Source organism: Heyndrickxia vini (assembly GCF_016772275.1).
Lineage (GTDB): Bacteria > Bacillota > Bacilli > Bacillales > Bacillaceae_C > Heyndrickxia > Heyndrickxia vini.
On the sequence record NZ_CP065425.1, the window covers coordinates 3,171,173 to 3,286,515 of the forward strand.

The 115,343-nt window shown below is 38.3% G+C and carries 91 protein-coding genes, 15 tRNA genes, 3 rRNA genes, 2 pseudogenes and 6 other annotated features (1 of these 117 cut by a window edge); of the genes and pseudogenes, 21 read left to right on the top strand and 90 right to left on the bottom strand.

Going from position 1 to position 115,343, the window contains the following annotated elements; all coding sequences use genetic code 11:
• The 10 genes from I5776_RS15900 to I5776_RS15940 form a co-directional block, all read right to left on the bottom strand.
• Positions 1-165, bottom strand: the start of a protein-coding gene (locus I5776_RS15900; protein ID WP_202777345.1) for an SIS domain-containing protein. The gene continues 1,002 nt to the left of window position 1, outside the view; only the first 165 of its 1,167 coding nucleotides appear in the window; it begins with the start codon at positions 163-165; the stop codon falls past the left edge of the window.
• A gap of 16 nt (positions 166-181) precedes the next feature.
• Positions 182-1,078: an ROK family protein gene (locus I5776_RS15905; protein ID WP_202777346.1), complete on the bottom strand. Its 897-nt coding sequence runs from the start codon at positions 1,076-1,078 to the stop codon at positions 182-184.
• Between the two features lie 179 nt (positions 1,079-1,257).
• Positions 1,258-2,016 carry a carbohydrate ABC transporter permease gene (locus I5776_RS15910; RefSeq protein WP_246484011.1) on the bottom strand — a complete coding sequence of 253 codons (759 nt, stop codon included), beginning with the start codon at positions 2,014-2,016 and terminating at the stop codon, positions 1,258-1,260.
• Positions 2,017-2,105: 89 nt separating this feature from the next.
• Positions 2,106-3,053, bottom strand: a complete 948-nt coding sequence (locus I5776_RS15915; RefSeq protein ID WP_202777348.1) for a carbohydrate ABC transporter permease — start codon at positions 3,051-3,053, stop codon at positions 2,106-2,108.
• Positions 3,054-3,166: 113 nt separating this feature from the next.
• On the bottom strand, positions 3,167-4,417 hold the full coding sequence (locus tag I5776_RS15920; protein WP_202777349.1) for an ABC transporter substrate-binding protein: 1,251 nt from the start codon (positions 4,415-4,417) through the stop codon (positions 3,167-3,169).
• A 222-nt stretch (positions 4,418-4,639) separates the two neighbouring features.
• Positions 4,640-5,914: a Gfo/Idh/MocA family protein gene (locus I5776_RS15925; RefSeq protein WP_202777350.1), complete on the bottom strand. Its 1,275-nt coding sequence runs from the start codon at positions 5,912-5,914 to the stop codon at positions 4,640-4,642.
• A 96-nt stretch (positions 5,915-6,010) separates the two neighbouring features.
• Entirely contained in the window at positions 6,011-7,060 is a 1,050-nt protein-coding gene (locus I5776_RS15930; RefSeq protein ID WP_202777351.1) for a LacI family DNA-binding transcriptional regulator, read from the bottom strand.
• A gap of 386 nt (positions 7,061-7,446) precedes the next feature.
• Entirely contained in the window at positions 7,447-8,178 is a 732-nt protein-coding gene (locus tag I5776_RS15935; RefSeq protein WP_202777352.1) for a GntR family transcriptional regulator, read from the bottom strand.
• Positions 8,179-8,340: 162 nt separating this feature from the next.
• Complete coding sequence (locus I5776_RS21640) at positions 8,341-8,472, bottom strand: hypothetical protein (protein ID WP_281397250.1); 132 nt, start codon at positions 8,470-8,472, stop codon at positions 8,341-8,343.
• A gap of 17 nt (positions 8,473-8,489) precedes the next feature.
• The gene (locus I5776_RS15940) at positions 8,490-9,059 is read right to left on the bottom strand and encodes a GNAT family N-acetyltransferase (RefSeq protein WP_202777353.1); all 570 of its coding nucleotides are present in this window, start codon (positions 9,057-9,059) and stop codon (positions 8,490-8,492) included.
• A 494-nt stretch (positions 9,060-9,553) separates the two neighbouring features.
• Between I5776_RS15940 and I5776_RS15945 the strand changes: the two are divergent.
• Positions 9,554-9,775 (top strand): annotated as a pseudogene (locus I5776_RS15945) (Tn3 family transposase); the annotation flags it as partial.
• A 651-nt stretch (positions 9,776-10,426) separates the two neighbouring features.
• Here I5776_RS15945 and I5776_RS15950 read toward each other — a convergent pair.
• From I5776_RS15950 to I5776_RS15965, 4 genes are all read right to left on the bottom strand, one after another.
• Complete coding sequence (locus I5776_RS15950) at positions 10,427-11,866, bottom strand: caspase family protein (RefSeq protein ID WP_202777354.1); 1,440 nt, start codon at positions 11,864-11,866, stop codon at positions 10,427-10,429.
• Positions 11,867-12,403: 537 nt separating this feature from the next.
• Positions 12,404-15,394, bottom strand: coding sequence for a type I restriction endonuclease subunit R (locus I5776_RS15955; RefSeq protein ID WP_202777355.1), 2,991 nt, complete (start codon positions 15,392-15,394; stop codon positions 12,404-12,406).
• Between the two features lie 7 nt (positions 15,395-15,401).
• Positions 15,402-16,679 (bottom strand): restriction endonuclease subunit S, encoded by a 1,278-nt coding sequence (locus I5776_RS15960; protein ID WP_202777356.1) that lies wholly within the window; start codon positions 16,677-16,679, stop codon positions 15,402-15,404.
• Positions 16,676-18,688, bottom strand: a complete 2,013-nt coding sequence (locus tag I5776_RS15965) for a type I restriction-modification system subunit M (protein ID WP_202777357.1) — start codon at positions 18,686-18,688, stop codon at positions 16,676-16,678. The genes I5776_RS15960 and I5776_RS15965 overlap by 4 nt, the downstream gene beginning before the upstream one ends.
• A gap of 615 nt (positions 18,689-19,303) precedes the next feature.
• Here I5776_RS15965 and I5776_RS15970 point away from each other — a divergent pair.
• A complete protein-coding gene (locus I5776_RS15970; protein WP_108073346.1) occupies positions 19,304-19,936 on the top strand; it encodes an MOSC domain-containing protein in 633 nt (210 codons plus the stop codon).
• Positions 19,937-20,617: 681 nt separating this feature from the next.
• On the opposite strand, the gene I5776_RS15975 is transcribed toward I5776_RS15970, so the two are convergent.
• The 19 genes from I5776_RS15975 to I5776_RS16065 form a co-directional block, all read right to left on the bottom strand.
• Positions 20,618-20,699, bottom strand: a tRNA-Leu gene (locus I5776_RS15975).
• 6 nt (positions 20,700-20,705) lie between these two features.
• Positions 20,706-20,779, bottom strand: a tRNA-Cys gene (locus I5776_RS15980).
• Between the two features lie 5 nt (positions 20,780-20,784).
• Positions 20,785-20,859, bottom strand: a tRNA-Gly gene (locus I5776_RS15985).
• A 3-nt stretch (positions 20,860-20,862) separates the two neighbouring features.
• Positions 20,863-20,934 (bottom strand) — tRNA-Gln (locus I5776_RS15990).
• A 38-nt stretch (positions 20,935-20,972) separates the two neighbouring features.
• Positions 20,973-21,048 (bottom strand) — tRNA-His (locus I5776_RS15995).
• A 2-nt stretch (positions 21,049-21,050) separates the two neighbouring features.
• Positions 21,051-21,124, bottom strand: a tRNA-Trp gene (locus tag I5776_RS16000).
• Between the two features lie 7 nt (positions 21,125-21,131).
• Positions 21,132-21,215, bottom strand: a tRNA-Tyr gene (locus I5776_RS16005).
• A 23-nt stretch (positions 21,216-21,238) separates the two neighbouring features.
• Positions 21,239-21,314: transfer RNA gene (locus I5776_RS16010), tRNA-Thr, on the bottom strand.
• A 16-nt stretch (positions 21,315-21,330) separates the two neighbouring features.
• Positions 21,331-21,406: transfer RNA gene (locus I5776_RS16015), tRNA-Phe, on the bottom strand.
• 20 nt (positions 21,407-21,426) lie between these two features.
• A tRNA-Asp gene (locus I5776_RS16020) sits at positions 21,427-21,503 on the bottom strand.
• A gap of 18 nt (positions 21,504-21,521) precedes the next feature.
• Positions 21,522-21,595, bottom strand: a tRNA-Met gene (locus I5776_RS16025).
• Positions 21,596-21,742: 147 nt separating this feature from the next.
• A tRNA-Val gene (locus tag I5776_RS16030) sits at positions 21,743-21,818 on the bottom strand.
• A gap of 25 nt (positions 21,819-21,843) precedes the next feature.
• Positions 21,844-21,918, bottom strand: a tRNA-Glu gene (locus tag I5776_RS16035).
• Positions 21,919-21,928: 10 nt separating this feature from the next.
• Positions 21,929-22,020: transfer RNA gene (locus tag I5776_RS16040), tRNA-Ser, on the bottom strand.
• 3 nt (positions 22,021-22,023) lie between these two features.
• A tRNA-Asn gene (locus I5776_RS16045) sits at positions 22,024-22,098 on the bottom strand.
• Between the two features lie 9 nt (positions 22,099-22,107).
• Positions 22,108-22,224: ribosomal RNA gene (gene rrf, locus I5776_RS16050) — 5S ribosomal RNA — on the bottom strand.
• A 115-nt stretch (positions 22,225-22,339) separates the two neighbouring features.
• Positions 22,340-25,293 (bottom strand): 23S ribosomal RNA (locus I5776_RS16055).
• A 223-nt stretch (positions 25,294-25,516) separates the two neighbouring features.
• A 16S ribosomal RNA gene (locus I5776_RS16060) occupies positions 25,517-27,073 on the bottom strand.
• The 16S, 23S and 5S rRNA genes sit together here with 15 tRNA genes alongside, the layout of an rRNA operon.
• 230 nt (positions 27,074-27,303) lie before the next feature.
• Positions 27,304-28,176 (bottom strand): nucleotidyltransferase-like protein, encoded by an 873-nt coding sequence (locus I5776_RS16065; RefSeq protein ID WP_202777358.1) that lies wholly within the window; start codon positions 28,174-28,176, stop codon positions 27,304-27,306.
• Between the two features lie 179 nt (positions 28,177-28,355).
• Here I5776_RS16065 and I5776_RS16070 point away from each other — a divergent pair, with 179 nt between their 5' ends.
• On the top strand, positions 28,356-28,706 hold the full coding sequence (locus tag I5776_RS16070) for a YgzB family protein (protein WP_202777359.1): 351 nt from the start codon (positions 28,356-28,358) through the stop codon (positions 28,704-28,706).
• Between the two features lie 59 nt (positions 28,707-28,765).
• On the opposite strand, the pseudogene I5776_RS16075 reads toward I5776_RS16070, so the two are convergent.
• The 6 genes and pseudogenes from I5776_RS16075 to I5776_RS16100 all read right to left on the bottom strand — a co-directional run bounded on the left by I5776_RS16075 (position 28,766) and on the right by I5776_RS16100 (position 33,407).
• Positions 28,766-30,113, bottom strand: a pseudogene (locus tag I5776_RS16075) (IS3 family transposase).
• Positions 30,114-30,227: 114 nt separating this feature from the next.
• On the bottom strand, positions 30,228-30,668 hold the full coding sequence (perR, locus tag I5776_RS16080) for a peroxide-responsive transcriptional repressor PerR (protein ID WP_066226474.1): 441 nt from the start codon (positions 30,666-30,668) through the stop codon (positions 30,228-30,230).
• A gap of 92 nt (positions 30,669-30,760) precedes the next feature.
• Positions 30,761-31,312: a cob(I)yrinic acid a,c-diamide adenosyltransferase gene (locus tag I5776_RS16085; protein ID WP_202777360.1), complete on the bottom strand. Its 552-nt coding sequence runs from the start codon at positions 31,310-31,312 to the stop codon at positions 30,761-30,763.
• 1 nt (position 31,313) lies between these two features.
• Positions 31,314-32,264 carry a D-2-hydroxyacid dehydrogenase gene (locus tag I5776_RS16090; RefSeq protein ID WP_202777361.1) on the bottom strand — a complete coding sequence of 317 codons (951 nt, stop codon included), beginning with the start codon at positions 32,262-32,264 and terminating at the stop codon, positions 31,314-31,316.
• A 186-nt stretch (positions 32,265-32,450) separates the two neighbouring features.
• On the bottom strand, positions 32,451-32,921 hold the full coding sequence (gene bcp, locus I5776_RS16095; RefSeq protein ID WP_202777362.1) for a thioredoxin-dependent thiol peroxidase: 471 nt from the start codon (positions 32,919-32,921) through the stop codon (positions 32,451-32,453).
• A gap of 66 nt (positions 32,922-32,987) precedes the next feature.
• Positions 32,988-33,407 (bottom strand): potassium channel family protein, encoded by a 420-nt coding sequence (locus I5776_RS16100; RefSeq protein WP_202777363.1) that lies wholly within the window; start codon positions 33,405-33,407, stop codon positions 32,988-32,990.
• Between the two features lie 144 nt (positions 33,408-33,551).
• Between I5776_RS16100 and I5776_RS16105 the strand changes: the two genes are divergently transcribed.
• Positions 33,552-34,838, top strand: coding sequence for a glutamate-1-semialdehyde 2,1-aminomutase (locus I5776_RS16105; protein WP_202777364.1), 1,287 nt, complete (start codon positions 33,552-33,554; stop codon positions 34,836-34,838).
• A 1,027-nt stretch (positions 34,839-35,865) separates the two neighbouring features.
• The gene (locus I5776_RS16110) at positions 35,866-36,945 is read left to right on the top strand and encodes an FUSC family protein (protein WP_202777365.1); all 1,080 of its coding nucleotides are present in this window, start codon (positions 35,866-35,868) and stop codon (positions 36,943-36,945) included.
• Between the two features lie 49 nt (positions 36,946-36,994).
• Here the strand turns inward: I5776_RS16110 and I5776_RS16115 are convergent, their stop codons facing one another.
• The 6 genes from I5776_RS16115 to fabL all read right to left on the bottom strand — a co-directional run bounded on the left by I5776_RS16115 (position 36,995) and on the right by fabL (position 41,673).
• Positions 36,995-38,743 (bottom strand): ABC transporter ATP-binding protein, encoded by a 1,749-nt coding sequence (locus tag I5776_RS16115; protein WP_281397252.1) that lies wholly within the window; start codon positions 38,741-38,743, stop codon positions 36,995-36,997.
• Positions 38,744-38,838: 95 nt separating this feature from the next.
• Positions 38,839-39,369, bottom strand: coding sequence for a nucleoside tri-diphosphate phosphatase (ntdP, locus tag I5776_RS16120; protein WP_066226453.1), 531 nt, complete (start codon positions 39,367-39,369; stop codon positions 38,839-38,841).
• 387 nt (positions 39,370-39,756) lie between these two features.
• Positions 39,757-39,930: a DUF2197 domain-containing protein gene (locus I5776_RS21460; RefSeq protein WP_246483818.1), complete on the bottom strand. Its 174-nt coding sequence runs from the start codon at positions 39,928-39,930 to the stop codon at positions 39,757-39,759.
• A 170-nt stretch (positions 39,931-40,100) separates the two neighbouring features.
• Positions 40,101-40,367, bottom strand: a complete 267-nt coding sequence (locus I5776_RS16125; RefSeq protein ID WP_202777366.1) for a YgaB family protein — start codon at positions 40,365-40,367, stop codon at positions 40,101-40,103.
• Between the two features lie 280 nt (positions 40,368-40,647).
• The gene (locus I5776_RS16130; protein ID WP_066226448.1) at positions 40,648-40,854 is read right to left on the bottom strand and encodes a gamma-type small acid-soluble spore protein; all 207 of its coding nucleotides are present in this window, start codon (positions 40,852-40,854) and stop codon (positions 40,648-40,650) included.
• A 69-nt stretch (positions 40,855-40,923) separates the two neighbouring features.
• Positions 40,924-41,673: an enoyl-[acyl-carrier-protein] reductase FabL gene (gene fabL / locus I5776_RS16135; RefSeq protein ID WP_202777367.1), complete on the bottom strand. Its 750-nt coding sequence runs from the start codon at positions 41,671-41,673 to the stop codon at positions 40,924-40,926.
• Positions 41,674-41,776: 103 nt separating this feature from the next.
• Between fabL and I5776_RS16140 the strand changes: the two genes are divergently transcribed.
• Positions 41,777-41,950 carry a hypothetical protein gene (locus I5776_RS16140; RefSeq protein WP_202777368.1) on the top strand — a complete coding sequence of 58 codons (174 nt, stop codon included), beginning with the start codon at positions 41,777-41,779 and terminating at the stop codon, positions 41,948-41,950.
• A 582-nt stretch (positions 41,951-42,532) separates the two neighbouring features.
• Here the strand turns inward: I5776_RS16140 and gltC are convergent.
• Positions 42,533-43,447, bottom strand: a complete 915-nt coding sequence (gltC, locus tag I5776_RS16145) for a glutamate biosynthesis transcriptional regulator GltC (protein ID WP_202777369.1) — start codon at positions 43,445-43,447, stop codon at positions 42,533-42,535.
• A gap of 130 nt (positions 43,448-43,577) precedes the next feature.
• Between gltC and gltB the strand changes: the two genes are divergently transcribed.
• Positions 43,578-48,143: a glutamate synthase large subunit gene (gene gltB / locus I5776_RS16150; RefSeq protein WP_202777370.1), complete on the top strand. Its 4,566-nt coding sequence runs from the start codon at positions 43,578-43,580 to the stop codon at positions 48,141-48,143.
• Between the two features lie 16 nt (positions 48,144-48,159).
• The gene (locus I5776_RS16155; RefSeq protein ID WP_202777371.1) at positions 48,160-49,593 is read left to right on the top strand and encodes a glutamate synthase subunit beta; all 1,434 of its coding nucleotides are present in this window, start codon (positions 48,160-48,162) and stop codon (positions 49,591-49,593) included.
• A 264-nt stretch (positions 49,594-49,857) separates the two neighbouring features.
• Here I5776_RS16155 and mutY read toward each other — a convergent pair whose 3' ends face one another.
• Complete coding sequence (mutY, locus tag I5776_RS16160; protein WP_202777372.1) at positions 49,858-50,952, bottom strand: A/G-specific adenine glycosylase; 1,095 nt, start codon at positions 50,950-50,952, stop codon at positions 49,858-49,860.
• 315 nt (positions 50,953-51,267) lie between these two features.
• On the opposite strand from mutY, the gene I5776_RS16165 reads away from it, so the two are divergent.
• Entirely contained in the window at positions 51,268-52,248 is a 981-nt protein-coding gene (locus I5776_RS16165; RefSeq protein WP_202777373.1) for a metal-dependent hydrolase, read from the top strand.
• A gap of 360 nt (positions 52,249-52,608) precedes the next feature.
• Positions 52,609-52,770 (top strand): small, acid-soluble spore protein K, encoded by a 162-nt coding sequence (locus I5776_RS16170; protein WP_107920310.1) that lies wholly within the window; start codon positions 52,609-52,611, stop codon positions 52,768-52,770.
• Positions 52,771-54,234: 1,464 nt separating this feature from the next.
• Here the strand turns inward: I5776_RS16170 and I5776_RS16175 are convergent.
• Together I5776_RS16175 and recX are read right to left on the bottom strand one after the other, a co-directional pair.
• Positions 54,235-54,531: a YfhH family protein gene (locus I5776_RS16175; protein ID WP_202780828.1), complete on the bottom strand. Its 297-nt coding sequence runs from the start codon at positions 54,529-54,531 to the stop codon at positions 54,235-54,237.
• A gap of 59 nt (positions 54,532-54,590) precedes the next feature.
• Complete coding sequence (recX, locus tag I5776_RS16180; protein ID WP_202777374.1) at positions 54,591-55,385, bottom strand: recombination regulator RecX; 795 nt, start codon at positions 55,383-55,385, stop codon at positions 54,591-54,593.
• A 112-nt stretch (positions 55,386-55,497) separates the two neighbouring features.
• Here recX and I5776_RS16185 point away from each other — a divergent pair, with 112 nt between their 5' ends.
• Together I5776_RS16185 and I5776_RS16190 are read left to right on the top strand one after the other, a co-directional pair.
• Entirely contained in the window at positions 55,498-55,620 is a 123-nt protein-coding gene (locus I5776_RS16185) for a YfhE family protein (protein ID WP_084347375.1), read from the top strand.
• Between the two features lie 482 nt (positions 55,621-56,102).
• Positions 56,103-56,288, top strand: coding sequence for a YfhD family protein (locus I5776_RS16190; RefSeq protein ID WP_066226432.1), 186 nt, complete (start codon positions 56,103-56,105; stop codon positions 56,286-56,288).
• A gap of 19 nt (positions 56,289-56,307) precedes the next feature.
• On the opposite strand, the gene trpA is transcribed toward I5776_RS16190, so the two are convergent.
• From trpA to I5776_RS16230, 8 genes are all read right to left on the bottom strand, one after another.
• The gene (gene trpA, locus I5776_RS16195; protein WP_202777375.1) at positions 56,308-57,102 is read right to left on the bottom strand and encodes a tryptophan synthase subunit alpha; all 795 of its coding nucleotides are present in this window, start codon (positions 57,100-57,102) and stop codon (positions 56,308-56,310) included.
• Between the two features lie 2 nt (positions 57,103-57,104).
• A complete protein-coding gene (trpB, locus tag I5776_RS16200; protein WP_202777376.1) occupies positions 57,105-58,301 on the bottom strand; it encodes a tryptophan synthase subunit beta in 1,197 nt (398 codons plus the stop codon).
• Positions 58,298-58,924, bottom strand: a complete 627-nt coding sequence (locus I5776_RS16205) for a phosphoribosylanthranilate isomerase (RefSeq protein ID WP_202777377.1) — start codon at positions 58,922-58,924, stop codon at positions 58,298-58,300. The genes trpB and I5776_RS16205 overlap by 4 nt, the downstream gene beginning before the upstream one ends.
• A 5-nt stretch (positions 58,925-58,929) precedes the next feature.
• Positions 58,930-59,721, bottom strand: coding sequence for an indole-3-glycerol phosphate synthase TrpC (gene trpC, locus I5776_RS16210; RefSeq protein WP_202777378.1), 792 nt, complete (start codon positions 59,719-59,721; stop codon positions 58,930-58,932).
• On the bottom strand, positions 59,722-60,747 hold the full coding sequence (gene trpD / locus I5776_RS16215) for an anthranilate phosphoribosyltransferase (protein WP_202777379.1): 1,026 nt from the start codon (positions 60,745-60,747) through the stop codon (positions 59,722-59,724).
• A complete protein-coding gene (locus I5776_RS16220) occupies positions 60,731-61,330 on the bottom strand; it encodes an anthranilate synthase component II (RefSeq protein ID WP_202777380.1) in 600 nt (199 codons plus the stop codon). The genes trpD and I5776_RS16220 overlap by 17 nt, the downstream gene beginning before the upstream one ends.
• On the bottom strand, positions 61,305-62,720 hold the full coding sequence (gene trpE, locus I5776_RS16225; RefSeq protein ID WP_202777381.1) for an anthranilate synthase component I: 1,416 nt from the start codon (positions 62,718-62,720) through the stop codon (positions 61,305-61,307). The genes I5776_RS16220 and trpE overlap by 26 nt, the downstream gene beginning before the upstream one ends.
• A gap of 312 nt (positions 62,721-63,032) precedes the next feature.
• Positions 63,033-63,278: a binding site (T-box leader), on the bottom strand.
• A 185-nt stretch (positions 63,279-63,463) separates the two neighbouring features.
• Positions 63,464-63,713: a binding site (T-box leader), on the bottom strand.
• A gap of 90 nt (positions 63,714-63,803) precedes the next feature.
• Entirely contained in the window at positions 63,804-65,786 is a 1,983-nt protein-coding gene (locus I5776_RS16230) for a methyl-accepting chemotaxis protein (RefSeq protein ID WP_202777382.1), read from the bottom strand.
• Positions 65,787-66,005: 219 nt separating this feature from the next.
• Positions 66,006-66,213 (top strand) — a binding site (T-box leader).
• An 89-nt stretch (positions 66,214-66,302) separates the two neighbouring features.
• On the opposite strand from I5776_RS16230, the gene I5776_RS16235 reads away from it, so the two are divergent.
• Complete coding sequence (locus I5776_RS16235) at positions 66,303-67,460, top strand: pyridoxal-phosphate-dependent aminotransferase family protein (RefSeq protein ID WP_202777383.1); 1,158 nt, start codon at positions 66,303-66,305, stop codon at positions 67,458-67,460.
• Positions 67,453-69,066: a phosphoglycerate dehydrogenase gene (gene serA, locus I5776_RS16240; protein WP_202777384.1), complete on the top strand. Its 1,614-nt coding sequence runs from the start codon at positions 67,453-67,455 to the stop codon at positions 69,064-69,066. The genes I5776_RS16235 and serA overlap by 8 nt, the downstream gene beginning before the upstream one ends.
• Positions 69,067-69,141: 75 nt before the next feature.
• Here the strand turns inward: serA and I5776_RS16245 are convergent, their stop codons facing one another.
• The 11 genes from I5776_RS16245 to ilvE form a co-directional block, all read right to left on the bottom strand.
• Complete coding sequence (locus I5776_RS16245; protein WP_202777385.1) at positions 69,142-69,702, bottom strand: sugar O-acetyltransferase; 561 nt, start codon at positions 69,700-69,702, stop codon at positions 69,142-69,144.
• A gap of 239 nt (positions 69,703-69,941) precedes the next feature.
• The gene (locus tag I5776_RS16250) at positions 69,942-71,066 is read right to left on the bottom strand and encodes an HAD family hydrolase (protein ID WP_202777386.1); all 1,125 of its coding nucleotides are present in this window, start codon (positions 71,064-71,066) and stop codon (positions 69,942-69,944) included.
• A gap of 77 nt (positions 71,067-71,143) precedes the next feature.
• Positions 71,144-71,722: a 3-isopropylmalate dehydratase small subunit gene (leuD, locus tag I5776_RS16255; RefSeq protein ID WP_202777387.1), complete on the bottom strand. Its 579-nt coding sequence runs from the start codon at positions 71,720-71,722 to the stop codon at positions 71,144-71,146.
• 13 nt (positions 71,723-71,735) lie between these two features.
• Positions 71,736-73,148: a 3-isopropylmalate dehydratase large subunit gene (leuC, locus tag I5776_RS16260; RefSeq protein ID WP_202777388.1), complete on the bottom strand. Its 1,413-nt coding sequence runs from the start codon at positions 73,146-73,148 to the stop codon at positions 71,736-71,738.
• A gap of 10 nt (positions 73,149-73,158) precedes the next feature.
• On the bottom strand, positions 73,159-74,268 hold the full coding sequence (leuB, locus tag I5776_RS16265; protein WP_202777389.1) for a 3-isopropylmalate dehydrogenase: 1,110 nt from the start codon (positions 74,266-74,268) through the stop codon (positions 73,159-73,161).
• A gap of 214 nt (positions 74,269-74,482) precedes the next feature.
• A complete protein-coding gene (locus I5776_RS16270; protein WP_202777390.1) occupies positions 74,483-76,024 on the bottom strand; it encodes a 2-isopropylmalate synthase in 1,542 nt (513 codons plus the stop codon).
• Positions 76,011-77,039, bottom strand: coding sequence for a ketol-acid reductoisomerase (gene ilvC / locus I5776_RS16275; RefSeq protein ID WP_202777391.1), 1,029 nt, complete (start codon positions 77,037-77,039; stop codon positions 76,011-76,013). The genes I5776_RS16270 and ilvC overlap by 14 nt, the downstream gene beginning before the upstream one ends.
• Before the next feature lie 153 nt (positions 77,040-77,192).
• Entirely contained in the window at positions 77,193-77,714 is a 522-nt protein-coding gene (gene ilvN / locus I5776_RS16280; protein ID WP_202777392.1) for an acetolactate synthase small subunit, read from the bottom strand.
• On the bottom strand, positions 77,711-79,411 hold the full coding sequence (gene ilvB / locus I5776_RS16285; protein ID WP_202780829.1) for an acetolactate synthase large subunit: 1,701 nt from the start codon (positions 79,409-79,411) through the stop codon (positions 77,711-77,713). The genes ilvN and ilvB overlap by 4 nt, the downstream gene beginning before the upstream one ends.
• 275 nt (positions 79,412-79,686) lie before the next feature.
• Positions 79,687-79,960 (bottom strand) — a binding site (T-box leader).
• Positions 79,931-81,634 (bottom strand): dihydroxy-acid dehydratase, encoded by a 1,704-nt coding sequence (ilvD, locus tag I5776_RS16290; protein WP_202777393.1) that lies wholly within the window; start codon positions 81,632-81,634, stop codon positions 79,931-79,933. It overlaps the preceding feature by 30 nt.
• Before the next feature lie 24 nt (positions 81,635-81,658).
• On the bottom strand, positions 81,659-82,561 hold the full coding sequence (gene ilvE / locus I5776_RS16295) for a branched-chain-amino-acid transaminase (RefSeq protein ID WP_202777394.1): 903 nt from the start codon (positions 82,559-82,561) through the stop codon (positions 81,659-81,661).
• A 367-nt stretch (positions 82,562-82,928) separates the two neighbouring features.
• Here ilvE and I5776_RS16300 point away from each other — a divergent pair, with 367 nt between their 5' ends.
• Genes I5776_RS16300 through thrB form a run of 3 tightly spaced genes read left to right on the top strand, consistent with a single transcriptional unit; the run spans position 82,929 to position 86,198 of the window.
• Complete coding sequence (locus I5776_RS16300; RefSeq protein ID WP_202777395.1) at positions 82,929-84,221, top strand: homoserine dehydrogenase; 1,293 nt, start codon at positions 82,929-82,931, stop codon at positions 84,219-84,221.
• Between the two features lies 1 nt (position 84,222).
• Positions 84,223-85,281: a threonine synthase gene (gene thrC, locus I5776_RS16305; RefSeq protein WP_202777396.1), complete on the top strand. Its 1,059-nt coding sequence runs from the start codon at positions 84,223-84,225 to the stop codon at positions 85,279-85,281.
• The gene (thrB, locus tag I5776_RS16310) at positions 85,278-86,198 is read left to right on the top strand and encodes a homoserine kinase (protein ID WP_202777397.1); all 921 of its coding nucleotides are present in this window, start codon (positions 85,278-85,280) and stop codon (positions 86,196-86,198) included. Before thrC ends, thrB begins: the two co-directional genes overlap by 4 nt.
• Before the next feature lie 274 nt (positions 86,199-86,472).
• Here thrB and I5776_RS16315 read toward each other — a convergent pair whose 3' ends face one another.
• The 7 genes from I5776_RS16315 to I5776_RS16345 form a co-directional block, all read right to left on the bottom strand.
• Complete coding sequence (locus tag I5776_RS16315; RefSeq protein WP_202777398.1) at positions 86,473-87,675, bottom strand: CDP-glycerol glycerophosphotransferase family protein; 1,203 nt, start codon at positions 87,673-87,675, stop codon at positions 86,473-86,475.
• 32 nt (positions 87,676-87,707) lie between these two features.
• Complete coding sequence (locus I5776_RS16320; RefSeq protein WP_202777399.1) at positions 87,708-88,973, bottom strand: CDP-glycerol glycerophosphotransferase family protein; 1,266 nt, start codon at positions 88,971-88,973, stop codon at positions 87,708-87,710.
• A 41-nt stretch (positions 88,974-89,014) separates the two neighbouring features.
• Complete coding sequence (locus I5776_RS16325; protein WP_202777400.1) at positions 89,015-89,773, bottom strand: SDR family NAD(P)-dependent oxidoreductase; 759 nt, start codon at positions 89,771-89,773, stop codon at positions 89,015-89,017.
• Between the two features lie 2 nt (positions 89,774-89,775).
• Positions 89,776-90,462 (bottom strand): IspD/TarI family cytidylyltransferase, encoded by a 687-nt coding sequence (locus tag I5776_RS16330; protein WP_202777401.1) that lies wholly within the window; start codon positions 90,460-90,462, stop codon positions 89,776-89,778.
• Positions 90,463-90,650: 188 nt separating this feature from the next.
• Positions 90,651-90,821 (bottom strand): hypothetical protein, encoded by a 171-nt coding sequence (locus I5776_RS16335; RefSeq protein WP_202777402.1) that lies wholly within the window; start codon positions 90,819-90,821, stop codon positions 90,651-90,653.
• Positions 90,822-91,022: 201 nt separating this feature from the next.
• Positions 91,023-92,453: an aldehyde dehydrogenase family protein gene (locus I5776_RS16340; protein ID WP_202777403.1), complete on the bottom strand. Its 1,431-nt coding sequence runs from the start codon at positions 92,451-92,453 to the stop codon at positions 91,023-91,025.
• A gap of 23 nt (positions 92,454-92,476) precedes the next feature.
• Entirely contained in the window at positions 92,477-94,111 is a 1,635-nt protein-coding gene (locus I5776_RS16345; protein WP_202777404.1) for an acetolactate synthase large subunit, read from the bottom strand.
• A gap of 134 nt (positions 94,112-94,245) precedes the next feature.
• Between I5776_RS16345 and I5776_RS16350 the strand changes: the two genes are divergently transcribed.
• Positions 94,246-95,850, top strand: a complete 1,605-nt coding sequence (locus I5776_RS16350) for an FMN-binding glutamate synthase family protein (protein ID WP_202777405.1) — start codon at positions 94,246-94,248, stop codon at positions 95,848-95,850.
• A 421-nt stretch (positions 95,851-96,271) separates the two neighbouring features.
• On the opposite strand, the gene I5776_RS16355 is transcribed toward I5776_RS16350, so the two are convergent.
• The gene (locus I5776_RS16355; RefSeq protein WP_202777406.1) at positions 96,272-96,691 is read right to left on the bottom strand and encodes a universal stress protein; all 420 of its coding nucleotides are present in this window, start codon (positions 96,689-96,691) and stop codon (positions 96,272-96,274) included.
• 35 nt (positions 96,692-96,726) lie between these two features.
• Positions 96,727-97,917 carry an MFS transporter gene (locus I5776_RS16360; RefSeq protein WP_202777407.1) on the bottom strand — a complete coding sequence of 397 codons (1,191 nt, stop codon included), beginning with the start codon at positions 97,915-97,917 and terminating at the stop codon, positions 96,727-96,729.
• Positions 97,918-98,205: 288 nt separating this feature from the next.
• Here I5776_RS16360 and I5776_RS16365 point away from each other — a divergent pair, with 288 nt between their 5' ends.
• The gene (locus I5776_RS16365) at positions 98,206-98,640 is read left to right on the top strand and encodes a MerR family transcriptional regulator (RefSeq protein WP_202777408.1); all 435 of its coding nucleotides are present in this window, start codon (positions 98,206-98,208) and stop codon (positions 98,638-98,640) included.
• Positions 98,641-98,739: 99 nt separating this feature from the next.
• Here I5776_RS16365 and I5776_RS16370 read toward each other — a convergent pair whose 3' ends face one another.
• From I5776_RS16370 to gdhA, 7 genes are all read right to left on the bottom strand, one after another.
• Positions 98,740-98,886 carry a hypothetical protein gene (locus tag I5776_RS16370; protein ID WP_202777409.1) on the bottom strand — a complete coding sequence of 49 codons (147 nt, stop codon included), beginning with the start codon at positions 98,884-98,886 and terminating at the stop codon, positions 98,740-98,742.
• 137 nt (positions 98,887-99,023) lie between these two features.
• Positions 99,024-99,176: a FeoB-associated Cys-rich membrane protein gene (locus tag I5776_RS16375; protein WP_202777410.1), complete on the bottom strand. Its 153-nt coding sequence runs from the start codon at positions 99,174-99,176 to the stop codon at positions 99,024-99,026.
• 25 nt (positions 99,177-99,201) lie between these two features.
• Complete coding sequence (feoB, locus tag I5776_RS16380) at positions 99,202-101,202, bottom strand: ferrous iron transport protein B (RefSeq protein ID WP_202777411.1); 2,001 nt, start codon at positions 101,200-101,202, stop codon at positions 99,202-99,204.
• Positions 101,199-101,447, bottom strand: coding sequence for a FeoA family protein (locus I5776_RS16385; RefSeq protein ID WP_246483819.1), 249 nt, complete (start codon positions 101,445-101,447; stop codon positions 101,199-101,201). The genes feoB and I5776_RS16385 overlap by 4 nt, the downstream gene beginning before the upstream one ends.
• Before the next feature lie 108 nt (positions 101,448-101,555).
• Positions 101,556-101,768 carry a hypothetical protein gene (locus tag I5776_RS16390; protein ID WP_202777412.1) on the bottom strand — a complete coding sequence of 71 codons (213 nt, stop codon included), beginning with the start codon at positions 101,766-101,768 and terminating at the stop codon, positions 101,556-101,558.
• A gap of 18 nt (positions 101,769-101,786) precedes the next feature.
• Entirely contained in the window at positions 101,787-103,256 is a 1,470-nt protein-coding gene (locus tag I5776_RS16395; RefSeq protein WP_202777413.1) for an IS1182 family transposase, read from the bottom strand.
• Between the two features lie 280 nt (positions 103,257-103,536).
• The gene (gene gdhA / locus I5776_RS16400) at positions 103,537-104,922 is read right to left on the bottom strand and encodes an NADP-specific glutamate dehydrogenase (RefSeq protein ID WP_202777414.1); all 1,386 of its coding nucleotides are present in this window, start codon (positions 104,920-104,922) and stop codon (positions 103,537-103,539) included.
• A gap of 439 nt (positions 104,923-105,361) precedes the next feature.
• Between gdhA and I5776_RS16405 the strand changes: the two genes are divergently transcribed.
• The gene (locus I5776_RS16405) at positions 105,362-106,762 is read left to right on the top strand and encodes a protoporphyrinogen oxidase (protein WP_202777415.1); all 1,401 of its coding nucleotides are present in this window, start codon (positions 105,362-105,364) and stop codon (positions 106,760-106,762) included.
• 511 nt (positions 106,763-107,273) lie between these two features.
• Here the strand turns inward: I5776_RS16405 and I5776_RS16410 are convergent.
• The 6 genes from I5776_RS16410 to I5776_RS16435 form a co-directional block, all read right to left on the bottom strand.
• Positions 107,274-108,617 (bottom strand): sodium-dependent transporter, encoded by a 1,344-nt coding sequence (locus I5776_RS16410; RefSeq protein WP_202777416.1) that lies wholly within the window; start codon positions 108,615-108,617, stop codon positions 107,274-107,276.
• Positions 108,618-108,711: 94 nt separating this feature from the next.
• Entirely contained in the window at positions 108,712-109,788 is a 1,077-nt protein-coding gene (locus I5776_RS16415; protein WP_202777417.1) for a bifunctional 3-deoxy-7-phosphoheptulonate synthase/chorismate mutase, read from the bottom strand.
• A 252-nt stretch (positions 109,789-110,040) separates the two neighbouring features.
• Positions 110,041-110,265 (bottom strand) — a binding site (T-box leader).
• 36 nt (positions 110,266-110,301) lie between these two features.
• Positions 110,302-110,525: a binding site (T-box leader), on the bottom strand.
• A 73-nt stretch (positions 110,526-110,598) separates the two neighbouring features.
• Entirely contained in the window at positions 110,599-111,549 is a 951-nt protein-coding gene (gene lipA / locus I5776_RS16420) for a lipoyl synthase (RefSeq protein ID WP_202777418.1), read from the bottom strand.
• An 11-nt stretch (positions 111,550-111,560) separates the two neighbouring features.
• Positions 111,561-112,379: a lipoate--protein ligase family protein gene (locus tag I5776_RS16425; protein ID WP_202777419.1), complete on the bottom strand. Its 819-nt coding sequence runs from the start codon at positions 112,377-112,379 to the stop codon at positions 111,561-111,563.
• Positions 112,380-112,603: 224 nt separating this feature from the next.
• A complete protein-coding gene (locus I5776_RS16430; protein WP_202777420.1) occupies positions 112,604-113,089 on the bottom strand; it encodes an NUDIX hydrolase in 486 nt (161 codons plus the stop codon).
• A gap of 165 nt (positions 113,090-113,254) precedes the next feature.
• On the bottom strand, positions 113,255-114,097 hold the full coding sequence (locus tag I5776_RS16435; protein ID WP_202777421.1) for a DegV family protein: 843 nt from the start codon (positions 114,095-114,097) through the stop codon (positions 113,255-113,257).
• 269 nt (positions 114,098-114,366) lie between these two features.
• On the opposite strand from I5776_RS16435, the gene cidR reads away from it, so the two are divergent.
• Positions 114,367-115,263, top strand: coding sequence for a cidABC operon transcriptional activator CidR (cidR, locus tag I5776_RS16440; RefSeq protein WP_202777422.1), 897 nt, complete (start codon positions 114,367-114,369; stop codon positions 115,261-115,263).
• Positions 115,264-115,343 lie beyond the last annotated feature (80 nt).

The window sequence follows — 115,343 nt, forward strand, 5'->3', positions numbered from 1 at the left end:
CCGATCGTGTCTTTCTGATAGTTTTTGTAGAAATGCTTCGATATCACTACGTTTATCCTTATACAATGCATACGTTTCAGCCCATAAATCAGGCTGCTGTTTAATCTCCGCAGTTGTAATCGAAGCACCTAATGGTACTAATTTTTCTTGATTTAATGAAAACATTTCCTGCACCTCTCTTTTAATTACTTTCAAATACTCTTAGTCCAGCACCAACGACACCGTTATTTTGCTTTAATGTGCTAATGCTCATATGCTCTAAAATATGCTGTTGCTCAGGGAGTTGATAGATGTTTAGTTTTTTCTTGATCAACTTTAGTAGAAAAGGATTGTTTACAATGACACTGCCGCCAAAAACGATTTTGTGCGGATCCAATAAGCTGGAAATCGAATAGAGGCCTTGCGCTAAATAGTCGGTCACTTCATTAATGATCGAATGATATTCCGGCAGCCCATTTGTATAGCCTGCAAATACATCTTTCGTAACTATTTGTTCTGCTTGCAATTCCCGTGCAGCAAATTGTTGGATAGCCGGTCCAGCTGCTACTTTTTCCAAAGGCTTATTGGTTCCTTTAGAAAGGACAGGAATTAAACCTAGCTCCCCAGCAAATCCTGCTCCCCTGAAAAACGAACCTTTATGAATAATAGAACAGGAGATTCCCGTACTTATAGTTACGTAGACAAAGGTCTCATCACTTTTCCCCTGTACTGCTTTCCATTCGGCAAAAGCCGCCATGTAGACATCATTGTCGATTGAGATTCGTTCAGTACCAAATCGCTCTCGTAAACGGTCCATAATGGGAAATTGTGCCCAAGGCAAATTATTTTGAAAAACAGCAATGCCTTTCGCACGATCCACTTTACCTGGTACTCCTACCCCGATACCTTTGATGTCATCGATAGAAATTGCTGAGTTTTCAAGGACTTGTTCCACCGCCTCGACGACTCGACCAAACATCTTTTCACGGTCTGAAGGATCACTTTTTACTTCTGTACGCTTAAGTAATTCTCCCGATTCCGTAATGATTGCCGCGGCAATCTTTGTCCCCCCAATATCAATGCCGATTGCTTTTTTCATTTTCCTGTCCCCCTACTGTAAAATTTTGCTTTTATGCGACAATGGGTTGTTGGTATGAGTGAATCAGAAGAAAAACTCATAGACAAGATGCTATGAGTGCATTAACTTAGTAATTCTATTATATCAACCTAACTTGTAGGGTCAACCCAACAAATATTTTTTTCAGGAACAGTTCCTATTTATTTACCACCTGTTACTGCAATACCTTCAATAAATTGCTTTTGCAAGATCATAAATAAAATCAGCATTGGCAGTATAGCTAAAAAGGAGCCAGCCATAAGTATTGGATAGTTAGTTAAAAATTGACCTTGGAGTGATGACAATCCAACCGAAAGTGTCATCGATTCCGGAGAACTATTCACAATCATCGGCCACATCAATTCATTCCAGCTCCAAAGCGTGGTGAAAATCCCTAACGCAATTAGACCAGGCTTTGCTAGCGGTAGCATAATTCTCCAATAAATTTGAAAATGGTTGCAGCCATCCAGTCGTGCCGCCTCTTCTAATTCCTTTGGTAGCCCCATAAAGAATTGTCGTAACAGGAAAGTACCGAATGCACTAAAAATACCCGGGACTATCACTGCTTGTAAAGTATTCAGCCAGCCAAGCTTTACCATAATCATATATTGCGGCAATAAAAACACTTGCCCTGGTACCATTAAAACTGCTAGTGCTAACATAAATAGAATATTCCTGCCTAGAAATTCAATCCGAGCAAAGGCATAGGCTGCTAACGAACACAGGAACAACTGACCGGCTGTCCGTAAAACAGTAATAATAATGGTATTAAACATAAATTTGAAAAAAGGCAGCAGTCCAAAAACCTCTTTGTAGTTCTCCCATTGGAAATCCTTTGGAATAATAACAGGCGGAACCTGGATTGACTCCGCATAGGTTTTTAACGAGGTCAGGATCATCCATAAAAAAGGAACCACCATTGCCACCGATCCTATAATAAGGATGAAATGGATCAGGAATGTCTTACTTGTCACAAGCTTTCTTGCTCTTTCCAATGGTTCTCCCTCCTTTAATCATAATGAACCCACTTTTTCTGTAAAACCATTTGAATCGCAGTAATAATCAGGATAACAATTAACAAAAGAACTGCAATGGCAGCAGCATATCCCTTATCGTTTAATACAAAGGCATGCTGATAGAATAAATAAACGATTGACTGCGTATTTTCCAGCGCTGTACTTCCTTTTCCAATCATCATGAAAATCAAGTCAAACACTTGGAATGCACCGATGAGAGACATGATCGACACAAAGAAAATAACCGGAGATAGCAGTGGCAGTGTAATTTTAAAGAACACCTTGATTGGGCCAGCCCCATCAATTTCCGCTGCTTCATAATACATTTTTGGAATCCCTTGCAGTCCTGAGAGGAAGATGACCATGTTATAGCCGATTCCGCTCCAAATGGCTACTACAATAATTGAAAAAAGGGCGATTTTCGGATCGCTTACCCACTGCGGTCCCTTGATTCCAATTAAGGATAATAAATAGTTTAGTAGTCCATAATCAGAATTAAAAAGCCATTTCCAAACCATTGCGATGGCTGCCGGCATCGTAATCACAGGCAAAAAGTATAACGTACGATAAACCGATTTCCCTTTTATTTTCTGGTTCAAGAGAACAGCTACAAGAATGGATAAGAATATTCCTATTGGGACAGTAAAAATAATATAAATCCCTGTATTCTTAAACGATTTTAAAAGGTTGGAATCCTCAAGCATCCGCTTATAATTATCTAGCCCTGACCATTCGTATTGCCCAAATGCGCCCCATTCGGTAAAACTATAGTAAAAGGTCTGAATGATCGGCCATAAGTAAAAAATAAACAATCCTAACATGGTAGGTGCAATCATCAAATATGCCCAAAGATAATCGGAACGTTTCCTTGTCTTTGTTAAGTTGGGTACCTTTAATTTTTTTGGTGCTTTCACTTCCGCCTGTAGAGGAGTTTCTTTCATGGCATTCGCTCCCTTTAAGGAATTTGAAGAGAAGAAATACATCCTCTCTTCATTTTTTAGAATTGTCCAGCTCCAACGCCCAGCGGGTATAGACTAGACAATTGCACTTTTCTTTACTTTTTAGATAGAGCCTCATTTACTTTTTGCGTTAATTCTTTTACAGCATCTTCTACACTTACTTCCTCGCTCCAAGCCTTTTTCAGAATATCTATTTCATATTGCCAAATTTCCCCTGTGTTTTTCACACTTGGAAGTGGAACAGAATATTCTGCACCATCAATGAATGCTTGAAGATTTAAATTTGGAACTGCTTTTTTCCAAGCATCTTGTGTACCGTTAAATGCCGGGATGACTGTTCCTGTTTTCGCATAAACCTCTGCAGCCTCTTTAGAGCCTAAGAACTGAACAAACTTCCATGCAGCATCTTGATGTTTCGTATTAGCTGCAATCACATTGGATAACCCGTGAATCGCTACCGCGCGTTTTTTCCCCTTTGGCACAACAGCAACATCTAAATCAGGATTTTTCTTATATTCTGGAACCATCCAAGGACCATCGAACATCATTGCTACTTTTCCTGAAGAGAATAACTCGGATGCAGCTGTTTCTGTCATTTGCGCTTGGGTTGGTGACAAGCCTTCTTTAATGAAGCTAATATTGTATTTAAGCGCCTCAATCGCTTCAGGCTGATCGAATCCAGCGGACTTGCCATCCTCAGAAATAATATGGCCGCCATTTTGCCAAATGAAATCATAATATCCGCCTTGGTTGCCCATCATTGCAGCATAGCCCCAGATACCTTTATCTTTGTTTGTCAGCTGTTTCGCTACTTCTTTTAACTTATTCCAGTCCCAAGTGTCGTCAGGATACGGGACACCTGCCTCATCAAAGATTTTTTTGTTGTACCATAATCCTGTTGTATCATAGTCTTTTGGTATCCCATAAACTTTTCCATCGACAGTATAAAGATCGATTAGCGATTTCGGATAATTATCTAAGCTATAGATATCTTTTTTCGCCATATCACTTAATGGAAGGATCACTTTTCCTTCTGCATATTGGACAACGTGAGCACCATTCATCCAAAGAACGTCAGGCAAAGCACCACCCGTTGCAGCTGTTTCAAGCTTTTGGAAGTATTGACCATAAGGAGTAATCTCTTTTTTCACCTTAATGTTTGGATATTTCTCGTTAAATAATTTGATTATCTCATCAATGGCAGGGACTTGCTTCTTATCCCAAAAACCATAGGTAATTTCGACTTTTCCATCCTTTGCATCACTTGAGGCTTTATTACCACTGCACCCAGCAAGCCCCACTAATCCTAGAACTACGGTTAAAAGCATTATTAGCCATTTTTTCATCACATTGCCCTTCCTTCATCTAAAGTTTAGTAGATTCCTTTGTAAATCATTTTTAAATTTTTAGGGTTGATAAAAAAATTGTCTTACACCATTGAAATGTTTCAGATAACGTGATCACCCTCAACGATAATGTTTTCTTGGAATTACTTCCTCATAAGCTTTGTTCTTAACATTTGACATTATTATTACAACACCCCGAAACTTGGTGTGAACAACCTTCTCTTAAGCATTTAGATTTTCTAGCAAAATATGATAATAGTCATCGATATTCATCGATTGACCCTCGTTTAACCTTGATTCCTCAGCGGCAAATGCCATGAGGTGGCTTCTTACGGAAGCTGATGTAGAGGAAACACTTTCACCTTGATTACCAAATTGAATTTCTCGGAGAAATGTCCTCATGATTCCATTGTCTCCGCCGCCATGTCCGCCAACAGGGTTGTCAAATTTTATGATAGTTTCTTGCTTGGTAAGGAAATCAAAAATGGAAATACTATTTTCCTCCATGTTCCCGCGGATTTCTCCTTTTGTTCCCATAATTTGCACGATCCGCGTTTGTTCCCTTGTAAAACCACACATGCTGAATGTTGCGGTTGCTCCGTCTTCGAATTCCATGTTGACCACCTGATGGTCGACGACATTATTATCTGAACGGTAGACGCATTTTCCATATGGTGTTTCCTGCAACGCCTTGATGATACCCTCATTTGTATAGTCTTCGGTGAACTTCTTGGCCCAGCCTTTTCCCTCACCAAGATAATACCTGCCCGAATGGAATGGGCACTCTAATTCCGCAGGACATCCATCTAAACAGCGCTTCGGTGCACCGGCAGGAGCATTTTCTTCTTTAAAATGCATTAGTGAACCATAAGAACTAATGCGCTTACATTGTTTGCCGATAACAAACGAAATAATATCCATATCATGACAAGATTTCTGTAGGATCATCGGACTCGACATCTCTTTATTATTCCAGTTACCACGGACAAAACTGTGGGACATATGCATCACTTCTACATTTTCATTTAACTGCAGCGATACAACCTCGCCAATTTCCCCTTTGGCAATCACCTTTTGAATGGTAGACCAAAAGTCGGTATACCTTAGTACATGTCCGATTGTCAGCTGACGATTATATTTTTTTGCCGCCTGTTCCATCGCAATACACTCTAGCGGATCAGGGGACATTGGTTTTTCGAGTAATACATGATAGCCAAGCTCCAAAGCTCTCATCGTTGGTTTAAAATGATTACGGTCAAGTGTACAAATAATCGCAATGTCAGCAATCTTTTTGTCGAGATTTAATACATCTTCCCATGCCTCGTAACAATACTCAGCTGCAATATTGTGTGTTTGTTGTAATTTCGTTCTTCTTTCGTTAATTGGCTCTGCCACTCCGACAATTTCTAATTCATTCGGATAGGCTAAGGCATATGGCGCATATGCCCGTGCTCCTCTGTCACCCGCACCGATAAGAAGCGCTGTCATTTTTTTCATGTGAATTTCTCCTCTCATCCATTCCATTTATTTTTCTTGGATTGTTTTCCTGAAACTATCCAAACGTTTTCCAACAGCTGTTTAAAAAAGAACCGGTTAGGTTCGTTTTATATTTGATGATTCACGAAGTACTAATTCAAATGGCAAAATAAGCTTGATGGGAAGCTTGATTTTCTCCTCTACCATTTCCATCATCGTTTTCGCTGCCATTTTTCCCATTTCGTATTTAGGGATTTCCACTGTAGAAAGCGGTGGTGATGAATATTTCCCCATTTCAATATTGTCCACTCCAAAGAAGGCAATGTCTTCCGGAATACGAAGATTATTTTCAATCACAGCTCTCATCGCAGCAATGGCCATCAAGTCACTGGCACAAACCATTGCTGTTGGCAAATGGGCTCGGTCTCTTTTTATGAGCCGACTCATTTCTTCGTAGCTATTTTCCATTTTCCACTTCGTATTGATGACCCAATCTGGCCGGATAGCTAGTCCCGCTTCTTCCATAGCAGATTGGTACCCTTTAAACCGATATTCAGCATGCAAATCTTCAAAGCTTTCATTTAGCCCACCGCCAATAAACCCGATCTCCCGATGTCCTTGACTAATTAAATGCTGAACCACCGTTTTAATAGCAGCCTCGCGGTTGTAATCAATGACAGCGATATTCTTATCTGTATAGAAAAAGTCTAGTCCAACCACCGGGATGGTTTGCTGTATGTATTCAATTAGGCTGTCATCAATCCTGTCAATCAGCAGAAGTCCTTCAATCCCTAATTCATGAATTGCTTTAAGCAGCAGCGTCTCGTTTTCAAGTTCATCCTTGGTAATACTGATTAGGGTATAATCATTAGCTGTTAATGTGTCGTGAATACCTGAATAAATATTTACAAAGTAAGGGTTCGTTTCTACCTGTTTTGGATTGGCAACCCAGCCAATTTTCATTGTTCTTGTTTTATTCTTTGTTAGTTTGTTGGTAACTAAATTTCGAGCATGCTGATTGGGGATATACCCTAATTCCTTAACAGCCTCCCAAATTTTCGTTTTTGTTTCCGGGTTCACATTTCTTGTTTGATCATTTTGAATAACTCGCGAAACAGTTGAAATTGACACGCCTACATATTCCGCAATATCCTTTAATCTTGCCACTAATAAACCACCTCTTATTTAAATACTTTCATTAATAGGATAACAAATTTATATCCAATTTCGAAAATATCTTTTTTGATTTTGATAGTGACTTATAAGAGATGTTTTATTTATCACCCTTACCTGAAAATTTTAATAATTAAAATATACATCTTCACTCGTCAACCTGTCAACCCATCAACTTAAATTAAAATCTCATTAACCAACGAGTTTAGACTATTTACGTTACCCTCTACCGGATCCGAAATCTGCTGTTGAATCATAAATATGTTCGTAAATAAGGTTCAATCAACAGTGGCTCTAAAAGAAGTTATTAAAACAGGTTAATGGTATTGGGTGAATTTTAATAAAAACTCATAGACACAATGCTATGAGTGATTCAATCGTTATGTTAATTCTGTGTAAAAGCGGCAGCGATCGCCTCGTACAATGGAGATACAAAATTCAACAATTACTCCATTAGTATCATAGGCTGTTCGCTCAAGTAATAGTGCTGGACGGCCATTTTCCGTTTGAAGGTATTCACTTTCTTCCGGCCGAATGAGGACCGGTTCAAATGCCTCCTTTGCTCTAGTTACTATGATATTAAATTCCTGTGCGAATAAATCATATAATGATATTTCACCAACTTTTTTAAGCTTCTCCATATCCGAAACCACATTTTTCGGAATAAAAGACGATTCCAAAATATACGGCTCATCATTTGCACAACGAAGGCGTTTCATTTCAATAACATCCTCGTCTTCTCCAAGCTGTAACGCTTCCCGGACTTTTGCAGTCGGTTTTACTTCTTCTAGTTTCAGAATGATATCCTTAGGATTTAATCCTTTTTCTTTTAATACTTTGCTAAAGCTATAAAACCCCATCAATGACTGCTGAAATTTTGGTTTTGCGACAAATGTTCCTTTTCCTTGGATCCGGTAAAGGATTCCTTCCTGAACAAGCTCCTCAATTGCCTTTTTAGCCGTATTGCGACTTACACCGAATTGGTCCATCAATTGATTTTCCGATGGAATTTTATCACCAGGTGTCCAATACCTCTTTTCAATAGACTCCTTTAGCCTTTCCATTAATTGGTGATAAAGTGGAATCAAACTATCATGCTGCAGTGGTTCCATAAATTTACCTCCCTCCAATCATACTTATATTCTTTTAAAAATTATATCATCGTACCTTATGTCAAACCAGTAATTGATGTTAGGATTGTTTTGTAGACACAAAAACTTATATCTACCTTCAAAAAATTTTAATAATAAAAATGCATTGTTTGTTTTAAAAACTTACAATGCAATCTGAAATTGTTTTTCAACTGAATCGGGAAAATACCCTTCTATATCTATTCCTACTTGGCCCGAAGAAACGATTAATTCCGCTTCACTCGGCACAATCGTTAGGTGTGTGTATTCTCCCATTGGCAAAGCAATATACCTTAAGGGTTTTTTCTAATTACTTTCGATTTGTACTCTTCATTATTAACAATCGCTAATATTTGATGATTCTCCCACCTTCCATTAATCTTGACATTTTCAATTGCTATTCCTTCCTTATGAAACCCTGCTTTTTCCAGCACCTTGATGGAAGGTATATTATGAGGCATAACTCCAGCTTCAATTCGATGTAACTTTAATTTATTAAATCCATAGTCTACAGCTAATTTGACGGCCTTTGTCATGTATCCCTTCCCATTATGTTTACGGTCTAAGTAATACCCAATCCAACAACTCTGATAGTTACCTCTTGCAACCTCAGATAGTGTTACATTTCCAATCAATTGCTTGCTGTCTGTAAGAAATATCCCAAAAGCATAACCTGAGTCCTGCTCTGCTAGTAAAACCCAATTTTTAATTCGCTCAACTTGCCCATCAAGTGTATAAAACTTTTCATCTTTTAGTGGTCCATAGAGTTGGAAAAAATCTCTATTTTCAACCTCTAACTTAAGCAAATCCTCCCCATCCGATAATTCCAATTGCCTAATAAATATCTCTTGCTTTTTCTCCATGATCTTTCCTCCCACTGAAAATAAAAAAACCACAGGAAAATCCCTGTGGTTTAACATGTTTTATTAATCCCCACAGGAAACGACCTGTGGTTTTTATCCCACTACTTTAATTAGAGATTCTAATCAAAGGATTTAAGTCGTTATTTCTGAAATTAGACAGACTTCTCCCATGATTAGCGAACATGAAAAAAACGGCAGTTGAGTACCCCACACCTTTAGATAAAGAATTCAATGATCTTTTTTTCATTATGGTACCCCTCCTTAGTCTTATTCAAGGAAAACTATAACACTACATTCAAATATTTTCAATCTTTCATCACTTTAATTTTCTTCCTCGTTTAGGTCATTATTTTAGATATGTTTATGGATCGTCTCTTCTTCGATTTTCTCTAAAGAAACGGTAATTATTTTATATCTCTTATAAAAAGTAACCTGCCAGTTTAAGTTCGCTCCTTCACAATCACATCTGTACTTTAACATAAATATCCAAATTTTCAAGTGAATCAATCCGTCGGAGGATTCAACGGAGTTTAAATAAAGGTGAAGCAATGAATGCTTTGTCACGGGCCATTTTCTTCGGGAAGCATGGAGAATTGAGGAAACGTGTTTTGCAGGATCAGTTGCAGCGTGCAAATGCTTTAAATATCCTCATAAATGCTATTAGCGTTTGGAATACGGTTTATCTAGTCAGGGCTACATATCTACTTCGGAATAAATTAAAGCAAATCTGAAATAAATTTATTTATATCTCCTTTTAATACAACGCCGTGACCTGTACATAGATAACCGTTATGATAACCCTTAACATTATGATAGACTTTGAGGCTAATATAACGAACGCTTTAACAACTCAGCTAAAACATATAGGAGTACCTAGTTAGTTAGCTGGAATACCTGCAAGAGCATTGGTAACGTTATTGTTATAATAATTAATGAAGTGGTGATATTCAGTGAAAATTCTTTTAAAAATATTGATAGTCATAACAGGGATCTATGTAATTGCTAATATTCTTTTTGATTTTAATTTCAATCCCGAAATACATTTTATAACAAAAATAATTCAAGCTTTATTTTTCCTGTTTCTATTAATCTATGTTGTTATTATGTCCAAATCACATAATAAATAAATTATTATATTATTGTCAAAACGTAACAGGACGAAATTTAACCGTATATGATTAAATTTCGCCCTGCTTTGATTGATTTCCTTAGATATTAAACACATTTTGAAAATTCGACTGTTAAAATAAGAATAAGCTAGACCCGATTGTCGTTAAACGAAGATTAACTTTTAGTGCAAAATCGGATTGCGTTAGCAAACTGTTAACAGATATGAGCTGAAACAATTATTAAAATACTATATAAAATTAACAAATTGAAATATTTATTTCTTCATTAACTTCAATTTTCTTGGGATCGACATTTGAATAATATTTTGGACGATATCCTACTAGGTGAAGTTTAGTAATTACATCGTTATCCAATGTAAGTGAAAGAGTTTCAATTTTTTCAATTGTACCAGTTAAAATAAGAGATCCCACAATCATAACTCTTATTTTCTCAGGCGTGTATCTTTGGCTAGCTAAGCTCGAAATTATATTTGGTATCACTTGGATTTTTGCATTTGTAGGATGACTAATCATTGATTCCACTAAAGAGTCTCCATAACCAGATGGTATAACCTTTTCACCGAATAGTATGCGTCTAATACGCAACATTGCTATCTCATCAGGAGTCAGTGTTTTACCCATTCCTCCACCGATTGACATTTCAGAAAAGATAGAACTATTACCTTCTCCTTTTCCCTTTAGGTTTATGACAATGTATGTTCCTTCTCTAGTAGATCTGATGTCAATATTTTCAACCGATACAATATCTGCCTCATCTCTTATCGCAAAAGGATATGTCTCTTTTTCTCTCATGTTTTTTAAAGCTTGTTCAATTTTAGGATCTGGATTAATTAGTGTTAATTGATATTCGCCTTTATTTTTGCTATGAAACTCATCATAATCGGTTATAATTGTGCCTAGCCAAAAACTTAATCCGGAAGAGTTTACCTGTCGATGATTTGCGAATTTTGTTATTGAAGTAAATTCACTTCTATTTGTTGTTCTTTTTAACAACAACGGCTCTCCATTTAGAGTACTTTTTATTACAGGACTCTGATCTCCAAATTCCTCATTTAAACTTTTGCTAACATATGAATAAAGATTATATACATCTATGTCTCCATCTCTATTAGCGGCTTCTCCTTCCAAACCTCTAATTAAATAGTCTGTAAACGCACCATGACCTGCTCGATCCCAAGCATATTGATTGGCAGAACAGGCAGCAATTAGTACCTTTCCTGATCCTTTGACTTCCAATCCTCGATGCAATTCCTGTTGAATACTTCGCGTAATCGCTCCGCTATGGCATGTATCAAAGAATGATAAAACTGTTTTAGCAATTGTCTGATCAATCAAATCTCTTACTTCGGACATTTTTATCATGGTAATACCAGGGGAATAGATATCTCCATCGAATGGAACAAAATAACCTTCATTATTTATAAATGCACCATGACCCGCCCAAAAAAGAAATAATACATCCGTATCAGCTGCACCTTCAAAGAATAGTTTTAGAGCAGGAAGTAAAATATTTCTTCTTGAGATAGAACCTTGGAAAACTTGGACATCTTGTTCCTTAAAAAAGGAAGGAGACTCTAAAAGAAGACGCTTTATTTCTAAAGCATCATTTACTGTATTTGGGAGACCACTTGCACTGTTATACTGATCCACAGCTATAATTAAAGCTTTATAAACCATTTTCTTACCACCCAACATTCCAGATAATATTTTTGAATAACCTTCTGTAAATCCCTAGAAGTTTCAATAATTGCATAAAAATTTCCTTTAAAATAATTGTTTGAAGTATTAGATAACCATTCGAATTTGTTCATTAGAATCATTAAGAAAAAATTCATTTCATTAAAAGAGCAGTTTCTTAAAAGAAATGATAATAGCCTGTTTTTAGTTACTCTTTTTCATTACATATTTTACCATAAACCTTCTAGAAAATCGGGGTAATTTAACACCGGCAAAAATAACAATAAAAAATGGTACGGATATTTAATCCTATCCTTTGATAAAGAAACATACCACTGAAACATTTTTCATAGTATTTAATTAGGAAATCTTTTAATTTCTTCATTATCTTTTCATAGCCCATATAATCTGAAATTCTCTCTGTTAATACAATTGTGCTACCGTCAAAATATAGAAAAGCATCTTCGTTGGCTAAATACATTTTGTCTTCAGTGGCCTTTAAAAGATCAAATTCTTAACCCCATCCAAACTCAAAAACTAACTATTCACCACACCATAAACCTCATCCATCATATCTTCCATAATCACAGTTTTAAATTCATCATTCTCCAGTATCTTCATAAAGAACTCCTGATTGCTACTCATGCGGTCAATAACGAAGTCCATAAAGGATTTTTCAAAGGCAAATTTAAAATTTTCTTTTGTGTTGTTTTTTGCTTTTTGGCGAATGTCTTCATCATTTAACATGTCTTCTTTTACTTGCTCACGAGAAAGCAAATCTGTTTCTGTGAATTGCGTGCCAAATCGCTCATTTAACTTCTCTAAAATACTCGATAATCGTACTTTTTCATCTTCAGGTGCACCACCAGCTCCGTGTTTCTGTGGATCGAGTTCTACACCACCCATTTTCTCAAGCTCAATGCTACCTTCGAATACTTTTTGATTGCGGTAGTATTCAAGTGCTACATCATCCGCCAAGTAAACATCCTTATCTCCTCGATCACGTGGCAATTTACGTAACAAGTACGTCAGGTAAATATATTGCTTGTGTAGATCTAAATCGATAAATGTTACAACTTGCAGTACAAAGCCATACGTACGTGTAAATTTCGTAGCCACTTGTTTAAATGCGAATTGTTCTTCTCCCGAAAGCTTTTTAAAACGCTCCACTCCTTTATCGAGAACCGCATTTAACTCAGTTTGAGCCTTCGTAGACTTCTTCACACCACCCGTTACTTCAAGCTTATTTACCTTTTGCACCTCATCTTCAGTAAATACCTGATATGGCTCTAGCTCAGCTTGCATATCATAAAGGATATTCGGATCAGAAATCTCTGATAGACTTGTAGATTCATAATAAGGCTGGAAAGACGCTTTTATGTCTTCTGGATCATTTACAAAATCCAAAACAAATGTATCGTCTTTTCCAGGGCATGTACGATTTAAACGAGATAGCGTTTGCACCGCCTTAATACCGCTTAATGGCTTGTCTACATACATTGTGTGCAATAATGGTTCATCAAATCCAGTTTGATATTTCTCTGCTACAAGTAACACTTTGTATTCATCAGAGTTAAATTTTTCAGGCAACTCTTTTTCAGAGAACTGATTCATTTCTGGCTCGGTATAATTAATCTCGCCATCTTTCACTGTACCTGAAAAAGCAACTACTGTTTTTAAATCATCGTACCCCATTTCATTAATATACTTATCGAAAGCCATTTTGTAACGTACTGCGTGTAAACGGCTTGCTGTTACAACCATTGCCTTTGCACGACCGCCAATTTTGCGCTGTACGAAATTGCGATAATGCTCGATAATAATTTCTGTTTTTTGTGCGATGCTATGTGGATGAAGTGACACGTATTGTGCGAGCTTTTTCGTAGCTTGTTTTTTTGATACCTCTGGATCATCGTCAACTGTCTTTGCAATTTTCCAGAACGTTTTATAGGTCGTATAATTTTCAAGTACATCTAAAATAAAACCTTCTTCAATTGCTTGTCGCATTGTGTATTGATGGAATGCAGCAGGCTTACCATCTATGCCAATCGTACCGAATTTCTCTAATGTCTTCGGCTTTGGTGTCGCCGTAAAAGCAAAGAACGATACGTTATCTTGCTTACCACTTTTCATGATTGCTTCAACGATTTTTTCATCCACATCATCTAAATTTTCTTCCGCAATACGGTCTTCTTCATAAGCTGCTTCTAACGTTTTATCCGATAACACATTCGTTAATGCAGTTGAAGCTTTACCACCTTGGGATGAGTGCGCCTCATCAATAATGACCGCATACTTTTTACGCTCTAAGCCCGCTACTTTTTCTAAAATGAACGGGAACTTTTGAAGTGTCGTAATAATAATACGAGTCTCATTATTAATGGCACGTGCTAATTGCTCTGAATCTTTATCAATCGGCTCTACCATTCCTGCTTTATGCTCCAGCTGATACACCGCATCTTGCAATTGCTTATCTAACACTCGACGATCAGTAATTACGATTACACTACTAAAAATTGATTCATTGTCCTCGTTATGTAGTTTCGCTAAACGGTGTGCAAGCCATGAAATCGAGTTCGTCTTACCCGATCCCGCAGAGTGCTGAATTAAATAATTATGACCGACAAGTTTTTGTGCAACATCTGCTTCTAACTTTCGTACAACATCTAACTGATGGAAACGGGGGAAAATAAGCATTTGACGCTCACCAATTGTTTCACCGTTTGAATCTTTAATGTCGTCTTTCTTAATAAAGATGAAGCGGTATAAAATGTCGAGCAAGCTATCTGGGGCTAAAATTTCTTCCCATAAATAATGCGTACGATAATTGTCACCGTAAGTTAACGGATTACCTTTCCCACCATTATTGCCTTTGTTAAAAGGTAGGAAGTAGGTTTTATCTTTATCAAGCTTTGTTGTCATAAATACTTCATCTGGGTCAACTGCAAAATAAACTGCAACACGCTCATTAAACTTGAACAGCTGCTCTCGTGGATCACGGTCCGTCTTTAATTGCTTCATCGCATGTTCAACTGTTTGATTTGTTAATGGATTTTTCAGTTCCATCACAACAAGCGGCAAACCGTTTAAAAATAGCACCATATCTAAGCTATTGTTATGCTTATCACTGTAGTACACTTGACGAGCGACGTTAAAGCGGTTTTTACCATACTGCTCATTTAATGTTTTATTCATATCCGTTGGTGGCTTATTGTACGCAAGCTGTAATGTCACACCACGGTCTTTAATCCCTTTACGTAAACATTCAACCAAGCCTCGTTTATGCAGCTGGTCTTTAATACGTTTCAATACTTCTTCTTTATAAGAAGGACCATACGATTTCTCTAACGTACGCATACGTTTTTCCTGCGTATCCTCTAAAAAAGCAAATAACTCCTCTACGTCGATTGCATGTTGTTTGAAAGAAGCACTCGCCTCTCCTTCAAGCACACGCTTTTTATAACCATTCGCAATTAATGATATTTCAATATTTGTTTCAAAACCTTTTTCTGAAGTATCCACTGCCATTTGCAACTCACCTCACTTTTTCAAGTTCCATATCTCGTACATCGATTTTACCTGTTACTGCTTCGTAGATAAGGGATTGGCGGTATTCTTTTAGTTTTTTGATTTGCTTAATTATGTTTTTTACTAAATTATCTATCTCAAGCAAGCGTTTATCAATATAAATTTCTATCGCCTTTTGTTCATCTAGAGTAGGTAATAAACATTCTAAGTTTCCTATTTCAGATGCATTAATTGCAGGGTAACTTACACCTGTAGATCTGCTCACAATCTCATCAACATAGATAGTAGATTTAAATAAGTAAGATAAATATTTTTCTCTAACTGCTTTTCTTGCTGTTAATACAGCAAAACCTGTTGAGCATACTAAATTTTCATCTTCACTTTCAATAGTAGCAATTGCTTTTAAATATGTTCTAACAGTTGATACAATTGTATCGCCCTTTTTCACTTTTCTTCTGGCACGACTAGGGGCATCCGAAAATCGATATTTGTCAAGAGTGGACAATTCCCCTTTTGAATTAACACTCCCAATATCAATGTATTGCATTTCATATGATGAATCTGTATTTTCAGCTAATGTATTTTTGTTAATATCAGTTTGATATTTAATTTTGCTAATCTCCCAATGCTCTGGAATCTTACCAATCCACTCAACACCTGAATCTTTCATTTTCACATTCGGATTTAAACCTTTTGTAACAGCTTCTGTGATGATTGATTGGCGGTGTAGTTCTAAAAGCTTTATCATCTTTTCTTTTTTATTAATTAATTGATTAGTTTCTTCAAATTTCTTATCAATAAAAGTTACTATTTTATTTTGCAGTTCTACGGGTGGTACAGCTATTCTGATATCTCGAATAATGCCTTGACTAATATTCGGCTGTCCTCCACCTTGAGAAAGATTAATAATTTCTGCACGATGTCCCATTAACCAATAAAAAATAAATTTAGTAATAACTTCTCTAGGTTTTGATAACACACAACATGCTTGATTAGTAGTTGTTTCATATTTAGTTATACCTAGTTTACCAATGGTTGCCCCATACATAGCCATAACTAAAGAATCTTTAGGAAAAACAGTTAAGGCTGAAATTTCATCTAATGCTTGTTGAGATACGTATTTAGATGTTTTTTCTATATAACTATCTGTTAAATCACCTGTATTTAACCAAGCCATATCTGGAGAGTTATAATACATTTCATTTGATGCTGAAGGTGTAGTACCACTACCTATTACATCGAATAGCCATGATATTTTTTTCTTTGGCCATAGCTTATTACTCATCCCATCACCTTCTTCAACTGCTTTTGAATCTCTGCTTCTAACGCACGAATCTCATTCATAATTTCTGCTGAACTACGTAATGCTGTGTATTTGTAGAAATGGCGCGTGAATGGAATTTCGTAGCCGATTTTTGTTTTTGATTCATCAATCCATGCATCTGGAACATGTGGTAATACTTCACGTGCAAAGTAATCATGAATGTTTTCTTTTAACGGTACGTTTTCTGTATCACGTAAGTCTGTATCTGGCTCGATGTCTGTTTTATTTTTCATACATACGTCAGCTGTTTCATCTTTTTCAGATAGACCAGCTAATATCGCTTTTAATATAGGTGCACCAACCGAAATGCCCGCTTCTTTCAATGCATCTTTTACTACTTTCGTGAACTCGTCACGATTTTTATATACTTTGTCATTTTCTAAAGTGCGTAAAACATATAAAATTTGCGACTGTAGCTTCTTACCTTCTTCAATTTCAAAGTGCCCTGCATCGCCTTTTTTCTTCGATTTTGCTAAGTTTGCAAAACCTTTTTCCTCTGCAACACGAGCAAGACGCTCTTCATTTACTTGGAAGTTTAAGCGTAATGGACGTTCGACTGTAATTTTTGCGTAGCCGAAGTCCTTATTATCAAAGATCTTCACGTACTCATTTGGCTGTGCATCACCGTATAAACGAACAATCTCATTAATTTGCTCTTCTGTAATTTCGTTACGCTTACTACCCATCGACTTCTTCATTTTTTTCGAGAAATCTACGGCATTGACTAAACGTACTTTCCCTTTGTGAAGTGGTGCTTTATTATTCGTTAGAATCCAAATGTACGTTGCAATACCTGTGTTGTAGAAAAGGTCGTTCGGCAGTGCCACGATGCCTTCTACTAAGTCGTTTTCAAGCACATACTTACGAATATCACTTTCACCAGAACCTGCATCACCTGTAAATAACGGCGAACCATTCATAATGATGGCTAAACGAGAGCCTTGTGGATTTTCTGCAGTGACAGGCTTCATTTTTGAGAGTAAGTGCATTAAAAATAGTAGCTGTCCATCACTCGTTCTTGGTGTTCCCGGACCAAATCGACCTTTAAAACCTTGTTTCTCATGTTCTTCTTTAATTGGCTTCTCATACGCTTTCCAGTCCACGCCGTATGGCGGATTTGAAATTAAGTAATCGAATTTATCACGCGGGAATTGGTCGTTTGATAACGTATTCCCTAACCGAATGTTACGTGCGTCTTCCCCCTTAATCAGCAAGTCCGCTTTACAAATCGCATATGATTCTGGGTTAATTTCTTGACCGAAGAACTCTAAGTGTGCTGTTGGATTTTGACTTAGTAAATAGTCTTGTGCTACAGAACCCATACCACCTGTACCGGCTGCACAGTCATACAATGTTTGCGTTAAACCCGGCTTCTTTAAAATGCTTACATCGTCATGTAAGAATAATAAATGCGTCATTAGGCGAATTACCTCACGTGGTGTGTAGTGATCCCCTGCTTCTGCATGTTCATTGAAACGACGGATTAATTCTTCAAATATATAGCCCATCTCAATGTTTGACACTGTTTCTGGATGTAAATCGATCTCACTAAAGCGTTTAATTGTTAAATATAACAAATTATTTTGATCGAGCTTATCAATTTGGCGGTCAAAGTCGAAGTGATCCATAATATCACGAGCCACTTTTGAGAAACCATTTATATAGTCTCGTAAGTTATCAGCAATGTTATCTGAATCTGTTAATAGCTTTTTGAAATCATATTTACTTGTGTTGTGGAAGTTTTGCTTTGACACACGATTTAAAATCGGTTCACGAGCATCTTCTTTCATTGAAGCAAACTGCTCTGCCTTTGCTAATACTTCCTCTTTTGTGCTCTCTAATACACAGTCAAAACGACGTAATACTGCTAATGGTAAAACGATTTTACCGTAGTCTTCTGGTTTATATGGTCCACGTAAAATCTCTGCGATTGACCAAATGAAGCTTACTTTGTCTTGGAAGTTAATCATCTTATGTACCTCATTTAATAAATTTTTTCGAATCTACTTTTCATGTAGCTAGATTGAGATAATTTGAGTAATTTTTAAAATGCTTATCGCTTTGTAATAGCTAATCTCATTTTATCGCTAAAATCACTTAGTGACACCCTATTTACTATTCGTCAAAATAGCTCATAATACCTACTATTATAAATGTTCGAACATCAAAAAGTAATAGTATATACAAACAATTACTCCAATTGTACAGGCCATGTCTTGACTTAATATTAGTAATTGTTTACGTACATTTTAATTTAGAAATAGATGATTATAAGCATATAAATAGGGCGGGTTTTAATAGATATAGAGCAATGAATTTGTTTTATTTAGGTCATGGTCTATACTTACATTTTCTAATCCATTTGGCCTTTTAACCAACAAAAAAAAACCGTATGCTCTAGAAAAGTTGTTTATTTAATTAAAGTACCCTATAGTTTAAGATCATTCCTGCACATTCTTTAAAGTATATTAATCTTTTCCTAACCCCAATGTTTTTTTAATAATTGTACCTTTTCAAGTGACACTAGTATAATACAATTTATATTAGCGGATTTTGGAGTTCTGTTGAAGTGAGGTAAATTCAAATTGAATCGAAAAATTATTAATTTAGCTGTTGGAAAACCGAAGGAATACAATTGGAATAATAAAATAGGGTTTTCTGGAATAGGGAAATCGGCTGTAAAATCCTTTAAAGTAGAAAAATCTATCATTGTTGGTGATGATGTTGCAAATCACAAATTTCACGGGGGATCAGACCGTGTAGTATGTTTCTATCCATTCGAGCATTACTCTTATTGGGAAGAAGTATTTCAAAAAAAGCTTATTCTACCTGCTTTTGGGGAAAATATTACTGCAACAGGTATGACGGAAGAACAGGTTTGTATTGGTGACATATATAAAATAGGGGATACTATTCTTCAAATAACACAAGGGAGGGTACCTTGTGTAACTATCTCCAATTATAACGAGGAAAAACAACTTTTAAAGAAAGTGATTGAAACGACTCTAACTGGTTACTTTTTTCGGGTATTGGAAGAGGGAACTATTAAGTTCGATTCGGAAATAACTCTTTTGGAAAAACACTCAAAAGAAATATCCGTTTCTTTTGCTACTCAAATTCTTTTTCACCAAAAACAGGATAAAGCATCAATTGAAAAGATATTGGCAGTTGATGCCCTTGCAGAGGACTGGAGGAATAGATTTTTAAAATTGTTATGATTCTCTGCTGTGTAGAAAACTGTGGATGACGCTAAACCTAGACCAAAAAGCTAGTTTTTTTATGTATATCTTATTGAACTAAAATAGGACTGCCGAAACAGTCAATGTTATTTTACATTTTTATCCATTTTTTACGGTCTTTAAGCAGTTTAATGTCAATTAACTAAATTTCTTTAAGATGCCGTTCACGATGCAGGAAATTTAAAAATGCTCTAATTGCTCTTAAACGTGTGTCCATTGTTACTGTTTGCAATCCCTTCTCATTCATATAGAGAATGACATTTCGCTTTATCGCTTTATATGCTCTTTAGAAATAGTGTCTAGTGAGGGGGTAATTTCCTGTTCTCTTAGGATTTTAAAGAAAACAGATAATTCATTTCTATAATATTGGATTGTTTGAGGCTTAGATTTCTGATTTGACAATCATCAACAAATAAAGAAAGAGCAGTTTTGAAATCAATTTCCTTTACGCTTTTTGGACTGTTAATGATTGATACTCCTCAATAGATAATTCTTTTGTATGCCTTGCCATTTTTAAATTCCTCCTTGTTTAATGACAGGTACGCTCACGATTTTATGTACACAATAATTTTCAAAGAATCGTATTTGAGATAAATAAAAAACGTTCCTTACATAGAGTAAGAAACGTTGATTTCACTACATTGGCAAGCAGTGCTATGATACCGGTGGTCGGGGTCGAACCGACACTCCCGAAGGAACACGATTTTGAGTCGTGCGCGTCTGCCAATTCCGCCACACCGGCATATTATGGAGGCGGCAACCGGATTCGAACCGGTGGTAAAGGTTTTGCAGACCTCTGCCTTACCACTTGGCTATGCCGCCATTGTTGGAGCGGAAGACGGGATTCGAACCCGCGACCCCCACCTTGGCAAGGTGGTGTTCTACCACTGAACTACTTCCGCAAACTGGGCTAGCTGGATTCGAACCAACGAGTGACGGAGTCAAAGTCCGTTGCCTTACCACTTGGCTATAGCCCAATAATAGTATATGTTGTAAATATTTATTTGTTCATAAATGGGGCGGCTGATGGGAATCGAACCCACGAATGTCGGAACCACAATCCGATGCGTTAACCACTTCGCCACAACCGCCATGGCAGGGGCAGTAGGAATCGAACCCACACTGAAGGTTTTGGAGACCTTAGTTCTACCTTTAAACTATGCCCCTATTCTAATGGTGGAGGGGGACGGATTCGAACCGCCGAACCCGAAGGAGCGGATTTACAGTCCGCCGCGTTTAGCCACTTCGCTACCCCTCCATCTCATTACAATAAGTAATGAATGGTGCCGGCCAGAGGACTTGAACCCCCAACCTACTGATTACAAGTCAGTTGCTCTACCAATTGAGCTAGGCCGGCTTAATATTATTATAAATGGTGGCTCGGGACGGAATCGAACCGCCGACACATGGATTTTCAGTCCATTGCTCTACCGACTGAGCTACCGAGCCACATATGTATTTTATAAAAATGGCGGTCCGGACGGGACTCGAACCCGCGACCTCCTGCGTGACAGGCAGGCATTCTAACCAGCTGAACTACCGGACCATTTTATTTTCAAATCAATTGCGGAGGCAGGATTTGAACCTGCGACCTTCGGGTTATGAGCCCGACGAGCTACCAGACTGCTCCACCCCGCGGTAATGTTAATATAAAGATTTATTATCGCACTTTGCATATTCGACTGTCCCGATTTCAGTAAGCTTATTCAAGATGTTGCTCAATCGGTACAACTCGCAGATTATTCGATGAAGTAACGCTCGTTGCTCCACCCCGCGATAATAATATGGTGGAGGATGACGGGATCGAACCGCCGACCCCCTGCTTGTAAGGCAGGTGCTCTCCCAGCTGAGCTAATCCTCCATTATGTAATTTACAATTTATTAAATGGTGACCCGTACGGGATTCGAACCCGTGTTACCGCCGTGAAAGGGCGGTGTCTTAACCGCTTGACCAACGGGCCACAGTTTAAATGGCGGAGAGCAAGGGATTTGAACCCTTGAGACAGCGTTAACCGTCTACACGATTTCCAATCGTGCTCCTTCGGCCACTCGGACAGCTCTCCTAATGGCTCCGCAGGTAGGATTCGAACCTACGACCGATCGGTTAACAGCCGATAGCTCTACCACTGAGCTACTGCGGAATATTACAAGCTTGGCGACGTCCTACTCTTGCAGGGGGAGAGCCCCCAACTACCATCGGCGCTGAGAAGCTTAACTTCCGTGTTCGGGATGGGAACGGGTGTGACCTTCTCGCTTTAGCCACCAAACCTTATGGACATATATTATTATATATGTTTTTTAAAATTTTTCAAGGATTAATTTAAAATTATTCCTTCAAAACTAGATAGATGAGAAACACTTCATAATAACTTCAAATCAAATTAGGATAAGTCTTCGACCGATTAGTATTCGTCAGCTCCATGTGTCGCCACACTTCCACCTCGAACCTATCAACCTGATCATCTTTCAGGGGTCTTATTTAGATAAACTAAGGGAAATCTCATCTTGAGGGGGGCTTCATGCTTAGATGCTTTCAGCACTTATCCCTTCCGCACATAGCTACCCAGCGATGCCTTTGGCAAGACAACTGGTACACCAGCGGTGCGTCCATCCCGGTCCTCTCGTACTAAGGACAGCTCCTCTCAAATTTCCTACGCCCACGACGGATAGGGACCGAACTGTCTCACGACGTTCTGAACCCAGCTCGCGTACCGCTTTAATGGGCGAACAGCCCAACCCTTGGGACCGACTACAGCCCCAGGATGCGATGAGCCGACATCGAGGTGCCAAACCTCCCCGTCGATGTGGACTCTTGGGGGAGATAAGCCTGTTATCCCCGGGGTAGCTTTTATCCGTTGAGCGATGGCCCTTCCATGCGGAACCACCGGATCACTAAGCCCGACTTTCGTCCCTGCTCGACTTGTAGGTCTCGCAGTCAAGCTCCCTTGTGCCTTTACACTCTGCGAATGATTTCCAACCATTCTGAGGGAACCTTTGGGCGCCTCCGTTACCTTTTAGGAGGCGACCGCCCCAGTCAAACTGCCCGCCTGACACTGTCTCCCACCCCGATCAGGGGTGCGGGTTAGAATTTCAATACAGCCAGGGTAGTATCCCACCGACGCCTCCACCGAAGCTGGCGCTCCGGCTTCAAAGGCTCCTACCTATCCTGTACAAGCTGTACCAAAATTCAATATCAGGCTGCAGTAAAGCTCCACGGGGTCTTTCCGTCCTGTCGCGGGTAACCTGCATCTTCACAGGTACTATAATTTCACCGAGTCTCTCGTTGAGACAGTGCCCAGATCGTTGCGCCTTTCGTGCGGGTCAGAACTTACCTGACAAGGAATTTCGCTACCTTAGGACCGTTATAGTTACGGTACCGCCGTTTACTGGGGCTTCAATTCAAAGCTTCGCTTGCGCTAACCTCTCCTCTTAACCTTCCAGCACCGGGCAGGCGTCAGCCCCTATACTTCGCCTTGCGGCTTCGCAGAGACCTGTGTTTTTGCTAAACAGTCGCCTGGTATATTCACTGCGGCTCTCTCGGGCTTGCACCTAACAGAGCACCCCTTCTCCCGAAGTTACGGGGTCATTTTGCCGAGTTCCTTAACGAGAGTTCTCTCGCTCACCTTAGGATTCTCTCCTCGCCTACCTGTGTCGGTTTGCGGTACGGGCACCTTTCACCTCACTAGAGGATTTTCTAGGCAGTGTGGAATCAGGAACTTCGGTACTATATTTCCCTCGCCATCACAGCTCAAGGTACATGGTGACGGGATTTGCCTCGTCACCCCTCTAACTGCTTGGACGCGCTATTCCAGCAGCGCGCTTACCCTATCCTCCTGCGTCCCCCCATCGTTCAAACGGTGAAGAGGTGGTACAGGAATATCAACCTGTTGTCCATCGCCTACGCCTTTCGGCCTCGGCTTAGGTCCCGACTAACCCTGAGCGGACGAGCCTTCCTCAGGAAACCTTAGGCATTCGGTGGAAGGGATTCTCACCCTTCTTTCGCTACTCATACCGGCATTCTCACTTCTAAGCGCTCCACCAGTCCTTACGGTCTAGCTTCTCAGCCCTTAGAACGCTCTCCTACCACGGACACCAGACGGTGTCCATCCACAGCTTCGGTGATACGTTTAGCCCCGGTACATTTTCGGCGCAGAGTCACTCGACCAGTGAGCTATTACGCACTCTTTAAATGGTGGCTGCTTCTAAGCCAACATCCTGGTTGTCTAAGCAACTCCACATCCTTTTCCACTTAACGTATACTTTGGGACCTTAGCTGGTGGTCTGGGCTGTTTCCCTTTTGACTACGGATCTTATCACTCGCAGTCTGACTCCTAAGGATAAGTCATTGGCATTCGGAGTTTGTCTGAATTCGGTAACCCGATGAGGGCCCCTAGTCCAAACAGTGCTCTACCTCCAAGACTCTTACCTTAAGGCTAGCCCTAAAGCTATTTCGGAGAGAACCAGCTATCTCCAAGTTCGATTGGAATTTCTCCGCTACCCACACCTCATCCCCGCACTTTTCAACGTGCGTGGGTTCGGGCCTCCAGTAAGTGTTACCTTACCTTCACCCTGGACATGGGTAGATCACCTGGTTTCGGGTCTACGACCTCAAACTCATTCGCCCTATTAAGACTCGCTTTCGCTGCGGCTCCGCCTCTTCAGCTTAACCTCGCTTGAAATCGTAACTCGCCGGTTCATTCTACAAAAGGCACGCTATCACCCGGCGTCTTTCCGAAGGAAATACGCACAGGGCTCTAACTACTTGTAGGCACACGGTTTCAGGTTCTCTTTCACTCCCCTCCCGGGGTGCTTTTCACCTTTCCCTCACGGTACTGGTTCACTATCGGTCACTAGGGAGTATTTAGCCTTGGGAGATGGTCCTCCCTGCTTCCGACGGGATTTCACGTGTCCCGCCGTACTCAGGATCCACTCTGGAGGGAACGAAGTTTCAACTACAGGGTTGTTACCTTCTTTGACGGGCCTTTCCAGACCTCTTCATTTACTCCGTTCCTTTGTAACTCCGTATAGAGTGTCCTACAACCCCAAGAGGCAAGCCTCTTGGTTTGGGCTTCTTCCGTTTCGCTCGCCGCTACTCAGGAAATCGCGTTTGCTTTCTCTTCCTCCGGATACTTAGATGTTTCAGTTCCCCGGGTCTGCCTTCCATACTCTATGTATTCAAGTAAGGATACTACCCCATTACGGGCAGTGGGTTCCCCCATTCGGAAATCTCCGGATCAAAGCTTGCTTACAGCTCCCCGAAGCATATCGGTGTTAGTCCCGTCCTTCATCGGCTCCTAGTGCCAAGGCATTCACCGTGCGCCCTTATTAACTTAACCTAAAAAGGTTGTTTATTACTTACTTAATGGATTCATCCATAAAGTGGCGATTCTCGGTTATTACTTGGTTATTTCTCATATTATCTAGTTTTCAAAGAACAATTTGGCGAATAATAAACTTCTAATTCACCTCTATTAGTTTGAAAGGAATTAACCTCTCAAAACTGAACAAAACGAAAGCGTCTTTTTTGTAACCACGTCAGTGGTCTTCCATATTCCTTAGAAAGGAGGTGATCCAGCCGCACCTTCCGATACGGCTACCTTGTTACGACTTCACCCCAATCATCTGTCCCACCTTCGGCGGCTGGCTCCAAAGGTTACCTCACCGACTTCGGGTGTTACAAACTCTCGTGGTGTGACGGGCGGTGTGTACAAAGTACCGGGAACGTATTCACCGCGGCATGCTGATCCGCGATTACTAGCGATTCCGGCTTCATGTAGGCGAGTTGCAGCCTACAATCCGAACTGAGAATGGTTTTATGGGATTGGCGTAACCTCGCGGTCTAGCAACCCTTTGTACCATCCATTGTAGCACGTGTGTAGCCCAGGTCATAAGGGGCATGATGATTTGACGTCATCCCCACCTTCCTCCGGTTTGTCACCGGCAGTCACCTTAGAGTGCCCAACTAAATGCTGGCAACTAAGGTCAAGGGTTGCGCTCGTTGCGGGACTTAACCCAACATCTCACGACACGAGCTGACGACAACCATGCACCACCTGTCACTCTTGTCCCCGAAGGGAAATCCCTATCTCTAGGGAGGGCAAGAGGATGTCAAGACCTGGTAAGGTTCTTCGCGTTGCTTCGAATTAAACCACATGCTCCACCGCTTGTGTGTGCCCCGTCAATTCCTTTGAGTTTCAGCCTTACTGCGTACTCCCCAGGCGGAGTGCTTAATGCGTTAGCTGCAGCACTAAAGGGCGGAAACCCTCTAACACTTAGCACTCATCGTTTACGGCGTGGACTACCAGGGTATCTAATCCTGTTCGCTCCCCACGCTTTCGCGCCTCAGCGTCAGTTACAGACCAAAGAGCCGCCTTCGCCACTGGTGTTCCTCCACATCTCTACGCATTTCACCGCTACACGTGGAATTCCGCTCTTCTCTTCTGCACTCAAGTCTCCCAGTTTCAATGACCCTCCACGGTTGAGCCGTGGGCTTTCACATCAGACTTAAGAAACCGCCTGCGCGCGCGCGCGCTTTACGCCCAATAATTCCGGACAACGCTTGCCACCTACGTATTACCGCGGCTGCTGGCACGTAGTTAGCCGTGGGCTTTCTGGTTAGGTACCGTCAAGGTACCGCCCTATTCGAACGATACTTGTTCTTCCCTAACAACAGAGTTTTACGATCCGAAAACCTTCATCACTCACGCGGCGTTGCTCCGTCAGACTTTCGTCCATTGCGGAAGATTCCCTACTGCTGCCTCCCGTAGGAGTCTGGGCCGTGTCTCAGTCCCAGTGTGGCCGATCACCCTCTCAAGTCGGCTACGCATCGTCGCCTTGGTGAGCCGTTACCTCACCAACTAGCTAATGCGCCGCGGGTCCATCTGTAAGTGATAGCTAGTGCCACCTTTCAATTCTCCTTCATGCGAAGGAAAAAATTATCCGGTATTAGCCCCGGTTTCCCGGAGTTATCCCAGTCTTACAGGCAGGTTACCCACGTGTTACTCACCCGTCCGCCGCTAACTCTCAGGGAGCAAGCTCCCATCAAGTTCGCTCGACTTGCATGTATTAGGCACGCCGCCAGCGTTCGTCCTGAGCCAGGATCAAACTCTCCAAAAAAGATGTTTGAAATAGCTCTAAAAAGTTAATTTATTGACGTTTCGTTTTGTTCAGTTTTCAAAGATCAATTGTCAACTATCTTGCGACAGCGACTTTATTATCATATCAAGTTGTTTACTTTTTGTCAATAACTTTTTTATTTTTTTATCACTGCTGAATTCGTTAGTTCAGCAGCGACGTTTATTAATATACCAAGTTACTATCAATTCGTCAATACTTAAATTAATATTTTACGATAATTTTTTTACTCGGTAATGACGGTGATAAATATCTTGCCCTTTTGTCTCGACTATTACTTCTTCAATGAATGATTTTTCTATTAAAAATTCAATTAATATCCCTAAATCAACACTGTAATGACTTAACGTTTGGTTTGATAACAATTCGTTTATCGTCCATTCATCTTTCTCTTCCATAATCTCTAATAAATGTGATGCAGAAAAACGGGTTCTAGAATGGATTAAAAACTCACTTGCTAAGAAAAGGAGTTCTAATCTTTTTTCAATTGTTTCGTCACTTGTTATTAATTCTTCATAGAGTTTGAAAATTTCTGGTTCAATTTGTTTCACTTGATTCCATACTGTAATTTCGGGATGAAACCCATTTTCGATGACGGCAAGTCGTGCAAGATGATGCAGAGCATGTACAACATGATTATATGCATCAAGATATTGTTTATTATCGAAAAAGACTTTTCCGTCCACATATCGGCGAATAAGTTTAGCAAATTCAAGTCCAATTTTAAATTTTCGCTCATAGAAAGGAAAATCTCTTAATTCATTTTTTAAATTTGCCATATACTCATTGCGGTCAAACAGTACTTTTCCCTGAGTGATCCATTCTACAATTTTTCGATTAGAGCCGAGTAATAACCATTCTTTTAATTGATTTTCTCTAACTATATGTAGAGCTGCTTTTTTATTTTCATAGGTGTAGTGCTTTATATAAACCGGGACTTCTAATTCCTTTACAATCATTAATAGGACTGTATCGAACGTATCTGTTACAGTTCCTTCATTAAGTTTTTTTTCAATGCTTAGTACGGCTAACGTATTTGCTTGGCTCGCCCTTTCTTGATAGATGGGGCGAAGGATGTCCTCCATATTCAATTCCTCCAAAATATCTAGTAAGGATATTACTTCGACAATGATAATAAATTTCCTGCTATTTGAAAAGTTGTTTTTGCTTAAACACAAAAATCGTTGTTTTGTCACATCCGCTAATTACTGCTTATGTCCCATCGTTACACATTTATGGTATATTACATTTAGGAGGGACGAACATGGCTAAATATTCGAATAAAATTAATAAAATACGCACATTTGCGTTAAGTTTGATATTTATAGGATTTATCATTATGTATTTCGGAATCTTCTTCCGGACTCATCCAATTGTCATGACTATCTTTATGGTATTAGGATTGTTAAGCATCATTGCCAGTACGGTTGTTTATTTCTGGATTGGGATGCTTTCAACAAAAGCGGTTCAAGTTGTTTGTCCAAATTGCAAAAAGCCGACGAAGCTTCTCGGCCGGGTTGATATGTGTATGCATTGCCGTGAACCATTAACATTAGATCCGAATTTAGAAGGCAAGGATTTTGATGAAAACTATAACCGTAAAAAACAGCAATAAAAAAAGAATGGCTCGATTAGTTAAAATGTACCCTTTGTAAAGGACATTTTTAAAAAAGGTTAGGCAGTTCTAAGAAGATGATCTCTGTATTGAACAGGGGTCATCTTTTTTAGATTCCATTGATATCTGTAATGATTATAATAGGCCATGTACTGCTTAATTTCTCTTTTCAATTCATCTAGTGTTGTACATGCTTTAATAGAGGCTTCATCTTTAAGATGGCCAAAGAATGACTCCTGAGGAGCGTTATCCCAACAGTTTCCTCTTCTTGACATAGATTGTCGCAATCCTAGTTTCTTAACTGATTTTTGAAAATTTGGATGTGTATAATGTACTCCTGATCTGAGTGGATTAAGGCATCTTTTTTGCTTTCTTAAAATGTTTATTTTTTGTAGTCTTTTAAGGGTGTCTGTAGCTAAATTAATAGTCATCCGATCGGATACATGATAGGCTAATATCTCTCCTGTGGATCCATCTTTTATCGCAGATAAGTAAGCTTTCTGACCTTTACTGAAAAATAAATAAGTGATATCTGTTAGAAGAACTTTGTATGGGATATCCTGTTTAAATTCACGATTTAAAAGGTTGGGTACTACTCTATGTTCCTGTGTAGCCTTCATAATTCGTCTATATGGATTTGCTTTTCTAATAGGGCAAATAATATTGTATTTCTTCATTATTCGTCTAATACGCTTTAAATTGTAGACAACATTAAATTGACCCTCCAATGTCATCTTGATTTGACGAGCCCCTTTTTTGCGTTTTTTAAAATTAAAAGCCTTTAAAACAATTTCCTTGACCTTTTGATCTTTCACTTCTCTTTGATTTCTTTTTTTTTTTTTTTTTTCCACTGAAGTATAGTAAAGTATTTATAATATCCGCTTCTAGATACGCCAGCTAAATCGCATAAATAACTAGTCATTCTGTAAAGTTTGTATTTCTCTATAACAGAACGAATGAGTAAATACTTCTGGTATGGCTGTAAAGCTATTTGTTTTTCTTTAACCCCCTTTCTGCAAATCTGATCTTTTTTAGCAATTCATTTTCTGCCTTTAATAAGTTGTTTTGAGCCTCTAAACGAGCATATTTCTCCTCAAGTGTAAGTTCTCTTTCCGAAGGTCTACCCGAGTTTGTTTTCCTAGTATCAGTTAAACCACTTACTCCATTCTCTCGATAAGCTATACGCCATCTATCCGCTGCTGACTGCATTCTTTTCTTACCAATAACATTAATATCAAATCCACATTCCTCAAATATTTCCCTTGGCAACTTGCCTTTACTATTCTCAGTAACTAATAGTTCCTTAAATTCATCTGTATAAGTAATTCCCTTTGAACTAACAGATTTTACATAAGGATTTCCTGATAGTAGTTTTATCTCTCTTTCTGTAAAAAACTTTTTACTCATAATTTTCCCCAGTCTATTTTTTTCTTAATTATACAAAAAGAACCCTATAGAAAGACACTTTTTTTAAGTGTCCACTCTATAGGGTACATTTTAAGTATCGCGCCATTCTTTTTTTTAATGTACTTCTTTATTACAATCCGGGCATGTACCGTAGATTTCCATGCGATGATGGCTCACTTTAAATCCTGTAACATGTGATGCTAGTTGTTCAACCTCATCTAACCCAGGATAATGGAAGTCGACAATTTTACCGCAGTTTTCACAAATAACATGGTAATGACTTGTTGTGACAAAGTCAAAACGACTTGAAGCATCTCCGTAAGTTAGTTCCTTCACGAGACCAACTTCACGAAATACACGTAAATTATTATATACGGTGGCCACACTCATATTAGGGAATTTCCCTTCAAGTGCTTTATAAATTTCATCGGCTGTTGGGTGTGACATTGATTGAATTAAATACTCCAGTATCGCATGACGTTGTGGTGTGATACGAACTCCGGTTTCTTTCAAAGTTTCAATTGCTTCTTTGATTTGATGTTCAGACACCGTCATGCACCTCTTTTCTAAATAGAATTTATTATTATTTTAAAATCGTTATAATTAGTTTACTAATGAACAGGCGTATTTGTCAATAATATCAACTGTTAAGAACCTTGATGCAACGTCTTTTCTTGTTCTCCCAATCCACTATTAATATACCTTGCAGCGACAAATAAGAAATCGGAAAGACGATTCAAATAAGCAAGAACTAATGGATTCACATTCTCTATAGCAACAGCACAGCGTTCAGCTCTTCTGATGACCGTGCGGGCACAATGTAACGAAGCACCTGCAGGGTGTCCTCCCGGGAGGATAAAGTTTTTGAGAGGTTCTAATGAAGCATCCCATTTATCAATAGTATGTTCTAAATCCTGTATATCTTCATCTTTTAGTTTCCACTTTACTTCTTTTCCTTCAGGTGTAGCCAATTCCGCTCCAACATGAAAAAGGGTTGTTTGAATTTTATGGAATGCTTCATTTACCTCTTCCTTGTTTGCAAAAGAAGACGTTTGCAAATGGCTCATCGCAAGCCCGATCATTGAATTGGCTTCATCACAGGTTCCATACGCCTCAACACGTAAATCATTTTTAGGAATTCGTTGACCGTAGACGAGGGATGTAGTTCCTTTATCGCCGGATTTAGTGTAGATTCTCATCTTAATATCCCCTTTCAGAATCAATTACATTAATAAATTGACCCTTATTATATATATATGTATGTAAATTCTTTTGGAATATATCTAATGCTCTAGGTAAATAATTTTTTGTTGTGCTCGAAATGTGTGGGGTAATCGTAACATTGTCCATTCCCCATAGTGGATGTTTTTTAGGTAATGGTTCTATTTGAAATACATCTAAATAAGCATGGGCAATCTCTTTTTTATTCAACGCCTCAATCAGGATTTCCTCTTTTACGACATCCCCTCTGCCAAGATTAATAAATACCGCTGTATTTTTCATTTTTTCAAAGTGATTCATTTGGTAAAAATGAATCGTTTGCTCCGTACTAGGTAAAATCGATACAACATAATCGGCCTTTTCGAGCGCATCGGGAATATTTTCCAATGAATACATTTCATCAAAATTTTCTTTTATCCTTCCACTGCTATTAATTCCGAAAACATTCATTCGAAATGCTTTAGCAAGACGAGCGATTTCTTGACCAATTGCCCCGGCACCTACAATTGCAATGGATTGATTATTTAACTCGGCTTGAGGAATAGTTTTATCCCAAATTTGCTGCTGTTGGTTTTTCCATTGCCATTGAAAATTTCTTGCGTAGTCGAGGAGTAATCCGATTGTAAATTCCGCCATTGGCGTTTTGTGGATACCTCTAGCATTCGTTACTAATACGTTTTTTTCTTTTATCGCTTTTAATGGCATTCTTTCTATCCCTGCAGAAGTCACCATGATCCACTTTAATTCAGCCGCTCTTTCAATATGCTTAGCAGTCAAATCTTCTCCATATGTCACAATCACTTCAGAGCTTTCCATTTCCTGTTCAGCGAGATTCACATTTTGGAAAAAGTGAAATTCGACGGTTGGAAAAGAAGAACGTAACTCATTTGCCATTTCGGTTGGTGGTTCAAAGGTAAATACAATTTTCATAACATCCATCCTCCCCTTTTACTTCCATCTTATCATAAATAATTCTCCTTAAACGCAATAAAAAATGGACCGATATCAATCGGTCCGAAGTTTTTTTCTGAGGAGGTATGCCCTACTATACAGTATGTATTTTCAACTGTTTGGAATGGACAGAAGCCACTATTATGTAAAAATAGGCAATGAATACTAAAGATTTTCCTTAATATACGAAAGCGCCTCTTCTACGTGTCCATCAACTTTCACTTTTCGCCATTCTTTCACGAGCTTTCCATCTTTATTGATAATAAATGTAGAACGTTCAATTCCCATATATTCTTTTCCAAAGTTTTTCTTTAGCTTCCATACGTCATATTCCTCAGCAACTTTGTGATCACTGTCAACTAGTAATTGGAATGGAAGACTGTATTTGTCGATGAACTTTTGATGTTTTTCAATAGGATCCGGACTCACACCAAAGATAACCGCGTCGAGCTCCTCGAAGCTTTTATGTTGATCACGAAAGTCGCATGCTTCCGTTGTACATCCAGGTGTCATATCTTTTGGATAGAAATATAATACGACATGTTTTTTTCCTATATAATCAGTTAATTTTACAATTTCTCCGTTGTTATTTTCTAATGCAAATGCTGGTGCTGTTTCGCCAACTTGTATTGTCATTAATTTTCCTCCTTTAACTGCGTTTATTACGAGCCTACATGAAAGCGGTGTGTCATCGCAAATCATTTACTTTTTTATTTCGTTATTTTGTTCGTAATCGATGACCGATTTAACGACAAAGGCAGCTGGAATTGTATATCCGATTAATGCCTCTAAAACAACCAATATTCTCCCAATTCCAATCGGTACAATATCCCCATACCCAACTGAAAATAACGTTATAGCACTTAAATACATCGAGGAGTTTAATTTTTCGATATAGTTCCCTGAAAAATGCGAACCTTGTTCGGCAATTACATTAAATCCTTTTATTTCCAACAACATAAATAATAGTCCAAAACCGATCATAATGACACTATATGTTGAACCTAAGAAAAGGAAATTATCAAAAGAAACGAGTTTGTGCTTGAGTTTAGAGGGGAAAAATAATGTCCTTAAACTCATGAATATACAAATGATTACCGCAATCATAAGAAGATAGATCATCTTTTCTCCCCCATTTTTCCAAATAGCTTGTCATTCTATTGTACTCACTGCGACTCGAATGTATGAGAAGAACATTTCGCTTATTGGACACATATACGTTTAGGTACTACAATATGAAAGAGGTTTAAACTAGGAGGAAAGCTAATGAATTTTTCTAATTCCAATCATTTACATACTGAGGCATTAGAGCATATTGTTGGAGGCGTAAATAGTCCTTCTCGCTCGTATAAAGCCGTTGGCGGAGGAGCACCTGTTGCTATGAAACGAGCAAAAGGTGCTTATTTCTGGGATGTTGATGATAATCGTTATATCGATTATCTTGCAGCATACGGTCCAATTATTACAGGACATGCTCACCCGCATATTACAGAAGCAATTAAAACAGCTGCTGAAAATGGAGTATTATATGGCACACCAACTCCGTTTGAAGTAGACTTTGCAAAAATGCTCAAAGGAGCCATGCCATCTCTTGATAAAGTTCGTTTTGTGAACTCAGGAACAGAAGCGGTGATGACAACGATTCGTGTCGCACGTGCGTATACTGGTCGTGATAAAATCATTAAATTTGAAGGCTGCTATCATGGGCATTCAGATCTAGTACTAGTTGCGGCAGGCTCTGGACCGTCACAACTAGGAATGCCTGACTCTGCCGGCGTTCCAAAAAGTATTGCAAAAGAAGTGATCACCGTTCCATTTAATGATATTGAACCATTTAAAGTTGCAATGGAAAAATGGGGAAACGAGATTGCTGCTGTTTTAGTCGAACCGATCGTTGGTAATTTCGGTATCGTTGAACCTCATCCAGGATTTTTAGAACAGGTCAACGAAGTTACTCATCAGGCTGGGGCTCTTGTAATTTATGATGAAGTCATCACTGCCTTCCGTTTTATGTATGGCGGCGCGCAAAATTTATTAGGCGTGACTCCTGATTTAACGGCAATGGGAAAAATTATCGGTGGCGGTCTGCCAATCGGCGCCTATGGCGGTAAAAAAGAAATCATGGAAAAAGTCGCTCCATTAGGACCTGCCTATCAAGCAGGAACAATGGCTGGAAACCCAGCATCCATTCTCTCAGGGATTGCTTGTTTAGAAGTATTAAAAGAAGACGGAGTGTATGATCGTCTGGATCAGCTAGGTGCTCTATTAGAAAAAGGAATTTTAGATGCGGCCGAAAAATACAATACACCGATTACTATCAACCGTCTAAAAGGTGCACTTACCGTATACTTCACGAAAGAAAAAGTAGTAAATTACAAACAAGCCGAAGCAACAGACGGAGAAATGTTCGCGAAATTCTTCAAGCTAATGCTCGAACAAGGAATTAACCTAGCACCATCAAAATATGAAGCATGGTTTATAACAACTGCCCACACGGAAGAGGATATTAAAGAAACCATCCAAGCAGTAGAAAATGCTTTTTCAAAACTATAAGAAAAACAACAAGCGCATCACTCAGCCCCGACATGTATTCTATGTCGGGATTTTACTTTTAGTCCATTTTTCCAAGTGAGCTTTACGTGCACTTTTGTCGTGGTTCTAGCTTAGGGTATTTCTTTTGCTGTTTTATCCTATGATGTACCTCCATCCATGTTCATAAAGTACTTCTTTTGGTTTTTTGACTTATGATGTGCCTCCAAACAGGTTTATGGGGCACTTCTTTTCCTTTTTTTAAGCCACAATATACCTCATTCGGGTTCATGAAGTACTTCTTTTGGTTTTTTAACTTATGATGTACCTCCAAACAGGTTTATGAGGCACTTCTTTTCCTTTTTTAACCTACCATATACCTCCATACGGGTTCATGAAGTACTTCTTTTGTTTTTTTTACTTATGATGTACCTCCAAACAGGTTTTTGAGGCACTTCTTTTCCTTTTTTTATGCCACAATATACCTCATTCGGGTTCATGAAGTACTTCTTTTGGTTTTTTGACTTATGATGTACCTCCAAATAGGTTTATGAGCTACTTCTTTTCCTTTTTTAACCTACCATCTACCTCCATACGGGTTTATGAAGTACTTCTTTTGGTTTTTTAACTAATGATGTACCTCCAATCAGGTTTATGAGGCACTTCTTTTCCTTTTTTAACCTACCATATACCTCCATACGGGTTTATGAAGTACTTCTTTTGGTTTTTTAACTTATGATGTTCCTCTATACAGGTTCATGAGCTACTTCTTTTCCTTTTTTAACCTACCATATACCTCCATACAGATTCATGAGGTACTTCTTTTGCTATTTTTGACTCATGATGTACCTCCATACGGGTCTATTTTGATTTTATTGATGATTAAAAACAAATAATTCTTTATCTATACAAAATATTGTCGAATAAAGCCATAATTTTTTTCTTGATATTCTAACGTTGACACTGTATATTACTAATTTGATGCTTATGTGGTATATATAAAGAAAGAAAAATATAAGGCGTTTTTTACGAGAAAGGAATCAAAAGACTCATGAAGCTTGGTGCCCGCATTTTTAAAACGGGAATTGCAATTGTTTTAGCATTATATATCGCAAAGTTAATTGGGATGCCCTCGCCAGTATTTGCTGGAATTGCTGCCATTTTTGCGATAAAACCTACGATTTACCGTTCCTATTTATCCATCCTTGAACAAGTTCAAGGGAATATTATAGGAGCAATCGTCGCTGTTGCTTTCGGATTAGTTTTTGAAAATAATTATATTATTGTTGGATTAGCTGCACTTATCACCATAATTATTATGCTTAAATTGAAGCTCGAAAACAGTATTAGTTTAGGATTAGTGACAATGATTGTTATTCTTGAATCGCCCGGAGAGCACTTCCTGCAATTCGCCTGGATCCGGTTCTCTACGATTCTAATCGGTATTTTATCAGCATTCGTTGTTAATTTAATTTTCTTACCGCCAAAATATGAGACGAAGCTTTATCATCGTATGTCACATTTAACTGAAGATATTTTTAAATTGATTCGATTGATCTCAATGCATGCTTCAGAACATCATTTAATGAAAAAAGAAATTGAAAAAATACGAGAACGTTTAGTCAAGGTTAATTTATTTTATACTTTATTTAACGAGGAACGAAGCTATTTTAAAAAGAGCACGATTGAAAAGAAACGGAAAACAGTCATTTATCGACAAATGGTTTCTGCTCTGCAGGATAGTTTTGATATTTTAAAATTACTTCATCGTTATGAACATGAGTTAAAGCTCCTACCCGAAACCATACAGTTGCAAATACAAGAACGACTCGATTTTTTAATGAATGAACATCAAAAATTGCTTTTTCAATTTTTAGGGAAAGTGAGTCATAACGATTTAGAAGATAAAAAATTCGAGGCGCAACAAGAGGAATTATTGGAACTCTTTTTAGACGAATTGAAGGATAAAGCATTTCGAAGCGATCAGCAGTCCTATCATTTAATGAGATTCTTATCGGCAATGGTTGATTATCACAAGCAATTAATGCATTTAAGTATCTTAATCGAGAGCTTCCGAAATTTCCATAAGGATGCAAATGAAGTGTCGATTGAAGAAGAAAATGAAGAATGAAAATAGAAGCCCAAGATCCTTGTTGAATTAAGATCTTGGGCTTCTTCTACTAAGAATCCAACTGCTGCACTTGGAACAAATTATAATAATGTCCTTGCTCGGCCATTAATTCATTATGGGAGCCCATTTCAACAATGTTTCCATGCTCAATCAATACAATCCGGTCGGCATGTGTAATGGTCGAAAGCCGATGGGCGACGATGAAAGTTGTACGATCTTTCGCTAACTTTTCTAATGCTTCTTGAATGAAATGCTCACTTTCCAAATCAAGTGCCGAAGTCGCTTCATCTAATATTAAAATAGGTGGATTTTTCAAAAACACACGGGCAATCGCAATTCTTTGTTTTTGTCCTCCAGAAAGCTTCACTCCTCGTTCCCCTACTTTTGTATCGTATCCATCAACAAGATTTGTAATAAATTCATGGGCATTCGCTGCTTTTGCCGCTTCAATTACCTCTTCATCCGTTGCATCAGGTTTTCCTAATAAAATATTTAATTTCACCGATTCACTGAATAAAATATTATCTTGTAAAACCATCCCAATTTTATCCCTTAAACTTCTTACTTTAAAATGACGGATATCCGTCCCATCGAGAAGAATTTCCCCTCCTGTTACATCATAAAATCGAGGGATTAAGCTGACTAAGGAGGACTTCCCTCCGCCGCTCATACCGACTAAGGCAATCGTTTCACCGGCACGAACATCTAAATTAATATCATTTAACACCGATAAATCTTTGTCATTATATGAAAAATTGACATGGTTAAACGAAATGTTTCCTTTTACATTTCGGCATTCAATTGCATTTGGTGCGTCATCAATATCATATTTTTCATCAATTAATTCAAACACACGGTCCATTGAAGCAATCGATTGTGTTAGCGTTGTACCGGAGTTCACTAATCGACGTAACGGGCTATACAATCGATCGATATAAGCAATAAAAGCAGCCATCGTCCCAATGGATAAATGTCCATGGATGGCTTGATAACCAGCAAAACCAATGACAATTAGCGGCGCAATATCTGTTAATGTATTTACAACCGAAAATGCCTTAGCGGTCCATCTAGTATGCTGTAATGCTTTATCAAGAAAGTTCTTATTATGAACGCGAAAACGCTCTTGCTCATGATCTTCGATAGCAAAGCTTTTAATAACCGGCATCCCCTGTACACGTTCATGTAAATACCCTTGAACTTCCGCAAGGGCTTGGGAACGAACCCGGGTAAACTTACGCAGATTTCCAAAAAAGTATTTCACTGAAATCGCGTATAATGGAAAAACAATCAACGATACGATTGTTAACGGAACATCCATCGTGAACATAATTGAAACCGCGATTAAGATTGTGGCTGCATCGAGCCATACATTCATTAGTCCTGTAATAACAAAATCCTTCGTTTGTTCCACATCATTAATTACCCGCGATATAACTTCCCCTGCACGCGTATTCGAATAATATTTAAAGCTCAGTTTTTGTAAATGTGTAAACAAACGATCGCGTATATCATATAAAATTTTACTCGATGTCCATTGCGCAAAATATTGACGGTAAAACTCAATGGGCGGTCTTAACACAATAAAGACCCCTAACATAATTGACATCGTAAATATCAATTTAGATGTTTTTTCATCTACCGACAAACCGTGCTTTGTCACGATTCCATCAATCACATATTTAATAATCACCGGTATTAGTAATGGAATAGCAAATTTAATTAATCCGATAATTAATGTTCCAATAATTTGAAGTGTGTACGGTTTAACAAACTTCATATATCTTTTTGTACTACTCAAAATGTTACCTCCTATTTCCCTCTCTTGCTGTACGATTATTTTTTGCATAAGTTAATGAAAAAAACCTGTGGCTTTGTCACCAACAGGTAATCAACTCATCTTCTATAGGTTAAATAACGTTCATACCATATATCGATAAAATCTGGGGAAAACGGTCCTTTTCGTTGACGAATCCATCTAACAAGGTTGTCCACATTTCTTTTTAAAATATGGTCAATGACATCTGGATACCCCATTTGTTTCCGATGATATTCATATTCATCCTCATCAAGCAGCGTATAAGTCATATCTGGAAATACTTTGATATCTAGATCGTAATCAATATATTTAAGTGCCTCCTTATCGTACACGAAAGGAGATCCTAAGTTACAGTAATAATATATTCCGTCTTCCCTAATCATCCCAATAATATTAAACCAATGGTCGGCATGAAAATAGCATATCGCCGGCTCACGTGTAACCCATGTACGTCCGTCCGATTCCGTTACAATGGTCCGATCATTTCCACCTATGACAAGCGATTTCGTACCTTTTAGTACTGTCGTTTCTTCCCATATTCGATGGATGTAACCATTATGTTTATAGCTATGTATTTGTATCGTATCACCTTCAATGGGAATACCCATGCCACTTTCCCTACTTTCATTATAAAATTTAATCAACCGTGCTTTCATTGAATTTTTTATTATTATAACGTTTTTTATGAAAATTTAAAACAAAAAGAGCCCCTACTGTTGCATTGGAATAAAGTTTGCTTAAAAATTTCTCACAAACCGGTAGTGTATTTTACGATAATATAAAAGAATCCATTTTGAAAAAAAATTGATCAAAATGGATTCTTTCTGATTTCGTCTACCTTATATTTTTTAGCTAAATCTTCACTCCCCAATTTCCCCAAAAAATGGAATTGATCCTTCGAAGAACGCCATATCTAAGTTCAGATTTGGCCCAAATTCATTAAGTAGGGCACATTTCTTACTACAGAAATGCACCAGATTATGAAAGATGTAAAGTTATTTTAAGTATCTAAAGAAATTTTTAATTGCATCCATACGTATTTTATGACTACAATCTTCGCAACAAAAAAACTTACTCTTTCTTTCCTTAAATTGTTTATATAATAGTGACCCTTCGTATACTCTGAATGTTTTTTTACAACTATAACAAAGTATCTCATAGTAAATCATTGTAATCCCCCTAATTGCCCATTGCACAATTTGAGCTCTATAGGATTTTTCGGTGAATACCATTTCTTTTTTTATTTTAGTACGATCGTACAAAAATTAAAACAAAAAACCATTTAGCGAAGATAATCTAAATGGTTTTGAACTCCTTTATATAACTAACATCGTCCTTACTAAGTAAGAGCCCCTTCTGCAAGTATTTTCAACTCCTGATATTGGCGAATCACGTTGTCAGTTTGTTCCTCAAACGTTTTATGGATTGTATCCAATTCCTTTTTCATTAATTTGATTTCGTTTTTAAGGCTATCTAACTTCGCCTCTTCTTGAAGTTCTATAAGTTCCTGCTCTAAATCTTGACAACGTTCAATTTCAGTTTGCAGATCTAATAATTGATCCATCGTTTTCATCTGATCCATTATCAATTCATTAAATGCTTTCATCTTTTTAGCACCTTCCATTCCCTGGTAGTTCCTATGTATATATTTTCTCTCAATATCAGTAAAACCCTTTGACTAGTTATGTTGTATTTCAATTTGTTTTGTCGAATTAAAAAAGTTTTTTGGTCCTTGACCAATGAACTAACCAAGCTAGCAGGTTCGGGTGTCCTACCGGGGTGAAAGGTTAGTCAGCTTGTGTGGTTATACGATTCGGAAGGCATAAGAGAAAAATAATCAAAATGAAAAAGAGCATCCATCGATTGAGGATGCTCTTTTCGCTCATTTATTGTTGGCCAAATTTACCAGCGTTTTGTGATTTACGTGATTCAGCTTGTTGATTTTGTTTTCTTACTTGTTGTGCATCAGTTTCACTACCGAACTCAGTACCGAATTGTCCTTGTCCAGCAGAACCTTGTGCAGATTGTGCGTTTTGTTGTCTTACTTCATTAACGTTTGTACCAGCAGATGTTTTGTTAGTTTGCTTTGCCATTATTATCACCTCCACGCTCCTTAATGTAACCAAACGTGGAGAGAGTTATGCTAAAATTTTTTATAAAAATTATACTAACAATGAACGTCCGCCATCAACAATGATTGTTTGTCCTCTAATCATGGATGAATCATCCGAAACTAAAAACATGACTGCATTTACCATATCTTCGATTTCAACCATTCGTCCTGCTGGTGTGTTGCGACGGGCATCTTCAAGAAGATCTTCCCGATTTGGAAAATGCTTAAGTGCCTCGGTATCGATTGCACCACCAGATACAGCATTAACAACAATATTTTTCGGTGAAAGCTCAACGGACAAATATCTCGTTAATGCTTCTACAGCTGCTTTTGATACACCGACAGTTGTATAGTTTTCTAAGTAACGGATGGAGCCAAGTGAACTTAAGCTTACAATTTTTCCTCCACCGTTCTTTTCCATAAGCTTTGCTGCTTCTTGGGAACAGAATAATAATGCCTTACTATTAATGTTCATCGTCCAATCCCAATGTGTTTCTTCAAGTTCCATCGCAGGACGAAGAACACCTGATGCAGCATTACTAATAAATACATCTAATCTGCCAAACGTCTCATTTATTTCTTCAAACATTTTTCTAATTTTTGAAACGTCGCCAACATTTGCTTTTACAAGCAAAACTTTTCTGCCGAGTTTCTCAATTTCCTCAACTGTTTCAAGTGCTGCAGATTTACTGCGAGCGTAATTTATGACAATATCATATCCTTCTTTTGCTAAACGAATCGCCGTTGCTTTACCAACTCCACGACTGCTTCCTGTAACTAATGCAACTTTATTTGTCATCTTCTACACCTTCCTTTACGACCTATATTTTACCGATAAAATGTATAACAAACAATCTTTGTTTGTAAGCTAAGGATAGTAAATAGTAAGGAGGTGGCACTTCATGCCCGTCATTCGTGATATGACCGAATTATCGATGATTTCCATGGCCGACTGGAATAACTCCGAAATCGAGCATTTCCATCATTCCTTTCAACAAATTCTCCCTTACTTAAATGTCGAGGGACAAACAATTTATAGAGAAATTATTGAAGAAATCGAAAGGCGCCAGCAGTAGTAAGCCTTATTGAGTAACCAGTGATCTTTAAGCGGAGAATCTCCGGTTATACTGCAGAATAGAGCATGGTTTTGGGGATATAAGCGGAAATTTTCCGATTAAGCAAACTAAAATTACCAATTTTCATGTTTTTCGAGCAAATAGCCGGAAAACTTCCGTCTATTGAAGCTAATTTCTTTGCTATTTTCTAATTAAGAGGAATTTCTCCGCTTATCAAACTCGATTTAGCATCTAATGCACTTGTGGATTCAAGAAAAAGGCTTAGAGAAATTTACATCTCTAAGTCTCTTTGATTGTGAACTATGCTGTGAAGTTTATGTGTATTGATCTGATTTACCGTTTTGCACCTCACAAGTATCCCCGTTAGATTTCTATTTGTTTATTTTTAGATAGTCTCTTTTTGTTGCTTTTAACATTATTAAACGTACAAAGTGGATTGGAGCGGAAGGAGCTTGACTCCTGCGGGATAAAGAGGAAAAGTCGAGACCCCGGAGGCGCGAGGCTCGACTTCCTCCCCGCGGAAAGCAAGCTCCTGCAGCGGAAAGGAACGGTCCCATTTTAATTCCTAATACCAACAAAACCTCAATAATCAAACATCTGAAAACGATATAAACGATCATAAAAAGATTTTAAAAACTGATAAAGGAGCTTTTCCGACGGAGCAAGCTCCCTGTTTTTTGGTGTAATCACTCCTACCGTTCGAATAAAGCTTGGATCATTCACTTCAACTGTCCGTATATCCTTAGGGATATTGTATGAAAAGGCCAGCTCGGGAAGTATCGCAATTCCGACACCAGCAGCAACTAACCCTTTTATCGTATCCACATCTTCCCCTTCGAAGGCTATGATCGGATCAAATCCTGCTTGCACACACGCCTTTTCAATTGTTTCCCGAATAAACGATTCCTTTCGAAACGTGACAAACCTTTCTCCTTGGAGCTGATTGATTTTTATCGTCTTTTCAGCACTTAAAGGATGATTTTCAGGTAATAACACAAGCATTTTTTCAGTAAAAAAGATATCTCCTTTTACAATTGAATGATCCGTTAGCACAGGGGCAATAAAAGCCATATCAATATCCCCTCGCTCAATTTGTTTCACTAAATAAGAAGGTGTCCCTTGGTTAAAATGAAAATGCAAATGAGGGTGGCTGTCTCGAAATTGCGAAAACATCATCGCAAACGTACTAACAGATAAGCCCGATGAAAAACCAAGGTGAATAATCCCCGTTTCCGGATTCAAATATTCTTCAACCTTTTCTTTCGCCTTATCGATCTCTAAAACAATTCTTTCAGCATATTTCAAAAATACTTTTCCAATATGGGTGAGTTTCACATTTCGCCCTTCCCGAATAAAAAGGGGTGTTTTTAACTCAGCTTCCAACAATGATATTTGTCTGCTTATAGCCGATTGCGCCACATGGAGGCTTTCTGCAGCCTTCGTCACATGCTCACGTTTTGCCACCTCGATAAAATAAAAAATTTGACGTAATTCCACTCAAATTTCCCACCAATCTACTTTTGAGATTAATTCATTCTTAATAATATATTGTAAAGATGAATTAAAATAAAGTAAAATTTTTTATTATCGAACTATTCGGATATAAGAATGAAAGGAATGATAACGAATGACTTTAGCGAACAATCAATCGTATAGCGAAGGTCTTTACCGCCAGGAGTTTGAGCATGATGCATGTGGTATTGGCTTTTATGCAGATATAAAAGGCCGTCCTTCCCACGATATCATTGCATCCGCTCTAATCATGCTAGAAAGATTAGATCACCGAGCAGGAAAAAGCAGTGATAATCAAACGAGTGATGGAGCCGGGATCTTAATGCAAATGCCACATGAATTTTTCAAAGAAGTTTGTTCATTTCAATTACCTGAAAAAGGTGAATATGCCGTTTCAATGACATTTCTCCCGCAGGATCACGTGCTTCAAAACCAAATCATTGCTGATTTCCAATCGGAAGCCTCCCGTTTACATCTTTCTTTTTTAGGAGAACGTAGAGTTCCAGTTTCCCCTGAAGTTTTAGGAGAAATTGCAGCATCTACTCAACCTCAAATCACTCAATTTTTTATCAAAAAGGCAAAGGGTATGAATGAAGAACATTTTTTAACTGCACTTTTTGTGTTAAGAAGACAGCTGGAAAAAAAATACGATAACCAATTATATATTTCCAGTTTATCAAATCAAACGATTGTCTATAAAGGATTGCTTTCTGCCGAACAGTTATCCACATTTTATAATGATTTATCAAATCAAAAGTTTGCTTCAGCACTTGCCCTTGTTCATTCACGATTTAGTACAAACACCATTCCGAGCTGGGAAAGAGCACATCCAAACCGAATGATTGCACATAATGGAGAAATCAACACGATTAAGGGAAATATGAATTCATTTAACGCAAAAGTCTCATCATTTTCAAACGAACTAGATCAAATGGATATGGACTCACTTTTACCGATTATTCAACCGGACGGCAGTGATTCGGCAATGTTTGATAATGTACTAGAATTTTTAACATTAAATCAAGTCTCCCTTCCACAAGCAATCATGATGATGATTCCCGAACCGTGGGAAAACAATGAGGAAATGTCTCCTTATTTAAAAAGCTTTTATGAATATCACAGTTTATCGATGGAACCTTGGGATGGACCGATGGCATTAGGTTTTTCAAACGGAAAACAAATCGGGGCAATTTTAGATCGAAACGGCTTACGTCCGGGTCGCTACTATATTACTCATGACGATCGCGTTATCTTTTCGTCCGAAGTTGGTGTGATCGACATTAGTGATGATCACATTAAAGAAAAAAAGCATTTAAAACCTGGAGAGTTATTATTCATCGATACAGAGCTCGGTCGATCAATTCCAAACGATGAGTTAAAAGCTATGATTAGTAATGAACAACCTTATCAGCACTATATAAAAGAAAACATCATTACAGTGAAAGATCAGACGATGCCTTTATCATTATCTTTAGATTATGATCACAAGCAAGTGATTTTTCTACAAAAGGCATTCGGCTATACGTATGAAGAAGTAATGAAAATGATTCAGCCAATGGCAATTGATATGAAAGAGCCGACCGGTTCAATGGGAATGGATACCCCGCTTGCCATTCTTTCAGAGAGGCCACAGCTACTTTTTCATTATTTTAAACAAAGCTTTTCCCAAGTTACGAATCCGCCTATTGATGCGTTAAGAGAGGAATGCGTGATTTCAACCGTCACGTGGTTAGGACCGCAAATTAAATTGCTTGGAAAAAAATCAACGGATCAACACCATGTAAAGCTTTCACATCCTTTTTTAGAAACACCAAGCTTACATGCAATTAAAAATACACCATTACAGACTCGAGAATTAGATATGCTTTTTTCACTAGATGAGGGAATCGAAACAGCCTTACATCGTCTTTGTGATCAAGCAATAACAGCTATAAACGACGGAATTGAGATATTAATTTTATCCGATAAACGGGCGAATCATGAACAACTCCCTATTCCTTCACTATTAGCGACCTCTTGCCTTCATCATTTTCTGATTCAGAATGGCTTGAGAACAAAAGCAAGTATGATTATTGATTCTGGTGAGCCGAGAGATCCTCATCATATGGCTATGCTCTTAGGTTATGGCGCTGATGCATTACATCCTTATTTAGCTTATGAAACAATTAAACAATTAATTATTGAAAAACATATACAACTTCCTTTCAAACAAGCATTGCAAAATTATATACATGCCTTGACCAATGGGATTGTGAAAATCATGTCAAAAGTCGGAATCTCCTCCATTCAAAGCTACCGAGGAGCGCAAACCTTTGAGGCACTGGGTATTTCTGAAGAGGTAATCAATAAATACTTCCCGGGCACCGTTTCACAAATAGATGGAATTGGACTATCTGAAATGACTAAAGAAATCGTGATGAGACATGAGAAAGCAATCACGGATATGTCTTCTCATGACCAAACACTTGATTCAGGTAGCGAATTACAGTGGCGAAGTGAAGGGGAACATCATCAATTCAACCCACTCTCGATTCACACACTGCAACGTGCGGCAAGGACGAATGATAAAGCTGTTTATAAAAAATTCGTGGATATGCATCATAATGGGCCTTTTACTACAATCCGCAGCCTATTAAATGTAAAAAGCAATCGTCCTCCCATCTCGATTGACGAGGTAGAGCCAATTGAGTCAATCTTTAAACGGTTTAAAACCGGTGCAATGTCATATGGCTCACTAAGCAAGGAGGCCCACGAAGCACTCGCCATCGCGATGAATCGAATTGGCGGTAAAAGCAATAGCGGTGAGGGCGGCGAAGAAATTGAGCGCTCCTTAGATGGCAATTTAAGAAGAAGTGCGATAAAACAAGTAGCTTCAGGACGATTCGGAGTCACTAGTTTCTATTTATCCGAAGCGGAAGAAATCCAAATCAAAATGGCCCAAGGCGCAAAACCCGGTGAAGGCGGACAATTACCCGGAAGTAAAGTATACCCTTGGATTGCTGAAGTTAGAGGGGCAACACCTGGAGTCGGACTTATCTCCCCTCCTCCCCATCATGACATCTATTCAATTGAAGATCTTGCACAATTGATTTTTGATTTAAAAAGTGCGAATCCGAATGCGCGTATTAGTGTTAAATTAGTCGCCAAGGCTGGTGTAGGTACAATTGCAGCCGGAGTTGCGAAAGGTCTCGCTGATACCATTTTAATTAGTGGACATGATGGAGGAACAGGAGCATCCCCGAAAACGAGTATTAAGCATACGGGAATTCCATGGGAAATCGGGCTCGCCGAAACCCATCAAACCCTTTTATTAAACGGACTTCGCAATCGTGTGAAACTAGAGGCTGATGGAAAGCTAATGACTGGGAAAGACGTTATTATTGCTGCATGTTTAGGTGCAGAGGAATTTGGATTTGCAACAGCACCTTTAGTCGTACTTGGCTGTTTGATGATGCGTGCCTGCCATTTGGACACGTGCCCAGTCGGAATTGCGACACAAAATCCGAAGCTACGTGAAAAATTCATGGGAAATCCCGATCATATCGTTAACTATATGACTTTTATCGCCGAAGAAGTTCGTGAAATTTTAGCTAAAAACGGCTATCGAAAGCTAGATGAAATAGTCGGCCAAACACAATTGCTCCAACCTAGAGAGGACATAAATAATCATTGGAAAGCGAAAACGTTAAATTTATCAAAGCTTTTATTTAAAACGCCAAACGTTCAGACGGCTCATATATGTATGGAAAAGCAAAATCACGAACTAGAAAACAGATTCGATCAGCATACATTGATCCCACAATTAAAGCCTTATGTGGATCATGCACAACATGTGAAACGCAGTTTTTTAATACAAAATACAGATCGAGCTGTTGGCACCCTTCTCGGACATTCCATAACAAAAAAATATGGTCCAAATGGATTGCCTAAGGATTTAATCAAACTGACTTTTAATGGTTCTGCCGGCCAAAGTTTTGGCGCATTTATTCCAAAGGGCTTACATTTCACATTAGTTGGTGACGCCAATGATTATGTAGGAAAAGGTCTATCGGGCGGAACATTAATTATTAAACCAAACGATCTATGGAATTATGATGGTGATCAAGCCATCATAGGAAATACGACCTTTTTCGGCGCTACTTCTGGAGAAGCCTTTATTAAAGGTACAGCTGGCCAACGATTTTGTGTGCGTAACAGTGGTGTGAATGCTGTTGTTGAGGGGGTCGGCGACCACGGTTGTGAGTATATGACGGGTGGGAAAGCAATCATTTTAGGCTCAATTGGAAAAAACTTCGGTGCAGGTATGTCAGGTGGAGTTGCCTATATTTATTCTGGGCTCACCAACGACGAAGAAGTAATGAAGAACATTAATTTTGAAATGATTAATATTGAAAATACGTTAACAAATGAAGAGAAAATTGACATCTATCAAATGATTTTAAAGCATTATTTATATACGGGCAGTAAAAAGGCTAAGGATATATTAAAGAACTGGAATAGAGCAAGTAATTATTTCCTTAAAGTCATTCCGAATGAGTACAAAAATATGATCGATATAATCAATCAACTAGAAAGTCAAGGGATGACTAATAAAGACGCCTCATTAACGGCTTTCCAACTCAAAAAGGAAGGGAAAACGATTGAATCAGTTAATAGCCCCACATTGGGAATATCACTTTAAAAAGGAGTGAGTGAGAATGGCTACTTCTACGGAATTTATCGATATAAAAAGGGCTAAGCCTTTAGAAGTTGAACCCGTTGAACGCGTGAAAGATTGGAACGAATATCAAAAACCTTTTTCAGAAAAAAAGGTAAAACAACAAGCGTCGCGTTGCATGGATTGCGGCACACCATTTTGCCAAATTGGACTGAACATCAATTCGAGTACGAGCGGATGTCCCTTATATAATCTGATTCCCGAATGGAATGCGTTAGTCCATCAAGGAAAATGGTGTGAAGCATTTTTACGCTTAGCGAAAACAAATAATTTCCCTGAGTTTACCGCAAGAGCATGTCCCGCACCTTGTGAAGGTTCATGCACGGCGGGCATACCAAGTGAACCCGTTACAATTAAAAGCATTGAAAAAGCGATTATCGACCGCGCCTTTTCAGAAGGTTGGGTCAAACCACGAATCCCGCGCAAAAAAACCGGACTAAAAATAGCGGTTATCGGTTCGGGTCCAGCTGGTTTAACAGCAGCTGATGATCTCAATCAATTAGGACATTCCGTTACAGTTTTTGAACGCGAGGACCGTTTCGGCGGTCTTCTCATGTATGGGATTCCTAATATGAAAATTGATAAATCACATGTTCAAAGAAGAATTGATTTATTAAAAGAGGAAGGTATTGAGTTTCGAGCGAATATCAATGTTGGAGTTGATCTTTCAATAGAAGAACTTCAATCATCTTTCGATTCAGTCTTATTATGCATCGGGGCAGAAAAGCCGCGGGAGCTTACGATTGAAGGCCGGCAATTAGAAGGAATATATCCTGCAATGGAATATTTAACTGCGAGCACAAAACATTACTTACAACCATCTCATTCCAATGAACCGAAAATTACTGCGAAAGATAAACGAGTCATTGTCATCGGCGGTGGTGATACTGGAGCCGATTGTGTCGCTACTGCCCTTCGTCAAGGCTGCAAAAGTGTCATTCAGTTCGGAAAACATGGGAAGTTACCGTTGCGAAGACAGAAGGATAATCCATGGCCAGAAAACCCTCATGTATTTTCACTTGATTATGCCTATGAAGAGGCGGTTAATCTTTTTGGTGAAGATCCAAGACAATATTTTATTCAAACACAATCCTTTATTGGGAATGAAAACGGTGAAGTAAAAGGATTAAAAACGACTTATTTTAATCAAGATGATCAAGAAACACGCTATTGGGAAGCAGACCTTGTTCTCATAGCCATTGGTTTTGAAGGGGTAAAAGATGAATATTTCCAAACAATCAACCGTTCGAACAACCGAATCTCCACTCCAACTAACAGCTATCAAACAAACCTCGAAGGAGTGTATACAGCCGGCGATGCCCGCAGGGGCCAAAGTTTGATTGTTTGGGCCATTCAAGAAGGGAAAAAAGCTGCATTGGAGATTGATAATTTTTTAAAAGCAAGGCATTGTTAAAATATCAAAACCAATGGCACTTTTCTAAGAGATTGTTGCATTCAATATATCAAACGCGCAGAGTGGATTGGAGCGGAAGGCACTTGACTCCTGCGGGATATGCTGGACAGATGAGACCCCGCAGGAGAGAAGCGACGAGGAGGCTCATCGCCAGCCCCGCGGAAAGCAAGTGCCTGGAGCGGAAAGGAACGGTCATTGTTTATTTCAAAACTAGCATTACGAAAACAAACAAAAAAACTAGCGAACAGTGTTGATAACTGTTTGCTAGTTCTCTTTAACAGACTCTAAATAAGCTTTCCACATTTTTTGATAAGAAACCGGAAAAGCATAGTTTGTCAGCTCCTCGGCGGTCACTAATTTCATGTTCCCTGCTTCCTTTACCTCATTCTCTATCGTTCCTGAATAGGCTTCAATATCCCAAGTTAAATGGGAAAAAACATGCGGGATTGCAGTAAACGATGTCTTATCTAATTGAATGTGAATATCATATTCATGTTTCATAAAGTCTTGCAGAATATCTTTTGGTTTAATCAACTTACTTTTTTCCACCGTAGGGAATTCCCATAGATTGGCTAGTAGTCCTTGTTCGGGGCGCTTGTGAATTAAGTACCTGCCTTGGTGATCTTTCAACACAGCTGCTACTAACTCCACATGGCGGGTGCTTTTTTTCTTTGTTTTAACAGGAAGCTGATCCTGCACCCCCTCATGAAATGCTTGACAATGTTCTCGTACGGGACAAAGCAGGCAGGATGGTGATGTTGGCGTACAAATTAATGCGCCAAGTTCCATTAAAGCTTGATTGAAATATGATGGATTTTCATGGGAAATAATCGATCTTACTGCTTCTTCAAACACTTTACGCGACGATGCTTTTGCGATATCGTCCCATATCAATAAAATTCTTGATAAAACCCTCATGACATTTCCATCAACCGCAGGTTCCGGAACACCATAGGCAATACTTAAAATCGCTCCAGCCGTGTAAGGACCTACCCCTTTTAACTTTTTGATTTCTTCAGGTGTATTTGGTACAACTCCGCCATAAGATTCATGTACCTCTTTAACCGCAGCCTGTAAATTTCGAACTCGGGAATAGTATCCAAGCCCCTCCCAAGCTTTTAAAACATTTTCTTCGTCCGCTTCTGCTAACTTTTCAATTGTAGGGAAATTTTCAATAAATCGATTAAAATATGGGATGACCGTATCCACTCTCGTTTGCTGGAGCATGATTTCCGATACCCATACCTTATATGGATCCTGATCTTTTCTCCAAGGTAGATCCCTTTGTTCATTCGTAAACCAATGAAGTAAATCATTTTGAAACTGCTTTATATTTAACTGTTCAATACTGCCTGCCATAAAATCCTCCGAAATCACTGTGTACTTGACTTGACTGAATAAGCTACAAAGATAAGAGTTATTTTTATTCGAAATGGGGAAAGTAAATAATATATATGCCTATCCCAATAATTACGCATTCATATTAAGATTACATTACAGATCATTTAATTAACAGAATGTCCATTGCAAATCATTCATTTTTACCATATCATGTTTACAAAAATCCGCAAGTAATTATTATGACTAGTTCCTGTAGTCTATCATTAGAAAAACTAGCGCCTGCTTTTTCAAAAAAGGAGTCTAAGCTAGACAATATAAGGAGGAAATCCCGTTTTGGATACTGGAACACACCTTGTCATGGGGTTTGCCCTTGGTGGTCTAGCCACCTTGGACCCCGTTGTTGCCGACCATGCGATTAATACACATAGTGTACTATTTGCAACCATTATCGGTTCGCAAATACCTGATATCGATACATTTTTAAAGTTTCGAAACAATGCGGTTTATATAAGAAATCACCGTGGCGCGACACATTCGATTCCAGCTGTCATATTATGGCCGTTATTAATTACCGCCTGTGCCGCTTTATTTTTTCCGGGAACTAACCTTTTGCATTTATGGTTATGGTCTTTCCTTGCAGTGTTTCTCCATGTATTCGTCGACATTTTCAATGCATATGGAACCCAAGCAATACGTCCGTTTTCATCTAAATGGGTAGCTTTAGGGATTATAAATACGTTTGATCCATTTATCTTCATCATTCACGTTATCGGCCTTATCATTTGGGCTATTGGAGCAAATCCAGGAATAACGTTTATTATCGTCTATACCATTGTCATCTGTTATTATTTATGCCGAATTGCCGAGCAATGGGCCGTTAAAAAGGCTGTTTTAAAAATTGTTCCAAATGCAGAAAAGGTTATAATCGCACCAACAATGAGGTATTTTAAATGGCGAATTGTTGCCATTACCGAGAAACGGCTATTTGTTGCAAAGGCTGACAAACGTGAAATAACGATTCTCGATGAGTACGACCGCGTTCCGATTCCGGAAAATGAAGTGATTAATCGGGCAAAAAAAGACAAAAATATTGCTGCGTTTTTGTCCTTTTCCCCTATTTTCCGTTGGGAGTTGGAGGAACTTGAAAATGGATACGAAGTCCGTTTCATCGATCTGCGCTATCGCAGCAAAGGACATTATCCCTTCGTCGCCATCGTTCAAATGGATGAAGATTTAGTGATTAAAGGTTCCTATACAGGATGGATTTATAATAAAGAAAAACTTAGAAAGAAGTTAGATGTGGCTCCGAGGTAATTATACGGGCGTGCATGAGGCTCCAGCAATTCCGGCTTTTCCTTCCCGAATTGGGCGTTTTCGTGCACGTGAGCCTCTCTTTTTCTGCTTTTCCTTCTCGAATCAGCGTTTTTCATGCACGAGGACCCCGTTTTTTCCGCTTTTCCTGCTCGAATCCGAAGTATTCGTGCACGTAGACCACACCTTTTCCGCTTTTCCTGCTCGAATCCTAGTTCATGCTTTTTCATCTTTACATGCTTGAATATTCATCTTTATTTTTCCTTAAAATAAAAAAGGAAAGAACATACATTCATATGGACACCGCTCCTATCTAATAATAAAAAATGTACGGATATTCTAAACAATTTAGGAGGCAACAGCATGCGAAATAAGGCAAAAGGTTTCCCATATGGAAATGACAATAAGTTCGAAGGTGAACCTCGAGCAAAAGCAGAGTTTGCTTCAAAACGTGCAGATGGTTCAACAAATACACATCCACAAGAACGAATGAAAGCATCTAGCCGTAGAGACAGTGATGTTTAAGAAAACCGGAAGCGCCTTGCCTAGCGCATTAAAAGACTTCAGGAATTGGGGTTTCTAGTCGATAGGCGCTAGTGGTAGACATTAATCCCGCAATAATTATTAGCAAAAATCGTAATGGAACATCAAATCCAATTCAAACATAATGTACCCTACCTTCTTAAAGGTAGGGGTACTCTTATTTACCGATATTGGCTTTAATAATAATCTCTTTTGTACTTGCAAGCACATCTTTATCCCAAAAAACAAAAGATGTTTCTTATAGATCCAGTTGGAGGTAGATCCTGAGGCAAAAGAGCAACAGATGTTCCTTTTAAACCCAGTTCAAGGTACATCTTGAGGTAAAAAAGCAATAGATGTTCCTCATAGACCCAGTTCGAGGTACATCCTAAGGCAAAAAAGCAATAGATGTTCCTCTTTAACCCAGTTCAAGGTACATCTCAAGTCAAAAAAACAAAAGATGTTCCTCATAGACCCAGTTCGAGGTACATCCTAAGGCAAAAATACAAATGATGTTCCTCATAGACCCAGTTCGAGGTACATCCTAAGGCAAAAATACAAATGATGTTCCTCATAGACCCAGTTCGAGGTACATCCTAAGGCAAAAATACAAATGATGTTCCTCTTAAATCTAGTTCGAGGTTCATCCTAAGGCAAAAAAGCAATAGATGTTCCTCATAGACCCAGTTCGAGGTACATCCTAAGGCAAAAATACAAATGATGTTCCTCTTAAACCCAGTTCGAGGTACATCCTAAGGCAAAAATACAAATGATGTTCCTCCTAGATCCAGTTCGAGGTACATCCTAAGGCAAAAATACAAATGATGTTCCTCTTAAACCCAGTTCAAGGTACATCATAAGTTAAAAAGCAAAAGATGTTCCTCTTAGAGCCAGTTCGAGGTACTTCCTAAGGCAAAAATACAAATGATGTTCCTCTTAAATCCAGTTCGAAGTACATCTCAAGTCAAAAAAACAAATAATGTTCCTCTTAAACCCAGTTCGAGGTACATCATAAGGCAAAAATACAAATGATGTTCCTCTTAAACCCAGTTCAAGGTACATCATAAGTTAAAAAAGCAAAAGATGTTCCTCTTAAACCCAGTTCGAGGTACATCATAAGGCAAAAATACAAATGATGTCCCTCTTAAACCCAGTTCAAGGTACATCATAAGTTAAAAAAGCAAAAGATGTTCCTCTTAAACCCAGTTCGAGGTACATCCTAAGGCAAAAATACAAAAGATGTTCCTCTTAAATCCAGTTCGAAGTACATCTTAAGTCAAAAAAACAAAAGATGTTCCTCTTAAATTGGAGGAACATCAAAAGGTCCTTAATCTTGTCATTGTAAAATCCGGCTGTAGCGTACTCGATTTTTAGCGAAAGGTACTCGACCTGACGAGCATCTGCACCCGCTCTATTTCCCATAGGATCAAATTCAACACTGAGCTATAACTCAGCCTACAGCCTTCTTTATTTTAGCTTTTTCAACACCGATATTGGCAGTGCTTCCTCTTCCTTTTCACCGCCTAGGCGATATCCCCAAGCAAATACACCATTCAAATAATCTATTTTAAAATAAACACCAGGATCCCCTTCGATTTCATACATTTCACCTGGTTTAAAATCTTTAGGATTTAGCAAATAGGCTTTTGCCATGATTGCTTTTCTCTCTAACACTGCAAATTCATTGACGATCCCGAGCTGTTCAGCTTTCCGTGCCTTTTCGGTTATCGCGGCAATTTCTTGCTTCAATTCATATTCAGTCATTTGACTATATCTTTTTTCCTGTTCCACTAGATACACCACCTTATAGACTAAGTATAATACTATAGACTATATTCTTGAAGAAATTTCTCGATTAGTTCTATTGGGAATCCTTTTCGATACAAGGTTTGCTTCATTTTTTGCTCATACTCATAGCCACTATATTTTTGCAGTTTTCTATGTGCTTTCTCCCCTTGCACAACAATAGCATTCCACTCTTCAGATTCATCTTTTTTAAAATCAATTTCGTCCATCGCTAAATGAATGGTATCGATATCAAAGCCTTTTCGTAATAAAGTTTGGTCCAGTTTTTGTTTTAAACTTTTTTCAGAAAGCTTTTTGTTTTGCTTGATTGTTTTTTCAAGTAATGCCTTTGCGTGGTCAATTTGCTGTTCTTTCGAATATTCCTGTAATGCTTGATCAATTTGGTTATCACTTATTCCTTTTTCGTATAATTCCATTTTAATCGTGCCTGGCCCTTTTTTCGTTGTATTCATTTGTGTTCTCACATATGCAACAGCAAATTCAAGATCATTTAAATACTTCAAATTATAAAGCTTATGTATAACTTCTTGGATGACCATTTCATTGATCTCTTTTTGCTTCAAATAATCTCTTACTTCCTTTTCAGATCGCATCCGATAAGAAAGATAGTGTATCGCTGTATTTACACCTTTTCGAATATCATCTTCATAATCAATTTCTGAAATGTCAAGGTCAGATAATTCTTTGCCTTTCGTTAATTGAAAACGCGCGAGCACCTCTTCGTCCACACTAAACGCATATTCGCCATCGAGAAAAATATTGTACCGTTCACTATTATTTTTTTGGATAGAAATTTTCGTTATTATCGGCATTTGAAGCATCCCTCTTCATCTTATTTCTTATTTATTTTACCATCGACTGTCGTATGTTTGCTATGTTTAAGGCAATAATGAAAATAACTGTTTAATGAAAGGGTGAAGTGACATGTCAAAGGATAAACGTGTGAAAGAGAAAAGCAATTTGCGCAGCATGCAAGCGGTAACTTATGCACATGAATTTAAGATGGCAGATCGTGCTGGAGGGTATGAACAAAAGCGTAAATCTTGAATAGCCCTGACATTATTAGATGAATTACTAAATTGAAGGCTTTGTTAAAGTCCTGTGTTGATAATGGACACCATGTTGATTGGAGCAGCAGGTGCGAGACTCCTGCGGGATCAGCTGGACAGATGAGACCCCGCAAGAGCGAAGTGATGAGGAGTTAGAAAAGTAGAGGCGGCTTGTTTATCGACGTACAAACTGGAGGGCAGCGACTGAGATAAAGGAATCATGATGAACCCAAAGGGTGAATCGATGATGACTTATCGTAAGGAGGTGACCGGAAGTTTGCTAGTCGATAGCCGCCGGAACTAGACAGGCTCATCGCAGAACCGCGAAAAAGCAAGTACCTGCTGCGGAAATCAACAATCTAGCATGTAAGGCAATCAACTGGAAAAATCAAGTCGTCATATTCTTACGGAAATGACACAACCTAGTAATGCGGGCGAGAAAAGTTCCGTAACTTGATAACTTGAAAGGGGTTTTCGTTCATGGGTCGTGCACATAAACAAAAAACTCGTGATAAAAACAAAGCTAAACTTCCTCAAGTACCGAAAAATTTAAAATCAGATGGCAAAGATGTTGAATTTTCCCAAGAGTTAGCAGATCAAGCTGATCTTGAAGCGCAAGCAAGATCGAAAGCTGCTGAACAACGTGCAAAAAATAAAAAGAAATAAGCAGGGGGTTCCCCTGCTTTTATAATGTAGCTGTTTCGTATCTTTTCGCAGCATTAATTAACTTTCGAATCGCTTCATATTCATTGTTCTGCAAATGTTCAATAATTTTACTTCCAACAACTACACCATCACAGAACTGACTTAATTCGCACACTTGCTCTGGAGTTGAAACCCCAAAACCGGCCAAAACCGGCGCAGTGGAAATCCTTTTTATCTCTTGTAAATAAGTGCCTATACCTTCACGATAAGTATTTCTAACCCCTGTAATGCCGGTAACTGTTACCGCATATAAAAATCCTTCGGTTCGTTTTGCGATTTCACGAATTCTTTCTTTTGAGCTAGTTAATGCTGCTAAACGTATGAGTGCAATATGATGACCGGAAAGCTCACCCGAAACAATCTCCTCTTCTTCAATCGGTAAATCAGGAATAATAATGCCGTCAACCCCGGCTTGTTCACAGTCCGCAGCAAACTCCTTCGTTCCGTATACAAAAATTGGATTCATGTAAGTCATTAATACGATTGGAATTTCCCTACTATTTTTATTTTTCTTTAATTCATCCAATACACCTTTTAATGTCGTCCCTGCACGAAGGGACCGAATTCCAGCCTCCTGTATGGTGGGACCGTCTGCAACGGGATCTGAAAACGGAATTCCTAATTCTAACGCAGTTGCACCGGCATCTTCAAAAAACTGGATCCTTTCATTAAGAATAGCTAATCCCCCATCACCAGCCATAATATATGGAACAAATACTTTTTCACCGTTTGCCAACACATTATCTAGAGCTTGACTTAATTTTTCTTTCCCCATTTTTACATCCCTCCTAAAATACTTTTGACCTGTTCAACATCTTTATCGCCTCTGCCTGACAAGCAGATGACCATTATTTCTTCTTTTGACATTTCTTTTGCTAATTTAGCCGCATATGCAACAGCATGGGAGCTTTCAAGTGCAGGTATTATTCCTTCTGATTTTGTTAAAAGTTTAAATGCTTCAATGGCTTCCTTATCCGTAATTGATGTATAGTTAACTCTTCCACTTTCTTTTAAAAAGCTATGTTCTGGACCAACACCAGGATAATCAAGTCCGGCAGAAACGGAATGGGCTTCTTCAATCTGACCATGTGAATCTTGAAGCAGATACGTCATTGTTCCATGCAGTACCCCAATCTTTCCGTCCGTTAATGTGGCAGCATGTTTGCCTGTGTTGATTCCAGAACCGCCTGCTTCGACTCCGTAAAGTTTGACCTCTTCATCATTAATAAAAGGATAAAACATTCCCATTGAGTTGCTGCCGCCGCCAATACAAGCAACAACTGCATCAGGAAGCAATCCAGATTGTTCGAGTATTTGCTTCCTTGTTTCTTTCCCAATCACACTTTGAAAATCGCGAACAATTTGCGGAAATGGATGTGGACCTACGACAGAGCCTAATATATAGTGGGTATCTTCTACATGACTTACCCAGTAACGAAGTGCTTCGTTTACTGCATCTTTTAATGTGCCGCTCCCTTGTTCAACACTTCTCACTTCAGCCCCAAGCAGTTCCATTCGAAATACATTTAGCTTCTGCCTTTGTATATCTTCTGTTCCCATAAATACGATACATTCCAACCCAAGAAGCGCGCACGCCGTTGCAGTTGCTACTCCATGCTGTCCGGCACCCGTTTCGGCTACCACTTTCTTTTTCCCCATCCGTTGGGTCAATAGTGCTTGCCCGAGAGCATTGTTAATTTTATGAGCGCCAGTATGATTTAAATCTTCACGCTTCAAGTAGATTTTCGGTCCACCAAACTGCTTAGTCAGATTTTCAGCAAAGTATAATGGGGTTTCCCTGCCAATGTATTGTTGGAAATAATAATCAATCTGTTGAATAAATTCAGGGTCATTCATTGCCTCATTATAGGCTTGTTCTAACTCAAGTACTGCTGGCATTAATGTTTCAGGGACAAATCTTCCTCCGAACATCCCGTAATGTCCTTTTTGATCCGGCTGGGTATAAGTTGTCATCTTTCTACACTCTCCTTTAAAGTTTGAAATGCTTGTTTAGCAATTTTTACAAATGCATCTATTTTTATTGGATCCTTTTGTCCATTCGTTTCAACCCCACTTGATACATCGATTATGGCCGGATGAACGGAATGAATCGCTGATGCAACGTTTTCCGCATTTAGTCCACCTGCAAGAATTAGCTTCTCCTTTTGAATTGGGAGGTTTTGCAGTAATGACCAATCAAACGCGATTCCATTACCACCTCGATACGCTCCCTTTGGGCTATCAATTAAGTAATATTTACAAGAAAATGTTGTTGGATCAATCTTATCTTGGATAGACCAGGCTTTAATAATTGGACGGTTTAATGATGAAGCAATTTCCGGTGTTTCATCCCCATGTAATTGAATAAAATCAAGCCCGACGTACTGACTAATCTCGTTTATTATTTCGGGTGATTCATTCACAAACACACCTACTTTTTTCACATGAGTAGGAACTTGATCGGCAATCTGTTTAGCAACAGCGGGAGATATCTTCCTTCGACTTTCCGCAAATACAAAACCAAGAAAATCAGCACCAGCATCGACTGCTACCCTTGCTGACTCCATATTGGTAATGCCGCAAATTTTCACTTTCATTTCGATCACCTTTTTACCGTAGATTTAAATGGTGTTTTCAGTTGATTAAAGGTGGCGGATAAATCAGTCGATCGCATCAAGGTTTCTCCAACAAGGATGCCCTTTACACCAGCTTGTTCCATCAGCTCAACATCTTTTTCCCCTTTAATCCCGCTTTCACCGATTAATAAAATATGTTTATCCACAACTAGACTGGCGAGTCTTTCTGTAGTAGCTAAATCAACTTTAAACGTTTTCAGGTTACGATTATTCATTCCGATAATCTTAGCATTCAGTTCAATGGCTGCTTCCAGCTCAATTTCATCGTGAACCTCCACGAGAACATCTAATCCTAAAGATGCTGCATAGTTGTATAACTGTTTCAAACGAGGCTTCGACAATGCCGCAACAATTAACAAAATAATATTCGCCCCAAAATCCTTTGCCCTGTCAATTTGAATTTCATCGATGATAAAATCCTTACATAAGATTGGCAACGAAACCGCCGCCCTTACCTCTCTTAAATCGTTCATGGAACCTTTGAAAAAAGCTTCATCGGTTAATACTGAAATAGCACCTGCGCCTAATTCTTCATAGCGTTTCGCTTGTTCGGCTGGATTTACATCCGGAAGAATGTCTCCTTTTGATGGGGATGCTCTTTTAATTTCAGCAATGATATTCATCGTTTGCGACTTTTGAAATGAATCGAAAATGGATCCAACTTTTTTCGGACAATCTTGATTTTTGCTAAAATACGTTTCCTTTAAAACTTGGACCTCTTTTACTTTTTTCGTGATGATTTCATCTAAAATGGTCATTTACATAACCCCCTCTGTTGTTCGTTGACTATATTCAATTAAATATTGCAGCTTTTGAAGCGCGGCTCCAGAGTCAATGCTTTCCTTTGCGATGGCGATGCCTTCTTGGACAGTACTCGCTAATCCGTTAGCAAAAATAGCTAATCCTGCATTAAATAAAACCGTATCACGATAAGCCCCCTTTTCACCTGTCAATACGTTCAAAAGTATTTCCGCATTCTCTCTTGAATCCCCGCCGCGAATTTCACAATTCTCATAATATGGTAGGCCAACATCCTCAGGTTTTAGTGTAAATGGAATGATATCTCCACGATCTAAAAGCACAAAATGATTTTCTCCTGATAATGACGCCTCATCCATAAAGCCTGCACCATTTAAGATTAACGCTCTCTTTCTACCAAGTCGGTGGAGAACACTTGCCATCATCTCAAGCATGTCGCGACGATAAATACCTAATAGCTGTGTCTCAAGATCAATCGGATTCGTTAATGGGCCGATTAAATTAAAGATAGTTGGAATCTTTAAATCCCTTCGTATTTTCATGATTCTTTTTAAGCTTGGATGGAGATTCGGTGCGAACAAAAAAGCAATTCCATTTTCCTCAAGAATTTCGTGTATTTGCTCCGCCCGAAAATTCAGCGATACGCCTAAGTTTTCTAATACATCTGCACTCCCTGTTCGACTAGACACACTTCGATTTCCATGTTTTGCGATCTTAATCCCTGCTCCAGCGATGACAAATGCGGATGTTGTACTAATATTAAAGCTTTGAGAACCGTCTCCCCCTGTTCCGCAATTATCCATGACAGGTCCGACACTACTTCCGATCAGTATCGACTTTTCCCGAATTACTTGAACGAGACCAGCTATTTCTTCAGCCGTTTCACCTTTTACTTTTAACGCAGCTAAAAATGCACCCATCTCACTTTCCGATACATCTTCAGTAAATAAATAATCTGCCGCATTCGTCATCTCCTCATAGGTTAAATTTTGTTGATCCATCATTTTTTCAAGATATGCTTTCATACGAATTCTCCTTTCTCATTTCCATTAAAAAGTTCTGAATGATTTCCTTCCCTGTTTTTGTTCCAATGGATTCAGGGTGAAATTGAACACCGTACAGCGGAAAACTTTCATGTTTGATCGCCATGATTTCTTGATCATCCATTGAGGTAGCTGCAATAATAAAATCAGATGAAAGACTATTTTTATCAATTACGAGTGAGTGATAGCGCATCACTTCAAGCGGCTGGGTCATATATTGAAACATCCCTTCTCCGCAATGAAGGATTCTTGATATTTTTCCATGTTTAATTTCTTTTGCTTGAACGATCTTTGCTCCAAACGCGGCAGCAATTGCCTGATGTCCTAAACAAACACCAAGGATTGGGATACGCTGATAAAAAGCTTGGATTACATCCATACAGATCCCCGCCCGTTCCGGGATACCAGGTCCTGGTGAGAGGACGATCGCCTCTGGTTTCATTCCCTTTAGTTTCTCAATCGTTATTTCATCATTTCGAAATACTTCTACCTTTTCACCTAACTCCGAAAGATATTGAAAAAGGTTATAAGTAAAAGAATCATAATTGTCTAGCAAGATGATCATCTTTGTTCACCTCCAGAAGTGACTTTGCCTTATTCAATGTCTCGATATATTCATTTTCGGGTATGGAGTCATGGACAATCCCTGCTCCGGCCTGTAAATAAGCTACATTATCTTTAATGACCAATGTTCGAATAGCAAGTGCGAAATCCATGTTTCCATTCACATTTATATAGCCGATGGCGCCTGCATAAACGCCACGTTTCTGCTTTTCAAGTTCATTAATGATTTGCATCGCACGAATTTTTGGTGCCCCGGAAACTGTTCCAGCTGGTAAACAAACTTTTAACGCATCGATGCCTGTAAACTCTGGTCTCATCGTACCTTTCACTTCCGAAACGATATGCATTACATGCTGGTATTTTTCAATGACCATGTATTTTGGGATTGTAATACTGCCTGGTTCACAAACTCTACCAATATCATTCCTGCTTAAATCAACCAACATCCGATGTTCAGCCAATTCCTTTTCATCTTCTAACAGCTCTTTTTCATAATTAGAATCTTCCGCTTTTGTATTGCCTCTTGGTCTTGTTCCGGCAATTGGATTTGTTATTAATTCCGAACCAACGGTTTTAATTAAGCTTTCAGGTGATGCACCGAGCAGAACATATTCTTCAAAGTCGATGTAAAACATGTATGGCGAAGGATTGGCATTTCTTAGCTTTCGATAAAATTGAAACGGATCACTTTCCATCCTTCCTTTCATTTTCTGTGACAAAACAATTTGAAAAATGTCCCCTTCTCGGATAAATTCTTGTGCGATTTGTACCTTTTTTATAAAATCCTCTCTTTCCATCAACGGTTTGAATGTGATGGGATCATTCGTCAAATCGTACATATAATGCTGTTCTTTAGTAGAAAGGGACTCTTTTATTTCCGTTATTTTTTCAATTAAATCATTTTCTGTTCGATCGCCATTAAGGTTAAGTGAAACGATAAACATCATTTGGGTTTTGTGATCAAAAATGATTACGTCTTGATAAAACATGAAATGGACATCAGGTAATTGTTGTTCATCCTCTAAGTCCGGGCCAATGTTTTCATATTGACGAACGGCATCATATCCAATGAAGCCGATTCCTCCGCCAAAAAAGGGGAAATCTAGTGGGAATTGTTCGAGCTTTGGGATGTATTTTTTTAATAGGTCCAGTGGTTTTCCTTTTTCTGTTTTTACTGTTTTATTGCGCTTGCTTACGAATACTTGGTCACTTTCACCAATGAACTCCATGTATGGGTTCATTCCGATAAAGGAATATCGACCATTGCCATCATGTTTGAGTGAGCTTTCTAGTAAAAATTTCTTCTTGCCGTTTAAGCGATTAAAGACAGCAATGGGGGTTAACATGTCTGCGTTCATTTGGATAAATTTATACTCGGCTTTGGAAATCATTTTTGGTCCTCCTTATAAAATAGATTGTGCTGAGACCGTTGCTTTCCGCTATAGGCAGTCGCTTTCCACTATTAATTTTCGAAATTGGACCGTTCCTTTCCGCTGCAGGCACTTGCTTTCCGCGGGGAGGAAGTCGAGCCTCCTCAGCGCTTTTGCGCTTGTGGGGTCTCGACCTTTCCTCTATATCCCGCAGGAGTCAAGCGCCTTTCGCTCCAATCCACTCTGCGTTTCTAAAATCGTTATTAACAGCATTCTTTTTAGAAAAGTGCCTAAATAAAAAAGTCCCCTATAAACACATACATTTCTGTGTTTATAGAGGACGATTTCGTTCGCGGTGCCACCTCTTTTTGAAGGGAGTTATTCCCTTCCTCTTTTCAGGTACGAGAACTGAGTTCTGATACCCTATCCTTATAACGGTGGAGGCCGTGTTTCCCTACTTTATGTTCAAGAAACCTCTCATAAGTCCATTCCGTTTCACTCCTCGTACCGGATTCACACCAACACCGGCTCTCTGCGACGATTTTAGTTTAACGTACTCCTCTTATTCAATGATTTATCCATATAAAATTTTCGTAAAGTTTGTTGGTTTTGGGAATGAGCCGTTCCTTTCCGCTATAGGCACTTGCTTTCCTCTATATCCCGCAGGAGTCAAGTGCCTTTTGCTCCAATCCACTCTGTGCGATTAGAGCTACAATGTTTTAGAAAAAGTCATGCCTTAGAAAAACGCAAAAAGGCCCCTCATCCAAAAGGACGAGGAACCCGTGGTACCACCTTTATTAGCTGAAAAACAGCTCACTTTGACAGTATCAAGTTCGATAACTTAATACCCGTCTCTTGTAACGATGAGACATTCGCCAAAGCCTACTGTTCAAAATTGATTTTCGGTTTGGATGCTCCGAAGTCCATTCATTTATACGTTCACACTGGTTCACACCAACCACCAGCTCTCTTTAAGTGTTCATATAAATTACTACTCTTCATCAACGCAAATTCATTTAAAATTATTGTTTATTATATTATTACTGATGAATTAGAATGTCAAGTGAATACGTAAATTAATCATTCGTAAAATTTCGACATTCATTATACTTTAAACTTTTTCAATAAAATTTGTAATTCTTCAGCCATTGTTGCTAGACTTCTTGCCGATGCATTGATTTCTTCCATGGAAGCTACTTGCTCTTCGGTTGTTGCCGCAATCTCTTCGGTACTTTCGGAACTTTCCTTGGCAATCGTGGCAAGTTCATTTGCTGTCGATGCAACTTCCTGAACACTTGCAGTAATCTGCTCGGAAATGGCAGCTACCTCTTCTACCTGTGGAGCTACTTTCTGCATTCCTTTTAAAATTTCATCAAATTGCTCAATTGTATCGTTAGAAATAAGGAGACCTTTTTGAACATCTTGATTCGTTTTTTCCATTACTTGGACAGAATTTTCTGTATCACCTTGAATCGCGATAATTAATTCATAAATTTTTCCTGCAGATTGCTTAGATTGTTCGGCAAGTTTACGAATTTCATCAGCAACGACCGCAAAGCCTTTCCCGTGTTCACCAGCTCTTGCTGCTTCAATTGCAGCATTCAACGCTAATAAATTTGTTTGTTCGGCAATGCTGCTAATCATTTCAATAATTGAACTTATCTGATTGGAGCGATCAGCTAAGGACTTTATCATTTCATCCAGTTCTTTTACCGAATGGTTGATTGACTGCATTTGTTCAACATTTCGTTGTACATATTCTCCGCCTTTTTTAGCTGTTTCCGTTGTTTGATTCGTTAAATCTGTTACAACCGCCGAGCTTTCAGAAACACGTTCCATTCCCATTGCTACTTCTTCTAATGCTTGTGCATTATTTTGCAGCCCAATCATTTGATTTTCAACACCTGTAGAAATCTGACTGATAGCAGTTGAAACTTGTTCAGTTGCACTAGTCGTTTGTTCTGCACTCGCATTTAATTGTTCTGCTGATGCAGCTAGCTGTACCGCATTTAAATCTACCTTCTGGATTAAATGACGGAGATTATCAGACATTTGATTAAATGTTTGGGCAAGTTCACCAAGTTCATCTTTCGTTCTAACCGGAATCGTTTCCGTTAAGTCACCTTCACTAATATTTTTGGCCGACTTTCTTAATCTTACTAATGGTCTTCTTATAGAACGGATGAGTAAATAATTCATAGAAGCACCAATCAGTCCAGAAATGAGTACGACCAAAATAGTCGTCTTTAAGATTGGATTTGCTTGATCTTCGATTTCTGAAGATAACATCGTTCCACCAATCTTCCATCCCGTTAACTTATTCGTCGTATAGACCATGTTTTTGTGGTCACCTTTATAATCATATTCAAACGAACCGGATGTTTTTTGATACATTTTGTCGAAGAATTTCTCGTTCGCGGTACTTCCCGCTTCCTCTGTCGGATGAACAACATACTGTTTCTGTTTATCTAAAATAAACGTGTAGCCGGCAATACCAACTTTCGTACGGTTGGAAATTTCGTTCAATTTACGCAAGTTCATATCAATTCCAATGACACCTGAGCCATCATTCGTCGTTTGGGCAATCGTAACAACCATGTCACCCGTTGATGATGAAACATATGGCTCTGTAATAATTGTTTCTCCTTTTTTCTCCATCGCTTCTTGATACCATGGGCGTTTTCTTGGATCGTAATCATCCGCCTGGTGTTTCTTTGGCTCTTGAATCATCATCCCATCATTTGTTCCTACATAAATACTGATTAAATCAGGATGAAGAACATTATATTGCGCAAAGATTTTTCTAATTTCCGGGCTCTCTATTCCTTTATACTGTGTGTTCGTAATATTTTGGGCAAAGTATGTAGCATCTTTCATCGTAGGTATAATGATATCTTCTATCGTCTTATCAAGTACTCCGATACTATTCGAAGCACTCATGGATAACTCCTTCTTAATTTGCTTTTTTGCACTGAAGTAAGAAATGGATCCAATTACAATCGAAGGAATTACTAAAACCAATGTAAAGTAGATTATTATTTTCTTAATCAAACTTGGTTTTGTCATTTTTTTTATAACGGTTTGCATAAAATATACTCCTTAGTTATTTAAAATCTTTCATACCGTGTTGAAATTCTTAGAAATTCAGAGAACTAATGAGAGTTTACTATAATTTTGAAATTGCGAGAAGATGATTAGTTAATTTCAGAATAGTAGTTTTATATTAGTAAATGATGATTTTTAAAAATTTAACTCTTTACAAAACTAAAGTGTATTTGGTAGAATATTTGAAACAATTAATAATTTAACAAAGTGATGATGAAGATGGTTTGAAGAAAAGAGCTTCAGAAAGTCGGTGGTTGCTGTAAACCGATGCATTTTCTTCAAGAACCGAGCACTTCTGAACTGGACAGTTGAATGATAAGTAGGCTGTCACGGCTTAATGTCGTTATTTTTCTCCGAGGTTACTTTTTGTAACAAAAGAGGGTGGCACCACGTATATGACGTCCCTCATAACATGGCATATTTGTCTGTTATGAGGGACTTTTTTAATTATGGCCAGCTCCGCGCTTCTTCTATTTTCGTAAAGAAAGGATGAAAAATATGCTTCTCAATCAGCACTATTTATTTACTCCTGGTCCGACACCTGTTCCTGAGCGAGTGAAACTTGCCATGAATCAACCGATGATTGGCCATCGCAGTCAAACGTTTGCCCATTTATTAGAAGAGGTTTCTACACATCTGATGCCCATATTTGGGTCAAAAAATCCCGTTCTCCTATTAACAGGCAGTGGGACATCCGCCTTGGAAACGGCTGCTGCAAATATTATTGAAGAGGGTGATCATGTCGTCGTCATTGTTACAGGTGCCTTCGGAGACCGATTTGCAAGTATTTGTGAAGCATTCGGGGCGAATGTTCATCGCTTAACAATTGAATGGGGAAAGATTTGTACGCCAGATGAATTAGAGGAATTTTTAAAACTGCTGGATGTCAATATTAAAGCCGTGTTTGCAACGTATTGTGAAACATCTACAGGTGTTCTCAATCCCATTCAACAACTTGGCGACGTAACAAAACGTTTAACGGATTCTCTTTTTATCGTCGATGGAGTCAGCTGTATTGGCGCTGTGCCCGTTGACATGGAATCTTGGCACATAGATATATTAGTTTCGGGGTCACAGAAAGCTTTAATGCTGCCACCCGGATTGGCATTTATCGCAGTTAATGATACAGCGAAAAACACAATTCGCACATGTCGAACAAAACGTTTTTATTTAGATTTAAATCGCTATTTTTCATCCTATGAAAAGGAAAAATCGACTCCATTTACACCCGCTGTTTCACTCATAGCCGGGGCTCTCGAGGTTTGCTATATGATTGAAGAAGAAGGACTCAATCAAGTGATTGCTAGACACCAGCTATTGAAAAAAATGATGCGTGAAGGATTAAAAGCGATAGAGCTTCCACTCCTTGTTTCAGATGCTTATAGCTCACCTACCGTAACTGCGGTCAAACCAGCCCCTGGAACAGCAAGTACAATCAAAAAAATCCTGCAAGATAACTATTCTATTACGATAGCTGGAGGTCAAAAACAGCTTAAAGGTGAAATATTTCGGATTGGGCATATGGGTTACTGCACTCCTTTTGATATTTTACAAGTATTAAACGGACTTGAAATGACTTTAAATAAATTGGATGGAAGGAATGCTTTTGGCAAGGCAATAAAAGCCGCTGAGGAGGTATGGAGTCAACATGTATAAAGTATTAGTGACAGATTCAATTAGCGATATAGGTTTAAAAAAGTTATATGAACATCCTGAATTTCTTGTCGATAAAAATAATAATCTTACAGAACCGGAACTATGTGAAATGATTAAAGACTATGATGCCCTTATTGTCCGCAGTCAAACCATTGTTACGAAGAATCTATTAGAACACGCCACTAGATTAAAAGTAATCGCACGTGCAGGGGTAGGAATCGATAATATTGACCTCGATTCAGCCACTCGAAAAGGGATCATCGTTATTAATGCACCAGGAGCAAACACGATAGCCGCTACGGAGCATACGTTAGCTATGCTGCTCTCCCTAGCTCGTAAAATCCCCCATGCCCATCAATCGACATCACAAGGAGAATGGAAACGCGGCGCCTTTAAAGGGGTTGAACTCTATGAAAAAACACTTGGAATTGTAGGCATGGGAAAAATCGGGACTGAAGTTGCCAAACGCGCAAAAAGTTTCCAAATGGAAATTTTAGGATTTGATCCTTATTTATCTGAGGAACGGGCACAAAAACTTGGCATTACAAAAGCTAGTCTGGATGAAATTGCTAAGCAATCCGACTTTATCACTTTCCATACACCGCTAACGCCTGAAACGAAAGGCTTAGTAAATGATGAATATATAAGCAAAATGAAAAATGGTGTGCGACTCGTTAACTGTGCACGGGGTGGAATTATCGTTGAGTCCGCCTTACTCCATGGCCTCCAAAGCGGACAAATTGCAGGTGCAGCACTCGATGTCTTTGAGCAGGAACCCCCAACTAACTTAGACCTACTTCAACATCCAAACATCATCGCCACGCCACATTTGGGAGCATCAACTGAAGAAGCGCAAGAAAAAGTCGCTAAGGAAGTAAGCGAAGAAATCATTAATATTTTTGAAACACATTCCATTCGCCACGCCATCAATATGCCACAGATTACTGGCGAAGTTCAGCAAAAGTTGAAGCCGTTTTTAGAATTAGGTGAGCAAATTGCCCAATTAGCAATTCAGCTTTTTAAGCTGGCCCCCGATAAAATTGACATTCGCTATTCTGGGGAGTTAATAGAGGAAGATACAAGTCTGTTAACGAGAACGATGATAAAAGGAATCCTTGCTTATCATTTAAGTGATTCTGTCAATATCATAAACGCTTTCCATTTATTAAAGGAACACGGCCTTACTTACAACGTAGAGAAAAATGCTCCCAATAAAGGTTTCTCCAATTATATGGAATTAAGTCTATTTAAAGAAAACGAAATTGTCGTTATCGGTGGTACGGTATTAAATGGCTATGGCACGCGGATTGTTAAAATGAATAACTACCGAATCGATGTGAAGCCTGAACAACACCTTCTCTATATTAAACATGAGGATCGTCCGGGAATGATCGGACTCGTGGGCTCCATCCTTGGAGACTACCATATTAACATTGGTACGATGCAGGTAGGCCGTGAAACAATTGGCGGCGAGGCAATCATGGTGCTTACGTTAGATAAAAAAATAGGTGATGATGTCATCTATTCTTTAAAACTACTAAATGGCTTAGAAGAGGTAGAAATTCTCGAGCTATCGAAAGAAGTAGCAGTCGTTGAAAATTATTAAACATGCAACATTATTTTTCCATCAATTAATGGCATACAAATGATGTATGCCATTTTTTTGAAAGTCAACTTCAGCTTACACTTCTATCTGTTTAATAACCTTTGCTGGATTGCCGCCAACGACTACATTATCCGGTACATTTTTAGTAACTACAGCCCCCGATGCAATAACAACATTGTTACCTACAACAACACCCGGATTGATTATGGCACCTCCACCAATCCATACATTATCTCCAAAAGTAATCGGTTTCGCATACTCTTTTCCGGAATTACGTTCAGCAGGATGAAGTGGGTGTGTTGCAGTATATATCTGCACACTAGGCCCTAGCATACAATTATCTCCAAATCTCACTTCACACACATCTAATATTGTACAATCAAAATTAGCAAAAAAATTCTCACCAACATATGTGTTACAACCATAATCAAATCTTATATTTGGCTCCATTTTTATATGTTCACCAGTTGATCCGAGTAACTCCTTCAATAATTTAGTACGTTTATCGCCTTCCGTATCAGCGGTTTGATTATACATTCTAACCAATCGTCTTGCATTTTCTCTATCTTTCATTAATTCGGGATTAGACGGGTTATACATTTCCCCAGCTAACATTTTTTCTTTTTCTGTTTTCATTTTTTTAAACTCCTTTTCATAAGTGCTCGATAATGAAAAACATATCAAATAAAATCTTTGGTAACAACACCTTTAGGCAAATTGACCGGTTTAAAATTTATGCCTATGGTTCACAAATTCCATTCTATGATCCACAAAACCCGATCTATGCGGCTCAAATTCGATTCTTTGATCCACAAACCGAATCCGACATAATAAAAACCCGCCTATATAGACGAGTTTTATTCTCTGAACCTTTCTTACCTAATCATCGAAAAAACAATGCTTTTCACATCTAATACAGAATCAAGAATAAAATCTGCTCGATGTTCCTCGAATTCCTTTCTTCCTGTTAATCCTGTTAATACAGCAGCAAATTGACATCCCATCTTTCTCGCTGCTAAAAGATCCGCAAATGAATCTCCAACGATCAGTATTTGGTCGCCATGCTCCAGTGGCAATTGTTCCTTTAAACAACTTTCCACAGAAGTTTGTTTCCCTTTCAATGCTTGAATATATGTGTACGGATGGGGCTTTGCCAATGGTTCGCACTCCTGATGTTCCTTTTCCGCAACAAGCACATTGTCAGCAGTAACAATACGATTGGGATCAAAATATTTTAGCCACTGTAAGTATTCAAACGGTTTAATCGTTTCAAGCTCCGGCCGCCCCGTACCAATTCCGATTGTTAGTCCGGCATCCGTTAAATCTTGGAACAATCGGCTAATTTCTTCGCGTGAAGCCAATGTTTGTTCATCTGTTAAAAATCCTTTTTTGCCTTTCTGAACAGATGGCCTTCCTGTCGAGGATAGAACATATTCATCGCCAACATACCATTCTTGAGAGACATGTTCACATATTGACCAAAGTACACTTTTCCCGCTAAAAATCTCAGTCTTTACTCCTAATTTTTTTTCCGCCAGTATATTTAAAAAATCAAATAATTCCGTTTCTGATTGTTGAAATTCGGGGATGAACAGGTCGAATTGAACTTTAGGATCATACTTGGATAAGACCTCGTTTATTTCAAGCAGTGTTTTTCGATCAATATCATTTTTTAACCACTCGGAAATCTTTGCTTGTTCTTTATCCTTTATCTGTGATAAAAGCTGAATAAGCTGAAAGCTAAATGTGAGATAAATCATATCCCAATTCGCATTTAAACCTTTCGATTTTAAAAATTTCAGAACCCGGTCATTGACGAAAACGGCATTACGAATAGAAGCAATTTCTTCATCATTAAATGTAGTTTTAAATTGATCTGCTCCTAGTCCTAAATACTTTTCACTATGTATTATCTCCCACACCGTTAGCGCAGAAGCATCAAAATACCGCTCTTCACTTAACAAAACTCCATCTATATCAAACAAAATTGTTTGAACCATGATCATCCTCCTTTATCTTATTAGTGTATCACAGATCGATATCCATAGGAAAAACCACTGCCTGAATCGGCAGTGATTCATACTAATTTTACATTTTCTTCATATTTCGTAATCTTATCTTCAAGCATCATTGTTACTGCGATATCATCTAATCCTTTCAAAAGCGTCTCTTTCTGGTATGGATCAATGTCAAAATGAAGTTGTTCCTCATCAAGAATTAGTTTCTGATTTTCCAGGTCAACCGTCATGAATAGCTTTTCCGTTTCAGATCTTTCGAGTAATGATTGAGTATCTAACGTAATCGGTAATATGCCATTTTTCAAACAATTATTATAAAAAATGTCTGCAAAGCTAGGGGCGATGATTACTTTAAATCCGTAATCTTGCAGTGCCCACGGGGCATGCTCACGAGAGGATCCACAACCAAAATTAGCTCCGGCAACGAGTATTTGTGCGCCTTGATATTTTTCTTGGTTAAGAGGAAACACCTCAATAACTTCTCCTTTGTCATCATATCTCCAATGATAAAAAAGACATTCTCCAAACCCTTTTCTTTCAATTCTTTTTAAAAATTGCTTCGGGATGATTTGGTCCGTATCGACATTTGTTCTGTCTAATGGTAAAACTAATCCTTTAAATGTTTCAAATGGTTGCACCAATACTCACCTCCTATTGATAAACTTTCTCTATTTTTCTTACATCTACAAATCTGCCATTAATAGCTGCTGCTGCGGCCATTTCAGGACTGACAAGATGGGTTCTTGATCCATTCCCTTGACGCCCTTCAAAGTTACGGTTCGAAGTAGAAGCACATCTTTCACCTGCAGGAACGACATCCGCATTCATCGCCAGGCACATACTGCATCCGGATTCACGCCATTCAAATCCCGCTTCAATAAAGATTTTATCCAGACCTTCAGCTTCAGCTTGAGCTTTCACTGTTTGCGAACCCGGTACTACCAAGGCTCTCACATTTTTGTGGACATGATTTCCCTTTACTACATCCGCTGCTTTACGCAAATCACTTAATCTGGAATTCGTGCAGGAACCAATGAAGACATGTTGAATTTCAATATCCTGAAGGGATGTACCTTCCGTTAATCCCATGTAATGAAGCGCTTTTCGTACTGACTCTTTTTCACTATTACTCTCAATTTCTTCAATGATAGGCAATTGATCATTAATTGATAAACACATAGATGGGTTCGTTCCCCAAGTTACTTGGGGTTCAACAGTATCAGCATCTATTTCAATGGTTCGATCATATTTCGCACCATCATCTGTAGCAAGGCTTAACCAATAGTCAGCACATTTTTCAAATTCTTCTCCTGTAGGAGCGTACTTTCTTCCGTGTAAATAGGAAATAGTTGTTTCATCAGGACTGATTAAGCCAGCTCTTGCCCCTGCTTCAATAGACATATTACAAATTGTCATTCGTTCATCCATCGACATTTTCCGAATCGCTTCACCTGTATACTCAACAATATGTCCTGTACCAACATCAATCCCGAATTTTCCTATGATCGCTAAAATTAAATCTTTCGCTGTCACACCATACCCTAGATTGCCATTCACCTTTATTTGTAATGTTTTGGGACGGCGTTGCCATAACGTTTGGGTGGCGAGTACATGCTCAACTTCACTTGTTCCGATTCCGAAAGCAATTGCACCAAACGCACCATGTGTCGATGTATGACTATCCCCACAAACAATGGTTTTACCGGGTGTCGTTAATCCTAGCTCAGGACCGATGACATGGACAATCCCTTGGTCAGGATGATCAATACCTGCAAGGGGGATGTTAAATTCTTCACAGTTTTTCTCTAATGTACTCATTTGTTTTTTAGCAATCGGATCATTTAAAATTCGTTGCTTTGTTGTGGCAACATTATGATCAACAGTTGCAAAAGTCAGATCCGGTCTTCTCACTGTACGATTATTGTTCCTCAAGCCTTCAAAGGCTTGAGGAGACGTTACTTCATGCACTAAATGTAAATCAATATATAGCAAGTCTGGCTTCCCTTGTTCTTGATGGATCAAATGCTGATCCCAAATTTTTTCTATAATATTTTTTGGTTGCATATTAATCCTCCTAAATATAAGCCGTTAAAATTCCTGAAATTGCTTGGTTTTCATTAATAGAATCTATAATTTTATTAACCATTTTGGTTGTGCTCACTCGTGTTCCTTGTTGTAAGTGTAAATCCCCGGTATGAAATCCATCATTCAATACTTTCATAACGGATTCCTCAATAATGCTTGCCTCTTTGTCAAGTCCAAACGAAAATTTAAGCATTAAAGCAACAGACAATACCATCCCTAGTGGATTCGCAAGGTTTTTCCCCGCAATATCAGGTGCTGATCCATGTACAGGTTCATACAGACCAACCGCGTCACTTCGTAAACTAGCGGAAGGAAGCATACCTAGTGAGCCGGTAATCATAGAAGCTTCATCACTTAAAATATCTCCGAAAAGATTTTCCGTTACGATGACATCAAATTGCTCAGGTCGGTAAATTAGCTGCATAGATGCTGAATCGACAAGCATATGCTCTACCTGAACATCAGGATAATTAGCGGATAATCGATTGACGACCTCACGCCACATTCGGCTTGATTCAAGTACATTTGCCTTGTCTACTGAGGTCAGTTTTTTCCTTCGTTTTCTAGCCAATTGAAATGCTTTGTCTACTACTCTTTCAATTTCTTGGATATTATAAACTAATGTATCAACGGCTAACTCTTTATTGTCTCCCCGTCTTTCACTCGGTTTTCCAAAATAAAGTCCACCAGTTAATTCACGAACAATCAATAAATCAACATGTTCAATGACTTCTTTTTTTAAAGTTGAGGCATGAATTAGCGGTTCATAGGCACAGACCGGGCGCAGATTAGCAAAAAGACCAAGTTCCTTTCTAATACGAAGCAGCCCTTGTTCTGGTCGAATAGTTTGGGATGTTGCTTCCCATTTCGGACCACCAACCGCCCCTAAAAGAATCGCATCGCTCTTGGAACATAAATCTAACGTTGTATCGGGAAGCGGATTACCACATTCATCGATGGCTGCACCACCAATCAAGCCTTCTTCGAAAATAAAATCATGTTGAAAACAATCCGATATTGCTTGAAGGACTCGTACAGCACCTTGCATTACTTCAGGTCCAATCCCATCACCAGGTAAAATTGCGATTCTTTTTTTCATAACCCTTGCCTCCTCTGTTTTTGGGTTCGTATAGAGTGAAATAATCTTAAAGCCGATTATTTCCTTATTGCTATTTTGTAACCAGCCTAATACAGTATCAAATCAGGGCATATTTTCGCAAAAAATTTGTAGTATCTATATTTGTTTGGCTGATTTTATTTAGTTTTTATTTCAAAATAACGAGGTTTGCGAAAAGAGCCTCCTCTATTTTTTGTTATACTTGAAGTCGTTCTTTCTTTATTTCTTCCTGTACAATGACGCGATTTACTGCATTTAAGTATGCTCTTGCCGATGCTTCTAACACATCTTGCGCTGAACCTCTGCCTCCAGATTCGATTCCATCATATTTCACTTTTACATAAGCATCTGCCAGTGCATCTCTTCCGGATCCAATGGATTGCAGCTTATAATCCATTAATTCGATAGGCTCAACAATCATGCGGGATAAGGTGTTATAAATTGCCTCCACACTACCGGCACCTGTTGCTGCTTCCTCCAAGAATCTTCCGTCCGGTGCCTTAACAACAACTGTAGCCGTAGGCACATTATTCGTTCCATATTGCACTTGTATATTTTGAAGTTCATATGTTCTTACATTTATTTGTTCGGTTTGCTTATCAGTAAGGATCGTAAATAAATCGTCTTCGGTTACTTCCTTTTTCCGATCTGTTAATGCTTTGAACGAATCAAACGCCTCTTTTAATTTTTCTGGAGTAAGTTCGAAACCGAGTTCAAATGCTTTTTGCTTGAATGCATGTCTTCCAGAGTGTTTCCCTAGTGGAAGACTATTTGATGATACCCCGATTAATTCCGGTGTAATAATTTCATAAGTAGAAGCTTCTTTTAACACTCCATCTTGGTGGATACCCGATTCATGTGCGAAAGCATTTGCTCCGACGACAGCTTTATTTCCCGGCACGACCATACCTGTCAATTTACTAATCAACTGACTTGTATGTTTGATTTCCTTTAACTTTAAGCCTGTTTTCGCTTTGTAATAATCATTTCTAATATGCAAAGCGACCGCAATTTCCTCTAATGCAGCATTTCCAGCTCTTTCGCCAATACCATTGATCGTACCTTCAATTTGTCTTGCACCGTTTTCAATTGCAGATAAAGAATTGGCAGTGGCCATCCCAAGATCGTCATGACAATGGGCAGATAGTATAACCTGATCAATATTTGGAACATTTTGTTGGATAAATGTAAAGAGGTTCCCGTATTCTTCAGGTGTACTGTAGCCAACTGTATCGGGCAAATTAATAACTGTAGCGCCTGCTTTGATTACCTCAGTAATGATTTTCACTAAAAACCATTTATCTGAACGACTCGCATCCTCTGCAGACCATTGTACTTGTGGAAATCTTTGTTTTGCGTATTTAACTGCTTCTACCGCTGATGCTAATACTTCTTCAGGTGATTTCTGCAACTTATACGTCATATGGATTGGAGAGGTTGCTAGAAAAATATGAAGTCGTGGTTCTGCTGAATCTTTTAATGCGTCCCAAGCAATATCAATATCCTGTTTATGTGCTCTCGCTAATCCTGTTACAGAGCTGTTGCGAATCGACTTAGCAATCGTTTGGACCGCTTGAAAATCCCCTTTAGAGGAAGCGGGAAAACCCGCTTCCATAATGTCAACTCCAAGTCTCTCCAGTTGTTTGGCTATTTCCAATTTCTCTAATTCATTCAAATTGACACCTATTGACTGTTCGCCGTCTCTAAGAGTCGTATCGAATATATTAATTTTTTGCATATGCTGCCACTTCCTCTTGTTTTTGTTGTTTTTTAACAAATGGCATAAGCTTACGTAATTCCTCACCTACAACTTCAATTGGATGCTGATTTTCACTTGAATTAATCGCATTAAATACCGGGCGATTTGCTTGGTTTTCAAGAATCCATCCTTTAGCAAATTGGCCGGATTGGATTTCTTTTAACAATTCACCCATGCGTTTTTTCGTTTCATCATTCACGACTCGAGGACCGGAAACGAAATCACCCCATTGCGCTGTATCTGAAATGGAATAGCGCATTCCTTTCAATCCACCTTCATAAATTAAATCAACAATTAATTTCATTTCATGAAGACATTCGAAGTAAGCTACTTCCGGCTGGTATCCCGCTTCCGTTAATGTCTCAAAACCAGCTTTAATCAAGGATGTTAATCCACCGCATAATACGGCCTGTTCTCCAAATAGATCTGTTTCCGTTTCTTCTTTAAATGTTGTTTCTAACACTCCTGCTCTCGCACCGCCAATCCCTTTTGAATAGGCTAATGCTACTTCCTTCGCTTCACCGGAAACATCTTGGTATACCCCAATTAATGCTGGAACTCCCGCACCTTCAACAAATGTACGTCGTACTAAATGGCCGGGACCCTTCGGTGCTACAAGAAACACATCTACATTTTCAGGTGGGACGATTTGGTTAAAATGAACATTGAAACCATGTGCAAATGCAATTGCTTTTCCAGGATAAAGTGCTGGTTCAATTTCTTCTTTATATACTTGTGTTTGTCTTTCGTCTGGTAAAAGTACCATTATCAAATCTGCTTCTTCACTAGCTTCTTTCACTGTTTTTACAGAAAAGCCATCCTGTTCTGCCTGCTCCCACGACTTTCCTTTTCGTAAGCCAATAACAACATCAAAGCCGCTGTCGCGTAAGTTTTGTGCATGTGCATGCCCTTGTGAACCATATCCTACCACTGCAATCTTTTTATTTTTTAAAACCTCTACTTGAATATCAGAATCGTAATATACTTTTGCCATGTCTAATCTTCTCCTTTTTTTGGTTGTGCTAAACTTGGTTGTTGATTTCCGCTCCGGGCACTTCGCTCCAATCAACAGAGTTTCACAGAAACAACAATCATCTCTAGCACTGCCTTTTTTAAAAAATTTTTTGGTTACATTTATAATGAGAGCCTATTTCAATAATGAGTATGATGTCAGCTCGGTCACCTGTTTTTGTGAGCCTCTTAAAAAGGCTGTTAATCCTGTTCTAGCTATTTCTTTAATTCCATATGGTTTTAGCAAATCGATTAATGCTTCGATTTTGCTTGTGTCCCCTGTCACTTGGATTGTAATGCTTTCGCGACTTACATCGATGATTGAGGCTCGAAATGGCTCAACAATTCCACCGATTTCATTGCGCGTTTGTGAATTACTAAATACTTTTATTAATGCCAACTCCCTTGCCACAATGGCTTGATCGGTAATATCAGCTACCTTAAGAACATCAATGAGTTTGTTCAATTGTTTCGTCAGTTGCTCAACTTGTTGTTCTTCTTCCACATTGACGACAATCGTCATTCGTGAAATTTCGTCGTTTTCTGTTCTTCCTACAGTAATGCTGTCAATATTAAATTGTCTTTTTGACAAGACTCCTGTGACCCGATTCAATACCCCGCTTTGGTTTAAAACGGTTGCTGTTACGACACGTTTCATGGCTTCACCCCTATCATTTCGTGCAATCCTTTTCCTGGTGCAATCATTGGATAGACATTTTCTTCTTGTTTGACGCGGCAATCAATAACAACTGGTGTGGAATCGGTTAATACAGATGGTAATACCTCTTTTGCCTCCTGCTCAGTAGTAATTCTTACTCCCTTAATTCCATAGCTTTCTGCCAGCTTAACAAAATCGGGTTGAACCGGTATTTTTGAATAGGAATACCGTTCTTCATAAAATGTTTGCTGCCATTGCCTTACCATTCCAAGGGATAAATTGTTGATAATCACCACTTTCACTGGAAGGTTCAATTCTTTTACAACAGAAAGTTCTTGTAATGTCATTTGAAATCCGCCATCACCAACAATGGCGACTACCGTCTGTTCTTGATTGGCTAGTTGTGCGCCAATTGCAGCCGGAAAACCAAATCCCATTGTTCCAAGTCCACCAGAAGTTACCCATTGATGTGGTTTGGAAAAATGATAGTATTGGGCGGCCCACATTTGATGCTGACCGACATCTGTCGTGACGACTGCCTCTCCATTTGTGTATTGATGAATGAGCTCAATTACTCTTTGTGGAGACAATTCTTCTCCATCGTTGCTATGCCATAATGGATACATTTTTTTGTTTTTCGATAATTTTTCGTTCCAATTTTTGAAATTTCCTGTTGATGATTCTTCATCTAAAATCTTCGTTAGTGCTGCCTTTGCATCTGCGACGATTGGAATATGTGTTAGCACATTTTTACCAATTTCAGCTGCATCAATATCAATGTGCGCGACGACTGCATTTGGAGCAAAATGTTTCAAGTTACCTGTTAATCGGTCATCAAAGCGTGCCCCAATATTAATAAGCAGATCGGATTCATAAAGAGCCATATTCGCTGCATATGTCCCATGCATACCGGCCATACCTAAAAACAGTGGGTGTTCAGCGGGAAAACTTCCTAATCCAAGCAATGTATTTGTTACCGGGATTTCGTATTTTAAAGCAAAATCGAATAATAATTCACTTGCTTTTGCATGTAATACACCTGCACCCGCTAAAATAATCGGTTTGGACGAGCGTGATATCGCTTCTAGTAATTTCTTAGTTTGAAGCACGTTTGGGTTGCAGTTTGGTTGATAGCCAGGCAATTGGATTTCTACATTCAGGTTATGCTGCATTTTCTGTCCGCAAATATCTTTAGGAATATCTATCACTACCGGGCCAGGACGACCAGTTGTAGCAATATGAAAGGCTTCTTTCACAATTCTTGGTAAATCCTTCACATCACGGACTTGATAATTATGTTTAGTTACCGGTGTGGTAATCCCAATGACATCCGCTTCCTGAAAGGCATCTGTACCGATGACCTGACTTGCTACTTGCCCAGTAAAGACAACAAGTGGCAAAGAATCCATCATTGCATCCGTTAAGCCTGTTATTAAATTTGTAGCACCTGGTCCGGAAGTGGCAATTACGACCCCTGGCTTCCCTGTTACGCGTGCATAACCTTCTGCAGCGTGAATAGATCCTTGTTCATGGCGTGCTAGAACATGCTTGAGTTTCTTCCCATATAAGGCATCATAGATCGGTAATACAGCTCCTCCGGGATAGCCAAAAATCACCTCTACACCCTCATTGATGATTAATTGAATGAGCAAGTCAGCTCCATTTAATTCTGCCGTCAACAATTGATCATCCGTCATTGCTTTAGTCTGCACTATTTTCCCTCCTATTTTTTAAATCATGGCAGTGTTAAACTTGGTAGTTAATTTCCGCTACAGGCACTTCGCTTTTCGCGGGCGGTACGGGGAGCCTCCTCGACGCTTTTCGCGCCTGCGGGGTCTCCCCTGCCCCTTACTCCCGCAGGAGTCTTCGTGCCTTTTAGCTCCAATCAACTGAGTTTTAGTCTAAAACTTTAAATTCATATAAAAAAGCCTTCTCATCCTCACAAAAATGGCATCTATTAATCTACCAATTATGAAGGGATGAAAAGACTTCTTTTCACGGTACCACCCAACTTTATGCTATTCTTACGAAATAGCAACTCATGTAGCAGCTTAAAGTTTAAAACGATAACTTCAACATGTTACTTTTTTATAACGAGTGTTTAAGTGAACACTCGGCTAATCCTACTTAATCTTTCAGACTAGCACTCCGAGGTGAGTTAGGATAAGAGGTATTATCGGTTTCCAGCGAGCCCGACTCTCTGTGAATACTTGATCTTATCCATTTGTCCTCGTCAACGTTTTTTGCTGTGATGGAATTTTCAATACTCCTCCAGTATTCGCTGATGTTACAAGTGCGGCATATCTTGCTAAATAGCCGGATGTAATCTTTGGCTCTGGAGGATTCCAGTTTCTTTTTCTATTTTCAAGTTCTGCATCTGTTAACATGACCTCAATGGTCCTGTTCGTTAAATCGATAAATATTTTATCGCCATTCTGGATGAAGGCGATTGGTCCACCTTCAGCAGCTTCTGGGGAGATGTGTCCAACACAGATTCCTCTCGTTGCCCCTGAAAATCTTCCATCGGTAATTAATGCGACACTAGTTGATAAACCTCTTCCGACGATTGATGAGGTTGGTGCAAGCATTTCCGGCATTCCCGGTCCGCCTTTTGGTCCTTCGTAACGGATGACAACGACATGACCTTCACGGACTAAACCACTATCAATCCCTTCTTGGGCATCCTCTTGGGATTCAAACACAATCGCTTCTCCAAGAAAAGTTTTAATCGATGGGTCAACCGCGCCTACTTTAATCACCCCTCCATTCGGTGCAAGATTACCATTTAATATGGAAAGTCCACCGACTGGACTGTAGGCATTTTCAATCGGGCGAATAACCTCTTTATTAAAAATGCTAAAATCTTTTACATTTTCAAATACGCTATGACCCGTTATCGTTAAACGGTCTCGATGAATGGCCCCTTCCACATTGCAAAGTTCATTAATGATGGCACTAATTCCGCCTGCTAAATGAATGTCATGCATGGAATAATCGGAGGCTGGGCTTATTTTCGCGAGATAAGGAACTCGTTTAGCGATTTCATTAATTTGATCAAGATCATATTCAATCCCAGCTTCATGAGCAATCGCTAGTGTATGTAGGACTGTATTTGTTGAGCCCCCCATTGCCATATCAAGAGCAAAAGCATCATCAATTGCTTCCCTTGTAATAATGTCGCGAGGTTTAATATCATTCTTGATGCAATTCATTAAATGCCCTACTGCTTCTCTAATAATTCGGTGCCTTTCATCGGATGTAGCAACAATTGTTGCATTTCCCGGTGGCGTCACCCCTAGAATTTCCATTAATGAGTTCATCGAGTTGGCTGTGAACATCCCTGAACATGATCCACATGTAGGGCATGCACTTGTTTCAAGTGCTTTTAACTGTTCCGCATCCATCTTTCCCGACTTATATGCTCCAACACCTTCGAAAACAGATGTTAAGGAAAGATTTTTTCCGTCTTCAGATTTACCTGCCTCCATTGGCCCCCCCGAAACAAATACGGATGGAACATTGGTCCTTGCAGCTGCCATGAGCATTCCGGGTGTTATTTTGTCACAGTTTGGAATGTAAAAAACTCCATCGAACCAGTGTGCGTTTATTACTGTTTCTGCACTATCAGCAATGATCTCCCGACTTGGAAGGGAATATCTCATGCCGATATGCCCCATTGCAATTCCATCATCTACACCGATAGTATTAAATTCAAATGGAACGCCGCCTGCTTCCCAAATGGCTTCCTTTACGACTTCCGCAAATTTATTTAAATGTTTATGTCCTGGTATAATATCTACATAGGAATTACAAACACCGATAAAAGGCTTATTTAAGTCCTTTGTTTTAACTCCAGCTGCATAAAGCAAACTTCGATGTGGAGCACGGTCTATTCCTTTTTTTATCATGTCACTTCGCATGCCGTTACTCTTCATCCCTTTCGCTTAACTTACTTGTATGTGGCTTGTTTCATACACCTTAGTGCCATCTTTCGTAACCGCATTTCGGAAACCGGTTAATAACTGTTTTGTTACCTCCCCTGGCTGGCCATCCCCGATTTTTCTTCCATCCACCTTCACAACGGCGATAACTTCCGCTGCGGTTCCGGTTAAGAAAACCTCATCGGCAGTGTACACATCATGTCTAGTAAACACATCTTCACGAATATCGAAACCTTGTTGTTTAGCAAGTTCAATTATTACATTTCTTGTAATGCCTTCGAGAGCTCCAATATATCCGGGAGGTGTTTTAATGATGCCATCTTTAATAATGAATACATTGTCTCCGGAACCTTCTGCAATATAGCCTTGGTCATTCATCATCAATGCCTCACTGGCTCCAGCTAAACTTGCTTCAATTTTTACAAGAATATTATTTAAATAATTTAATGACTTTACTTTTGGACTTAACACATCGGAACGATTACGTCTGCTTGGTACGGAAACAACTTCAATGCCGCTTTCATATAGCTCCTTTGGAAATAATGCCAAAGGTTCCGCAATGATAATGACTCCGGGATTATGACAAGTAAATGGACTTAATCCTAAATCACCAACACCCCTTGAGATGACTACCCGAATATATGCATCGTGTAATTCATTTTTTTTCAATGTTTCAACGATTAATTGATTTAATTCTTCTTTTGTATAAGGAATTTCTAACATGATTGAGTGTGCTGATTCGTATAACCGTTTTATATGATCATCCAGTCGAAACACATTCCCACTATACATACGAATGCCCTCAAAAACACCGTCACCATATAAGAAACCATGATCGTAAACAGAGACCACTGCCTCTTCCTTTTTCACAAAACGGTCATTTAGAAAAATCCATTTGTCTGACAAAACAACTCAATCCTTTCAACATCGATTATGAATCTTTAGAAAAATTATTTAATTGTTGACAATCATACGCCTATAAAATTAGCAGGTCAACCCTTTTTGAGTAAGTTTTTTGACTATTTTGATTAGACTGTAAATTGGTAAACGCTTACATTACTTTCGTTATCGCATTTCTTATAAAAAAATTTTTTTATAAAACTTTTGGCTTTTTTATTAACATTCACTTTTTTCATAATTAAAAGGGAAATTTCAATAAATAGGGTTGTTAATTACTTGCATTTAGGATTATAATGTCCGTTATAGGTAGACAGTTGTATTTCTGAAACGGATAAATACGAATGTATGAATTTACAAGATTGGAGTGATAGATTTGAAGAAAATTTCAGTAGGATTATTAGGATTTGGAACTGTCGGGACCGGCGTTGTCCATTTACTGATGAATGATCGACAAAAATTAGTTCAACAAACAGGCTCGCAAATTCAAATTAGTAAAATTCTTGTAAAGGATCGAGAAAAGTCTCGAAAGATGGATCAATATGATCATCTTCTAACATTGAATCCTAGCGATGTCATCGATAATCCCGAGATTGATATCATTATTGAAGTAATGGGTGGAATAGATGAAACAAGAAAATATATTCATAGAGCATTAAAAAATAAAAAACATGTCATTACCGCAAATAAAGATTTAATGGCCCTCTATGGTACAGAATTATTGCAGGCGGCAGCCGATGAAGGCTGTGATTTATATTATGAAGCTAGTGTTGGAGGCGGCATTCCAATTCTACGAGGCATAACGGACGGCCTAGCAGCTGATCGGATTAAAAAATTGATTGGGATCGTTAATGGAACAACAAATTATATTCTAAGTAAAATGAGTCACCACTCGGTTAGCTATGAAAAAGTTCTTCTAGAAGCACAATCACTTGGATTTGCCGAAGCCGACCCTACTTCAGATGTAGAAGGTTTAGATGCAGCGAGAAAGATGGTTATTTTAAGTCATTTAGCGTATTCAATTCCCGTTACATTGGAGGATGTAAAAGTCGAAGGAATTACCCGTGTGGCTGAAGAAGATATTCAATATAGTAAAAAACTTGGCTATGCGATTAAGCTAGTAGGGATAGCAGAGGTGGAGGATGGCGAAATTGATATTCGTGTCGGACCAACCCTTCTCCCATTCAACCATCCGCTTTCATCGGTCGATAATGAATTTAACGCGATTTATGTCTATGGACACTCAGTCGGTGAAACGATGTTCTATGGTCCCGGTGCCGGGGAGCTTCCGACCGCGATTGCTATTGTGTCCGATTTAATAACTGTGGTCAAAAATATGTCCTACGGAATAAACGGTAAACATATTTTTCTGCCTCTCCAAGAGAAAAAATGCAAATCAAGTGAAACGGTAGAAAGTCAATATTTCCTCCGCCTTCATGTGAAAGATCAACCTGGAGCATTATCAAAAGTAACTGCATTATTTAATGACCAAGGCATCAGTTTGCAAAAAATAATCCAAGAACCTTTATTATCAGGAAATTTGGCCGAAGTAGCCATCATTACACACACAACCGAACAACAACGTTTTGAACAAATCTATCAGCTTTTAAAAGACTTAGAGGATGTTATCGACGTCAAAAGCTACTATCGCGTAGAGGGGATGAAATAATATGTATTGGCAAGGACTAATAAAACAATATGAGGACTATTTACCAATAAACGAACATACTCCGGCTCTTAGTTTGATGGAAGGAAACACACCTTTAATCCCTTTAACTAAACTATCAGAAAAATGGCAGTCAGAAATATACGTTAAATACGAAGGAGCAAACCCGACTGGTAGTTTTAAAGATCGAGGGATGGTACTTGCGGTAGCCAAAGCAAAAGAAAGTGGCAGTCGCGGAGTAATTTGTGCTTCGACCGGTAATACCGCCGCTGCTGCTGCTGCCTACAGCACACGTGCAGGACTTGATTGTTTAATTGTTATTCCAAAAGGCAAAATCGCATTAGGTAAATTAGCTCAAGCCATTATGTATGGTGCTAAAATATATGAAATCGATGGGAATTTTGATCAAGCTCTTGAAATGGTTATACATACGGCTAAACATTCGGAGTACACACTTGTCAATTCTGTTAACCCTTTTCGTTTAGAAGGACAAAAAACAGCTGCCTTTGAAATTTGTGAACAATTAGAGGGAGCTCCCGATATTTTATCCATCCCCGTCGGAAACGCCGGAAATATTTCCGCTTATTGGAAAGGCTTTAAAGAATTCCATCAAAAAAAGGGATATGCGTTACCGAAAATGCACGGGTTTGAGGCCGAGGGCTCTGCAGCAATTGCAAAAAATCAAGTCATTGAATTCCCAGAAACAATTGCCACTGCCATTCGAATCGGAAATCCCGCAAGTTGGAAGTTAGCAGTAGAAGCAGCGGACGAATCAAATGGAAAAATTGATTTTGTTACAGATGAAGAGATTTTGGAGAGTTATCGGGAACTTGCTAGTTTGGAAGGTATTTTCGCAGAACCTGCTTCATGTGCATCTATTGCCGGAATAAAGAAACAAATACAAACTGGGGAAATTAAAAAAGGAAGCAAGATTGTCGCTGTACTTACAGGTAATGGTTTGAAAGATCCTGCTACAGCTATGGATCAATTAAATTTACAGCCTATCACTTTACAGGCAAATAAAGATGAACTACTCCACAATCTTAAGCAGGTGACACGATGAAAGATTTTCAATTTACGTTAAAAGTTCCAGGAAGTACGTCAAATCTTGGACCCGGATTTGATTCAATCGGTTTAGCTGTTAATCGGTTTTTATCGATTCATGTTGAATCGGCTACACAGTGGGATATCCAATTTAAAAATAACGATGTTCTGCTGCCTGATGTAAAGGAAAATTTATTTTATCGTGCAGCAAATCATCTTAGCCAGATTTATAAAAAACAACTTCCCCCTTTAAAAATTGTCATGGATAGTGATATCCCGTTAGCTCGCGGGCTTGGAAGCAGTGCAGCAGCTATTGTCGGGGGAATTGAAACCGCAAATTTAGTTCTTGATCTTCACTTGACCCTTAAAGAAAAAGGGCATATTGCAAGTTGTTTTGAAGGACATCCCGATAATGCTACTGCCTCATTACTAGGGGGGCTGACTATCTCTACACATACGGATGAATCAACAGAAACAATTGTGTGCCCGGCACCAAATATTGATATCCTCGCCATGATTCCATCATTTGAATTACAAACTAAAAAGGCGAGATCTGTTTTACCAGAACAATTATCGTATAAACAAGCGGTTGAAGCGAGTAGTATATGTAATGTGTTGGTTGCAGCAATTTTTCAAAATGATTGGGTTTTAGCTGGAAAAATGATGGAAAAGGATTTATTCCATCATCCTTATCGAAAACAATTAGTGCCTGATCTTGATAGGATTACTGTATTAGGTCATGAATTGGGTGTATATGGTACCATTCTAAGCGGTGCAGGGCCTACCATTATTTCCTTCGTACCAAAAAATAAAGGTGAAAGGATCGGACAATTGCTTTCTCAAAAGTTTCCAAATTATCAATATGAAGTGCTCCAACCTATTCCACACGGAGTAATTACTTTACCTACTAATGAAACGATGAAATTAGTACCTTAATATGAACAGAGCTGGACAATATAACAAAAGGGATCATCCGAATTTGGACGATCCCTTTTGTTTGTTGTTTAGGAAATTATAAACGCATTGTGGATATCTTTGTTACATAAGGTGTCTACGTCTAGCTCCAGCGCCTATCGACTAGAAAACTTCAGGACTTTTCCCTACGATAAGTCAACATCGATTCGCCTTACAGGCTCATCGTGTTTCCTTTATCTCAGTCAAAGTCCTTCCAGTTTTTACGTCGATGAGCAAGGCGCTTCCGCATTGGTTCTTAAGATACCTTTTCTTGAGACTCGATTTTCGTCTCCTTTTCTATTTTCACAAAATGTTTAACGATTCTTTTCGACGTGTTTCCGTCAAGATGATCAAAAAATCTTGTTCTAAATTGATGAACTGCCTGCAAATCAAAGTTCCCTTTCTGAATCCACTCAATAAGGGATGTTGTTTCATTAAAAAGTGGACCAGGGATTATCGTTTCATAATCATAATAGAAATCGCGTTCCTCAATATAGTCTTGAAGGTCGTTCGTAAAAAAGGCAATAGGCCGACACAACAAGCTAAAGTCCACAAATACGGTAGAATAATCTGTGATTAATAGATCAGTCAACACGAGCAATTCTTGAATGGTATATTTCTCATGAATATGATACGCAAATTCTTTTTCATCTTCTTGAAGCACTAATCCTGATTGCATGTACGGATGCAAATGAATTAATAACGCGTATTCTGATTGAAGATTTTCTTTCATTTGCCCTATATTCATTGGACAGATGAAAGATTCCTGATAATGACTCTTTCCCCGATAGGTCGGAGCATAAAGAATTAATTTTTTGCTTTTAAGTTCCGGAAAATCTTGATAAAAAGAATCTTTTAATTTATTAATTTCATCTCTTTGGAAAAAATAATCATTCCTCGGAATTCCTAAAGGATAGATTTGGTCTTCCGGCATGCCAAATGCTTCAGCATAGAATGGAACGACCTCTGATGAACTTACATACACTTTTGAATAGTTCGAGTGAATTTTCACATGCTTTAAATAGTCTAAGCTAGGACCATATGATTTTCCAATTGTACTAAGTCCAAATTTCTTCAAAGCACCCGACCCATGCCAAAGTTGGATAATTTCCATTCCTTTTCTTGGCTTAATGACATAGATAGGAAAATAAAAATCGTCGATTATAAAATACTTTGACGTCGCTAGTTCATAACAAGCCTTAATCATATGAACCAAATAATCAAACTTTCCTAAAAATGAACTATTTAGTTTTTTAAAGGCAAAATGTGGCTCATAATTCGGATACTGCTTCCCCAATTCCCTCCAAATAAAATAAAGGTTTCCGGTTAGTTTATCTGAACGATAGGAAGCAAAGGTCACCTTGTTTTGTTTCACCTTAAAAAACAAGCAAAAGCAAGTATACACGAATTGAATCATATTTTTCACGATTATTGTAGGTATTAATTTAATACTTTTCATCGTTATACCTACCTTTCATTAATGCATTGTTCTTAGATCTTTAAGATGTTTTTATATAGATAGGTTACTTGCTTCTCCAAAACTTTCCCTTGATTTTCGCTCGAATAAAATACATTCAGAACTCTATTTCGTTCATCCCGATATAAAGTAGGATCTTTCACATATTCTCCAAGAGATTGCATTAATTCTGCAAAGTTACGTGTTTTCGGTCCAGGCGTCACATCGAAATATCCATGATACATTTCATTCGATTTTTTTAAATAGGTTTCAAGATCATAGCAATAAAAAGCAACAGGCCTGTCCAATAATAAAAAGTCGGTATAGCAGCTAGAATAATCGGTTAATAGAATATCAGTATATTTAAGCAAAAATTGAGGGTCAATATTTTCATCACTTATATCAACGATATGCTTATACTGTTTTGGAATATACCCACTACTATACATATGCCTTTTAATTACAAATATATAACCCGTCTTTTCACAAAACTGATCTAATTCTTGAAAATCTAATACTAGATTAATATCTGTATCTATCTTCCCAAAACTTCGGTGTGTCGGCATATATGTAATAATTTTATTTTCTTTTAAAAATGCCGGAACATCTGCATCTTCTTCGGATTCACTAAAGAAGATATCATTTCTAACCTGACCTAATTCAAGTACATTTTCTTTAGGGACTTGATACGTCTCAGGATAATAGGATGAAACCTTTTCACTAGTTGAGACAACATAATTCGTCTTCGCTGAATTTGTTTTAACAACAAATTTCCCAAAAAACCGTTTGATAAAACTCTTTTCGTGAAGAATCTTATAAGTAAACGTATTTTTATTTGCTCCCCAAACTTTCTTCAGCCCAACACCGTGCCAAGTATTATAAGAGATGGCTCCACCGAGCAACACTTTATAAAAGTCGTCGTTAATTGAATGCGAGTGGACGATTAGCTTCGCTCTTAATTGATAAAGGATCCCTTTCAACGATTTGTGTTTGAAAGCCAGATATCCCTTTTCTGTCAATTCCGATACGACATTTGCGTCTTTCGAAATCCACACACAAGTTATTTCAGGGTTTTTTACCATCTCTAAAAATAGATATTTCGGATTCCCTCTAAAGCCTCTCCCATTTTCAGCACCAAAAATAACTAGATTATTAGATTTTGGGTATAGCTTTGATAAATACCAAGTTGTTACGACAATCGTTCTTTTTAAAATGAGCTTGCTTTTTTTTATTAGATTTTTGTTAACGGAAATTAATATCAAAACCAATAAAATGATTTGGATAATATTTTGTATTTGCATTTCAATCCCTCTTTAGTTGTTCTCGCTACAAAATTATGAAATTATAAAGAAGTTTGTTCTGAGAGTACGATTTCTTCCACCGTTTTTTGAACTGGTTTTTGTACTTGCTTTCTTACAATAATATTTTGCCCATCTAAACAGATCCCTGTTTCGGACAGAAGATGATCAACAATTTCTCCAACATGCTCTGGTTGCATAATTGTAGAAGGATCTTCATCAGGAGCAAGAACTTTTCGTAATTCCGTTGCACATCTTCCTGGTGAGATACAGTATACTAAAATACCATACTCGGATAATTCTTCTGATAGTGTTTCAGACATACTAATAATCGCTGCTTTCGAAGATGCATAGGCTAACCATCCAGGACGGGCTGTCATTCCTGCTGTTGAAGCAACATTCAAGATTTTTCCACCTGTCCGCTTCATAAACTTAACAACTTCTTTTGTAATGTAAAAAATGGAATGAACGTTAATTTTATATGTTTCTTCCCAGTCTTCAATTGAAGTTTCTAATAATGATTTTGGATTTGCGAACCCGGCAACATTCAACAAGTAATCAATGCTTCCGTAGCGCTCCCCAACACCCGCAATCAGATTTTCTACTTCTTCATAATCTGTTAAATCCATTGCATGACATTCGATTTCTTTATTCGGATTCATAAGGTGAGCCGTTTCGTGCAAACCTTCCTCCGTTCTTGAAATAAGGATAAAATTTCTTATATCCTCGCGTTTACTTAAACTTACAGCAATTGCACGGCCAATACCTCTACTTGCCCCAGTAATTACACATGTTTTTGACATTGTTAACCCTCCATTAAAATGTATTCTTTATATAAAACTTCGGCAATTTTACGATCCACTGGTTTAGTAATTTTTATATTGTAATCACTGCCTTTTAACACTTTTATGTCTGATTTAAAATAATGAAAATAAAGGCTTGCATCTTCCGTGAATTCTAAGTTTTCTTCTCTAGCGCATTCATGGGAATACAATAACTTCTTTCTATTAAACTTTTGCGGCAATTGGATATTAATTAATTGATCCCTCACTAAATTGTTCTCTATGAAATTTTTTCCTTCAAGTACTGTAAAAGGAATGTCCAAACCGTATGTAGCGCTTTCATTACCACACTCGATAAGATGACTAAATTCCTCCTTCGTTACAAAAGGTCTTACCGCCTCGTGAACGATGACTTGATCGAATCTCGCTGATTTCAATGCATGATAAACGGATTCTTGTCTTGTTTCTCCACCTTCAATACAGAAAATAGGCGTTGAAAAACCATAGTTATGAATGATTTCTTCCGTTTTTTCAATAAATTCTTTCGGTGAAGGAATAATTATTTCTTTTATTGAATCAATGGTATCGATTTTTTCTAATACATGTACCAATATTGGTTTACCACCAAGCAGCAAGAATTGTTTTGGAATATTAACCTGCATTCTCTTGCCAATACCACCTGATAATAGAATAAAGCTACAATCTCCCATATGGAACCTCCGTTTTTTGTAAATTCAAAATGAAAAATCTGTTTGAAAAGATTAGAAATATTATACTATTTTATCATTAAGATTGGAAAATATTTTTTTAGAATAAAACTATTTTGTGTATTTCAGGTGAATAAACTAAATAAAAAAAACCTCCCTAATATATAGAGAGGTATCATATGTATAAATGACTAAGAAATCGATTTATCTATCGCACTATCCCAGTCTGGAAAATAATATAGGGCATTTCTCATCAATTCAGGATGAGACTTTTTAATACTTTTTTTATTTAACTTCAAACCACCGATATGCAACTGACGGATTTCATCCAAAACCTGCTCAACACTCATATCCACTTCCATCCCACACACCTCCCTCCCGACCCAATTATCTACATAATTACCCAAATAAACAAAAAACATACAAATCGGTGCCTGGCACCTAAAATGGACATTTGTTCGTACACGGAGGACAATTATTCGTGAATCGCATGGTTGTTGGGTTTGTGGGAATGAAAAAGGGCGACGGCAGTTTGTCTGACACGTCACCCATTTTATTTATTTTTAATCACCAACTTTAAAGCTAATAAACTTTTGCTCCATCATTTCTTCCATGGCGTATTTGATTCCTTCTCGGCCGACACCGCTATCTTTCCAACCGCCATATGGCATATTATCGATTCGATAGGTCGGAATATCATTGACGATTACCCCACCGGTTTCAAGGCGTTCTGCTGCATAAAATGCCCGTTCGAGGCTTGGTGTCATAATACCTGAATTTAATCCGTAACGGGAATCATTTGCATCATTAATTGCATCATCTAACGTATCGAATGGAAAAATACAAACAACCGGGCCGAATATTTCATAACGAAATACCTTTGAATCTCGATTTACATTCGTTAGGACAGTTGGCAATAATGCGTTTCCTTCTGTTTTTCCGCCACATTCAATTGTTGCTCCCTCTTGTACAGCCTCTGCGACCCAGCTTTGAATACGATCCAATGATTTTTTCGAAATAACCGCTGTGATATTTGTATTTTCCTCTAGTGGAGAACCGACCACAAGCTGTTTTGTCCGACTAACAAATTTCTCGACAAACTTCTGATAAAGCGATTGATGAACATAAATTCGTTGAATGGAAATGCACACTTGCCCATTAAAAGAAAATGACCCCATCACACTTCTTTCAATCACTTGGTCGATATCCACTCCTTCGTCAATTATGAAAGGTGAGTTCGATCCTAGTTCAAGTGTAAGCTTACGAAAACCTGCTTGCTGCTGAATAATATGTCCAACTTCTACACTCCCTGTAAAAGTAACCTTTTTCACATGTGGATGGGTAGTGAGCACTTCACTAAGAACATCTCCTTTTCCAGGTATAATATTTAGAACACCGTCAGGTAATCCAGCCTCTTTAAAAATTTCCGCCAATACAAGTGAACTTAACGGAGTTTGTTCGGCAGGCTTTAACACAATTGAATTTCCTGCGGCAATTGCCGGTCCCACCTTGTGTGCAACTAAATTAAATGGAAAATTAAAAGGTGTTATCGCCGTTACTACACCAATCGGAGTTTTGATGGTAAAACCAAAACGTTTTTCTCCACCTTCAGCTGCATCCATTGGAATTTGCTCTCCATAATTACTTTTAGCCGCTTCCGCTGCAAAACGATACGTTTGCACTGTACGACTAATCTCTTCCCTGGCGTTTCTTATTGATTTGGCCGCTTCTAATGCAATAATTTTTGCAAATTCCTCACTTCGTTCCTCCATAATCGTTGCCACTTTAGCTAGAATTTTCGCACGGGCATGAGCAGGATATCCCCTGAACTTTTGAAATGCGGCGTGTGCTTCAACTACCGCCTCTACAGCATCAGCTGGTTCTGCCTGTCCTATTTGTGCGATTTCTTCATTTGTATGTGGATTATACAATGCTTCATACTCTTTTGGTTCGCGCCATTTCCCACCGATCCATAACTGCCATTTTTTCTTCATCCTTATTCCCTCCAAACATTTACTTATAGTTTACAAATATAATCACCCAATGTTTTCGATAGCTTTACATTTTCCGAATAGTCCACATCGACATCGATTAAAACAATATCTTTTTCTTTCATTGCTTCTTCAAGAGCAGGTAATAATTCATCGGAATGAGTGACTTTTATTCCCTTTACCCCAAAACTTCTCGCAAATTCCAAAAAGTTTGGATCCGTAAATGCAATATCATTTGTCCGATTAAATTTATTGAGCTGTTTCCACTCGATTAATCCAAATTTAGAATCGTAAAAAATAATGATAATTATTGCTAATCCAAGGCGTTTTGCTGTCGCTATTTCGACCCCGTTCATAAGGAATCCTCCATCCCCTGTTATCGCAAATACGGGTTTATCGGGATGTGCAAGCTTTGCGGCAATTGCTCCCGGTACAGCTATTCCCATTGATGCCCAGCCATTCGAAATAATCGTATGATTCGGCTTTTCAGGTTGATACATGCGCGCAACCCATAATTTATGGGCTCCTACATCAGAAATAATAATTGCTTCTCCTTTTTCCGCTTTCTTCAAATCGGCAATAATTCGTTGTGGTTTTATCGGACTTCCCGATGCTTGATCATCCGCATGGAGCTTATCATCTAATTGGGATTTTAATTCTTTTAGCTTTGGCCAAAGTTCTTTTCTATCAATGAGGGACTGTAAACTTTCTAGCCCCTCTTTCACATTTCCCACTAATTCTGAAGCAAGTGGATAGTATGCATCAACCTCCGCAGGTAAACTATCAATATGTACAATTGGATTCTTCGCCTCATCATTCCAATACTTAGGTAAGTATTCAACAAAGTCATACCCTACTGTAATGATAACATCTGCAAGGTCAAATCCACAAAGAACATAGTCTTTCGCTTGCATTCCCACTGTATAAAGTGTTAAGGGATGATTAGATGGTAATACGCCCTTTGCCATAAAAGTATTCACTACAGGAATATTCTTTTCTTCAGCAAATCGTCTTAAACTCTCTGTTGCACCGTCTCGTATGACCCCATTTCCGGCTAAAATGATTGGTCTTTTTGCCTTATTTATTATTTCTGCCGCTTTTTTCAGCTCCTCTTTGGCTGGTGATGAAATCGGTAGCGGGGAAACTGGTAATGGCTCTCCTTTTGTGTCCATCATGGCAATATCCTCAGGTAGTTCAATATGGACGGCACCGGGTTTCTCCAAAACCGCTGTTTTAAATGCCTTTCTTATAATTTCGGGTATGGTATGTGGAACACGAATTTGTTGATTCCATTTTGTAATTTCTTCAAAAACACCAATGATATCAACATATTGATGCGATTCCTTATGTATACGTTCAAGTCCAGCCTGTCCGGTAATTGCCACAACTGGAGCATGATCAAGAAATGCATCGCCAATGCCGGTGATTAAATTGGTCGCTCCTGGACCAAGTGTTGCCAAACATACTCCCGGCTTTCCTGTTAATCTCCCGTACACATCTGCCATAAACGCGGCTGCTTGTTCGTGATGAACCACAACGAATTCGATATTCGAGCCGATAAGTGAATCAATTAAATCCGTATTTTCTTCCCCAGGAATACCGAAAATATATTGAACACCTTCATTTTCTAAACATCGTACAAACAAATCTGATGCTTTCAAAAATACTCCCTCCTCATACCATTTTGGATAGCTTTCCAATTTGCATAAGAGTTTATGTGTTGGAAATATTAAATATAGGAATAGATTCGAATATTCTACGTGTATGGTATTTCAATCAATCAGGAGGATTATGGATGAAGCTTGCAGATATATTGGTTATTATCGGTTTTTTCGTAGTTGCGGTTGTTGTAATTGCGATTATACTATTTCTCATATTTTTATTAATATTTGATCGAAATCAGAAGAGCCATTCGATTTTACGGAACTATCCTGCACTTGGTCGAGTTCGCTATTTTTTTGAAAAAATTGGTCCTGAAATGCGGCAATATTGGTTTAATAGTGATACGGAAGGGAAGCCATTTTCAAGGGATGACTATGAGCATATCGTCAAAGGTGCAAAGTATAAACGTGATGTTGTCGGATTTGGTTCACGACGCGATTTCGATGAGGAAGGTTTTTATGTGAGAAACGATATGTTTCCGAAATTAACCGAAGAAATCAAGATGGACGACGAAGCAAAGGTTTTCACTAAAAGATATTTATTGTTAAAGGATCCACTGTTCTCGCAAAGGGAAGAGAAATGGGAGGATGATGAGTCACCTGCTTATTTACTGCATGATGATGATGCGGTTGTCATTGGTCCCAATACAAAATATCCTTTTAAATTAAAAGGGTTGATCGGGATGTCTGCCATGAGTTACGGTGCATTGGGGAAAAACGCCATTACCGCTTTATCAAAGGGACTGGGAATGGCCAAAGGAACGTGGATGAATACCGGTGAAGGTGGTTTATCTCCGTACCATCTGGAAGGTGATGTTGATATCATCATGCAAATCGGCCCCGGTTTATTTGGTATCCGTAATAAACTTGGCGATGTCGACTGGGAAGAATTAAAAAGAAAAAGTGAAATTCCACAAATTAAAGCATTTGAATTAAAGCTTGCCCAAGGTGCCAAAGCGCGTGGTGGACATATTGATGGAGAAAAGGTAAATCCGGAAATTGCGGAAATTCGAAAGGTGGAACCATATAAATCGGTTGATAGTCCAAATCGTTTCCATCAATTTAGCGATGTACCAACAATGTGTGATTTTATTGAAAAAATTCGTAGTACAACTGGAAAACCCGTTGGGATGAAGATTGTTGTCGGCGGAAATGATAGTGTTGAAGAATTAGCGAAATATATGAAGGAAACAGGGAAAGGTCCCGATTTTATCACCGTCGATGGAGGTGAAGGTGGAACTGGGGCTTCCTATCAAGAATTAATTGATAGTGTAGGCTTACCGATTAAATCGGCAATTCCTATTCTTGTATCCACCCTCCAAAAATACGGAGTACGTGACAGGGTGAAAATCATTGCATCGGGAAAATTATTTACCCCAGACCGAATTGCCATTGCACTAGCTATGGGAGCTGATTTAGTCAATATCGCACGGGGGTTTATGATCACTGTCGGATGTATTCAAACGTTGAAATGTCATTCTAATGCCTGCCCAGTTGGAGTGGCAACAACTGATCCCGATCTTCAAAAGGCACTTGTTATTGACGAAAAGAAATACCGGGTTGTCAATTTCCTTGTGACATTAAGAAAAGGGTTATTCCGAATATCAGCTGCTGCAGGTATAGACTCACCCGTTCATTTTGAACCAAAACATGTCATGTATAAAGATGATAAAGGGATTGTCTACTCTTTAGAAAATATTCTTCAAGAAATCCAGCAACAAACCGGTAGTGTGAGCTAATCCTTTTGATAATAACAATCATCCTTTTTTGTCCGATACGCCAAGGAGTTACTTTTTTTCATGTTCATGTGCACGAATCCATTGGATGCGTGCAGGAAAAGCGGTTTTTTCTGTGCTCTCGTGCACGAAACCCTCGGATGCGTGCAGGTAAGGCGGCTTTTTCCTTGCTCTCGTGCACGAATCCGTCGAATGCGTGCAGGTAAGGCGGCTTTTTCCTTGCTCTCGTACACGAAACCCTTGGATACGTGCAGGAAACACGGTTTTTTCCTTGCTCTTGTGCACGAAACCCTCGGATGCGTGCAGGAAAAGCGGTTTTTTCTGTGCTCTCGTGCACGAAACCCTCGGATGTCTTTGGAAGCTCAAAGCTACAAAAAACGCCAATGACGGAATTCTCAAGTATTCCTCATTGGCGTTTTGTTTTTTATTTCACAATAATTACCGGACAATGTGCAGAGTGTGCAACTTGATGACTGACGCTGCCTAATAAAGCTTCTTTAATGACGCCTTTACCAGTGTTTCCAATAACGATAACATCATAATTATGCTTTTTAGCATACTGGGTAATGTTAGATGCTGGATCTCCATGTATGATGTGCGTTTCATAGGAAATGCCTGATTCAGCAAGAAATTGAACAGCTGGTGCTAATACCTCTTGATCTTCCTCTTTCATTAATTCATCTAAATCGATATTCAGTATCGGTTCTTGAAGTGGAAGATCCTTATTTATATGCAGAATTGTTACTTTTTCTGAATTTAGTGATTTGGCAAGTTCTGCAGCATGCTGCAATGCATGTGCAGAAGGTGCCGATCCGTCCAGTCCAACTAAAATTTTGCTATACATTTAAATCGTCCTTTCACGAAATATTTGCGAAAACATTAATGTGCTACCCTATCGACATGTGCAAGATGCTTGCGGCCAAAAGCAATAACTAACATCGCAATGAAAACAAATATTGCTCCACTATAAAAAGGTATGTGCGGATTAAACTTTTCGGCAAGTTTATTGGCTAACCAAGGTCCAATTGCCCCACCAATAAAACGAACAAAACTATATGCTGCTGAAGCTGTTGCACGTTCGACTGGTGCAACTTCCATCACAGCAGTTGTAATTAACGTATTATTGGTTCCAAGGAATAGACCCGCAATGATAACACAAACAATAACAGTAGTACTTGAGTCGGTCCAAATTCCCATTGCTAATAATGTTAATGCAAATAAAGTTAACATTGTGCACATTGACTTAATTGTTCCAAATTTCGCTTGAATTTTTGGTGCAACAAATACAGAAGTAAATGCTAGACAAAGTCCCCATCCTAAAAACACAAATCCAAGACCATGCTCATGCAAGCCCATTACAAATGGAGCAAATGCCATAAGTGTAAAGAAACCGATATTATATAGGAAAGCTGTTAATCCGAGTCTAAATAATCCCGGAAATTTCAATGCTTTCAATGGATCTAAAACGGAGCTTTTTGTCTTAGGTTTAGTTACCTTTGGCATTTTCAATAATAAAGATAAAAAGGCGATAATCATTAAAACACTAACACCATAAAATGGTCCGCGCCAAGAGATGGAACCTAATTCTCCGCCAAGTAATGGGCCTACAGAAATACCAAGGCCAATAGCGGCTTCATATAAAATAATTGCTTTTGCTGTTCCACCAACAGATAGTCCAACGATAGCGGATAGTGCAGTAGCGATAAATAACGAGTTACCAAGTCCCCAGCCACCACGGAAGCTGACAACTCCCCAAATTCCATTAGATGAACCAGCTAAAGCGGAAAAAATAACAATTAATATAATACCCGATAATAATGTCCACTTAACACCAATGCGGCTAGAAACGACACCGGTAATTAACATGGCGATACCCGTAATTAAGTTATAACTGGAAAATAATAAAGAAACTTGACTCGGTGTCGCATGCAATTTTTCGGCAATTGCCGGTAAGATTGGATCAACAAGACCTAATCCCATGAAAGAAATAATCGTTGCAAAGAAGATTACCCAAACAACAAGCGGTTGTTTCGCCGGTTGATTATGGGCTTTCAGTGCTTCTTCTGTCATAAAGTAAAACCCCTTTTTATTGTTTTTGAAATAAAAAATGAAAACAAAAATGGTAAACAATCCTGCTCGCAACCATTCCTTATTTTCACTCAAAAAAGTAAAATATATGTTCTGATTTACGTTAAAAAGTATACTACTTTCTAACGTTAACGTCAACGTTAATTTCCATTCGTGCAAAATTAAATCTTATGTTATCTTAATATATATAGATACACGTAAAAAATTTTACTGATAAAATAAACTACAATATCGTAACTCCATTATTTCATTAATACGAGGAGAGTTAGTATGGATGGATTAAAAATAGACGAAGTAGCTAAACAAAGCGGCCTAACAAAAAGAACAATCCGTTATTATGAACAAATCGGCATTCTCCCATCTCCCCCGCGCAGTGATGGAGGATTTAGACTATATTCTCAAGAACATGTCGATTTTTTAAAGAAAATCACGAATGCTAAAGAAGTATTAGGATTCACACTGCAGGAATTACAAGAATTTATTACCCTTAGTGACATGTTAGAGTTACAAAGAATGGACTATCGGCAAGTAAAAGGAACAAGTTTGCAAAGGGAAAAATTGGAAAAAGTTTACCAAACCGTAAATGAACAATTGAAACTCATTGAACAAAAAAAGAAAAATATTATAAAATTAGAAACAGATTTGGTTTCACTAAGGGATAGAGCGAAGGAAGCATTAATTCGATTCGAAAAAGAAGAGTTATGACAAGTTTTCAAAGTATAAGAAAAATGGAGTTGGCTCCACGTCCAACTCCATTTTCATTTTTAGATCAGCTGTCCAGTGCAACTTTTTAACGTATAAAAACTACTTAAATAACCCTACTACTACCACAAACAAATACATAGGAATAGCTACTATAATCATCCCTAATAAACAGTAAGCTGCACATTTTATTATCAGTTTTATAAAATCATATATTGCTCCCAAAAAATCATCTATAAATTTAGCCACCTACTCCCTCCCATTCACCACCATTTTGTTTTGAATTACCGTATATGGATATTATTCATCAAAAATTTTATGAATCCTTTATTCTAATTCTTTTCCACAATAAGAAACCTGAACCACTTCGGTTCAGGTTTCTCTTTTTATTTTTTTATTGCGGAGCTGCAACTTGTTTGACAGCTATCCTTTATAGAGCAATGGGCACAGGCACCTTGTTTACTTTTTTTGAAAAATTTAAAGAGGGTAAAGGCTGCATAACCAAAAATCAAAGCACCGATAATAATACTAGCAATCATTGAAAGTCACTCCTCTTTCTTCATTTTACAATCCAAAAATCAGCCTTCCACCTTGATAAATAACAAAGGATAAAGCATAAGCTATAACTAATGAGTACCCAATCCCAAATAATGTCCATTTCCATGAGCCCGCTTCATTACGGATAGCAGCAACCGTTGCTACACATGGAATGTATAAAAGAACAAATACGAGAAAACTATACGCTGATAATGGTGTAAATGAATCAGTTAATAGTCCCTGCAGTGAAGCCGTATTTGGCGTATGATAAATAATATTCATTGATGAAACAACCACTTCTTTTGCTAAAAATCCCGGTATTAATGCAGCACCTGCTTGCCATACACCAAAACCTAGCGGTGCAATTAATGGTGCTATACCCTTACCGATCATGGCTAGGAAACTATTATCCATGTCTACTCCAATCCCGCCAGGACCCATATAGGATAATAACCAAATGACGACAGATCCTCCAAAAATAAACGTCCCTGCTTTACGAACAAATCCTTTTCCTTTATCCCATGTACTCCGCCATAACGTGAGCGCCTGTGGAATACGATAGGGCGGCAGCTCAATAACAAATACCGATGACTCATTTTTCATCAATGTTTTTGAAAATAACTTTGCCAAAAGTAAAGCAACGACAACACCTAATAAATATAATGAAAAAACGACAATTGCTTGATATTTTTCAAAAAAAGCACCGACAAATAAGGCATAAATAGATAAACGTGCCGAACATGACATTAATGGTGTGAGCAAAATCGTTAATAATCTTTCCTTCGGCTGTTCAATTGTTCTTGCAGCCATGACACCTGGTACATTACAACCGAATCCAATAATCATTGGTATAAAAGCTTTTCCATTCAAACCCGCTTTCTCCATCATTCGATCCATTACGAGTGCCGCACGTGCCATATAGCCAGAGTCCTCTAAAAAGGAGATAAATAAGAACAAAATAAATATTTGCGGTACAAATACTAACACGCCACCAACACCGGCAATGATTCCTTGCAACACTAATGCCTGAATAAAAGAACTAGCGTGAACAGCTTGTAGTCCTGCTTGAATCCAGTCCGTTAATGGTCCTGTAAAAAAGGCATCCAATCCATCTGATAACGGTGTCCCTAACCAATCAAAGGTTATTTTAAACATCAAAAACATAAATGCCAGAAAGATTGGGATACCCAACCATTGATTGGTAACAATTTTATCAATTTTTTCCGTCCAATTGCTTTTCGATTGCTCCGTTTCCCGACTGCTTTCTTGAATCACTTGGTCAATCCATTGCTTTCTAGAATCAAAGATTAAGCGAGTAATCGTCGTATAAGAGGTTGTTGCTTTTATTTTTTGTTCAACCTCATCAATCACTGCTGTTATTTGATCATTTTTTATAAAAGACGTAACGTCGGGATTTCCCTCTAATAATTGCAATGCTAACCATCGTTTTGGAAGATCTATTTTTTCATCTTCTAATATTTGAATGATTCTTATAATCCCATCTTCAACAATTTTTCCGTAATACACATAAGGGATTTTTGATGATGTATTGTCTAAAGCATTTAATTGTACGGCAAGGTCATTACAGCCCTTACCATTCCGTGCCGTAATTGGAACGACAGGTGTACCTAGTTTTTTTGCCAGTAGTTGATCATCTATTTCCAAGCCGCGTCTATTTGCGACATCGACCATATTCAAACCAATAACAACGGGTCTTCCAAACTCAAGAATTTGGATTGTTAATTGCAAGTTTCTTTCTAATTGTGAGGCATCCACAATATTTATAATGTTTGTAAAAGATTCATTTAAGAAAAATTGGGTAACAACTGACTCATCCTTTGATAAAGGATAAAGCGAGTATACTCCGGGCAAGTCAATTAGGTCCCCGTGAACACTTTTTAATTTACCTACCTTCTTTTCAACGGTAACTCCGCTCCAGTTTCCAACATATTCATATGAACCAGTTAAATAATTAAATAATGATGTTTTCCCTGTATTTGGATTTCCAACTAAAGCCGTCTGCATCATTTCTTTTCGACCTTTATTTGCCCGGCATCACAGCGGCGAATGCCAATTAATTGTCCATTACATTCCAGCATGCATGGTCCGCCAAAAGGCATCCGATGTTTTACTTTGATTGGACATCCCTCTACAACTCCGATATGTAAGAGGCGATGCTTAACAGTATTATCTAAATTTGAAACATCTACGATATATCCAGTTTTTCCTTCAACTAAATCTAATAGCATCATGATGTTGTTTGCTCCGTTCATAAGAAATGTAATTGATAATGATAAACTTTCTCATTTATGAAATTATTTTATCACGATGTTTTGTGTATGTCTTTAAGAAATTTTTGTCTAACACATGAAAAAGTAAATCTAATCCCGTTGTATTTCGTTAAAACGGTTCATATAGGTTGTTGTTAATACAGGTCCGTTCCTTTCCGCTGCAGGTACTCGCTTTCCGCGGGGCTGGCGATGAGCCTCCTCGTCGCTTCGCTCGAGGCCACTGAAAAACTTACGTTTTTTCCCCTTTTCATTTTGGGGTAATAAAAAAGATGACATTTCGTCTGTAATTAGATGAAATGTCACCTTTTTCCTATCCCCTTTTTACTCTTTTTCATTTAGGAGCTTTAGAATCCGCTTGAGATTTACCGCAAATATTGCTGTTGCCCCTTGGATTTCCATGCCAAATAGACCCGAGGAATTTGCTGTTTTAAACCCGTGTCTATGTTTGAGTTCGCTATTTTTGGCTTCAATTTTATAGCGAGTTTTTGCTAGTTGTTTAAATTTATCCGTTTCTTGAAATGCTTCCTGATCTTTATGTTCAGTTGATTTAACTGTTATTGAGTATGTCTTACTTTTTGCTCCTTCTTTATAGCACCCTTCACGAAACGGGCAGACTTTGCACTTCTCAATATCAAAAAAGAACTTAATTCTTGGATTTTTATCTTGCCCCTTTCTTTCTTCATATTTTTTCTTGGTAGCCATTTGCCCCGCCTTACAAACGAACATTCCAGCATCTTTATTAAATTCAAATTCATCTTCTTTTGCCCGTGTTCCATGTGTTATATGTGGATGCAATTTAGAAATAAGTTCAAGTTGATTTTCTTTTGCATAACTAATATTGTCTTTTTCAGAATAGGCTGTATCACCAATTACTGTTTTAATTTCCATTCCTGTAGCTTGACTTTTCCCAACTAACTCTTGCAGGTATTTTCCATCACTTTTTTCTCCCGTTGTCGGAATCGCTGCTGTTATTATTCTTTCATCGCTCATCGCGATGTGTGTTTTGTATCCGAAAAATGAGGAATCAGCTGTTTTATGTCCTACCCGTGCGTCCGTATCAGTTGAACGGTTCATTTGACTCATGTGTTCTGTATAATCTTCTATTACTTCATGAAGGACATTTAATTTTTCATTTACTTTGGGAATTGCGGCTAATTGTGGTTCTGATTCGACAATAGAAACAACTCGGCGACAATAATTCAATTCATCTTCAACTTCATTGGAAGTTGGTTTTGGAGGAAATTTCTCTTTCATTGAGTCATCAATTTGATAAACTGCTTTTCTAAGATTTTTTGACTTCTCTTGTAAAAATTCCTTCGGTGACTTTTGGTTAAAACGTGATTGTGTATGTGTGGAGTCCACGATTATTGTTTTACTTTTTATGATTTCCTTTTCAAGTGCAATCTCAACTGTTTTCCCAATAAGTAAATCTAACAAGGTCACATCTTTAAGACGGAGCTTACGAAATTTTGTTAAGGAACTTGGATTTATTACTGGGTCTTCTGGTGCCATGTCGAGAAAATACTTAAATGACATATCATATCTAGAGCGTTCTACTACATCTACATCAGACAAATCATAAATCGATTTAAGCAATAGATACTTAAACATGCGGATTGGTGGCACTGCATTGCGACCATTATCGAGGCAGTATTTCGTTTTCAATTCTTCAATAATGAACGAAAAATTCACCAGTTCATTGATTTGACGAAGCATGTTATCTTTGGGAACAACAAGATCATAAATAGCTATATATGGACTAAGATTGAGAGATTCTTGGTTAGAAATCATTTGAGTATCACCTACATACATTTGATATCATCATTATAAAACAAAAAGGCAGATAAATGTTTGGTCAACTCAAACATCTATCTGCCTAATAATAAATGGACTTTTTCAGTGGCCTCGCTTCGCTCCCTGCGGGGTCTCATCTGTCCAGCTGGATCCCGCAGGAGTCTCGTACCTTCCGCTCCAATCCACTCTGCGCTATTAATATTATTAAAACAACAATCTAAAAAAGAGACAAAAAAAGAAGAGTAGATTCCTTTTCTCTACTCTTCTCAAAAACTATCTAAATCACTCCATGTGCGATCATGGCATCGGCGACGGTAATGAATCCTGCGATATTTGCTCCGATTACGAGGTTGCCGGATTGGCCATATTCTTCTGCACATGTTATAGATTTTTGGTAAATATTTTTCATGATTCCTTTTAATTTTTCGTCGACTTCTTCAAATGTCCATGACATCCTCATGCTATTTTGCGACATTTCTAGTGCGGAAACAGCAACGCCGCCTGCGTTTACCGCCTTTGCAGGTCCGAATAGAATGTCGTTTTTTAAGAAGAGTTCAATTGCCTCCAATGTCGATGGCATATTGGCCCCTTCCCCGATTGCCTTGACTCCATTTTCAATTAATGTTTTTGCAGCATTTTCGTCGATTTCATTCTGTGTCGCACACGGAAGTGCGATATCACATGGGATTGACCAAATATTTGTACAACCTTCCACGTATTGTGCATGTGGGAGGATATTCACATATTCTTTAATTCTTGTTCTCTCGACTTCTTTCAATCGCTTAACAGTCGCTAAATTAATACCAAGCGGGTCGTAAATATAGCCATCCGAATCGCTGCATGCAACAACCGTTGCACCAAGTTGAGCTGCTTTTTCCATCGCGTAAATGGAAACGTTCCCGGATCCGGATACGACTACAGTACTTCCGTTAAAGGACAAATGATGATCCTTTAGCATTTCCTCTACAAAATAAACCGTTCCATATCCCGTTGCTTCGGTTCTTGTCATACTACCTCCATACCCTAAACCTTTTCCTGTAAGAACGCCTGATTGGAAGCCACCACGAATTCGTTTATATTGACCAAATAAGTAGCCAATTTCCCTTGCACCGACCCCAATATCTCCAGCCGGAACATCCACATCTGGTCCAATATATTTACTTAATTCGGTCATGAAGCTTTGGCAAAATCTCATAATTTCCCCGTCGGATTTTCCTTTTGGATCAAAATCTGATCCGCCTTTACCACCGCCAATTGGCAAACCAGTTAATGCATTTTTAAAAATTTGTTCGAAACCAAGAAATTTAATGATACTCGCATTCACTGTCGGATGAAATCTTAGCCCGCCTTTATAAGGGCCAATACTGCTATTAAATTGAACACGAAAGCCCCGATTAACCTTAACTTTTCCATTATCATCCACCCAAGGAACACGGAAAGTAATAAGTCTTTCAGGTTCTGTAATTCTTTCTAATATCCCATGTTCCATATATTTCGGATGTTTACAAATAACCGGCAAGAGCGAATCCAAAATCTCTTTAACAGCTTGAATAAATTCGGTCTCATATGGATTTCTTCGTTTAATTTCTTCATATACTTCATTTACATAATTTTCGGCAGTCCTTTGTTGCTCATATATATTTTCATGCTCGCTTGTAATCATCCCGTTAACCCCTTCTATTTTATCATTATTATAAATTTTCCATCATTTTCAAAGTGAATTCCAATAGTAAAAATAGATAAGAATCATGCCAAAATGAGAACGATCCACTGTTTCACAAGCTAGACAAAATCAAATTTTTTTTCAAAGGAAGATTGAATTATAATTAAACTATTCAATTATGTTTTTGTTAGAAATTCCGAGCAACCTGAATACACGTAGACTTATTCTATTCAAAACGCAGAGTGAATTGGAGCGGAAGGAACTTGACTCCTGCGGGAAATAGAGGAAAAGTCGAGACCCCGCAAACGCGGGAGCGCTGAGGAGGCTCGACTTCCTCCCCGCGGAAAGCAAGTTCCTGCAGCGGAAAGGAACGGTCTATTAAAAAGGCTTACAAAAACATCCATTAGAAAAGAGCCGATAATTTATAGGAGTGAGTAGCTTGAAAACAGTCGTTGTCATTGGCGGAGGCATTACAGGACTTTCCTCAATGTACTACCTTCAACAATTAAAAAAAACAGCAAACATCGAATTAAATTTACAATTAATTGAAGGAAATGATGAATTAGGCGGAAAAATCCATTCCGTCCAAACAGATGAATTTATTATGGAAACAGGAGCCGACTCCATCGTTGCTCGTAAACAAGGAGTAGCAGAACTATTAAAAGACCTACATTTACATAGCGAAATGGTCAATAATGCAACAGGAAAATCATTTATCTACCACCATGGACAATTGAAACCAATCCCTGATGATACTGTATTTGGAATACCCATGAGCAGGGAAGCATTATTTAACAGTGAATTAATTTCCGAAAATGGAAAAAATGAAGCATTAAAAGATTTTACAACTAAAAATGAAGAGTTTACAAAAGATAGTTCAATCGGACAATTCCTCGAACATTTCCTCGGTAAAGAAATCGTCGAAAACCAAATTGCACCGGTGCTTTCGGGTGTGTATTCCGGAAAATTAAATGAACTAACGTTAGCCACTACCCTTCCCTATTTATTAGAGTATAAAAATAAATATGGAAGCATTATAAATGGCCTATCCGAAAACAAAGAACGATTTCAATCTGCCGATAACAAAAAATTTGTCTCATTTAAAAACGGGTTATCTACATTAATTAATCGCCTTGAAGGTGAATTAACAAGTGTTGAAATAATGAAAGGTGTCAAAGCTAAAGCAATTACACACAATCGAAATGGATACACCGTTACATTAGAAAATGAGAAAACGATTCACGCGGACTTTATTGTGCTTAGCACACCACATCAAGTGGCACAATCCATTTTACAAAATGAAGTACTTGATGAAGAGTTTAATCAGCTAGTCAACTCATCTCTTATTAGTGTGTATGTAGGTTTCGACGTTCCGGACGAGAAACTCCCGACTGATGGAACTGGTTTTATCGTACCTAATGGTAGTGATCTTGTCTGTAATGCATGTACATGGACAAGCAGAAAATGGACACATACATCGAAAAACAATCACTTATTATTACGACTCTTTTATAAAAATACAAATCCTGCCATCTTTGAACACTTAAACAACTTAAATGAAAAAGAATTAATCCAAGTCGCCTTAAAGGATATCGAAAAAAGTTTAGGAATAACTGGAGAGCCAATACATTCTGAAGTAACAAAATGGACTGATTTAATGCCTAAATATTCCTTAACCCATCGAAAAACCATTGAATTCTTAAATGAAAAAATAGCTGAACTTTATCCGAACATCACTCTTGCCGGCTGTTCCTATTACGGTGTCGGAATTGCAGATTGTATAATGAATGGAAAAGAGACAGCGAAACAATTAATCGAACAAATTTCAAATAATAATTAAACGAAAAAGCATGTACCAATCATAGTAAGTAGTTCCGATAACGTGGAGAAAATCTAAAATCGTACTACAAATAACATAAGATTATATCGTTAACAAACAAAAGCTTGGGATATTCCCCAAGCTTTTATGTGTTAAAATTTATTTGTTTATTTAAAGGAGAAGTTGTATAAGTTCATTAGATGTTAACCCGAGTTTTAGAAATAAGCGGAGAAATTTCTCTTAATTAAGAAATAGCACTAAAACTACCATATATAGGCGGAAAGATTCCGACTATTAGCTCTAAAAACGTGAAAATAAGTAATTTTGCTTTGCTTAATCGGAAAACCTCCGCTTAAATACCCCGAACCGAGCTCTATTCTTTTGTTTAACCGTAAATATCCGCTTATTTTGATGATCTTTAATTGCTCAAAAAAACATCAATTATCTACTTTAGTAAAAAGATCAACATAAATAGTAATTATCAGACTACTCGGTATATCCTCCCGTTACTATCATAGATACATGCTTTTTTTCACCAAACGCCTAACACATCTAGCATAACCGCAATGATTAGCAATGGAGCAACATAGCGAAGAAGGAAAAACCATGCTTCAAATAGTCCCTTTTTCAGTTTGCTGCCCTTTTGAAGTTCTTCATACAATGCGGTTTTTTTCATTTTTAATGGAACAAAAATTGCGATAAGCAAAGATCCTAGCGGCATTAATATATTACTAACTGTATAATCCATTAAATCGAAAAATGTTTTCCCAAACAAGGTGATATCTCCTAACACACCATATGAAAGGGCAGATGGTATGCCAAAAACAAAGATGGCTAGACCGATGATCCATGACCATTTCTTACGTCCGTTCGGATTTCCTTTAGATATAACCGAAACGATGATTTCTAACATCGAAAAAGCAGACGTTAGAGCGGCAAATAAGAAAAGAATTAAAAATGCGATAAAAAACAACATACCAAATGGTAAATGACTGAAAACTGTTGGAAGTACATTAAATAAAAGTACCGGTCCTGCCCCAGGCTCTAACCCCATGGCAAATACTGCCGGGAAAATCGCTAGTCCTGCTAATAGGACAATGACTAAATTCATACCAACAATCGAAATGGCGGAACGCGGCAAGCTTTGACTTTTCGGTAAATACGAACTGTAGGTGACCATTACTGAAACACCGACACTTAAAGTGAAGAACGATTGCCCCATCGCCTCTAAGATTGTCTTCGATGTTACTTTTGAAAAATCAGGTTGCAATAAGAAGGTAACTCCCTCCATCGCCCCATCTAATGTAACAGCTCGTACAACAAGCAAGATAAATAAAATAAATAATGCCGGCATCATAATTTTGCTTGCTTGTTCAATTCCTTTTTGAACTCCTTTAGCAACAACTAAGATTGTAATAAGCATAAAGAGGAATTGAACGATCAAACTAATCGTTGGATTTGAGATTGTAGTTCCAAATACATCTGCATATTGCGCAGAACTAAGGCCGTTCAAATCACCTATGATGGCTTTGAATAAGTAAATGATAATCCATCCACCGATGACACTGTAAAAGGATAGCAAAATAAAACAAGTTACCATGCCTAGAATTCCAATCCAATACCATTTCGTTCCAGGTGCGATTTTTCGATATGAAGCGATAGCATGATCTTGTGTTGACCGACCAATTGTAAATTCAGCTAATAATAACGGCAATCCGAGTAATAAAGTAAAGACGATAAAAATTAGAAAAAATGCTCCGCCGCCATTTTGGCCAGCTATATAGGGGAATTTCCAAATTGCCCCTAAACCGATAGCTGACCCGGCAGCTGCTAAAATAAAACCAAGTTTTGATGACCATTGTTCTCTTTGACTCACGTGTATTCTCCTCTCAGATGTTCTACATGATGCCTTTGTTGCTCAACGTTGATCTGAGCGGAAATGGCAGGAACCATGAAAAGAAACTAGATGTTTAAATTAATTTATTTTTGAATGACTTTAGTTCTTCTATAAATTCATGAAATTGCGGGATATCCATTTGCTGCGCCGAATCGGATAAAGCAACCGCTGGATCTGGATGAACCTCAGCCATTACTGCATCCGCTCCTATTGCTAAAGCTGCTTTCGCAGTAGGCAGTAGTAAATCCTTTCTTCCTGTTGAATGAGTTACGTCGACGACAACTGGCAAATGTGTTTCTTTCTTTAATATTGGAACTGCGGAAATATCTAACGTATTCCGTGTTGCTTTTTCATATGTTCGAATTCCCCGCTCACATAATATAATTTGGTCATTCCCTTGTGCAATGATGTATTCGGCTGCATGGATAAATTCATCAATTGTCGCCGCTAAGCCACGTTTTAATAAAACTGGTTTTTTCACCCTTCCTACAGCTTTTAATAAATCGAAGTTTTGCATGTTTCTTGCACCTATTTGAATGACATCGACATAATCGAGAGCAAGTTCTACATCAATCGGATTTAGTATTTCACTTATCACAGCCAAATCATATTCGTCTGCTACTTGGCGTAAAATTTGTAGTCCTTCCACACCTAATCCTTGGAAATCATACGGAGATGTTCTCGGCTTAAATGCTCCGCCGCGCATTAATTTTATCCCTTGTTCTTTCATTGCTTCTGCAACTAGTCTTACTTGTTCCAAGCTTTCTACTGCACAAGGTCCCATAATAAAGGATTGTGTTCCGCTACCTATTAATTCACCTTTTATATCAACAATTGTGTTTTCTTTTTTCTTTTTCCGGGAAACTAATAGTGCTTTACGATTATCGTCTTCTTGCAATTCTAAGCTTGCTTTAAAAATACCTTTGAAAATATGTTGTAATGTTGAGGTTTCAAAAGGACCTTCATTTTGTTCTGCAACCATATCTAACACTTCACGTTCTCGAATTGGATCAAAACGTTTCGTGCCTTGTAGTTTTTTTATCTGGCCAATTTCTTGAACGACTTTTCCCCGTTCATTTAGTAAATGTAATAATTGTGAGTTAATTTCGTCCACCTTTTGTCGCAACTGTTGTAAATCATTATTCCCCATTAAAAACCCTCCTAATTTGTAAGTAATTTTTATAATAGCTAAGTTAAACTTGGTTGTTGATTTCCGCTGCAGGTACTCGCTTTTTCGCGGTTCTGCGGTGAGCCTCCGCGGGCGCTTCGCGTCTGCGGGGTCTCACCTTTCCCGCTAATCCCGCAGGAGTCTCGTACCTTCCGCTCCAATCAACATGACGTTAATATCACAATTGAACTTTAACAAAGCCTTTATAATAAAAAAGCCCCTACTGAATAAATCAGTAGGGACGATGTTTATCGCGGTACCACCCTAGTTGCAAAAGAATATTCTTTTGCCACTCTCTTTTGTTAACGATCGATTATCGACCGTCCTTCCTCTTCTTTATAAATGGAAGGATGCTCCGGAACCCGAAATTCGTGTTTATCTTTGTGCTGATTTACACCAACCATCAGCTCTCTTTAACAGGGAGATAAACATTACTATTAATTCCATCATTGCGTGTATATATTTAAATGCAAAAAGTCCCTACTGATTAATATCAGTAGGGACGATAATTATCGCGGTACCACCCTAATTGTAGATGATAAAATTCATCTACCACTCAACATTGTTAACGATCATTACGACCGGCTTTTCCTTCGTAAAAACTCGGAAAAGAAGCTCCAGGATTGAAATTCTAGTTTATCTGTATGCTGATTTACACCGGCCATCAGCTCTCTAAAATAGTGAGATAAACAATACTTAGTTCCCTTCAAAACTTTATATTATTTAAGTATGATTTGTATTATAAAGCTTCGTTTAAAATATTGTCAACACTTTTTAAAATTTTTTTACATTTTAATTAAGAAACTGTTCTTTATATTGGTTAATAATTAAATCAGGATCATTATTTTCGCCTTCTAATTGGCGTTTACGAGCAGCTTTATTTACTTGCTCATCCGCATGATAACTTGAGCGCACCATTGGACCTGCTTCACAATGCTTAAATCCTTTTTGTAGAGCAATTTCTTTTAACTCTGCAAATTCATCTGGATGGACATAACGTTCTACTTTTAAATGTTTTTTTGTAGGTTGTAAGTATTGGCCAATTGTTACAATATCCACACCATGCGCAAGCAAATCATCCATCGCTTCGATGATTTCTTCTTTCGTTTCTCCGAGTCCAACCATTATACTTGATTTTGTTGGTGTTTGAGGACTGATTTCTTTTACCCTTTTCAAAAGTTCTAAGGAACGATCGTAGGTGGCTTTTGCACGAACACGTTTCGTTAAACGACGAACAGTTTCAATATTATGATTAAAAATATCCGGACCTGCATCCATTAATGTATGCAGACTTTCATAGTCACCCTTCATATCAGATGGGAGTACCTCAACTGTACATGAAGGAACACGGCGTCGAATCGCACGGACCGTTTCAGCAAAAATTGCCGCACCACCATCAGCTAAATCATCACGTGCAACAGCAGTAACCACACAGTGGCGTAAGCCCATTACTTCCACTGATCTTGCGACACGTTCTGGTTCTTCCCAATCCAATTCCGTTGGCAAGCCCGTTTTTACTGCACAAAAACGGCATGCACGGGTACACGTATCACCAAGTATCATAAATGTCGCTGTTTTGCGAACAGCCCAGCATTCATGGATATTTGGACATTTTGCTTCCTCACAAACGGTATGCAATCTTTCTTCCCGCATCATTTTTTTCAAGCCTGTATAACTTTTATTCGTATTTAACTTGATCTTTAACCATTCAGGTTTTCTTAAGTATTCTTCGTTTTTAGCCACTATGTACACTCCTACCTTTGAAAAGTATATTCCTCATTTGCATATTTACTTTGCATAAGTTCTTCTACTTCTTTTAACATCTGGTTGTTCGGTTCATATGTAGTTAAATCAATATTAAGTCCCTTTTTAATGCCTTCGGTGAATGCGTTCTTTATTTCATCTATTGTTGTTTTTCTTCCTAAAATTTGATTAATCGTTACTGCTTTTTGTGCAAATCCAGTTTTTGTCTTATTTTTTACTTTCTCATTCGGAAATACAAATAGATCATATAGTGTATCAATATCGATTTCCATTGGAATGGAGCCATGTTGTAATACGACGCCTTTTTGCCTTGTTTGTGCACTTCCCGCCGCTTTTTTCCCATCAATCTCGAGCTCATACCACGAAGATTCTTCAAAGCAGACAGCAGTACCTGACTTTCCGATTGGCGTATCCGGAACAGCTAAATCCGCAGAAATACCTAGTTCCCGATATCCTTCTAATATTCCTTGAGATAATACCCGATAGGCTTCAATTATCGAAGGCGACATCTTTTCATGTTTTTCACTAATTATCATGCTGTAAGTCAATTCTTGATCATGTAAAACAGCCAGTCCGCCAGTTGGTCTGCGAACAATGTCGATTCCTTTTTCCTTTGCTGCTTTGGCGTTTATTCTTCCTGTTGTTTTTTGAAAATGACCTAACGATAGTGCCGCAGGTTCCCATGTATAAAAACGGAGAACCGGAGGAATTAGGTCTCGTGAATGCCAATCAAGAAGAACCTCGTCCATCGCCATATTGAAAGCTGGAGATTGAACTCCGGAATCAATAAAATACCAAGTTTCGCTCATGTGCTTCACCACCTAAAACTTTCAATAAAAAATGAGTCGGAATTAATTAAGAAAAAATATATTGGAATAATTTTCTTCCTTTTCAATCAATTTTTATGATAGCATTGTAGCGAGGTTTGTCAATAACAGGAACGAAAGGAAAATGTCATTATGGATAAATGAGTACAAAGGAATAGAAGGAAGTCTATCGGATTACTTATATATTATTTTTAAATTCAGATACATTATAACGAAACCTTAGAATTTATCCCCACTGACTTAAAATCTACAACCTCCCCCTTTTCATAAACAAAGTGATGTTCATAAACAGAGGAATCGTACAATAATTTGTCTAGAAAGTACTTCACATTCGCCATTCCTAAGTTTTCAGGATGGAGAACCCAGTTTATATCCTTCCAGTCTAGTATTCCTTCATCTGTTTTTATAGGTGTGTAGTAATCATAGGTTTCGGGCAACTCTGCTACAAAAGCATACATCCCGCCCGCATCTTTTCCGTCTACCATCCAAGTAACCGTACCTTTATATTCTATTTTCTCTATCTGCAAGCCAGTTTCTTCATCTATTTCACGTAACACACCTTCTAAAGGTGTTTCGCCCTTTTCTATTTTACCGCCAACGCCGTTCCAAATTCCCATCCATACTGGTTTATGTCGGTTCAACATGAGAAGTTCATGGCCTTTTTTAATAAAGCATATGGTGTATTTAAACATGAATACTTATCTTCCCTTCAAGAAATAGATAAATTATCAATCTGCCCCTCATATTATACAATACATATAAAGTTTCAATAGTTAAAAAATTCACAAGGTGTCAGGCACCATCTGTGGACAAATGTACACAAGCGGTGCCTGACACCTTTTCTTTTCACACATATATTATTCCATATAGTACATAAAGCCGATTGCACCTGCACCTGTGTGTGTGCTGATGATTGGGGTGGTAATTTCTATTTCGATGTTTTCAAAGCCGGTAGCGGTGAAAATAGCGTGCTTTAGTTTTGATACAAGTTCATAACTTTCTGCATGTGCGATGCCTACTTTTTTAATCGTTTTCCCCATTGCATCTTCAACTAAGCTTTTCACTAAATGCTTTACCACTTGTGCATGACTTCTCACATTTGCAATGGGATTATATACCCCATTCTCTAATGAAGCAATTGGTTTAATATGCAATAATGATCCGATTAACGCTTTTCCTTTGCCAATTCTTCCACCCTTCACAAGGTTATCGAGCTTTTCTACTACGACATATAGCCGCGTTTGTGATCGTATTTTTTCCAATCTCATGAGGATTTCATCAACGCTCTTTCCCTCTTCAGCCATTATTGCTGCTTCAACAACTTGAAAAGATAGCGCTTTCGAAATAAAGATAGAATCAACCACTTTCACCTTTGCCTTTGACAGTGCTGCAGCATTTTCAGCGGCATTGACTGTCCCACTCAATCCACCAGACATATGAATGGAAAGCACATCATAGCCCTCTTCGCCCAATCGATCATATAGCTCCAAAAACACACCTACCGGCGGCTGAGAACTTTTTGGAAGTTCCTTTGCTTCACTCATTTTATGAATAAATTCAATTGGAGTTATGTCAACTCGATCCAGATAAGTTTCCCCATCAATAAACAATGATAAAGGAACAACTTCGATCCCATACCTTTCGATCATTTCATTGGACATATCAACTGTCGAATCAGTAACTATTTTTATTTTCCCCATTCCATTACTCCCTCTAAAAAGCTCATATTATATAGGCACATATTTAGAAACTTTGCTTTTTGTTTTGCAAATAGCGCACCTTAATTATCTAAATTTAATTATATATCAGGCAATACCAATAACTAAATAGGAGATTACATACAGTTATGACAAAACACAAAAAATTAGCGTATTAGCATGCATTTAAATGAAATCGACACGATACAAGTCAGTAGATGCAAAAAATATGGGTAAAATATGATATAGTAATGAAATGAGTGGTGATTTGATTGGATATTAAACATTTGCAATATTTTTTAGAAGTCGCGAAATATAATAGTTTTTCCCTCGCAGCAGAACATCTGTATATTACACAGCCAACGATTAGTAAAATGATAAAAAATTTAGAAGTAGAGTTAGGTGTTGCTCTATTTGATCGCTCGCGAAAAAAACTTACACTGACTGACGCTGGGGAAATTATACTAGAACAGGCAAAGCTTATAGACAATGCCTTTCATAATTTAGAAACAGAATTAAGTAATCTTTTAGGTCTTAAAAAGGGACATATTCGAATTGGCATTCCACCAATATTTGATGCGCAATTTCTTCTTCAATTAATCGGTTTATTTCATGAAAAATATCCTGGTATAACATTCCAACTCGGTGAAGATGGCTCAAAGAAAATAGAGGAAGATGTAAATAATAATCTTTTAGATGTAGGTGTAGTCGTGCTTCCAACGAACAATGAGTTATTTCTTCATTTCCCGTTCATGGAAGAAGATTTAAAACTAATTCTTCATCCCTCCCATCCATTAGCTGAAAAATCGAAAGTAGAATTAAAAGAACTGGCAGGGGAATCATTTATCCTCTTCAATAAAGATTTTGCTTTGCACGATCGAATTATCTTCGCTTGCAACAGTGTAGGTTTTAATCCACATATTATTTCTAAAAGTTCTCAATGGTCATTTATTGAGGAAATGGTTTCTTGGAAACTTGGGGTATCACTTTTACCGGAAAGTCTTTGCCACCATCTTAGTAAAAATGTAAAGGCAATAACTGTTGTTAACCCCTCTATCCGTTGGGAACTCGCGATAATTTGGAACAAAAATCAATATCTATCCTTCGCTGCGAAGGAATGGCTCCAATTCACAAAAGAAAGTCTTTCGATAGATCTCTCCAAAAAATAACTTGATATTCCATTCTAATTCCTAGCCGATTGGTTAGGATTTTTTTGATGGATATCACAATTTCAACGATTGTAATGTCC

What these genes read in the sequence shown, in the direction of transcription:
- ilvD (WP_202777393.1), bottom strand. Translation starts at nt 81,634, where the DNA reads ATGCGAAGTGACATGATAAAAAAAGGAATAGACCGTGCTCCACATCGA.
- I5776_RS16315 (WP_202777398.1), bottom strand. Translation starts at nt 87,675, where the DNA reads ATGAAAAGTATTAAATTAATACCTACAATAATCGTGAAAAATATGATT.
- I5776_RS16375 (WP_202777410.1), bottom strand. Translation starts at nt 99,176, where the DNA reads ATGATTGCTAGTATTATTATCGGTGCTTTGATTTTTGGTTATGCAGCC.
- I5776_RS15955 (WP_202777355.1), bottom strand. Translation starts at nt 15,394, where the DNA reads ATGGCAGTGGATACTTCAGAAAAAGGTTTTGAAACAAATATTGAAATA.
- I5776_RS15905 (WP_202777346.1), bottom strand. Translation starts at nt 1,078, where the DNA reads ATGAAAAAAGCAATCGGCATTGATATTGGGGGGACAAAGATTGCCGCG.
- I5776_RS15950 (WP_202777354.1), bottom strand. Translation starts at nt 11,866, where the DNA reads ATGGTTTATAAAGCTTTAATTATAGCTGTGGATCAGTATAACAGTGCA.
- I5776_RS16435 (WP_202777421.1), bottom strand. Translation starts at nt 114,097, where the DNA reads ATGGGGAAAATAAAAATAGTTACTGATTCGACAGTTGATATGTCCAAT.
- I5776_RS16335 (WP_202777402.1), bottom strand. Translation starts at nt 90,821, where the DNA reads ATGGAAGTGGATATGAGTGTTGAGCAGGTTTTGGATGAAATCCGTCAG.
- I5776_RS16175 (WP_202780828.1), bottom strand. Translation starts at nt 54,531, where the DNA reads ATGACTGAATATGAATTGAAGCAAGAAATTGCCGCGATAACCGAAAAG.
- I5776_RS16070 (WP_202777359.1), top strand. Translation starts at nt 28,356, where the DNA reads ATGGCTAAATATTCGAATAAAATTAATAAAATACGCACATTTGCGTTA.
- I5776_RS15915 (WP_202777348.1), bottom strand. Translation starts at nt 3,053, where the DNA reads ATGAAAGAAACTCCTCTACAGGCGGAAGTGAAAGCACCAAAAAAATTA.
- I5776_RS16065 (WP_202777358.1), bottom strand. Translation starts at nt 28,176, where the DNA reads ATGGAGGACATCCTTCGCCCCATCTATCAAGAAAGGGCGAGCCAAGCA.
- I5776_RS15960 (WP_202777356.1), bottom strand. Translation starts at nt 16,679, where the DNA reads ATGAGTAATAAGCTATGGCCAAAGAAAAAAATATCATGGCTATTCGAT.
- I5776_RS16190 (WP_066226432.1), top strand. Translation starts at nt 56,103, where the DNA reads ATGGGTCGTGCACATAAACAAAAAACTCGTGATAAAAACAAAGCTAAA.
- leuB (WP_202777389.1), bottom strand. Translation starts at nt 74,268, where the DNA reads ATGAAAAAAAGAATCGCAATTTTACCTGGTGATGGGATTGGACCTGAA.
- I5776_RS16100 (WP_202777363.1), bottom strand. Translation starts at nt 33,407, where the DNA reads ATGATCTATCTTCTTATGATTGCGGTAATCATTTGTATATTCATGAGT.
- I5776_RS15965 (WP_202777357.1), bottom strand. Translation starts at nt 18,688, where the DNA reads ATGATTAACTTCCAAGACAAAGTAAGCTTCATTTGGTCAATCGCAGAG.
- I5776_RS16085 (WP_202777360.1), bottom strand. Translation starts at nt 31,312, where the DNA reads ATGAGAATCTACACTAAATCCGGCGATAAAGGAACTACATCCCTCGTC.
- I5776_RS16110 (WP_202777365.1), top strand. Translation starts at nt 35,866, where the DNA reads ATGAAGCTTGGTGCCCGCATTTTTAAAACGGGAATTGCAATTGTTTTA.
- I5776_RS16430 (WP_202777420.1), bottom strand. Translation starts at nt 113,089, where the DNA reads ATGTTTAAATACACCATATGCTTTATTAAAAAAGGCCATGAACTTCTC.
- thrB (WP_202777397.1), top strand. Translation starts at nt 85,278, where the DNA reads ATGAAAGATTTTCAATTTACGTTAAAAGTTCCAGGAAGTACGTCAAAT.
- I5776_RS16330 (WP_202777401.1), bottom strand. Translation starts at nt 90,462, where the DNA reads ATGGGAGATTGTAGCTTTATTCTATTATCAGGTGGTATTGGCAAGAGA.
- ilvC (WP_202777391.1), bottom strand. Translation starts at nt 77,039, where the DNA reads ATGGCAAAAGTATATTACGATTCTGATATTCAAGTAGAGGTTTTAAAA.
- I5776_RS16355 (WP_202777406.1), bottom strand. Translation starts at nt 96,691, where the DNA reads ATGTATAGCAAAATTTTAGTTGGACTGGACGGATCGGCACCTTCTGCA.
- I5776_RS15920 (WP_202777349.1), bottom strand. Translation starts at nt 4,417, where the DNA reads ATGAAAAAATGGCTAATAATGCTTTTAACCGTAGTTCTAGGATTAGTG.
- mutY (WP_202777372.1), bottom strand. Translation starts at nt 50,952, where the DNA reads ATGGCAGGCAGTATTGAACAGTTAAATATAAAGCAGTTTCAAAATGAT.
- I5776_RS16415 (WP_202777417.1), bottom strand. Translation starts at nt 109,788, where the DNA reads ATGGGGAATAATGATTTACAACAGTTGCGACAAAAGGTGGACGAAATT.
- trpB (WP_202777376.1), bottom strand. Translation starts at nt 58,301, where the DNA reads ATGACAACTTATACCCAGCCGGATCAAAAAGGACATTACGGGATGTTC.
- ilvN (WP_202777392.1), bottom strand. Translation starts at nt 77,714, where the DNA reads ATGAAACGTGTCGTAACAGCAACCGTTTTAAACCAAAGCGGGGTATTG.
- gdhA (WP_202777414.1), bottom strand. Translation starts at nt 104,922, where the DNA reads ATGATTACAAGCGAGCATGAAAATATATATGAGCAACAAAGGACTGCC.
- I5776_RS16090 (WP_202777361.1), bottom strand. Translation starts at nt 32,264, where the DNA reads ATGAAAATTGTATTTACCTTTGAACCACCAACCGAAATGGCAAATGAG.
- thrC (WP_202777396.1), top strand. Translation starts at nt 84,223, where the DNA reads ATGTATTGGCAAGGACTAATAAAACAATATGAGGACTATTTACCAATA.
- I5776_RS16340 (WP_202777403.1), bottom strand. Translation starts at nt 92,453, where the DNA reads ATGAAGAAAAAATGGCAGTTATGGATCGGTGGGAAATGGCGCGAACCA.
- ilvB (WP_202780829.1), bottom strand. Translation starts at nt 79,411, where the DNA reads ATGACGGATGATCAATTGTTGACGGCAGAATTAAATGGAGCTGACTTG.
- I5776_RS16130 (WP_066226448.1), bottom strand. Translation starts at nt 40,854, where the DNA reads ATGGCAAAGCAAACTAACAAAACATCTGCTGGTACAAACGTTAATGAA.
- I5776_RS16385 (WP_246483819.1), bottom strand. Translation starts at nt 101,447, where the DNA reads ATGAACGGAGCAAACAACATCATGATGCTATTAGATTTAGTTGAAGGA.
- recX (WP_202777374.1), bottom strand. Translation starts at nt 55,385, where the DNA reads ATGCCGATAATAACGAAAATTTCTATCCAAAAAAATAATAGTGAACGG.
- I5776_RS16105 (WP_202777364.1), top strand. Translation starts at nt 33,552, where the DNA reads ATGAATTTTTCTAATTCCAATCATTTACATACTGAGGCATTAGAGCAT.
- I5776_RS16250 (WP_202777386.1), bottom strand. Translation starts at nt 71,066, where the DNA reads ATGGTTCAAACAATTTTGTTTGATATAGATGGAGTTTTGTTAAGTGAA.
- I5776_RS16425 (WP_202777419.1), bottom strand. Translation starts at nt 112,379, where the DNA reads ATGAGCGAAACTTGGTATTTTATTGATTCCGGAGTTCAATCTCCAGCT.
- I5776_RS16320 (WP_202777399.1), bottom strand. Translation starts at nt 88,973, where the DNA reads ATGCAAATACAAAATATTATCCAAATCATTTTATTGGTTTTGATATTA.
- I5776_RS16350 (WP_202777405.1), top strand. Translation starts at nt 94,246, where the DNA reads ATGAAGCTTGCAGATATATTGGTTATTATCGGTTTTTTCGTAGTTGCG.
- I5776_RS21460 (WP_246483818.1), bottom strand. Translation starts at nt 39,930, where the DNA reads ATGATTTACTATGAGATACTTTGTTATAGTTGTAAAAAAACATTCAGA.
- I5776_RS16205 (WP_202777377.1), bottom strand. Translation starts at nt 58,924, where the DNA reads ATGAAAGTGAAAATTTGCGGCATTACCAATATGGAGTCAGCAAGGGTA.
- I5776_RS16235 (WP_202777383.1), top strand. Translation starts at nt 66,303, where the DNA reads ATGCTTCTCAATCAGCACTATTTATTTACTCCTGGTCCGACACCTGTT.
- I5776_RS15940 (WP_202777353.1), bottom strand. Translation starts at nt 9,059, where the DNA reads ATGGAGAAAAAGCAAGAGATATTTATTAGGCAATTGGAATTATCGGAT.
- I5776_RS21640 (WP_281397250.1), bottom strand. Translation starts at nt 8,472, where the DNA reads ATGGGAGAATACACACACCTAACGATTGTGCCGAGTGAAGCGGAATTA.
- serA (WP_202777384.1), top strand. Translation starts at nt 67,453, where the DNA reads ATGTATAAAGTATTAGTGACAGATTCAATTAGCGATATAGGTTTAAAA.
- I5776_RS16360 (WP_202777407.1), bottom strand. Translation starts at nt 97,917, where the DNA reads ATGACAGAAGAAGCACTGAAAGCCCATAATCAACCGGCGAAACAACCG.
- fabL (WP_202777367.1), bottom strand. Translation starts at nt 41,673, where the DNA reads ATGACAAATAAAGTTGCATTAGTTACAGGAAGCAGTCGTGGAGTTGGT.
- I5776_RS15935 (WP_202777352.1), bottom strand. Translation starts at nt 8,178, where the DNA reads ATGGAACCACTGCAGCATGATAGTTTGATTCCACTTTATCACCAATTA.
- I5776_RS16325 (WP_202777400.1), bottom strand. Translation starts at nt 89,773, where the DNA reads ATGTCAAAAACATGTGTAATTACTGGGGCAAGTAGAGGTATTGGCCGT.
- gltB (WP_202777370.1), top strand. Translation starts at nt 43,578, where the DNA reads ATGACTTTAGCGAACAATCAATCGTATAGCGAAGGTCTTTACCGCCAG.
- I5776_RS16185 (WP_084347375.1), top strand. Translation starts at nt 55,498, where the DNA reads ATGTCAAAGGATAAACGTGTGAAAGAGAAAAGCAATTTGCGCAGCATG.
- bcp (WP_202777362.1), bottom strand. Translation starts at nt 32,921, where the DNA reads ATGACAATACAAGTTGGCGAAACAGCACCAGCATTTGCATTAGAAAAT.
- leuC (WP_202777388.1), bottom strand. Translation starts at nt 73,148, where the DNA reads ATGCAACCAAAAAATATTATAGAAAAAATTTGGGATCAGCATTTGATC.
- I5776_RS16395 (WP_202777413.1), bottom strand. Translation starts at nt 103,256, where the DNA reads ATGATTTCTAACCAAGAATCTCTCAATCTTAGTCCATATATAGCTATT.
- I5776_RS15910 (WP_246484011.1), bottom strand. Translation starts at nt 2,016, where the DNA reads ATGGTGGTTCCTTTTTTATGGATGATCCTGACCTCGTTAAAAACCTAT.
- I5776_RS16270 (WP_202777390.1), bottom strand. Translation starts at nt 76,024, where the DNA reads ATGCAAAAAATTAATATATTCGATACGACTCTTAGAGACGGCGAACAG.
- feoB (WP_202777411.1), bottom strand. Translation starts at nt 101,202, where the DNA reads ATGATGCAGACGGCTTTAGTTGGAAATCCAAATACAGGGAAAACATCA.
- trpC (WP_202777378.1), bottom strand. Translation starts at nt 59,721, where the DNA reads ATGACCATTTTAGATGAAATCATCACGAAAAAAGTAAAAGAGGTCCAA.
- I5776_RS16140 (WP_202777368.1), top strand. Translation starts at nt 41,777, where the DNA reads ATGCCCGTCATTCGTGATATGACCGAATTATCGATGATTTCCATGGCC.
- I5776_RS16125 (WP_202777366.1), bottom strand. Translation starts at nt 40,367, where the DNA reads ATGAAAGCATTTAATGAATTGATAATGGATCAGATGAAAACGATGGAT.
- I5776_RS16170 (WP_107920310.1), top strand. Translation starts at nt 52,609, where the DNA reads ATGCGAAATAAGGCAAAAGGTTTCCCATATGGAAATGACAATAAGTTC.
- trpE (WP_202777381.1), bottom strand. Translation starts at nt 62,720, where the DNA reads ATGATTTCCAAAGCCGAGTATAAATTTATCCAAATGAACGCAGACATG.
- I5776_RS16230 (WP_202777382.1), bottom strand. Translation starts at nt 65,786, where the DNA reads ATGCAAACCGTTATAAAAAAAATGACAAAACCAAGTTTGATTAAGAAA.
- trpA (WP_202777375.1), bottom strand. Translation starts at nt 57,102, where the DNA reads ATGGGGAAAGAAAAATTAAGTCAAGCTCTAGATAATGTGTTGGCAAAC.
- I5776_RS16365 (WP_202777408.1), top strand. Translation starts at nt 98,206, where the DNA reads ATGGATGGATTAAAAATAGACGAAGTAGCTAAACAAAGCGGCCTAACA.
- I5776_RS16155 (WP_202777371.1), top strand. Translation starts at nt 48,160, where the DNA reads ATGGCTACTTCTACGGAATTTATCGATATAAAAAGGGCTAAGCCTTTA.
- perR (WP_066226474.1), bottom strand. Translation starts at nt 30,668, where the DNA reads ATGACGGTGTCTGAACATCAAATCAAAGAAGCAATTGAAACTTTGAAA.
- I5776_RS16245 (WP_202777385.1), bottom strand. Translation starts at nt 69,702, where the DNA reads ATGAAAACAGAAAAAGAAAAAATGTTAGCTGGGGAAATGTATAACCCG.
- ntdP (WP_066226453.1), bottom strand. Translation starts at nt 39,369, where the DNA reads ATGGGTATTCCCATTGAAGGTGATACGATACAAATACATAGCTATAAA.
- I5776_RS15925 (WP_202777350.1), bottom strand. Translation starts at nt 5,914, where the DNA reads ATGAAAAAAATGACAGCGCTTCTTATCGGTGCGGGTGACAGAGGAGCA.
- trpD (WP_202777379.1), bottom strand. Translation starts at nt 60,747, where the DNA reads ATGAAAGCATATCTTGAAAAAATGATGGATCAACAAAATTTAACCTAT.
- I5776_RS16220 (WP_202777380.1), bottom strand. Translation starts at nt 61,330, where the DNA reads ATGATCATCTTGCTAGACAATTATGATTCTTTTACTTATAACCTTTTT.